This is a genomic window from Mycobacterium sp. Aquia_213, from assembly GCF_026625985.1.
Taxonomy (GTDB): Bacteria; Actinomycetota; Actinomycetes; order Mycobacteriales; family Mycobacteriaceae; genus Mycobacterium.
The window spans coordinates 4,869,558-4,981,372 of the sequence record NZ_CP113116.1; the positions used below are offsets into that span (position 1 = coordinate 4,869,558).

115 protein-coding genes (2 of these 115 cut by a window edge) are annotated in these 111,815 nt (G+C 66.2%); 44 read left to right on the forward strand and 71 right to left on the reverse strand.

The window, feature by feature from the left end:
- Positions 1-1,436 carry the 5' portion of a beta-ketoacyl synthase N-terminal-like domain-containing protein gene (locus LMQ14_RS22520; RefSeq protein WP_420714711.1) on the reverse strand. It extends 3,742 nt beyond the left edge of the window, so the window shows 1,436 of its 5,178 coding nt (coding positions 1-1,436); it begins with the start codon at positions 1,434-1,436; its stop codon lies beyond the left edge, outside the window.
- A 36-nt stretch (positions 1,437-1,472) separates the two neighbouring features.
- The gene (locus LMQ14_RS22525) at positions 1,473-3,149 is read right to left on the reverse strand and encodes a (2,3-dihydroxybenzoyl)adenylate synthase (protein ID WP_267731779.1); all 1,677 of its coding nucleotides are present in this window, start codon (positions 3,147-3,149) and stop codon (positions 1,473-1,475) included.
- Between the two features lie 103 nt (positions 3,150-3,252).
- On the opposite strand from LMQ14_RS22525, the gene LMQ14_RS22530 reads away from it, so the two are divergent.
- Both LMQ14_RS22530 and LMQ14_RS22535 read left to right on the forward strand, forming a co-directional pair.
- Positions 3,253-6,753, forward strand: a complete 3,501-nt coding sequence (locus LMQ14_RS22530) for an amino acid adenylation domain-containing protein (RefSeq protein ID WP_267731780.1) — start codon at positions 3,253-3,255, stop codon at positions 6,751-6,753.
- A 150-nt stretch (positions 6,754-6,903) separates the two neighbouring features.
- Positions 6,904-7,806: a TauD/TfdA dioxygenase family protein gene (locus LMQ14_RS22535; RefSeq protein ID WP_267731781.1), complete on the forward strand. Its 903-nt coding sequence runs from the start codon at positions 6,904-6,906 to the stop codon at positions 7,804-7,806.
- Here LMQ14_RS22535 and LMQ14_RS22540 read toward each other — a convergent pair.
- From LMQ14_RS22540 to guaB, 3 genes are read right to left on the reverse strand one after another with little or no spacing between them, the layout of a single operon-like run.
- Positions 7,803-9,548, reverse strand: a complete 1,746-nt coding sequence (locus tag LMQ14_RS22540; protein WP_267731782.1) for a GMC oxidoreductase — start codon at positions 9,546-9,548, stop codon at positions 7,803-7,805. The two genes, LMQ14_RS22535 and LMQ14_RS22540, sit on opposite strands and share 4 nt — an antisense overlap.
- Positions 9,549-9,589: 41 nt before the next feature.
- On the reverse strand, positions 9,590-10,717 hold the full coding sequence (locus tag LMQ14_RS22545) for a GuaB3 family IMP dehydrogenase-related protein (RefSeq protein ID WP_267735639.1): 1,128 nt from the start codon (positions 10,715-10,717) through the stop codon (positions 9,590-9,592).
- Positions 10,718-10,731: 14 nt separating this feature from the next.
- Positions 10,732-12,321 carry an IMP dehydrogenase gene (guaB, locus tag LMQ14_RS22550; RefSeq protein ID WP_267731783.1) on the reverse strand — a complete coding sequence of 530 codons (1,590 nt, stop codon included), beginning with the start codon at positions 12,319-12,321 and terminating at the stop codon, positions 10,732-10,734.
- A gap of 150 nt (positions 12,322-12,471) precedes the next feature.
- Between guaB and LMQ14_RS22555 the strand changes: the two genes are divergently transcribed.
- Positions 12,472-12,885 carry a DUF5319 domain-containing protein gene (locus LMQ14_RS22555; RefSeq protein WP_267731784.1) on the forward strand — a complete coding sequence of 138 codons (414 nt, stop codon included), beginning with the start codon at positions 12,472-12,474 and terminating at the stop codon, positions 12,883-12,885.
- Between the two features lie 50 nt (positions 12,886-12,935).
- On the opposite strand, the gene LMQ14_RS22560 is transcribed toward LMQ14_RS22555, so the two are convergent.
- From LMQ14_RS22560 to LMQ14_RS22570, 3 genes are all read right to left on the reverse strand, one after another.
- Positions 12,936-13,673, reverse strand: a complete 738-nt coding sequence (locus LMQ14_RS22560; protein WP_324291076.1) for an anti-sigma-D factor RsdA — start codon at positions 13,671-13,673, stop codon at positions 12,936-12,938.
- Positions 13,666-14,241: a sigma-70 family RNA polymerase sigma factor gene (locus LMQ14_RS22565; RefSeq protein ID WP_267731785.1), complete on the reverse strand. Its 576-nt coding sequence runs from the start codon at positions 14,239-14,241 to the stop codon at positions 13,666-13,668. Before LMQ14_RS22565 ends, LMQ14_RS22560 begins: the two co-directional genes overlap by 8 nt.
- A gap of 80 nt (positions 14,242-14,321) precedes the next feature.
- The gene (locus tag LMQ14_RS22570; protein WP_420714556.1) at positions 14,322-15,110 is read right to left on the reverse strand and encodes a hypothetical protein; all 789 of its coding nucleotides are present in this window, start codon (positions 15,108-15,110) and stop codon (positions 14,322-14,324) included.
- Between the two features lie 380 nt (positions 15,111-15,490).
- On the opposite strand from LMQ14_RS22570, the gene LMQ14_RS22575 reads away from it, so the two are divergent.
- A complete protein-coding gene (locus LMQ14_RS22575; RefSeq protein ID WP_036466967.1) occupies positions 15,491-15,799 on the forward strand; it encodes a WhiB family transcriptional regulator in 309 nt (102 codons plus the stop codon).
- 153 nt (positions 15,800-15,952) lie between these two features.
- Positions 15,953-16,945: an LLM class flavin-dependent oxidoreductase gene (locus LMQ14_RS22580; RefSeq protein ID WP_267731787.1), complete on the forward strand. Its 993-nt coding sequence runs from the start codon at positions 15,953-15,955 to the stop codon at positions 16,943-16,945.
- Here LMQ14_RS22580 and LMQ14_RS22585 read toward each other — a convergent pair.
- Positions 16,942-18,150, reverse strand: a complete 1,209-nt coding sequence (locus LMQ14_RS22585) for a thiolase family protein (RefSeq protein ID WP_267731788.1) — start codon at positions 18,148-18,150, stop codon at positions 16,942-16,944. The two genes, LMQ14_RS22580 and LMQ14_RS22585, sit on opposite strands and share 4 nt — an antisense overlap.
- Positions 18,150-18,563, reverse strand: coding sequence for a Zn-ribbon domain-containing OB-fold protein (locus tag LMQ14_RS22590; protein WP_267731789.1), 414 nt, complete (start codon positions 18,561-18,563; stop codon positions 18,150-18,152). Before LMQ14_RS22590 ends, LMQ14_RS22585 begins: the two co-directional genes overlap by 1 nt.
- 67 nt (positions 18,564-18,630) lie before the next feature.
- On the opposite strand from LMQ14_RS22590, the gene LMQ14_RS22595 reads away from it, so the two are divergent.
- A complete protein-coding gene (locus LMQ14_RS22595; protein WP_267731790.1) occupies positions 18,631-19,080 on the forward strand; it encodes an OsmC family protein in 450 nt (149 codons plus the stop codon).
- Here the strand turns inward: LMQ14_RS22595 and LMQ14_RS22600 are convergent.
- The 4 genes from LMQ14_RS22600 to LMQ14_RS22615 are packed head-to-tail and all read right to left on the reverse strand — an operon-like array spanning position 19,064 to position 21,216.
- Positions 19,064-19,546, reverse strand: coding sequence for a hypothetical protein (locus LMQ14_RS22600; protein ID WP_267731791.1), 483 nt, complete (start codon positions 19,544-19,546; stop codon positions 19,064-19,066). The genes LMQ14_RS22595 and LMQ14_RS22600 overlap by 17 nt on opposite strands.
- A gap of 5 nt (positions 19,547-19,551) precedes the next feature.
- The gene (locus LMQ14_RS22605) at positions 19,552-19,947 is read right to left on the reverse strand and encodes an ester cyclase (protein WP_267731792.1); all 396 of its coding nucleotides are present in this window, start codon (positions 19,945-19,947) and stop codon (positions 19,552-19,554) included.
- Between the two features lie 9 nt (positions 19,948-19,956).
- Entirely contained in the window at positions 19,957-20,271 is a 315-nt protein-coding gene (locus LMQ14_RS22610; protein WP_267731793.1) for a hypothetical protein, read from the reverse strand.
- A 27-nt stretch (positions 20,272-20,298) separates the two neighbouring features.
- The gene (locus LMQ14_RS22615) at positions 20,299-21,216 is read right to left on the reverse strand and encodes an LLM class F420-dependent oxidoreductase (protein ID WP_267731794.1); all 918 of its coding nucleotides are present in this window, start codon (positions 21,214-21,216) and stop codon (positions 20,299-20,301) included.
- Positions 21,217-21,308: 92 nt separating this feature from the next.
- Between LMQ14_RS22615 and LMQ14_RS22620 the strand changes: the two genes are divergently transcribed.
- Positions 21,309-21,710 (forward strand): hydrogenase, encoded by a 402-nt coding sequence (locus tag LMQ14_RS22620; RefSeq protein ID WP_267731795.1) that lies wholly within the window; start codon positions 21,309-21,311, stop codon positions 21,708-21,710.
- A 31-nt stretch (positions 21,711-21,741) separates the two neighbouring features.
- On the opposite strand, the gene LMQ14_RS22625 is transcribed toward LMQ14_RS22620, so the two are convergent.
- The 11 genes from LMQ14_RS22625 to LMQ14_RS22675 form a co-directional block, all read right to left on the reverse strand.
- Positions 21,742-22,482 carry a hypothetical protein gene (locus LMQ14_RS22625; RefSeq protein ID WP_267731796.1) on the reverse strand — a complete coding sequence of 247 codons (741 nt, stop codon included), beginning with the start codon at positions 22,480-22,482 and terminating at the stop codon, positions 21,742-21,744.
- A 112-nt stretch (positions 22,483-22,594) separates the two neighbouring features.
- Positions 22,595-24,211 carry a chaperonin GroEL gene (gene groL, locus LMQ14_RS22630; protein ID WP_267731797.1) on the reverse strand — a complete coding sequence of 539 codons (1,617 nt, stop codon included), beginning with the start codon at positions 24,209-24,211 and terminating at the stop codon, positions 22,595-22,597.
- Between the two features lie 82 nt (positions 24,212-24,293).
- A complete protein-coding gene (gene groES, locus LMQ14_RS22635) occupies positions 24,294-24,596 on the reverse strand; it encodes a co-chaperone GroES (protein ID WP_036466886.1) in 303 nt (100 codons plus the stop codon).
- A 240-nt stretch (positions 24,597-24,836) separates the two neighbouring features.
- Entirely contained in the window at positions 24,837-25,871 is a 1,035-nt protein-coding gene (gene tsaD / locus LMQ14_RS22640; RefSeq protein ID WP_267731798.1) for a tRNA (adenosine(37)-N6)-threonylcarbamoyltransferase complex transferase subunit TsaD, read from the reverse strand.
- Positions 25,868-26,335 carry a ribosomal protein S18-alanine N-acetyltransferase gene (gene rimI / locus LMQ14_RS22645; protein ID WP_267731799.1) on the reverse strand — a complete coding sequence of 156 codons (468 nt, stop codon included), beginning with the start codon at positions 26,333-26,335 and terminating at the stop codon, positions 25,868-25,870. The genes tsaD and rimI overlap by 4 nt, the downstream gene beginning before the upstream one ends.
- The gene (gene tsaB / locus LMQ14_RS22650) at positions 26,332-26,961 is read right to left on the reverse strand and encodes a tRNA (adenosine(37)-N6)-threonylcarbamoyltransferase complex dimerization subunit type 1 TsaB (protein WP_420714557.1); all 630 of its coding nucleotides are present in this window, start codon (positions 26,959-26,961) and stop codon (positions 26,332-26,334) included. Before tsaB ends, rimI begins: the two co-directional genes overlap by 4 nt.
- Positions 26,952-27,431: a tRNA (adenosine(37)-N6)-threonylcarbamoyltransferase complex ATPase subunit type 1 TsaE gene (gene tsaE, locus LMQ14_RS22655; RefSeq protein WP_267731801.1), complete on the reverse strand. Its 480-nt coding sequence runs from the start codon at positions 27,429-27,431 to the stop codon at positions 26,952-26,954. The genes tsaB and tsaE overlap by 10 nt, the downstream gene beginning before the upstream one ends.
- Positions 27,424-28,539 carry an alpha/beta fold hydrolase gene (locus LMQ14_RS22660; protein ID WP_420714558.1) on the reverse strand — a complete coding sequence of 372 codons (1,116 nt, stop codon included), beginning with the start codon at positions 28,537-28,539 and terminating at the stop codon, positions 27,424-27,426. Before LMQ14_RS22660 ends, tsaE begins: the two co-directional genes overlap by 8 nt.
- The gene (gene alr, locus LMQ14_RS22665) at positions 28,529-29,695 is read right to left on the reverse strand and encodes an alanine racemase (RefSeq protein ID WP_267731802.1); all 1,167 of its coding nucleotides are present in this window, start codon (positions 29,693-29,695) and stop codon (positions 28,529-28,531) included. Before alr ends, LMQ14_RS22660 begins: the two co-directional genes overlap by 11 nt.
- A gap of 45 nt (positions 29,696-29,740) precedes the next feature.
- Positions 29,741-31,126: a glutamate decarboxylase gene (locus tag LMQ14_RS22670; RefSeq protein WP_267731803.1), complete on the reverse strand. Its 1,386-nt coding sequence runs from the start codon at positions 31,124-31,126 to the stop codon at positions 29,741-29,743.
- Between the two features lie 26 nt (positions 31,127-31,152).
- Entirely contained in the window at positions 31,153-32,574 is a 1,422-nt protein-coding gene (locus tag LMQ14_RS22675; protein WP_267735641.1) for an NAD(P)H-hydrate dehydratase, read from the reverse strand.
- Positions 32,575-32,667: 93 nt separating this feature from the next.
- On the opposite strand from LMQ14_RS22675, the gene LMQ14_RS22680 reads away from it, so the two are divergent.
- Positions 32,668-33,600 carry a class I SAM-dependent methyltransferase gene (locus LMQ14_RS22680; RefSeq protein ID WP_267731804.1) on the forward strand — a complete coding sequence of 311 codons (933 nt, stop codon included), beginning with the start codon at positions 32,668-32,670 and terminating at the stop codon, positions 33,598-33,600.
- On the opposite strand, the gene LMQ14_RS22685 is transcribed toward LMQ14_RS22680, so the two are convergent.
- From LMQ14_RS22685 to glmS, 5 genes are all read right to left on the reverse strand, one after another.
- Positions 33,597-35,444: an alpha/beta hydrolase family protein gene (locus LMQ14_RS22685; RefSeq protein WP_267731805.1), complete on the reverse strand. Its 1,848-nt coding sequence runs from the start codon at positions 35,442-35,444 to the stop codon at positions 33,597-33,599. The two genes, LMQ14_RS22680 and LMQ14_RS22685, sit on opposite strands and share 4 nt — an antisense overlap.
- 83 nt (positions 35,445-35,527) lie before the next feature.
- Complete coding sequence (locus LMQ14_RS22690; RefSeq protein ID WP_267731806.1) at positions 35,528-36,241, reverse strand: rhomboid-like protein; 714 nt, start codon at positions 36,239-36,241, stop codon at positions 35,528-35,530.
- A 39-nt stretch (positions 36,242-36,280) separates the two neighbouring features.
- Positions 36,281-37,120, reverse strand: coding sequence for a DUF4436 domain-containing protein (locus LMQ14_RS22695; protein ID WP_267731807.1), 840 nt, complete (start codon positions 37,118-37,120; stop codon positions 36,281-36,283).
- Between the two features lie 141 nt (positions 37,121-37,261).
- On the reverse strand, positions 37,262-38,143 hold the full coding sequence (locus LMQ14_RS22700) for a DUF4436 domain-containing protein (RefSeq protein WP_267731808.1): 882 nt from the start codon (positions 38,141-38,143) through the stop codon (positions 37,262-37,264).
- Positions 38,136-40,001: a glutamine--fructose-6-phosphate transaminase (isomerizing) gene (gene glmS, locus LMQ14_RS22705; RefSeq protein ID WP_267731809.1), complete on the reverse strand. Its 1,866-nt coding sequence runs from the start codon at positions 39,999-40,001 to the stop codon at positions 38,136-38,138. Before glmS ends, LMQ14_RS22700 begins: the two co-directional genes overlap by 8 nt.
- Before the next feature lie 218 nt (positions 40,002-40,219).
- On the opposite strand from glmS, the gene LMQ14_RS22710 reads away from it, so the two are divergent.
- Both LMQ14_RS22710 and LMQ14_RS22715 read left to right on the forward strand, forming a co-directional pair.
- Positions 40,220-40,678: a DUF2510 domain-containing protein gene (locus tag LMQ14_RS22710; protein WP_267731810.1), complete on the forward strand. Its 459-nt coding sequence runs from the start codon at positions 40,220-40,222 to the stop codon at positions 40,676-40,678.
- 9 nt (positions 40,679-40,687) lie between these two features.
- A complete protein-coding gene (locus tag LMQ14_RS22715) occupies positions 40,688-41,527 on the forward strand; it encodes a dienelactone hydrolase family protein (RefSeq protein ID WP_267731811.1) in 840 nt (279 codons plus the stop codon).
- A gap of 9 nt (positions 41,528-41,536) precedes the next feature.
- Here LMQ14_RS22715 and LMQ14_RS22720 read toward each other — a convergent pair whose 3' ends face one another.
- Positions 41,537-42,115, reverse strand: coding sequence for an AAA family ATPase (locus LMQ14_RS22720; protein WP_267731812.1), 579 nt, complete (start codon positions 42,113-42,115; stop codon positions 41,537-41,539).
- The gene (locus LMQ14_RS22725) at positions 42,112-42,540 is read right to left on the reverse strand and encodes a TA system antitoxin ParD family protein (protein ID WP_267731813.1); all 429 of its coding nucleotides are present in this window, start codon (positions 42,538-42,540) and stop codon (positions 42,112-42,114) included. Before LMQ14_RS22725 ends, LMQ14_RS22720 begins: the two co-directional genes overlap by 4 nt.
- Positions 42,541-42,656: 116 nt before the next feature.
- Here LMQ14_RS22725 and LMQ14_RS22730 point away from each other — a divergent pair, with 116 nt between their 5' ends.
- Positions 42,657-43,700, forward strand: coding sequence for an LLM class F420-dependent oxidoreductase (locus tag LMQ14_RS22730; RefSeq protein WP_267731814.1), 1,044 nt, complete (start codon positions 42,657-42,659; stop codon positions 43,698-43,700).
- A 4-nt stretch (positions 43,701-43,704) separates the two neighbouring features.
- On the opposite strand, the gene LMQ14_RS22735 is transcribed toward LMQ14_RS22730, so the two are convergent.
- From LMQ14_RS22735 to LMQ14_RS22760, 6 genes are all read right to left on the reverse strand, one after another.
- Positions 43,705-45,093, reverse strand: coding sequence for a hypothetical protein (locus tag LMQ14_RS22735; protein ID WP_267731815.1), 1,389 nt, complete (start codon positions 45,091-45,093; stop codon positions 43,705-43,707).
- 2 nt (positions 45,094-45,095) lie between these two features.
- Positions 45,096-45,413, reverse strand: coding sequence for a type VII secretion target (locus LMQ14_RS22740; protein ID WP_267731816.1), 318 nt, complete (start codon positions 45,411-45,413; stop codon positions 45,096-45,098).
- A 47-nt stretch (positions 45,414-45,460) separates the two neighbouring features.
- Entirely contained in the window at positions 45,461-46,798 is a 1,338-nt protein-coding gene (glmM, locus tag LMQ14_RS22745) for a phosphoglucosamine mutase (protein WP_267731817.1), read from the reverse strand.
- Between the two features lie 146 nt (positions 46,799-46,944).
- Positions 46,945-47,340, reverse strand: a complete 396-nt coding sequence (rpsI, locus tag LMQ14_RS22750; protein WP_420714712.1) for a 30S ribosomal protein S9 — start codon at positions 47,338-47,340, stop codon at positions 46,945-46,947.
- A 128-nt stretch (positions 47,341-47,468) separates the two neighbouring features.
- On the reverse strand, positions 47,469-47,912 hold the full coding sequence (gene rplM / locus LMQ14_RS22755) for a 50S ribosomal protein L13 (protein ID WP_267731818.1): 444 nt from the start codon (positions 47,910-47,912) through the stop codon (positions 47,469-47,471).
- Between the two features lie 164 nt (positions 47,913-48,076).
- Positions 48,077-48,424, reverse strand: a complete 348-nt coding sequence (locus tag LMQ14_RS22760) for a HigA family addiction module antitoxin (RefSeq protein WP_267731819.1) — start codon at positions 48,422-48,424, stop codon at positions 48,077-48,079.
- Positions 48,425-48,862: 438 nt separating this feature from the next.
- Between LMQ14_RS22760 and LMQ14_RS22765 the strand changes: the two genes are divergently transcribed.
- Positions 48,863-50,689 (forward strand): ATP-binding protein, encoded by a 1,827-nt coding sequence (locus LMQ14_RS22765; protein WP_267731820.1) that lies wholly within the window; start codon positions 48,863-48,865, stop codon positions 50,687-50,689.
- Positions 50,690-51,575: 886 nt separating this feature from the next.
- Here the strand turns inward: LMQ14_RS22765 and LMQ14_RS22770 are convergent.
- Complete coding sequence (locus LMQ14_RS22770) at positions 51,576-52,649, reverse strand: hypothetical protein (RefSeq protein WP_267731821.1); 1,074 nt, start codon at positions 52,647-52,649, stop codon at positions 51,576-51,578.
- 573 nt (positions 52,650-53,222) lie between these two features.
- Here LMQ14_RS22770 and LMQ14_RS22775 point away from each other — a divergent pair.
- From LMQ14_RS22775 to LMQ14_RS22795, 5 genes are all read left to right on the forward strand, one after another.
- Complete coding sequence (locus LMQ14_RS22775; protein WP_267731822.1) at positions 53,223-54,491, forward strand: pentapeptide repeat-containing protein; 1,269 nt, start codon at positions 53,223-53,225, stop codon at positions 54,489-54,491.
- A 261-nt stretch (positions 54,492-54,752) separates the two neighbouring features.
- Positions 54,753-55,631: a cutinase family protein gene (locus LMQ14_RS22780; protein ID WP_267735643.1), complete on the forward strand. Its 879-nt coding sequence runs from the start codon at positions 54,753-54,755 to the stop codon at positions 55,629-55,631.
- Between the two features lie 108 nt (positions 55,632-55,739).
- A complete protein-coding gene (locus tag LMQ14_RS22785) occupies positions 55,740-56,324 on the forward strand; it encodes a cutinase family protein (protein ID WP_267735644.1) in 585 nt (194 codons plus the stop codon).
- An 84-nt stretch (positions 56,325-56,408) separates the two neighbouring features.
- Positions 56,409-57,053, forward strand: coding sequence for a cutinase family protein (locus LMQ14_RS22790; RefSeq protein WP_267731823.1), 645 nt, complete (start codon positions 56,409-56,411; stop codon positions 57,051-57,053).
- A gap of 77 nt (positions 57,054-57,130) precedes the next feature.
- On the forward strand, positions 57,131-58,765 hold the full coding sequence (locus LMQ14_RS22795) for a purine-cytosine permease family protein (protein WP_267731824.1): 1,635 nt from the start codon (positions 57,131-57,133) through the stop codon (positions 58,763-58,765).
- On the opposite strand, the gene truA is transcribed toward LMQ14_RS22795, so the two are convergent.
- From truA to infA, 8 genes are all read right to left on the reverse strand, one after another.
- Positions 58,762-59,682 (reverse strand): tRNA pseudouridine(38-40) synthase TruA, encoded by a 921-nt coding sequence (gene truA, locus LMQ14_RS22800; protein WP_267735645.1) that lies wholly within the window; start codon positions 59,680-59,682, stop codon positions 58,762-58,764. The genes LMQ14_RS22795 and truA overlap by 4 nt on opposite strands.
- The gene (rplQ, locus tag LMQ14_RS22805) at positions 59,600-60,202 is read right to left on the reverse strand and encodes a 50S ribosomal protein L17 (protein ID WP_267731825.1); all 603 of its coding nucleotides are present in this window, start codon (positions 60,200-60,202) and stop codon (positions 59,600-59,602) included. The genes truA and rplQ overlap by 83 nt, the downstream gene beginning before the upstream one ends.
- Before the next feature lie 59 nt (positions 60,203-60,261).
- Complete coding sequence (locus tag LMQ14_RS22810) at positions 60,262-61,305, reverse strand: DNA-directed RNA polymerase subunit alpha (RefSeq protein ID WP_267731826.1); 1,044 nt, start codon at positions 61,303-61,305, stop codon at positions 60,262-60,264.
- Between the two features lie 77 nt (positions 61,306-61,382).
- Positions 61,383-61,988 (reverse strand): 30S ribosomal protein S4, encoded by a 606-nt coding sequence (gene rpsD / locus LMQ14_RS22815; protein WP_267731827.1) that lies wholly within the window; start codon positions 61,986-61,988, stop codon positions 61,383-61,385.
- A gap of 10 nt (positions 61,989-61,998) precedes the next feature.
- Complete coding sequence (gene rpsK, locus LMQ14_RS22820; RefSeq protein ID WP_036466830.1) at positions 61,999-62,418, reverse strand: 30S ribosomal protein S11; 420 nt, start codon at positions 62,416-62,418, stop codon at positions 61,999-62,001.
- 3 nt (positions 62,419-62,421) lie between these two features.
- Complete coding sequence (gene rpsM / locus LMQ14_RS22825; RefSeq protein WP_267731828.1) at positions 62,422-62,796, reverse strand: 30S ribosomal protein S13; 375 nt, start codon at positions 62,794-62,796, stop codon at positions 62,422-62,424.
- A 227-nt stretch (positions 62,797-63,023) separates the two neighbouring features.
- Positions 63,024-63,137 carry a 50S ribosomal protein L36 gene (gene rpmJ, locus LMQ14_RS22830; RefSeq protein WP_003879483.1) on the reverse strand — a complete coding sequence of 38 codons (114 nt, stop codon included), beginning with the start codon at positions 63,135-63,137 and terminating at the stop codon, positions 63,024-63,026.
- A gap of 33 nt (positions 63,138-63,170) precedes the next feature.
- The gene (gene infA / locus LMQ14_RS22835; protein WP_003418601.1) at positions 63,171-63,392 is read right to left on the reverse strand and encodes a translation initiation factor IF-1; all 222 of its coding nucleotides are present in this window, start codon (positions 63,390-63,392) and stop codon (positions 63,171-63,173) included.
- A gap of 257 nt (positions 63,393-63,649) precedes the next feature.
- On the opposite strand from infA, the gene LMQ14_RS22840 reads away from it, so the two are divergent.
- The 8 genes from LMQ14_RS22840 to LMQ14_RS22880 all read left to right on the forward strand — a co-directional run bounded on the left by LMQ14_RS22840 (position 63,650) and on the right by LMQ14_RS22880 (position 72,998).
- The gene (locus tag LMQ14_RS22840; RefSeq protein ID WP_267731915.1) at positions 63,650-65,323 is read left to right on the forward strand and encodes an FAD-dependent oxidoreductase; all 1,674 of its coding nucleotides are present in this window, start codon (positions 63,650-63,652) and stop codon (positions 65,321-65,323) included.
- A gap of 14 nt (positions 65,324-65,337) precedes the next feature.
- Positions 65,338-66,852, forward strand: a complete 1,515-nt coding sequence (locus LMQ14_RS22845) for an ATP-binding protein (RefSeq protein ID WP_267731916.1) — start codon at positions 65,338-65,340, stop codon at positions 66,850-66,852.
- 39 nt (positions 66,853-66,891) lie between these two features.
- Positions 66,892-67,743 carry an LLM class F420-dependent oxidoreductase gene (locus LMQ14_RS22850; protein ID WP_267731917.1) on the forward strand — a complete coding sequence of 284 codons (852 nt, stop codon included), beginning with the start codon at positions 66,892-66,894 and terminating at the stop codon, positions 67,741-67,743.
- A 22-nt stretch (positions 67,744-67,765) separates the two neighbouring features.
- Positions 67,766-68,632 carry an LLM class F420-dependent oxidoreductase gene (locus tag LMQ14_RS22855; protein ID WP_267731918.1) on the forward strand — a complete coding sequence of 289 codons (867 nt, stop codon included), beginning with the start codon at positions 67,766-67,768 and terminating at the stop codon, positions 68,630-68,632.
- Between the two features lie 26 nt (positions 68,633-68,658).
- Positions 68,659-69,654: a dTDP-glucose 4,6-dehydratase gene (gene rfbB, locus LMQ14_RS22860; protein ID WP_267731919.1), complete on the forward strand. Its 996-nt coding sequence runs from the start codon at positions 68,659-68,661 to the stop codon at positions 69,652-69,654.
- 1 nt (position 69,655) lies between these two features.
- Positions 69,656-70,267, forward strand: coding sequence for a dTDP-4-dehydrorhamnose 3,5-epimerase (gene rfbC, locus LMQ14_RS22865; RefSeq protein WP_267731920.1), 612 nt, complete (start codon positions 69,656-69,658; stop codon positions 70,265-70,267).
- A 141-nt stretch (positions 70,268-70,408) separates the two neighbouring features.
- Entirely contained in the window at positions 70,409-71,542 is a 1,134-nt protein-coding gene (locus LMQ14_RS22870) for an acyltransferase family protein (RefSeq protein ID WP_267731921.1), read from the forward strand.
- A 382-nt stretch (positions 71,543-71,924) separates the two neighbouring features.
- On the forward strand, positions 71,925-72,998 hold the full coding sequence (locus LMQ14_RS22880; protein WP_267731922.1) for an acyltransferase family protein: 1,074 nt from the start codon (positions 71,925-71,927) through the stop codon (positions 72,996-72,998).
- Here the strand turns inward: LMQ14_RS22880 and LMQ14_RS22885 are convergent.
- The 5 genes from LMQ14_RS22885 to LMQ14_RS22905 are packed head-to-tail and all read right to left on the reverse strand — an operon-like array spanning position 72,949 to position 75,980.
- The gene (locus LMQ14_RS22885; protein ID WP_267731923.1) at positions 72,949-73,356 is read right to left on the reverse strand and encodes a hypothetical protein; all 408 of its coding nucleotides are present in this window, start codon (positions 73,354-73,356) and stop codon (positions 72,949-72,951) included. The two genes, LMQ14_RS22880 and LMQ14_RS22885, sit on opposite strands and share 50 nt — an antisense overlap.
- Positions 73,353-74,282, reverse strand: coding sequence for a metallophosphoesterase family protein (locus LMQ14_RS22890; RefSeq protein ID WP_267731924.1), 930 nt, complete (start codon positions 74,280-74,282; stop codon positions 73,353-73,355). The genes LMQ14_RS22885 and LMQ14_RS22890 overlap by 4 nt, the downstream gene beginning before the upstream one ends.
- Positions 74,279-74,683, reverse strand: coding sequence for a cupredoxin domain-containing protein (locus LMQ14_RS22895; protein WP_267731925.1), 405 nt, complete (start codon positions 74,681-74,683; stop codon positions 74,279-74,281). The genes LMQ14_RS22890 and LMQ14_RS22895 overlap by 4 nt, the downstream gene beginning before the upstream one ends.
- A gap of 59 nt (positions 74,684-74,742) precedes the next feature.
- On the reverse strand, positions 74,743-75,441 hold the full coding sequence (locus LMQ14_RS22900) for a Rieske (2Fe-2S) protein (protein WP_267731926.1): 699 nt from the start codon (positions 75,439-75,441) through the stop codon (positions 74,743-74,745).
- Positions 75,438-75,980, reverse strand: coding sequence for an RNA polymerase sigma factor (locus LMQ14_RS22905; protein ID WP_267731927.1), 543 nt, complete (start codon positions 75,978-75,980; stop codon positions 75,438-75,440). The genes LMQ14_RS22900 and LMQ14_RS22905 overlap by 4 nt, the downstream gene beginning before the upstream one ends.
- Before the next feature lie 179 nt (positions 75,981-76,159).
- Between LMQ14_RS22905 and LMQ14_RS22910 the strand changes: the two genes are divergently transcribed.
- Positions 76,160-76,825 carry a CDP-alcohol phosphatidyltransferase family protein gene (locus tag LMQ14_RS22910; protein WP_267735646.1) on the forward strand — a complete coding sequence of 222 codons (666 nt, stop codon included), beginning with the start codon at positions 76,160-76,162 and terminating at the stop codon, positions 76,823-76,825.
- On the opposite strand, the gene LMQ14_RS22915 is transcribed toward LMQ14_RS22910, so the two are convergent.
- Both LMQ14_RS22915 and LMQ14_RS22920 read right to left on the reverse strand, forming a co-directional pair.
- Complete coding sequence (locus LMQ14_RS22915) at positions 76,799-78,223, reverse strand: NAD(P)-binding protein (protein ID WP_267731928.1); 1,425 nt, start codon at positions 78,221-78,223, stop codon at positions 76,799-76,801. The two genes, LMQ14_RS22910 and LMQ14_RS22915, sit on opposite strands and share 27 nt — an antisense overlap.
- 40 nt (positions 78,224-78,263) lie before the next feature.
- Positions 78,264-78,893, reverse strand: a complete 630-nt coding sequence (locus LMQ14_RS22920) for a TetR/AcrR family transcriptional regulator (RefSeq protein WP_267731929.1) — start codon at positions 78,891-78,893, stop codon at positions 78,264-78,266.
- A gap of 129 nt (positions 78,894-79,022) precedes the next feature.
- Here LMQ14_RS22920 and LMQ14_RS22925 point away from each other — a divergent pair, with 129 nt between their 5' ends.
- From LMQ14_RS22925 to LMQ14_RS22950, 6 genes are all read left to right on the forward strand, one after another.
- Positions 79,023-80,165, forward strand: coding sequence for an LLM class flavin-dependent oxidoreductase (locus LMQ14_RS22925; protein WP_267731930.1), 1,143 nt, complete (start codon positions 79,023-79,025; stop codon positions 80,163-80,165).
- Between the two features lie 66 nt (positions 80,166-80,231).
- Entirely contained in the window at positions 80,232-80,648 is a 417-nt protein-coding gene (locus tag LMQ14_RS22930) for a nuclear transport factor 2 family protein (RefSeq protein WP_267731931.1), read from the forward strand.
- A gap of 112 nt (positions 80,649-80,760) precedes the next feature.
- Positions 80,761-82,281 carry a CoA-acylating methylmalonate-semialdehyde dehydrogenase gene (locus LMQ14_RS22935; protein WP_267731932.1) on the forward strand — a complete coding sequence of 507 codons (1,521 nt, stop codon included), beginning with the start codon at positions 80,761-80,763 and terminating at the stop codon, positions 82,279-82,281.
- A gap of 4 nt (positions 82,282-82,285) precedes the next feature.
- On the forward strand, positions 82,286-83,446 hold the full coding sequence (locus tag LMQ14_RS22940; RefSeq protein ID WP_267731933.1) for an isobutyryl-CoA dehydrogenase: 1,161 nt from the start codon (positions 82,286-82,288) through the stop codon (positions 83,444-83,446).
- Positions 83,447-83,456: 10 nt separating this feature from the next.
- Positions 83,457-84,326 carry a 3-hydroxyisobutyrate dehydrogenase gene (mmsB, locus tag LMQ14_RS22945; RefSeq protein WP_267731934.1) on the forward strand — a complete coding sequence of 290 codons (870 nt, stop codon included), beginning with the start codon at positions 83,457-83,459 and terminating at the stop codon, positions 84,324-84,326.
- A gap of 41 nt (positions 84,327-84,367) precedes the next feature.
- Positions 84,368-84,736, forward strand: coding sequence for an STAS/SEC14 domain-containing protein (locus LMQ14_RS22950; RefSeq protein ID WP_267731935.1), 369 nt, complete (start codon positions 84,368-84,370; stop codon positions 84,734-84,736).
- Here the strand turns inward: LMQ14_RS22950 and LMQ14_RS22955 are convergent.
- The 10 genes from LMQ14_RS22955 to secY all read right to left on the reverse strand — a co-directional run bounded on the left by LMQ14_RS22955 (position 84,733) and on the right by secY (position 93,885).
- A complete protein-coding gene (locus LMQ14_RS22955) occupies positions 84,733-85,233 on the reverse strand; it encodes a MarR family transcriptional regulator (RefSeq protein WP_267731936.1) in 501 nt (166 codons plus the stop codon). The genes LMQ14_RS22950 and LMQ14_RS22955 overlap by 4 nt on opposite strands.
- 58 nt (positions 85,234-85,291) lie before the next feature.
- Positions 85,292-86,329 carry a pyridoxal phosphate-dependent aminotransferase gene (locus LMQ14_RS22960; RefSeq protein WP_267731937.1) on the reverse strand — a complete coding sequence of 346 codons (1,038 nt, stop codon included), beginning with the start codon at positions 86,327-86,329 and terminating at the stop codon, positions 85,292-85,294.
- Positions 86,329-87,348 (reverse strand): 3-oxoacyl-ACP synthase III family protein, encoded by a 1,020-nt coding sequence (locus LMQ14_RS22965; protein ID WP_267731938.1) that lies wholly within the window; start codon positions 87,346-87,348, stop codon positions 86,329-86,331. The genes LMQ14_RS22960 and LMQ14_RS22965 overlap by 1 nt, the downstream gene beginning before the upstream one ends.
- Before the next feature lie 7 nt (positions 87,349-87,355).
- On the reverse strand, positions 87,356-88,003 hold the full coding sequence (locus LMQ14_RS22970) for an SRPBCC family protein (protein WP_267731939.1): 648 nt from the start codon (positions 88,001-88,003) through the stop codon (positions 87,356-87,358).
- Positions 87,984-89,726: a thiamine pyrophosphate-binding protein gene (locus tag LMQ14_RS22975; RefSeq protein ID WP_267731940.1), complete on the reverse strand. Its 1,743-nt coding sequence runs from the start codon at positions 89,724-89,726 to the stop codon at positions 87,984-87,986. Before LMQ14_RS22975 ends, LMQ14_RS22970 begins: the two co-directional genes overlap by 20 nt.
- A 73-nt stretch (positions 89,727-89,799) precedes the next feature.
- Positions 89,800-90,570 carry a zf-HC2 domain-containing protein gene (locus tag LMQ14_RS22980; RefSeq protein ID WP_324291077.1) on the reverse strand — a complete coding sequence of 257 codons (771 nt, stop codon included), beginning with the start codon at positions 90,568-90,570 and terminating at the stop codon, positions 89,800-89,802.
- A 58-nt stretch (positions 90,571-90,628) separates the two neighbouring features.
- Positions 90,629-91,162, reverse strand: a complete 534-nt coding sequence (locus tag LMQ14_RS22985) for a sigma-70 family RNA polymerase sigma factor (RefSeq protein WP_267731941.1) — start codon at positions 91,160-91,162, stop codon at positions 90,629-90,631.
- A gap of 52 nt (positions 91,163-91,214) precedes the next feature.
- Entirely contained in the window at positions 91,215-92,015 is an 801-nt protein-coding gene (map, locus tag LMQ14_RS22990; RefSeq protein ID WP_267731942.1) for a type I methionyl aminopeptidase, read from the reverse strand.
- Between the two features lie 2 nt (positions 92,016-92,017).
- Entirely contained in the window at positions 92,018-92,563 is a 546-nt protein-coding gene (locus tag LMQ14_RS22995) for an adenylate kinase (protein WP_267731943.1), read from the reverse strand.
- Positions 92,560-93,885: a preprotein translocase subunit SecY gene (secY, locus tag LMQ14_RS23000; RefSeq protein ID WP_267731944.1), complete on the reverse strand. Its 1,326-nt coding sequence runs from the start codon at positions 93,883-93,885 to the stop codon at positions 92,560-92,562. The genes LMQ14_RS22995 and secY overlap by 4 nt, the downstream gene beginning before the upstream one ends.
- A 293-nt stretch (positions 93,886-94,178) precedes the next feature.
- Between secY and LMQ14_RS23005 the strand changes: the two genes are divergently transcribed.
- From LMQ14_RS23005 to LMQ14_RS23015, 3 genes are read left to right on the forward strand one after another with little or no spacing between them, the layout of a single operon-like run.
- Positions 94,179-95,090 (forward strand): class I SAM-dependent methyltransferase, encoded by a 912-nt coding sequence (locus LMQ14_RS23005; RefSeq protein ID WP_267731945.1) that lies wholly within the window; start codon positions 94,179-94,181, stop codon positions 95,088-95,090.
- 9 nt (positions 95,091-95,099) lie between these two features.
- Positions 95,100-96,032 (forward strand): class I SAM-dependent methyltransferase, encoded by a 933-nt coding sequence (locus LMQ14_RS23010; RefSeq protein WP_267731946.1) that lies wholly within the window; start codon positions 95,100-95,102, stop codon positions 96,030-96,032.
- Between the two features lie 2 nt (positions 96,033-96,034).
- Positions 96,035-96,964, forward strand: coding sequence for a class I SAM-dependent methyltransferase (locus LMQ14_RS23015; RefSeq protein ID WP_267731947.1), 930 nt, complete (start codon positions 96,035-96,037; stop codon positions 96,962-96,964).
- 4 nt (positions 96,965-96,968) lie between these two features.
- Here LMQ14_RS23015 and LMQ14_RS23020 read toward each other — a convergent pair whose 3' ends face one another.
- Positions 96,969-97,634 carry a GNAT family N-acetyltransferase gene (locus tag LMQ14_RS23020; protein WP_267731948.1) on the reverse strand — a complete coding sequence of 222 codons (666 nt, stop codon included), beginning with the start codon at positions 97,632-97,634 and terminating at the stop codon, positions 96,969-96,971.
- A gap of 9 nt (positions 97,635-97,643) precedes the next feature.
- On the reverse strand, positions 97,644-99,008 hold the full coding sequence (locus LMQ14_RS23025; protein WP_267731949.1) for a xylulokinase: 1,365 nt from the start codon (positions 99,006-99,008) through the stop codon (positions 97,644-97,646).
- A gap of 30 nt (positions 99,009-99,038) precedes the next feature.
- On the opposite strand from LMQ14_RS23025, the gene LMQ14_RS23030 reads away from it, so the two are divergent.
- The 3 genes from LMQ14_RS23030 to LMQ14_RS23040 are packed head-to-tail and all read left to right on the forward strand — an operon-like array spanning position 99,039 to position 101,595.
- Entirely contained in the window at positions 99,039-100,019 is a 981-nt protein-coding gene (locus LMQ14_RS23030; RefSeq protein WP_267731950.1) for an NAD(P)-dependent oxidoreductase, read from the forward strand.
- A complete protein-coding gene (locus LMQ14_RS23035) occupies positions 100,016-100,672 on the forward strand; it encodes an L-fuculose-phosphate aldolase (protein WP_267731951.1) in 657 nt (218 codons plus the stop codon). The genes LMQ14_RS23030 and LMQ14_RS23035 overlap by 4 nt, the downstream gene beginning before the upstream one ends.
- Positions 100,669-101,595: an MBL fold metallo-hydrolase gene (locus LMQ14_RS23040; protein ID WP_267731952.1), complete on the forward strand. Its 927-nt coding sequence runs from the start codon at positions 100,669-100,671 to the stop codon at positions 101,593-101,595. Before LMQ14_RS23035 ends, LMQ14_RS23040 begins: the two co-directional genes overlap by 4 nt.
- Before the next feature lie 19 nt (positions 101,596-101,614).
- Here LMQ14_RS23040 and LMQ14_RS23045 read toward each other — a convergent pair whose 3' ends face one another.
- The gene (locus LMQ14_RS23045; RefSeq protein ID WP_267731953.1) at positions 101,615-102,466 is read right to left on the reverse strand and encodes a helix-turn-helix transcriptional regulator; all 852 of its coding nucleotides are present in this window, start codon (positions 102,464-102,466) and stop codon (positions 101,615-101,617) included.
- Between the two features lie 66 nt (positions 102,467-102,532).
- Here LMQ14_RS23045 and LMQ14_RS23050 point away from each other — a divergent pair, with 66 nt between their 5' ends.
- Both LMQ14_RS23050 and LMQ14_RS23055 read left to right on the forward strand, forming a co-directional pair.
- Positions 102,533-103,186 carry a class I SAM-dependent methyltransferase gene (locus tag LMQ14_RS23050; protein WP_267731954.1) on the forward strand — a complete coding sequence of 218 codons (654 nt, stop codon included), beginning with the start codon at positions 102,533-102,535 and terminating at the stop codon, positions 103,184-103,186.
- A 15-nt stretch (positions 103,187-103,201) separates the two neighbouring features.
- Positions 103,202-103,993, forward strand: coding sequence for an enoyl-CoA hydratase/isomerase family protein (locus tag LMQ14_RS23055; RefSeq protein WP_267731955.1), 792 nt, complete (start codon positions 103,202-103,204; stop codon positions 103,991-103,993).
- A 7-nt stretch (positions 103,994-104,000) separates the two neighbouring features.
- Here LMQ14_RS23055 and LMQ14_RS23060 read toward each other — a convergent pair whose 3' ends face one another.
- Complete coding sequence (locus LMQ14_RS23060) at positions 104,001-105,233, reverse strand: zinc-dependent alcohol dehydrogenase (RefSeq protein ID WP_267731956.1); 1,233 nt, start codon at positions 105,231-105,233, stop codon at positions 104,001-104,003.
- Positions 105,230-105,994, reverse strand: a complete 765-nt coding sequence (locus LMQ14_RS23065) for an SDR family NAD(P)-dependent oxidoreductase (RefSeq protein WP_324291140.1) — start codon at positions 105,992-105,994, stop codon at positions 105,230-105,232. Before LMQ14_RS23065 ends, LMQ14_RS23060 begins: the two co-directional genes overlap by 4 nt.
- 133 nt (positions 105,995-106,127) lie before the next feature.
- On the opposite strand from LMQ14_RS23065, the gene LMQ14_RS23070 reads away from it, so the two are divergent.
- The 3 genes from LMQ14_RS23070 to LMQ14_RS23080 all read left to right on the forward strand — a co-directional run bounded on the left by LMQ14_RS23070 (position 106,128) and on the right by LMQ14_RS23080 (position 109,033).
- On the forward strand, positions 106,128-107,093 hold the full coding sequence (locus LMQ14_RS23070) for a class I SAM-dependent methyltransferase (protein ID WP_267731958.1): 966 nt from the start codon (positions 106,128-106,130) through the stop codon (positions 107,091-107,093).
- On the forward strand, positions 107,094-108,008 hold the full coding sequence (locus tag LMQ14_RS23075; protein ID WP_267731959.1) for a class I SAM-dependent methyltransferase: 915 nt from the start codon (positions 107,094-107,096) through the stop codon (positions 108,006-108,008).
- A 110-nt stretch (positions 108,009-108,118) separates the two neighbouring features.
- The gene (locus LMQ14_RS23080) at positions 108,119-109,033 is read left to right on the forward strand and encodes a class I SAM-dependent methyltransferase (protein WP_267731960.1); all 915 of its coding nucleotides are present in this window, start codon (positions 108,119-108,121) and stop codon (positions 109,031-109,033) included.
- Here LMQ14_RS23080 and sppA read toward each other — a convergent pair.
- Positions 109,030-110,832 (reverse strand): signal peptide peptidase SppA, encoded by a 1,803-nt coding sequence (gene sppA / locus LMQ14_RS23085; RefSeq protein ID WP_267731961.1) that lies wholly within the window; start codon positions 110,830-110,832, stop codon positions 109,030-109,032. The two genes, LMQ14_RS23080 and sppA, sit on opposite strands and share 4 nt — an antisense overlap.
- Positions 110,833-110,871: 39 nt before the next feature.
- Between sppA and LMQ14_RS23090 the strand changes: the two genes are divergently transcribed.
- Positions 110,872-111,801 (forward strand): LLM class flavin-dependent oxidoreductase, encoded by a 930-nt coding sequence (locus LMQ14_RS23090; protein ID WP_267731962.1) that lies wholly within the window; start codon positions 110,872-110,874, stop codon positions 111,799-111,801.
- On the opposite strand, the gene LMQ14_RS23095 is transcribed toward LMQ14_RS23090, so the two are convergent.
- Positions 111,802-111,815, reverse strand: the 3' end of a protein-coding gene (locus LMQ14_RS23095; RefSeq protein WP_267731963.1) for an alpha/beta hydrolase fold domain-containing protein. 895 nt of this gene lie beyond the right edge of the window; only the last 14 of its 909 coding nucleotides appear in the window; the start codon falls outside the window, past its right edge; it ends in the stop codon at positions 111,802-111,804.

Genomic DNA, 111,815 nt, shown 5'->3' on the forward strand with positions numbered 1-111,815 from the left:
TGCGCGGTCAGCCTGCTCTGAGACCGGCCGGACAGCGGAATCACCAGCGGCGAGATCGGCTGCGCGGGTGGCGATGTGGCGATTGACGCGGGTGGCGCCTCCTCGAGCAGCACGTGCGCGATCGTGCCGCCGTAGCCATAGCTGCACACCGCCGCCCGGCGGGGATGGCCGGGCCGGCGCGACCAGGCCAGCACCTCGGTCGGCACCCGCAGGCCGCTGGTGTCCCAGTCGACGGCGGGGGTGAGGGTGCGCACGCCCGCGGTGGGCGGAATGGTCTGGTGGTGCAGGGCCAGTACGGCCTTGATCAGGCCGACGGCGCCGGCGCCGCCCTCGAGATGACCGGTGTTCGGTTTGACCGAGCCGACCAGCGCGGGATCGTCGTCGGGCCGGGCGGCTCCGTACACCTCGGCCAGCGCCCCCACCTCGACGGGATCGCCTGTGGGAGTGCCGGTTCCGTGGGCTTCGATGAAGTCGACGGTGGCCGGGTCGATGTCGGCGGACCGGCAGGCCAGCCGGAACAGATCGGCCTGGGCGGCGCCGTTGGGCGACATGATGCCGACCGTGCGGCCGTCCTGTGCGACCGCTCCCCCGCGGACGACGGCCAGCACCCGGTCACCGTCGCGCCGGGCGTCGGCGAGCCGCTTGAGCACCACCACGGCCGCGCCCTCACCGCGGCCGTAGCCGTCGGCGGACGCGTCGAAGGTCTTGCAGCGACCGTCGGGAGCCGTCGCACCCGCCTGATCCAGCACGCGGGTCAACCCGGGCCCGATCAGCGCGCTGACGCCGCCGGCCAGCGCCAGTGCCGTCTCGCCGGAGCGCAGCAGTTGGCAGGCCTGATGCACCGCCACCAACGAGGCCGCGCACGCGGCGTCCAGCGCGACGCTGGGCCCGCGCAGATCGAGCAGGTGGGACACTCGGTTGGCGATCCCGCACAGCGACGTGCCGATCCCCGTCCAGGCCTCGATGCCGGTCAGGTCCTCCATCAGCAACTTGCCGTAGTCGTCGGAGTTGACGCCCATCAGCACGGCGGTGTCACTGCCGGCCAGCGACCGGGGCGGCACCCCGGCGTGCTCGAGCGCCTCCCAGCTGACTTCGAGGGCCAGTCGCTGCTGCGGGTCCATCAGTTCGGCCTCGCGGGGAGAGACACCGAAGAACTCGGCGTCGAAACCCGCAAGGTTGTCGATGAAAGTGCCCCAGGTTGTGGTGTCCTTGAGCACCGCGGCATTGCGCGGGTCACGCCACAGGTAAGGCTCCCACCGCTCGGCGGGTACCTCACGCACCGCGCTGCCGCCCTGCAGCAGGAAATCCCAGAAGGCCTGCGCGGTGGTGACATCACCGGCCAGGCGGCAACCGAGGCCGATGATGGCGATCGGTTCCGGCATCGCGTTTGTCGTCACGCTCGGTGCCGAAAGTTGGTCATCGGGGCCACCATTCATTGTCATGTCAGTTAAATCCCAAGTGCGCCAGAGCGTTCATATCTGCGTCAGGCTGACGACGATTTGTTTTTTGTCCACCTTGCCCACCGCCGTCTTGGGCAGCGACCGCATGGCTTGCAGCACGTCCGGCTTGGCGTGGACCGAAACCCCGCGGCCGTCCAAAAATCCGTTCAGCTCGGCCAGGCTGACCGGGGTGCCCTTGAAAACAACTGCCGCGCAGATTTTTTCGCCGAGGTACTGATCCGGTAGGGCGACGGCCGCCGCGTCGGCCACGGCGGGGTGGGCGTGCAAGTGTTCCTCGAGGTCGGACGCCGAGACGGTCTCGCCGCCCCGGTGGATGACGTCCTTGATCCGCCCGGTGACTTCGACGTATCCGGCCCGCGGGCCATCGGCGAAGATGCGCACCCGGTCGCCGCTGCGGTAGAAGCCGTCGGGGCTGAAGGAGCGGGCGTTGGCCTCGTCGGCGCGGTAGTACCCGTTGATCGTGTACGGCCCGCGCACCAGCAGCTCGCCCTCTTCGCCGGGGGCCACCTCGTCGCCGTTTTCGTCGACCACCTTCATCTCGTCGTCGGGCGACATGGGCCGGCCCTGCAGGTTGTCCACCACGTCGATCGGATCGCCGGGCCGGGTGAAGTTCAGCATCCCCTCGGCCATGCCGAAGATTTGCTGCATACCCGACGTCAGGTTCTCCCGGATGAATCGCGCCTCGTCGGGCAGCAGCCGTGAGCCGCCGACCTGCACCACGCGCAGCGAGGTCGGCAGCACCGGTTCCCAGTCACACGCCTGCGCCCACAGCTTGGCGAGCGCGTTGACCAGACCCGTGACGGTGACCCGGTGCCGGTCGATCAGCGCGAAGGAGGCTTCGGGACTGGGATCGTCGGTGAAAACCGTAGGGGCACCAACGGTCATCGCGCCCAGCAGACCCGGGCAGGCCAACGGGAAATTGTGTCCGGCCGGCAGGACCACGAGGTAGGCGTCGTCTGCGGTCATCCCGTAGGCCGCCGCGCAGGCCGAAGCGTTGTAGCGGTAGTCGTCGTGGGTCCGCGCGATCAGTTTGGGCAGCCCCGTGGTGCCGCCCGAGACCAGCAGCAGCGCGGGCAGGCCCGGGTCGGGCGCCGGGTTTGCCCGGACCTCCGGGCCCGCGTGGTTATGCACCTCGGACCAGGCCTGGAAGTCGCCGGGTTCGCCGTCGACCAGCACCTTCGTCAACTGCGGCCGCTCGCGCACCAGCGCGGTGGCCATCTCGCGATAGTCGAAGCCGCCCGCCTTGTCGGTGATCACCATCCCGACCGCGCCGCTGACGTCGGCGAAGTGGCTCAGTTCGGCGGTGCGATGGCCGGGCAGGCACATCACCGGCACCACACCTGCCCGCAGCAATCCGAACAGCGCCAACGCGAACCGGCAGGAGTTGGGCAACTGCAGCAGGACCCGGTCGCCGGCGACAAACCCGAGGCTGGTCAGACCGCTGCCGATCCGGTCGGCGAGTGCGTCGAATTCGGCGAAGGTGTAGCTGGTGTGGGCATCCGCGATGCCGCGGCGGTCCGGCCAGCGTTGCGCGGCCTCGCGCAAAATTGAGTCCAACGGCAGCCCCGCCCAATAGCCGGCCCGCCGATAGGCATCGGCCCGGTCGCGGGGGAACGGAACGAATCCCGCTGCGAGGTCAACACTTTCGCAGTGTCCGGCCTCGGCATCGGGATGGAATCCGGTGCTCATCGCGGTCAGGGCCCTTCCAGGGTGTTTTAAGTTCGAAACCAAATATAGGATAGCCTCCTCAAAGTTAGGACAGCCTTCACTAATTGCTGAGAGGTTACACACAATGGGTCGCGGCGGGACGAGTTCACTGAGCGTCCGAGAACAGGTCGCCGAACTGCTCGGCGTCACCCCCGACGCGCTGGACCCCGACGCCGACCTTATCGCCTCCGGACTCGACTCGATCCGGATGATGTCGCTGTCCGGGCGGTGGCGACGGCAGGGCATCGACATCGGTTTCGCGTCGCTGGCCGAGAACCCCACCGTGTCCGCGTGGACGCGGCTGGTCTCGGCGCTCAGCGAAAGCACGACCAGCGACGACGAACCGGAAGCCGCGGCGCACGACGATGACGGCGGCGAGACATTTCCCCTGGCGCCCATCCAGCACGCACTGTGGTTGGGCCGCAACGAAGAACAGGCGCTCGGCGGCGTGGCCCCGCACCTCTACGTGGAGTTCGACGGCGCGGGCGTCGACCCGGAACGGCTGCGCGACGCGGCGGCCGCGCTTGCCCGCCGCCATCCGATGCTGCGGGTGGAGATCCTGCCTGACGGCACCCAGCGGATCACCGACCGCACGCTGCCGGTCGCGGTGATCGACCTGCGTGACCTCGACGCCGCCGCGGAACAGCAGCGGCTGGACGAGATCCGGGACGCGAAATCTCATCAGATCCTGCACGGCGTGGTCCTCGAAATCGCGCTGACGCTAATGTCCGACGGGCGCACCCGCCTGCATGTCGACATGGACATGTCGGCCGCCGACGCCGTCAGTTACCGCAACTTCATGGCCGACCTGGCCGTGTTCTACCGCGGCGGCGACCTGCCCGAGCTGGGCTACACCTATCGGCAGTACCGGGCCACGCTGACGGCCGCCACCCCGGTATCCGAGGACGACCGTCGGTGGTGGGCCGAACGCGTGCCGGACCTGCCCGAACCGCCGTCACCCCCGCTGGTGCCCCCGTCCGAGCAGGCCAATCCGCGCCGCAATATCCGGCTCTGGCACTACTTCGACGCCGACATCCGCGAGGCGCTGCTGGCCGCGGCGCACAAGCGTGGCATCACCCCGGCGATGGCGATCGCCGCGTCCTACGCCGGGACGCTGGCCCGCTGGTCCACCAATTCGCGCTTCCTGCTGAACCTGCCGATGTTCGGCCGCGAGCCGTTCCACCCCGACGTCGACAAACTCGTCGGCGATTTCACCACGTCGCTGCTGCTCGACGTCGACCTCACCGAGGCGCCGACGGCGGCGGCCCGGGCCCGCGCCTTGCAGGAGTCGCTGCACGCCAGCGCCCTGCACTCCAGCTACTCGGGGCTGTCGATCCTGCGCGACCTGACCCGGCACCGCGGCATGCCCACGCTGGCGCCGTTCGTGTTCACCAGTGGACTCGGGCTCGGCGACCTGTTCGACGGCGAAGTCACCGAGCAGTTCGGGAAGTGCGTCTGGCACATCTCGCAGGGGCCGCAGGTGTTGCTGGACTCCCAGGCCACCCCGTTCGACGGCGGCCTACTGGTCAACTGGGACGTCCGCGCCGACGCGTTCCGGCCGGGTGTGGCCGACGCGATGTTCGCCTATCACGTCGCCGAGCTGATCCGGCTGGCCAACGACGACGACGCCTGGGAGGCGCTCGACCCACCCGCACTCCCGGCCGAACAGCGCGCCGTGCGCGCCGACCTCAACGGCGCGACCACCGTGCCGAGTGGAGAAGCGTTGCACGACGGCTTCTTTCGGTCCGCCGCCGCGCACCCCGACGCGCCCGCGGTGTACAGCAGCCTGGGCGACCTCAGCTACGCGCAGTTGCGCGAGCAAGTCCTTGCCGTGTGCGCGACGTTGCGGGCGCGCGGGGTGGGACGCGGTGATGCGGTCGCGGTGCTGGGCCCCAAGACCGCCGAGCAGATCCCGGCGCTGCTGGGCATTCACGCCGCCGGCGGTGTGTACCTGCCGATCGGCGTCGACCAACCGGCCGACCGGGCCGCCCGCATCCTGGGCGGCGCGGGTGTCCACTCGGCACTGGTGTGTGGCCCCCGCACGCCCGGGCTCGACGAACTGCCGGTGCCCGCGCTGACCGTATCGGAAGCCGTCGCGCAGGGCCTGCCCGGCTCCGCCGCCACCGCGCCGGCCGCCATCGATCCCGCCGACGTGGCGTACGTGCTGTTCACCTCGGGCTCCACCGGCGAACCCAAGGGTGTGGAAGTCAGCCACGACGCCGCGATGAACACCGTCGAGTTCATCAACTCCCACTTCGACATCGGTGCCGACGATCGATGCCTGGCGCTGTCCACCCTGGAATGCGACATCTCGGTGCTGGACATTTTCGGAATGCTGCGCGCGGGCGGCTCGATCGTGGTGGTGGACGAGGAGCAGCGGCGCGATCCCGACGCCTGGGCGCGGATGATCGAACAACACCGGGTCACCGTGCTGCACTGGTTGCCCGGCTGGCTCGAAATGCTGGTCGCGGTGAACTCGGGACGGATCTCGTCGGTGCGCGTGGTGCCCACCGGCGGCGACTGGGTGCGTACCGAGATGGTGCGGGCGCTGCGCGCCCAGGCGCCGCGGGTCCGCGTCGCCGGACTGGGCGGCGCCACCGAGACGGCCATTCACAACACCATCTGCGAGCCCGGCGAGTTGCCGCCGCATTGGGCCGCCGTGCCGTTCGGCCACCCGTTGCCGAACAACGGTTGCCGCGTGGTGGCGGCGGACGGGTCCGACTGTCCGGACTGGGTTCCCGGCGAATTCTGGGTCGGCGGTCGCGGCATCGCCCGCGGCTACCGCGGCCGGCCGGACCTGACGGACGGCAAGTTCGTCGAGCACGACGGTAAGAACTGGTATCGCACCGGCGATTTGGCGCGGTATCTGCCCGACGGAACGCTGGAGTTCGTCGGCCGCGCCGACCACCGGGTCAAGATCAGCGGCTACCGGGTCGAACTCGGTGAGGTCGAGGGAGCGCTGAACCGGCTGGAGTCGGTGGACGGCGCCGTGGCCGCGGTGGTCCCGGTCGCCGGGGACACCAAACGCGAGCAGTTGGCGGCGCTGGTTCGGGTCACCGATCCCGCGTTGACGCCGGCGCATCTCACGGCCGCGGTTTCCGGATTCGTGCCCCCGCACATGGTTCCCGACGTCATCGTGCTGGTCCCCGAGATCCCGTACACCGTCGGCGGGAAGATCGACCGGAAGCTGGCGGGTGAGCTGCTCTCGCGCGCCGTGCAGGAGCGCGCCGCCGATACCGTGACGGGCCAACGGGCGGCGTCGACGCCGCTGGAACGGGCGCTGGCCGACATCACCGCCAGTCTGCTGAGGGTCCAGGCGGTAAGCGCCGACGACGATTTCTTCGGCCTCGGCGGAGATTCGGTGCTGGCCACACAGTTGGTCGCCCGGGTGCGGGCCTGGCTGGACACCCCCACCGTGATGGTTGCCGACATCTTCGCCGCACGCAGTGTGTCGGCGCTGGCCGCGCTGCTGGAGGGCCGCGAACCGGGCAGCGATCGACTGCCCCAGGTGGCCGAGGTCTACCTCGAAGTGGCGGAGATGGAACAAAACGAGGTGGCCTCCGCCCTCGACTCAACGGCCTCCTGACTACCCGCAATCTCCTTATTCCGGCCTGACCTGCCGCTTTACGGTGGGAATTCGCCGTGCCCCCAACCACTTGCCGAAACTGTAGCCATCCGACTACACTCTGGGTTAGTCAACTGACTACACCCAAGGATTCAAGCAAGGATGACAGCCATGACAGACCAGATAACCGTCACCAAGCTGGGCAGCCGGATCGGCGCTCGGGTCGACGGGGTGCACCTCGGCGGCGACCTCGACCCGGCCGCCGTCGAGGAGATCCGCCGGGCGTTGCTGACCCACAAAGTCATCTTCTTCCGCGGCCAGCACCACCTCGATGACCAGCAGCAGCTGGCATTCGGTGGGTTGCTGGGCACACCCGTCGGCCATCCGGCGGCCGGTGCGCTCGCGGCTAAGGGCGCGCCGGTCATCACGCCGATCAACTCGGAATACGGCAAGGCCAACCGCTGGCACACCGACGTCACCTTCGCCGCGAACTACCCGGCGGCCTCGATCCTGCGGGCGGTCACCCTGCCCCGCTACGGCGGCTCAACGCTGTGGGCCTCGACGGCCGCCGCCTACGAGGACCTGCCCGAGTCACTCAAGTGCCTCGTCGAAAACCTGTGGGCACTGCACAGCAACCGCTACGACTACATCACCGCCGAAGCCGTTCTGTCGATGAGCGACGCGCAGCGGGCGTTCCGGCAGGCGTTCGAGAAGCAGGACTTCCAGACCAAACACCCGGTCGTGCGGGTGCATCCGGAGACCGGTGAGCGCACCCTGATCGCGGGCAATTTCGTGCGCAACTTCATCGGCCTGGACAGCCAAGAGTCAATCGCGCTACTGCAGCTGCTGCAACGTCGAATCACTAAGCCCGAGAACACTATTCGCTGGCACTGGGAGTCGGGCGATGTCGCCATCTGGGACAACCGGGCCACCCAGCACCGGGCGATCGACGACTACGACGACCAGCCGCGGCTGATGCACCGGGTCACGCTGATGGGCGATGTGCCGGTCAACGTGCACGGCGAGCGCAGCTGCGTGGTCAAGGGCGCACCACTCGCGGTGATCGCGAGCTAGCCGGCGTCGGCGGTCGAGGTGACCGGATCAATCGGCAGCCAGCGCAGCGCGCCGGGCGCGTCGGCCGGCACCACGGGGTGCTTCGGCGCGATCGGGTCCAGCCGGCGGTAGGTATCGCCCTGCAGCGGCCGCAGATCGTTCTCGCCCTTGTTCGGCCACAGCGAGGCGGCGCGCTCGGCTTGCGCGGTGATCGACAGCGACGGGTTGACGCCCAGATTCGCCGAGATCGCGGCACCGTCCACCACCAGCAGCGACGGATAGCCGTAGACGCGGTGATAGGGATCGATGACTCCCCGATCGGGGCCGTCGCCGATCACCGCGCCGCCGAGGAAGTGTGCGGTCAGCGGAATGTTGAACAGCTCACCCCAGGTCCCGCCGGCGACGCCGTCGATCTTGGCCGCGATGCGGCGGGTGACCTCGTTGCCCACCGGGATCCACGACGGATTCGGCTCGCCGTGCCCCTGCTTGCTGGAATACCAGCGGATGCCCAGCTTTCCGCGCTTGGTGAACGTGGTAATCGAGTTGTCCAGGTGCTGCATCACGAGCGCGATCACCGTGCGTTCGCTCCAGCGGCTGGGATTGAGCAGCCGCAACATCTTGCGCGGATCCTCGCCGGCGTTGTCGAACAGCTGCCTCCAGCGCGGCACGTCCGTGCCTTGCGGGCCGGGGCCGTCGGTCATCAAGGTCTGCAGCAACCCCATCGCGTTGGAGCCCTTGCCGTAACGGACGGGTTCGATGTGGGTGTCGGAAGTCGGGTGAATCGACGACGTGATCGCCACGCCGTGCGTCAGGTCCAGATCCGGGGACACGTTCAGCCGTCCCGCACCCACGATCGATTCCGAGTTGGTCCGGGTCAGGAAGCCCAAACGCGTTGAGAGACGGGGCAATCGGCCCTTGTCGCGCATGTTGAACAGCAGATGCTGCGTCCCCCAGGTGCCTGCGGCCAGGATCAGGTGGCTCGCGGTGTACGTGCGCCGGTCGCGGCGCAGCCAGCTTCCGGTGCGAACGGTGCGAACCTCCCACAGCCCGTCGGAGCGCTGCTCGAAATTCTTCACCGTCGTCATCGGAATGACTTGTGCCCCAGCCGATTCCGCGAGGCCGAGGTAGTTCTTCAGCAGCGTGTTCTTGGCGCCGTAGCGGCAGCCCGTCATGCAGCAGCCGCATTCCAGGCAGCCGGTGCGGTCGGGGCCTGCGCCGCCGAAGAACGGGTCCGGCACCGTCTGTCCGGGCGTTTTGGTGCCGTCGGGCCCGAAGAACACCCCGACCGGGGTGGGCACGAAGGTGTCTCCGCAGCCCATCTCGTCGGCGACTTCTTTGACGATGCGGTCGGCGTCGGTGAACGTCGGGTTCTCGACCACGCCCAGCATCCGCTGCGCCTGCCGGTAGTGCGGCATCAGCTCGCTACGCCAGTCGGTGATGTGCTTCCACTGCTGATCGTTGAAGAACGGATCCGGCGGCACGTACAGCGTGTTGGCGTAGTTCAACGACCCGCCGCCCACCCCGGCGCCGGCCAGAATCATCACGTTTTTCAGCGGGTGAATCCGCTGAATGCCGTAGCAACCGAGCCTGGGCGCCCACAGGAACTTGCGCAGATCCCACGACGTCTTGGCGAACTCGTCGTCGGAGTAGCGCCGGCCGGCCTCCAAAACGCCTACCCGGTAACCCTTTTCGGTTAACCGCAGCGCGCTGACACTGCCGCCGAACCCCGAACCAATGATCAGGACGTCATAATCTGGCTTCATCCCCACCAGTATGAACTTACCGGCCGGTAACGAGCCAGCCCCTAAATGCCGACGGTGAGGCCGACCTTCTGGAATTCCTTGAGGTCGCAGTAGCCGGCCTTGGCCATCGATCGGCGCAGGCCACCGACCAGGTTGAGGCTGCCGAACGGGTCGTCGGACGGCCCGTTGAGCACCTGCTCGAGCGGCGGGCGCTCACCGACCGCGATCTGCAGCAGCGCCCCGCGCGGCAACGACGGGTGCGCCGCCGCGGCCGGCCAGAACCACCCGCCACCGAGCGCCTCGTCGCTTACGGCCAGCGGAGTGCCCAGCACCACCGCGTCGGCACCGCAGGCGATGGCCTTGGCCAGCTCGCCGGACGTGTGGATGTCGCCGTCGGCCAGCACGTGCACGTAGCGGCCGCCGGTCTCGTCGAGGTATTCGCGGCGCGCGGCCGCGGCGTCGGCGATCGCGGTGGCCATCGGAACGCTGATGCCCAGCACCTCGTCGCTGGTGGTCACGCCCCTAGTGGAGCCGTAGCCGACGATGACGCCGGCGGCGCCGGTGCGCATCAGGTGCAGTGCGGTGCGGTGATCGAGCACACCGCCCACGACCACCGGCACATCGAGTTCGGAGATGAAGGTCTTCAGGTTGAGCGGTTCGCCGTTGGAGGCGACACGCTCGGCCGAGATGATGGTGCCCTGGATGACCAGCAAGTCAATGCCGGCCTGCAGCAACACGGGGGTGAGCGACTGCGCGTTCTGCGGGCTGATGCGCACCGCGGTGGTCACGCCGGCCTCACGGATGCTGGCCACCGCGGCGCCCAGCAGGTCCGGGTTCAGCGGCGCCGCGTGCAGCTCCTGCAGCAGCCGGATCGACGCCGAAGGCTCGGGCTCCTTTTCGGCGGCCTCGACCAGCTGCGCGATCTTGGCCTTGACGTCGGCGTGCCGGCCGATCAGGCCCTCGCCGTTGAGCACGCCCAGCCCGCCGAGCCGGCCCAGTTCGATCGCGAACTCCGGCGACACCAACGCGTCGGTCGGGTGTGCCACCACGGGGATCTCGAACCGGTAGGCGTCCAGCTGCCAGGTGGTCGACACGTCCTGCGACGAGCGGGTGCGCCGGGACGGGACGATGCTGACTTCGCTGAGCTCGTAGGTGCGACGGGCGACTCTGCCCATGCCGATCTCGACCATGTTCAGTTCGCTGCTCACCGCGCGTAGTAGTTCGGCGCTTCGACGGTCATCGTGACGTCGTGTGGGTGGCTTTCCTTGAGCCCGGCCGACGTGATCCGGACGAATTGCGCCTGCTGCAGCACCTCGATGGTGGGCGAGCCGGTGTACCCCATCGCGGCGCGCAGGCCGCCGGTCAGCTGGTGAATCACCGACGACAGCGGGCCACGGAACGGCACCCGGCCCTCGATCCCCTCGGGCACCAGCTTGTCCTCGGAGAGCGCGTCGTCGGCGAAGTAGCGGTCCTTGGAGTAGGACTTCGCGCCGCTGCGGCCCGCCATCGCGCCCAGCGACCCCATGCCGCGGTAGCTCTTGAACTGCTTGCCGTTGACGAAGATCAGCTCGCCGGGCGCCTCGGCGGTGCCGGCCAGCAACGAGCCCAGCATGGCCGTCGATGCGCCGGCGGCCAGTGCCTTGGCGATGTCGCCGGAATACTGCAGTCCGCCGTCGGCGATGACCGGCACGCCGTGCGGTCCGCAGGCCGCGACGGCTTCCAGGATCGCCGTGATTTGAGGCGCACCGACGCCGGCGACCACCCGGGTGGTGCAGATCGAGCCCGGCCCCACACCGACCTTCACCGCGTCGGCGCCGGCCTCGACCAGCGCCAGGGCGGCCGAGCGGGTCGCGACGTTGCCGCCGATGATCTCGACCTTCTCGCCGACTTCGGCCTTGAGTTTGCCCACCATCTCCAGAACGGTGCGGTTGTGCGCGTGCGCGGTGTCCACGATCAGCACGTCGGCCCCGGCGTCGACCAGCATCATCGCGCGGACCCAGGCGTCACCGCCGACGCCGACGGCGGCGCCCACCAGCAGCCGGCCGTCGCTGTCCTTGGTGGCCAGCGGGTGTTGTTCGGTCTTGACGAAGTCCTTGACGGTGATCAGCCCGGTCAACCGGCCGTGGCCGTCGACGATGGGGAGCTTCTCGATCTTGTTGCGGCGCAACAGGCCCAGCGCCGCGTCCGCGCTGACGCCCTCGCGCGCGGTGATCAGCGGCGCCTTGGTCATCACCTCGGAGACCGGCCGGGTCTGGTCGACCTCGAACCGCATGTCGCGGTTGGTGATGATCCCGACGAGCGCGCCGGAGTCGTCGACGACTGGCAGGCCGGAGATCCGGAACCGGGCGCACAGCGCGTCGACCTGGGCCAGCGTGTTGTCCGGCCGGCAGGTGACCGGGTCGGTGACCATGCCGGCCTCCGAGCGCTTCACCATCTCGACCTGCCCGGCCTGTTCGGCGACCGGCAGGTTGCGGTGCAGCACGCCCATGCCGCCGGCCCGGGCCATCGCGATGGCCATCCGGGATTCGGTGACGGTGTCCATCGCCGAGCTGACCAGCGGCACCCGAAGCCGGATCTTCTTAGTTAGCTGGCTAGAGGTGTCGGCGCTGGCGGGAACCACATCGGAAGCCGCGGGCAGCAGCAGCACGTCGTCGTAGGTCAGGCCCAGCATCGCCACCTTGTGTGGGTTGTCTCCCCCGGTCGGCACGGCTTCGTCGGCCAGACCGCCGACGCGCAGGTAGGGACTTGCAACCAGGTCGGAGCTGTCTTCGAGATGGGACGTGCCACGGGACATCGGTGAAACCCTCCATACACGCGCGGAGCGAGAATCCCATCCTATCGGTCGCGGCCGTCGGGGAGTGCCACCTGTTGGCGCGCCGCCCGACCCAATCGGCGCGCGTCCGCCTGCTGGCGTTACCACGGCCTGGCTGCGTAGGCTATGGGCGTGCGTGACCAACTCCCCCCGGGTTTGCCACCCGACCCTTTCGCGGACGACCCATGTGACCCGTCGGCGGCGTTGGACGCTGTCGAGCCCGGACAACCGCTGGATCAACAAGAGCGGATGGCGGTAGAGGCGGACCTGGCCGATCTGGCCGTGTACGAAGCACTGTTGGCGCACAAGGGAATTCGCGGACTTGTGGTCTGTTGCGACGAGTGTCAGCAAGACCACTATCACGACTGGGACATGTTGCGGGCCAACCTGCTGCAACTGCTGATCGACGGCACCGTCCGCCCGCACGAGCCCGCTTACGACCCGGAGCCGGACGCCTACGTCACCTGGGATTACTGCCGCGGATATGCCGACGCCTCGCTCAACGAAGCGACGTCAGACGCCGACGGATTTCACCGTCGCCACTGAGCGATTGAGCTGGCTGTTTTCTTAGGGCGTATTGCTGGGCGCGACCGTGACTAGTGCCGGTGGTGACCCGGAGCAGGACTCGGGGCTTGGCTGGGCGCAGGCAGGGTTGCGCTCGGGGTGATTGCCTTCGGAATCGATGAAATCTGGGACTGCGGAGCCGGAAACACCGCGGAGTTCGGCGCGGGCGCGGCCGGCGGCAGCGTCGCATTCGGATCGCGCGAATCGACTTTGGCGTTCAGCAGGTCGATCTCGTCCAGCAAGTCTTTTCGGCCGGCGCTGTCGTTCAACGACTGCACGGTGCTGCTGACTTCTGCCAGCTGATTCTCGGCCTGGGTCCACTGCCCCTTGTCGATCAGTTGCTGCACCTTCGCCAGATCTGCCTTGGCGGACAACATGGTCTGGTTCTGGTTGACCAGAGGCTCGTCGAAGAACATCGAGTGCAGGCCGTACAACGTCCCACCGGGACGCGCCTCGACCACCATGGCACCGAAACCGCTGAGGGCCAACAACGTCGCCGCCACCGAGCCGACAGTCGCCAGGCCGCGCCGGCTACGCCGCTGCTCCAACATCCCGGCACGCAGCGCCCCGACGGCCTCCTCCGGCGAAACCAGGGCGCTGGCCGGCGGCCACCGCAAGTCGTCGCGCCAGTCCCCGAGCAGGGTGGCCAGCGCGTCGTCGTTGGGATCGTCGACGTCGATCCGCTGCCGTTCGGCGAGCGCGTCGAGCAGCAGATCGCTCCGGCTCAGCTCGTCGAGCCCCGGTCGGTCTGTGAAACCAGAGTCAGGCATAGTCCCCCGCCGCAACCATTTCGGATTTGAGCCGCGTCAAAGCTCGGTGCTGAGCTACCCGGACGGCTCCTGGCGTCGCACCGACGGCGGCGGCGGTCTCTTCCGCAGACAGGCCGACGACGACGCGAAGAATCAGAATCTCGCGCTGCTTGGGGGGCAGGATGTCCAGCAATTCGTTCATGCGGCTGACCGAATCGGCTTCGAGGGCCCGCTGCTCAGGGCCCTTCTCGGACGACCAGCGCTCGGGAACGGATTCGGACGGGTAGGCAAGATCGCGGCCGGCGGCACGATGGGCGTCGGCCACCTTGTGCGCCGCAATGCCGTACAGAAAGGCCAGGAAGGGGCGTCCTCGATCGCGGTAGCGCGGCAGGGCTGTCAGAGTCGCCAAGCACACCTCCTGAGCCACATCGTCGGCTGTCAGGCCACCCCGCTCGACTGTGCCGACTCGCGCCCGGCAATATCGCACCACAATCGGACGGATGGTTTCCAGCACCTCCCGTAGGGCGTTTCCGTCTCCCGCTACGGCTTCGGCAACCACAGCGTCGAGACGTTCACCTTGAATTGTCATCGACGGCGGTATCTCCAACGTTACAAACCGGACACATCGCGGGCTAACTCTCTCGATGACAATAACGGCCGAAAGCCGTTTCACCCGGAAGGCCAGGTTCCACCGGCGCGCCGCATCTGGCCTGCGCAGATATCCCGAATTTCAGCCAGTTTGGGCGCAGAAATCGTGACGCTGCCGATATCAAACAGCAAGCAGGCCGATGCCCATCGAAGCGGTATCAGCCCGAATCGGCCGGTGGCGTCCAACGCGGCCTCGGCGACGGTGCGGGCGCGGTCGATCGCGCCGGCGCTGCACAGCGCGGCGGCGAGCACCACGTCGCTCTTGACCCGGTGCCGCTCCGAGGCTTCCATGGTCTGCGCGAACTCGACAGCTTCCTCGGCATGGCGGACCGCGATCGTGCCGTCGCCGCGGGCCATCGCCAGCTCGGCGGCGACCCATCGCCGGCGCACCGGCAGCCGGTCCGGCACCCCCGCCGTCAATTCCGAATCCGCGCGTGCCAACAGTGTCGCCGCGGCAGCGAAACGGCCGACGCCCAATGCGTCGGCCGCCAATCCGATCAGAGCATCGGCCCGGGCTTCGGGATCGGCGCCGGCCAGTACGAGGGCCCGGCCGTCCCAGCCCCGGGCCCGCGCGTGCCAACCCAGTTGACGCAGAAACGATCCCTGCGTGCTGTGCGCCAGCGAGACCAATCGGCCGGCCGGAATGCTGCGGCGTAACACCGCCAGGTCGCGGTAGGCGCTGCCGTAGCGGCCCTGCCCACCGGCCGCGACGGCACGCAGCCAAAGTTCGCTCGGCGAGGTCGCCGTCGGCAGCGGCCAGCGGGCCGGCTGGTCGCCGAACGCGGCCGCGGCCAGCGTCGGCTCAATCATCGAAGTGTGATGAGTTTCAATCACGGTGATAGTAGTAAACAGTTCGTGCTGCTGGTGTTACTGAAATGTTAATCACGATCAGCTGTGTAATAAATGGCACTTGCCAGCCCTTGTGCCCTGAGCTGGGAAATCTCGGTTTGGTCAAGTGCCTGGTAGCACCGTTCTCCTACGCGAAATGCGTGGCGGATGAACGCAGAGTTAATTCTGCTCCAACCTCTATATATTTTGTCACACTAAGCGCCTATTGACGGAAATTCATCGGCACACCTAAGTTCTAGCAATGACGGGTAGTCATCGGTGACGCCACCCTTAAATCAGTTGCACACTCACTTTGCGAACCCAACCCCCCCGTGGGTGCGCCGTGCAGAAGGGAACTAGCCATGCCACAGCCGGAGCAGCTACCTGGGCCCAACGCAGACATTTGGAGCTGGCAGCTGCAAGGACTGTGCCGCGGCGTGGACTCCTCGATGTTCTTTCACCCCGACGGCGAGCGTGGCCGTGCCCGCATGCAGCGTGAGCAGCGCGCCAAGGAGATGTGCCGGCAGTGCCCGGTGATCCAGCAGTGCCGGTCCCACGCGCTCGATGTCGGTGAGCCGTACGGGGTTTGGGGCGGCCTGTCCGAATCCGAGCGCGACATGCTGCTGAAGGGCGACATCGGCCGCAACCGCGGTATCCGCCGCTCGGCCTAAACAACGTCTTCGACGCGGCCCCCACCCTCAGCGGTGGGGGCCGTTTCGACTCCAGTTGAAGTCGTCCGTTGTCAGGGTGCGTGACCATGGAGGTCGTCGGCCATCGGCAGTCGGGCCCGCCGATCACCGAGTCGTCCTCACTAGAGTCCGAATATGGACATCTCGTGTGCGTTCGCGACGTCGTCGAACACCCCGGCCCACGCGGAGCTCGCCGAAAATCTGGGCTACCAGCGGGCCTGGCTCTACGACTCTCCGGCCCTCTACCCGGATGTATGGATGATTCTCAGCCGTTGCGCGGAGCGCACGTCGCGCATCGGCCTCGGACCCGGTGTGCTGGTTCCCTCCTTGCGGCATCCGATGGTGAACGCGGCCGCGATCGCCGAGCTGGAAAGCCAGGCGCCGGGGCGCGTCGCGGTGGCCGTCGGTTCGGGTTTCACCGGCCGGATGTCGTTGGGCCAGCGAGCCATGCCGTGGCGGCAGGTCGCCGAATACGTGCGGTGCTTGCGAGCTCTCCTCGCGGGCGAAGCCGCCGAGTGGGAGGGGACGAAGATCCGGATGCTGCAGCTGCCCGGTTTCGGGGCGAAGCGACCGATCACTGTGCCGATACTGATCGGCGCCGACGGCCCCAAGGGACTGGCCGTTGCGGCGGAGCTCGGCGACGGCGTCTTCTCGGCGGCGGTACCACAGGCCGACGCCGCCAAGATCTCGGACTGGCGAGCGCTGCTGTGCTTCGGGACGGTGCTCGACGAGGGCGAGGGGCTGACGTCGCCGCGCGCCATCGATGCGGCGGGGCCCGCAGCGGTGGTGGTCTATCACGCGATGTACGAGCGTGGCGGCGCCGCCGCGGTCGATGCACTGCCGGGCGGACAAGGCTGGCGCGAGGCGATCGAGGCCTATCCCGAAGACGAGCGACATTTCGCGATCCATGAAGGACATCTGGTCAAGGCCAATCCGAGCGATGAACCTCATGTGGCCGACGTGATCCCGTTTGCCAGTTCGATGGCGTTGACCGGCACTGCCCAGCAATTGCCGGAGAAGATCGCCGGGCTCGCCGCGTCGGGGGTCACCGAAATCGTTTACCAGCCAGCCGGATCCGACATCGAGCGCGAGCTCACGGCATTCGCGTCCGCCGTCGGCTGCTCTTAGGCCGTCGACTTCTCCAGAATGTGCACGCCGCATGCCGAACCGAGTCCGATCACGTGAGCCAGGCCCACCTTGGCGTCCTTGATCTGGCGCTCTCCGGCCTCGCCGCGCAGGTGGTGACAGATCTCCCATACGTTGGCGATGCCGGTGGCCGCGATCGGATGGCCCTTGGACTCCAGCCCGCCTGACACGTTCACCGGTGTCGAACCGTCACGCCAGGTCGCACCCGAGTTGAAGAAATCCGCCGCGCCGCCCTCTTCGCACAGCATCAAATTGTCGTAGTGCACCAGTTCGGCGGTGGCGAAGCAATCGTGCAATTCGACGAGATCGAGGTCGGCCGGGCCGACGCCCGCCTGCTCGTAAGCGACCGTCGCCGCCTTTCGGGTCAGCGTGTTGACGTTCGGCAACACCTGACAGCCTTCTTCGTAGGGGTCGGTCGTCAGGACCGACGCCGACACCTTCACCGCACGCCGACGCTGCTCGAGCGACAGCGACTTCAGCGTCTCGCCGCTGCAAACCACGGCGGCCGCGGCGCCATCGCAGTTCGCCGAGCACATCGGGCGCGTATTCGGGTACGCGATCATCACGTCGTTCATGATCTGCTCGAGGGTGAACCGCTTTTGGTACGACGCAAGGGGATTCAGCGTTGAGTGGGCATGGTTCTTCTCGCTGATCTTGGCGAACAACTCGAAGCTGGTGCCGCCGTACTTGTGGCCGTACTCGACCCCGATCTGGGCGAAGACGCCCGGCATCGTCTCCGTGCCGATCCTGCCGTCGATTCCGGCCACCGCACCGTAGCGGCCCGCCGGCGTCCAGGTGTCGGCGTCCTTCTTCTTGGCCCCGCCCGCCAGCAGACCGGCACCCGCGAGCTTCTCGACCCCGACCGCCAGGCCGTAGTCCACCTCCCCGGCCTTGACGGCCATGATCGCGGTGCGCAGCGCGGTGGCACCGGTCGCGCAAGCGTTGGCGACGTTGTACACGGGGATACCCGTCTGGCCGATCTGTTTCTGAAGCTGTTGCCCCACACTGGCATTCGCGTTCATCAGGTTGCCCGCAGCGAGCATGCCAATCTCGGCCATGGTGACACCCGCGTCCGAAAGCGCGCCCATGGCGGCCTCGGCCGCCAGGTCGACGGTGTCGAGTTCCGGGTGCTTGCCGAACTTGGTCATCTGGATGCCGAGGATCCAGACTTCATCGCTTGCGCTCATCACTGCTCCTTGGTTGCAGAAAGAGGTTCGAAGCCGAACCCGACCGCCTCCGTGCCCTCGGAGTCGGTGCCGATCGATTGGGTGGCGAGACGCACTTTCATGCCGTCGAAAACGTGCTCGGGGTCGGGCTCGACGTTGATGAGGTTGGCGCGCACCTGGGTGCCGCCGCAATCGACCACAGCAGCGACGAACGGGGTCGGAATGCCCGGTGCCGCGAACGCGACGATGGTGAACGCGCGCACCGTGCCTTCGGTCTCGATCGGGACCGTCGTGAATTCGGTGGCAAAGCACTTGGCGCAGGCGTTTCGCCGGTCGAAGTATCTGGCACCGCAGTTGACGCATTCCTGCGCGACCAGATGGGGTTGGTGGTCGTCCAGCACCAGGTAGTCGACCAGTGGGATCTGCCCGGCCATGCGCACCTCCATCGTTGGTGTCTTCGACGGTATCGCTTGGCAACCAACGCTCGATAGCCTGGGCTGCATGACAACCAATGACGGGACGTCGTCGGAGGGCACGGTAACCGTAGCCGAGACCGGCACGGGAACGTATACGCAAGAGATCACCGCCGGGCAGCACCGGCTCGTCGCCGACGAGCCAGCGCCAGTCGGCGACGACGCCGGGCCAAACCCGTACGACCTGCTACTGGCCGCATTGGGCTCGTGTACCTCGATGACGGTGCGGATGTACGCCAACCGCAAGGGCTGGCCACTCGAGCGTGTTCGAGTGACGTTGCGGCACTCGCGCATTCACGCGCAGGACTGCGCCGACTGCGAAACCAAGATCGGCTGGATCGATCACATTGATCGGGAGATCGAGTTGACGGGCGACCTCGACGAGACGCAACGGGATCGGTTGTTGCTCATGGCCGAACGCTGCCCCGTCCATCAGACCCTGACCTCGGAGGTCCGGGTCGCTACGTCTTTGCGGTGACGGGCAGCGATCCCGCCGCGACATATCCGAGTGAGAGAACCAGCACGGCGAACTTGATCAGGGCGGCGGTGCGCGCGCGCCGCGCATTCTCGGCGACACGGGTGCCGCTGAGCACCTTCAGCAGCGAGACACCCTCGATCGCGTCGCCGGCGACGGCGACACCCACCACGGCGGGCAGGGCGGCCGGGTGGCCATGCCGCCGACGGGTGCGGTCCACGAGCAGGGCCGCGAAGACGCCATAGGTTGTCATGTAGCCGAAATCCAGCCACGTGGATATCCGTGCGGCACGCTGACCGTCACTGCCCCAGCGGGCCATGATGGCCTCGGCCCGAGAAGCGTTGCCGGCCAGTTCAAACGGGATGATGCCCGGACCGCCGGTCCGACGCATGCGCCGTTCCAGGACGGACATCCCCGCGGAGTAGGCAACGAAGGCTAGCGCCGATGCGCCGAGCCGGTGATTCCTCACCTTGCTCACCTTCCGATCTGCTGCATCACGGCGCTCATATCGGCGAGGTCCCACACCTCGGCGAACTTGCCGTCTTCGACGCGATAGAGAGTGAACTCCGAAATGCTCACCCGGCGACCGGTCGCCGCCACTCCTTGGAAGGCGCCGCGATGGGTGCCGGTGACGGTGAAGTGCACCGCGATGTAGTCGTCATCGACGACGAGGTGCCGCATGTCCCAATGCCAATCCGGAAATGCCGAGACTATCGGCGCGAATTGCGCCGCCACCGCGGCGGGATCCATCGGAGCATCGTTGACCTTGATGGTCGGGGTATAGAACGACGCCATGCCATCGAAATCGTGCTCGTTACAGCACTTCAGATAGGCCAAGTACAGGGATCGGTATTCGTCGAGCCGACTCACCACGTGTCCTCACCCTCCGGCATCGGCGCGGGCGCGCAACACGGCCCGCCGACGCTCGCCGTCGTCGCCGACGATATGGACGTCAACGTCTGCGAACCCCGCAGATCGGAGGGCGTCGACAATCGGGGCGGGATCGCCGACTCCGCTGAACGGCAACGCCGCCGCAATGTCGTCGGAGTAGTGATGCGCTGCCACTTGCGTGTTCAGGGAGCAGTCGGCGACCAGCGTCCCGCTTGGTTCCTTCTGGTCATACCGTGCGCCCTCTTCTTCCCAGAAGGCGCGGATCGCGCTGTGCGCGGTTTCCAGGGAAGCTTTCGGCGACATGGCAATTCAGCCTAGTCCCTGAGACGACTACGCGTCGACGAGCGGCCTGAGCGCCTCACCGACCTTCGTGACGACCCCGGGTGTGTAGCCGTGGGTCGGAAGATTGACGATCACCCCGTCGACGCCTATGTCGAGCACTCGGCGTTTGATCTCGTCGGCGACCTGATCGGGCGTACCGATGACCGCCCGGCCGCCGCGCGCCTCGCCAATGTCGGCGGGTGCGTCGTCGAGCACGACCGTCAGCAGGGTACTGGTCTCCAAAGTTGCCGGGTCGCGGTTGATTTCGGCACAGCGCTGCCGGAGGACTTCCAGCTTGTGCGGCAGCACATCGATGTCGGCGATCAGGTTGAGGTGGTCGGCGTAGCGGGCCGCCAACCGGAACGTCTTCTTTTCACCGCTGCCGCCGAGCATGATCGGGATGTGGTCGCGATAGCGGGGCTCGTTGATCGCGCTCTCGGTGTGATACCACTTCCCGTCGAAGGTGGGCCGCTGCCCGTGCAGCATGGGGATGATGATCTGCAGCGCCTCCTCGAGCTTTTCGAACCGTTCGGTGAACGTGTCGAAGTCGAAGCCCAGTTGCCGGTGCTCCAGCTCGAACCAGCCGGCTCCAATACCAAGGATGGCCCGCCCCGCACTGACGACGTCCAGCGTCGTGATCGCCTTGGCAAGCAAGGTCGGGTTGCGATAGGTGTTGCCGGTCACCAGCGTCGAGAGCTGCACCCGCTCGGTAGCCGTGGCCAGCGCGCCCAGCGCGGTGTAGGCCTCCAGCATGGGTTCGTCGGGTTCACCCAATCCCGGCAATTGATAGAAGTGGTCCATCACCAGGACGGTGTCGAATCCGGCCGCCTCGGCTTCCGCGGCCTGCGCCTTGACGGCGGGGAACAGTTCGGCGACGGACGTGCCATAGGAAAAGTTCGGGATCTGCAATCCGAGTCTGATAGTCACGCCCTCCTACAACTGCACGGGCGGTAATCGCATTCCGATCTGGAGAGATCAATCCAAAGCGAAAACTGCCGGAGGCCCCATAGTGTTTCGCCATGCAGACCGTGTTGTTCACGCTCGGACTGGTCCTGTTCCTGCTCGGCCTGCTGACCGGGTTTGCCATCCCGGCGTTGAAGAACCCGCGCATGGCGCTGGCGAGCCACCTCGAGGCGGTCCTCAACGGCATGTTCCTCGTGGTGCTCGGCCTGTTGTGGCCACACATCCACTTGCCCGAGGCGCTGGGCGTCACCGCGGTCGCGCTGATCGTGTACGCCGCCTACGCGAACTGGGTGGCGTCGCTGCTCGCGGCGGCATGGGGAGCCGGCCGCAAACTCGCGCCGATCGCGACCGGCGACCATCAGGCCTCGGCCGTCAAGGAGTTGATCGTCAGCTTCTTGTTGGTGTCGCTGTCGGTCGCGATCGTCGCCGGCATCGGAATCGTGATCGCGGGGCTTTGATCTTGTTCCGCTCTCCCTAGCCGCTAATCAGTCACCTGTGCGCGAATTCAGCCAGCTTGGCATCGACCGCCGCATGATCTGGCTCCGCGTATACCTTCCGATCGCGCTTGTTGACCCATATCAGGAACGGGCAACTGGCCGCGGGACCGTCCACTGCTCCGAGTTGTTCGATGTGCTTGCCGGTCCTCGCCTCGCGAAGTTCGATGTCGTACTGCACGGCGTAGTAGTCGACCGTCACGTGATCGCCGTCGTCGGTCTTGAAGTCGCAGGTGCGTGACTTCACCTCGGTTCCGGCCTTATGGGTAAGGCAGGCAACAACATTCACCGACTGAAAGTCACCGGGACTCACCCGGTAGTCGGCACGGGAGTCGAGCGTCAGTTCGCTCCAGTGGTCCTTCGACACTTGGCTCATCGGGCTCGGCCGGTCGTCCGGAGTGAACGCGGCGATCTGGTACGGCTTCGCGTACGCGGCGGCGTTACTGATTGATCCGCGATCGCACACCACATCGAATTCCGAGAGAGAGCTGGCTTTCCTGGTTCCACCGCGCCCGTCGAGACCGTCGCGGGCGATGTCGCGGATCACGAAAAACCCGACTATCGCCGCGGGTATGAGAGCGACGGTCGCCGCGAGCGCGAGCACGATTATCAGCACGCGATTAGTTTTCCGCGGCGCCGGCGGCGGGTACGGTCCCGGCGGCGGGTAGGGCGGCGGGGGCCATTGCTGCGGGTACTGCGGTGGTTGCGGCGGCGGCCACTGCTGCGGATAGCTCATGCTCGTGCCCCCCCACGTCATGGTGCGGCCAGCTTAGCAATGGGCGGCCCCGCAACGCCCGCAGACGAAAACACCCCCGGCCGCGTGACCGGGGGTGTTTCGTACTGCTCGGTTAGTGGTGGTGATGACCGTGGCCGTGATCGTCCGCCTCTTCGGCAGGCTTCTCGACGATCGCCGTCTCGGTGGTCAGCACCATGCGGGCAACGGACGCCGCATTCAGCACAGCCGACCGAGTGACCTTGACCGGGTCGATGACACCGTCGGCAACCAGGTCGCCGTACTTCAGTGTGGCGGCGTTCAATCCGTGCCCTGCAGGCAGCTCACGGACCTTGTTGATCGCGACCGCACCGTCGAGCCCGGCGTTGGAGGCGATCCAGTACAGCGGAGCGCTGAGAGCATCGGCGAACACATCGACGCCCGTAACCTCGTCGCCTTTCAGCGACTTACGCAGCTTGTCCAACACCTTGCCGGCCTGGATGAGCGCCGATCCGCCGCCCGTGACGATGCCCTCCTCGACAGCCGCCTTGGCCGCCGAGACCGCGTCCTCGACGCTTTCCTTGCGCTCCTTGAGCGCGGTCTCGGTGGCAGCTCCGACCTTGATCACGGCCACGCCGCCGGCCAGCTTGGCCACCCGTTCCTGGAGTTTTTCGCGATCCCATTCGGAATCGCTGTTCTCGATCTCGGCCCGCAGCTGCTTGACGCGCTTTTCCACCGCGTCTTTGGCGCCGCCGCCCTCGACGATGATGGTGTCGTCCTTGCTGACCACCACGCGCCGGGCCGAGCCCAGCACATCGATACCCACCTCACGCAACACCAGACCGGCGTCGGGATTGACCACCTGGCCACCCGTCACGATCGCCAGGTCCTCGAGGAAGGCCTTGCGCCGGTCGCCGAAGAACGGCGACTTGACCGCAACCGCCTTGAGCGTCTTACGAATCGAGTTCACCACCAGCGTCGCCAGTGCCTCGCCCTCGATGTCCTCGGCGATGATCAGCAGCGGCTTGCTCGACTCGGCGACCTTCTCCAGCACCGGCAGCAGGTCGGGCAGCGAGCTGATCTTCTCCTGGTGCAGCAGGATCAGCGGGTCATCGAGCACCGCCTCCTGCGAGTCGAAGTCGGTTACGAAGTACGCCGACAAGAAACCCTTGTCGAAGCCGACGCCCTCGGTGAACTCGAGCTCGGTGTTCAGCGTCGACGATTCTTCGACACTGACGACGCCGTCGGTGCCGACCTTGCTCATCGCCTCGCCGACCAACTCACCGATCACCTCGTCGCGCGAGGAGACGGTCGCCACCTGGGCGATGCCCTTCTTGCCCTTCACCGGGATGGCCGCCGCCAGCAGCGCCTCGGACACCGCGTCGGCGGCCTGGCTGATGCCGACGCCCAGCGAGATCGGGTTGGCGCCCGCGGCCACCTGCCGCAGGCCAGCCTTGATCAGCGCTTGGGCCAGGACGGTCGCCGTGGTGGTGCCGTCTCCGGCTACGTCGTTGGTCTTGGTGGCCACCGACTTCACCAGCTGGGCACCCAGGTTCTCGAACGGGTCTTCCAGGTCAATCTCACGCGCGACGGTGACGCCGTCGTTGGTGACGGTCGGCCCGCCGAACGCCTTGGCCAACACCACGTGCCGGCCGCGCGGTCCCAGCGTTACGCGCACCGCGTCGGCGAGCTTGTTCACGCCTGCCTCGATGCCGCGGCGCGCGGTTTCGTCGTACTCAATTAACTTGCTCATCAGGCTCCTTTAAACGCATGCCGCCCCGGAAATCGCCCGCGTTTGCACACGGGGATCGCCGGGGCGGAACACGGTTCTGTATTTACTTGGATACGACGGCCAGCACATCGCGTGCCGACAGGATTAGGTATTCCTCGCCGTTGTACTTGATCTCGGTGCCGCCGTACTTGCTGTAGATGACGGTGTCACCCTCCGACACGTCGAGCGGGATCCGCTTGTCGCCATCCTCGTCCCAGCGGCCGGGGCCGACTGCGACGACGGTGCCTTCTTGCGGCTTCTCCTTGGCGGTGTCAGGAATAACCAGACCGGACGCGGTCGTGGTCTCGGCCTCGTTGGCCTGCACGAGAATCTTGTCCTCGAGTGGCTTGATCTTCACCTTCGCCACGATTGGAGCCTCCACTATTTGGATCGGGTCCGGGACGTGCGCCCGGACTGCAGTTGGCGGTCGATCCGGGGCTTGCCCGAACCGTCCATTTACCAGATGTTTCGGCATTCGGCCGTGCCCTTGGGCCGTCGTCGCGGGAGCCGACTCAGGGGATCGTCCGATTGCCACCTAGCACTCTATACACGAGAGTGCTAGCACTCAAGACCGCCCCGCTGCTTCTCGCGGATTTATGCTCTGAGCTCAGCCGACCTGGCCTTTTACCACCGGCAGCCCCGGGTCGCTGGGCACGTCCAGCGGGGAGGGCGCCGCACCGGCGGCCACCAGGTGCGCGGCGAACGACGCGATCATCGCGCCATTGTCGGTGCAGAGCCGTGGCCTAGGGATACGCAGCGTCAGGCCCGCCTCGGCGCAGCGCTGGGTGGCCAGCTCCCGAAGCCGGGAGTTGGCGGCCACTCCCCCGGCGATCAGCAGCGTCTGTACGCCGAGCCCGGTGGCCGCGCGCACCGCCTTGCGCGTCAGCACGTCGGCCACGGCTTCCTGGAATCCGGCGGCGACGTCAGCCGTAGCAGCGTCGGGATTGCTCTCCACGTAGCGCGCGACGGCGGTCTTGAGGCCGGAGAAACTGAACGTGTGCGGGTCGTCTCGCGGGCCGGTCATGCCGCGCGGGAACGCTGGGATCTCCGCGGCCTCCCGGCCGCAGGTGCGGGCCAGCTCGTCGAGCACCCGGCCACCCGGATAGCCCAGACCCAGCAGCCGCGCCACCTTGTCGTAAGCCTCGCCCGCGGCGTCATCGACGGTGCTGCCCAGCTCGAGGATCGGCTCGCCGAGCGAGCGGACATGCAGCAGATGCGTGTGCCCGCCCGACACCAGCAACGCCACACACTCGGGCAGCGGCCCATGCTCGTAGACGTCGGCGGCCAGGTGGCCGCCCAGATGGTTCACCGCGTAGAACGGCACGCCCCACGCTGCCGAATACGCTTTGGCCGCAGCCACTCCCACCAACAACGCGCCGGCCAGCCCGGGCCCGATCGTGGCGGCGACGATGTCCGGCTTGTCCAATTCGGCGACGTCCAGCGCACGGCGCATGGCCGGACCGAGCGCCTCCAGGTGCGCGCGGGACGCGATTTCGGGGACCACACCGCCGAACCGGACATGCTCGTCGACGCTGGACGCCACCTCGTCGGCCAGCAGTGTGACGGTGCCGTCGGCGTCGAGCCGCGCGATGCCGACTCCTGTTTCGTCGCAAGAGGTTTCGATGGCCAAAATGTTTGTCATAGCGCTTCCCGCCGCATCGTATACGCGTCCGCGCCGCTGACTCGGTAGTAGCGCTTGCGCAGGCCGATCTGCTCGAAACCCACGCTGGCGTAGAGCGCGATGGCCGCCTCGTTGTCGGTGCGGACCTCCAGGTAGACGACACCGCCGTCGGCGAACTCCAGCAGCTCGCCGAGCAACCGGCGACCGATGCCCCGGCCCTGATATGCGGGGTCGACGCCGATGGTGTGCACCTCGTATTCGAACGGCGGTGTGCGGCCCAACCTGGAGATGCCCGCGTATCCGACAAGGATGTTTGCGGTGCGCGCGCCCACGTAATGGTTGTGGGCACTGGCCAATTCGCGGTTGAAGGCCGCCGCGGGCCAGGGGTCGTCGCCGTCGAACAACTGGGCTTCGAGTTGCTCGCAGCGCTGCACGTCGGCGCGGGTCAGGGCGCCGATCGTGACGGGCTCGCTGCAGGCGGTCATGGGCGGGCCGCCAAGGGCTTGGCGTCGGGCCGACGCAGATACAACGCCACCAACGGCGCGGGACTACCGGACCAGTCGGCCACGGCGGCCACCAGGCCGGCCGGTGTCGGGTGGACGGGCCCGCAGACCGGCAGGCCGAACAGCGCCGCGTGTTCGGGCGAGCCGGCGACCGCTTGGGCCGCGCCGGGGTCGACGTCGGCCGGGGCGTTGACCGCCGGACCGTCGGTACGGGCCCCGTCCCGATAGCGGGCCCAGTAGACCTCGCGGCGGCGGGCGTCGGTGACCACCAGGGTGTCGCCGGTGGTCAGCGCCCCGATGGCGTCCAAGCTGCACACGCCGTGCACCGGGATGCCCAGCGCATGGCCATAGGCGGCGGCCGTGGCCATCCCGGCGCGCAGACCCGTGAATGGGCCCGGGCCGCAGCCGACCACGACGGCATCCAGGTCGGCCATCGTCAGCCCGGCATCGGCCAGCGCGGCGAGCACGTTCGGGGTGAGCCGTTCGGCGTGGGCGCGGGCGCCGACGGTGACCTGCTGAGCAAGCACCGTGCACTCGGCACCGTCGCGGCGGACCACGCCGGCCGTTACGGCCGGGGTGGCGGTGTCCAGGGCGAGAATCAGGTCCACGAGCGGCCCCATGCCCAGGTCGCGATCCGCACGTCGGAGTGGCTGACCCGCTCCAGCCGGATGTCGAGGTGACGTTCGGAGAGCCGTTCGGCAAGGCCCTCGCCCCACTCCACCACGACGACCGCGTCCTCGAGATCGGTGTCGAGGTCCAGTGAATCGAGTTCGCCGAGCAGGTCGGCACCCTGGTGGTCGAGCAGCCGGTAGACGTCGACGTGAATCATCGCCGGTGCATCCGCTCGTCGCGGCGGGTGCACCCGGGCCAACACGTACGTCGGTGAGGTGACGGGGCCGTCGACGTCCATTGCCCCGGCAATTCCCTTGGCCAACACGGTCTTTCCTGCCCCGAGCGGGCCGGAGAGCACCACGACGTCGCCGGCGCGCAGCTGCTGGCCCAACTGCGACCCGAGCGCAATCGTGTCCTCGACGCGCTCACAGGTCGCCGTGCCTGATCCGGATCTCAGCTCAGCCACGGCGCCGCAACCGTGCTCGGTTTCGCCGGTACCACAGGGTCATTCTGCCCGGAACCGCCCGATTGACCAGCCGAACCAGCCCGTCGTTGATGGCCTCGGGCTTGTCCAGGAGGGCCAGGTGACTGGCCCCGCTGACGATGACGAGCTCCGATCGCGGCAGCGAGGCCGCCATCTTCCGGGAGTACTCGTCGGGCGTGATCAGATCGTGGTCCCCGCAGGCGATCAGGGTGGGGATTCTCAGTAGCGTCCACAGGCCGGCGGTTTCGTCGTGGGTTTCCAGCGCGCGCAGGAACCCCACCAACGTGGGTATCGGGGTGCCGTTCATCATCCGCTGGGAGAACGCGTCGAGGCTGCGGCTGACATGCAGATCGCTGTAGGACGCGGCCCGCAGAATCGGCCCGATCAGCGAGCGGGACACATTGCGGCCGCGGTGCATGAGCTTGGGCGCCGAGCGTGCGGTGAACCGAAGTGCTTCCACCGCAGGGTTTTTCAGGATCTCACCCAGCGGCGAGCGGGTAACCCCTTCGGCGGCAGAGGAAATCAGTGCCGCACCGACGATGCGGGCGCCGTACTGGTCCGGGTACTGACGGGCGTGCGACAACACGGTCATGCCGCCCATCGAGTGGCCGACCAACACGATCACCCCGCGCGGTGCGACCGCGGTCAGGACGCTTTGCAGGTCCTGCCCCAGCTGGGTCAGCGTGTAGGTCTCGGGCGAGGCTTCGCCGGAGCGGCCGTGCCCGCGCTGGTCGTAGAAGACCATGCGCACTCGCGGTCCCCACTTCTCGGCGAGCCGCTCGCGCTGAAAGTGGAAGGAGCCCATCCGCAGACAGAATCCATGCACGAAGACCATCGTCAGTGGGGCGTCCAGCGGGCCGACTTCACGGACCGCCAATACCACGCCGTCGGGTGTGGTCACCACGTAGTTGCGGTCGCTGTTCAGCCGCTCGAAATCCTCGTCGGCGTACGGGTCGTCGGTGAGCGTCACGCGTTGCGTCACCGACCGGCGGACCGAAGCGCCGACTATGGTGGCGACCGCAGTCAGCCCCGCCCCTCCCGCAAGCCAAGCCCTTCCCCGCTGGCGCCTGCGAGTTTCCTCATCGCTCAACGGTTTCGGCCTCGCGATAGGTCCTGGCGATGCGCCCCCGCGGACTGGTGACCACCTCGTAGTGGATGGTGCCCAGCAGATCGGCCCAATCCTGTGCGGTGGGTTCGCCGCTGGCGCCGGGACCGAACAGGATCGCCTCGTCGCCTTCGGCCACGTCGAGGGGCCCGGGGCCGAGGTCGACAAGAAACTGGTCCATGCAGATCCGCCCGACGCCCGGGCGCCGTCTGCCGTTGATCAGCACGTCGAGTCGCCCGCCCAGCGATCGGAAGACACCGTCGGCGTAGCCGATCGGCATCAGCGCCACGGTGGTGTCCTGCTTCGCGACCCAGGTGTGCGCGTAAGACACACCCTCGCCGGCGCGGACCGACTTCACCAGCGCCACAGCACATTTCACCGTCATGGCCGGTATCAGCCCCATGTCGCCGAGCTCGGGAACGGGGCTCAGGCCGTAGACCGCGATGCCGGGCCGCACCATGTCGAAGGCGAGGTCGGGACGAGACATCGTGGCCGACGAATTCGACAGGTGGGCGATCTCGAACCGCACTCCCTGGTTGCGCGCCTCGGCCAGCATCTCGTTGAATCTGCTGCCCTGAACATCATTGATGGCGTTGTTCGGCTGGTCGGCGAAAACCATGTGTGACATCAGCCCGCGCAACCGGATGGCATCGTCGGCGACGGCCTGGCGCAACGCGGTCAGCATCGACGCATATTGGCCCGGGGGCACACCGTTGCGGTTCAGCCCGGTGTCGACCTTGACGCTGACGGTCGCAGTCCGGCCGGTTCGCCGCACCGCATCGAGCAGCTCGTCGAGTTGACGCACCGAGGAGACGGCGATCTCCACATTGCCCTGCAGGGCCGGTCCGAAGTCCATGCCCGGCGGGTGCAGCCAGGCCAGCACCGGCGCGACGATGCCGTCGGCGCGCAGCGCCAACGCCTCGTCGACGGTCGCCACACCCAGCTCGGCCGCGCCGGCGGCTAACGCGGCGTGGGCGACGCGGTTGGCGCCGTGGCCGTAGCCGTCGGCCTTGACGACGGCCATCACCTGCGCGGAGCCGGCGTGCTCACGCAGCACCCGCACGTTGTGCGCGATTGCACCCAGGTCCACCACGGCCTCGGCCAGGACGCCCGGCGTCAGGGATATCGGGGTGACTGCCACGGCAGCCATTGTCCCAGAACCGTGGAAAGTGCCGCCGCGACGACCTCAGTGCGCGAAGTGCTCGGCGGTGTAGTGCCCGCCCGGCTTGAGCTTGTCCAGCGAGGCCAGCGCGCTGCGGGCGTCGTCGTGCAGCGCGCGGGCCAGGTCCGCGGAAAGTCCCTCGCGCACCACGATGCGCAACACGGATACGTTCGTGGCGTTGTCGGGCATGGTGTAGGCCGGCACCTGCCAGCCGTAACCCCGCAGCTCGTGCGAGACATCGAACTCGGTGTAGCCGCGGTTCTTGGCGAGCCGGAAGGCGACCACCGGGATTGCCGAACCGTCGGAGATCAGCTGGCAGTGGTCGCCGACCCGCAGCTGCTCGCCGAGCCACCGCGCCGTCTGCGACAGCGACTGCATCACCTGGGTGTAGCCCTCGCGGCCCAGCCGCAGGAAGTTGTAGTACTGACCGATCACCTGGTTGCCGGCGCGGGAGAAGTTCAGCGTGAACGTCGGCATGTCGCCACCCAGGTAGTTGACCCGAAAGACCAGGTCTTCGGGCAGATACTCCTTGCTGCGCCACACCACGAACCCGATGCCGGGATAGGTCAGCCCGTACTTGTGACCGCTGACATTGATCGACACCACCCGCGGCAACCGGAAGTCCCACTTCAGCTCCGGGTGCAGGAACGGCACCACGAAGCCCCCGCTGGCCGCGTCGACATGCACCGGAACGTCCACACCTCCGCCGGCTGCCAGTTTGTCCAGCGCCGCGCAGATCTCAGCGACGGGCTCGAGTTCGCCGGTGTAGGTGGTGCCCACGATCGCCACCACGCCGATGGTGTCCTCGTCGACGGCGTCGATGACCTGCTCGGGCGTGATGACGTAGCGTCCCTCCTCCATCGGCAGGTAGCGGGGTTCGACGTCGAAGTAGCGGCAGAACTTCTCCCAGACCACCTGGACGTTGGAGCCCATCACCAGGTTCGGAGTGCGCTTCTGCCAGTCCTTGCCAACCTTTGCCCGCCAGCGCCATTTCAGGGCCAGGCCGCCCAGCATCACCGCCTCGCTGGAGCCGATGGTGGACGCCCCGATGGCGCTGGACGGGTCGTCATCACGCAGGTGATCGGCGTGAAAGAGGTCGGCCACCATACAGACGCAGCGCTGCTCGATGGCCGCGGTGATCGGGTATTCGTCCTTGTCGATCATGTTCTTGTCGAACGTCTCGGCCATCAGCCGCTCGGCCTCGGGATCCATCCAGGTGGTGACGAAGGTGGCCAGGTTAAGCCGGGAGCTGCCGTCGAGCATCAGCTCGTCGTGGATGAACCGGTAGGCGGCCTCCGGATCCATCGACTCCTCGGGCAGCCGCAGCGCGGGCACCGGGGTGGTGAACATCCGGCCGGTGTAGGCGGGAGCGATGGAGTGCGTGGGCACGGACGGGTGACTGCCGGTCATGGCGGCTCCTTTGTTGGCAGGGTCTATTACAGGGCGGCGAGCGCGGCGCGAATGTGCGGAACGATCCGCGACGCCGAGGTGGGCGCCTCGCCGGGGCCCGGGTCGGCGGCCGAGAGCGCCGCGGCGTGCGCGTGCACGTAGGCGCCGGCGGCGGCCGCCTCGGCCGGCGGCAAGCCCGCGGCCAGCAGCGCGCCGATCATCCCGGACAGCACGTCGCCGGAACCGGCGGTGGCAGCCCAGGACTGCCCGGCCGGATTGAGGTAGACCGGGCCACCGGGGTCGGCGATGACGGTGACGTTTCCCTTGAGCAGAACGGTGGCGCCGAACGTGTCGGCCAGCCTGCGGGTGGCGCCTACCCGATCATCCCCGGGCGGGTGGCCGGCCAAACGGGCGAATTCACCGGCGTGCGGTGTCAGCAGCGTCGGTGCGCGGCGGTTGGCCACCAGATCGGGATGCGCCGCCAGAATGGTCAGCCCGTCGGCGTCCACCAACACCGGCAGGTCGGTGTCCAGCGCGAACCACAATGCGGCGGCGCCGGCGTTGTCGGTGCCCAGACCCGGTCCGACCACCCACGCCTGCACTCGCCCGGCCGCCGCGGGGGTGGGTGTCGCGATGACCTCGGGCCACACCGCGAGTACTTGACTGTGCCCGCTGCCCGCATAGCGGACCATGCCCGAGGTGGCCGCGACCGCGGCGCCCGTGCACAGCACGGCCGCACCCGGATACGTCGACGAGCCGGCCAGTATGCCGGTCACCCCCTGCGTGTACTTGTCGTCATGCGGGCCCGGCACCGGCCAGCGGGCGGCGACGTCGGCGGCCTCGAAGCCCAGCACATCGGTGGCCGGCAGATCCAGCCCGATGTCGACCAGCGTGATGTCGCCGCAGTCGGCGAGCGCGTGCACGGGCTTGAGGCCGCCGAAGGTGACGGTCAGCGCGGCGTGTACCGCGGGGCCGGTGATCGCACCGGTCGCCGCGTCGATGCCGCTGGGGAGGTCGACGGCGACCACCGGGATGCCCTCGGCATCAACGGCGGCGAACAGTTCGGCGGCGGCCGGCCGCAGCGGACCCGAGCCGGAAATGCCGACCACGCCGTCGATGACAAGATCGGTTGTCGCCGAGACACTCTCAACGATCCGACCGCCGGCCTTCCGGAAGGCGGCCAGCCCCTTGCGGTGGGTGCGGTCCGGGCTGAGCAACACCGCATCCGCGGCCGCACCGCGACGAAGCAGAAAGGTCGCCGCCCAGAGCGCGTCCCCGCCGTTGTCACCCGAGCCGACGACCGCACACACCCGCCGGCCGGCCACACCGCCGGTGCGGGCCGTTAGCTCGCCAATAATCTCGGTGGCCAGCCCGAAGGCGGCGCGCTTCATCAGGGCGCCATCGGGCAGGCTGGCCAGCAGCGGTGCTTCGGCGTCGCGGATCGCATCTACGGAGTAGTAATGCCGCATCGAATTCAGCATTCCATGCTCGTCTGTGTTTGCGCACAGCACTCGTTCAGGAGCCGTCCGTACATTCGGTGGTGGCGACGAATTGGAGGGGCGATGGCGCGCACGGATGACGACACCTGGGATCTGGGAAATGGCGTGGGAGCCACCGCAACCGGCGTAGCGGTGGGCCGCGCGCTGGCCACCCGCGCGCCACAGCCACTGATCAACGACCCGTTCGCCGAGCCGCTGGTGCGCGCGGTCGGCGTGGAGTTCTTCACCCGCCTGGCCAGCGGCGAGCTGGATCCGGCCGGGGTCGACGACAACGGCGACTTCGGGATGCTCGGCATGGCCGACATGATGGGCATCCGCACCCGGTTCTTCGACGACTTCTTCGTGACCGCGGCCGCCGCGGGGGTCCGCCAGGTGGTGATCTTGGCCTCGGGGCTGGACGCCCGCGCTTACCGACTGCCCTGGCCGGACGGAACGACGGTGTTCGAGATCGACCAGTCGCAGGTGATCGAGTTCAAAACCGCGACCCTGGCCGAACTGGGCGCCACCCCGACCGCCGATCGGCGCGCGGTGCCCGTCGACTTACGCCACGACTGGCCCGCGGCGCTGCGCGCCGCGGGGCTGGACCCCGGCAAGCCGACCGCGTGGAGCGCCGAGGGTCTGCTGCCGTTCTTGCCGCCCGAGGCCCAGGATCGGCTGCTGGACAACATCACTGAGCTCAGCGCGCCGGGAAGTCAGCTGGCCACCGAAAACGTGCAGGGCGCGGGCGACGCCGTAGAGACGATGGCCGACCGCATGCGTGAGGTCACCGAGCAGTGGCGTGAACACGGCTTCGACATCGAGATGACCGACCTCTGGTATGCGGGTGACCGCAACGACGTCGTCGAGTACCTGCGTTCGCACGACTGGCAGACAGCCGCCAGCGGGGTGGCGGATTTGGCTGCGAACTATGGCATTTCGCTGCCGCCGAGGCCCGCCGCACCCGACAAGGAGGGCACGCTGTCGGCGCTGCAGTACGTCACCGCCACCCGGCGCTAAGCCTCGAAGGACCTGATCATCCACTCGGTCATCGCGGCGGCCAGCGCGGCGCGGTTCTCGCGCTTGATGATGCCGTGTCCGTCGTTGTCGAAGAGCAGGTAGCGCACGTCGCGGCCGAGCTGCCGCAACGCGTCGACGATCTGTTCGGATTCGCTGACCGGCACGTTGGTGTCGTGGGCGCCGTGCACCACCAACAACGGCGCCGTCAACTTGTCGGCTCGCAGCAGGGGTGACAGCTGGTCGAGTAGTTCGCGGTCACCGATCGGATGGCCATATTCGGGGTACGCGGAGTCGGCGATCCACGGCTCGGTGTTGCGATAGAACGTGCTCAGGTCGCTCATTCCGCAGATGCTGATTCCCGCCGCGAACAGGTCGGGGTGAAACGTCAGCGCGGCCTGCGTGAGGTAGCCGCCGTACGACCAGCCCGCGCAGGCAATGCGGCGGGATTCGACGAAGCCGTTGTCGATCAGGAAGCTCGCGCAGTCGGCGACGTCATCGATGGCCGCGAAGCGCTTTTCCTTGTCGTCGGCGTGCACGAATGACTTCCCAAAACCCCCGGAGCCGCGGACATTCGGCGCCAGCACGACGAATCCATCGTTGACCAATCGCGAGAAGATGTCGTAGTAGCCGGGCCGGGCCTGGCCTTCGGGACCTCCGTGCAGAAAGATGACCGCACCGGCCGCAGCTTCGGCGTTCATCGGCCGGTACAGCCAGGCGTTCAGGCGCAGCCCGTCGCGCGCGGTGATCGTCTGCGGCTCGGCGAAGGTGGTGGGGATCACCACGGGCTGCTTGCCCTCGGTGTCGATGCGTTCCCATTCGCGTGACCGCGGGTCGACCAATTCGACGGTTCGCGGCAGGTCGGGCCCCTCGACGGTCATCGCGACCATCGAGCCGCCCGCGCTGATGGACAGCTCGCTCGCGACCGGCCCGGGCAGCGGAATCGGCTCGGCCAGTGTGTAATCGGTGTATTCGAGAATCTGTAATTCGCTGCGGCCCTGCAGGTTCCACAGAAGGGCGACGGTGGACAGGTCGTCGCTGACGGCGAACTCGGCGAGGTCGCAGTCCGACCGTTCGGCCACCACGATGTAGCTGACGCCGTCCAGCGTGACGGTCACTTCCAGCAATCGGGCATGCTCACAGCCATTGTCGCTGCGGATCAGCGCGCGCACGTATCCGTCGGCGCCGGTGCCGGGGTTGTACAGCTTCGTCTGCTCGCCGGAGAGTCCGTGCCGCAGCCGACGCGGTTGGTGGTCGTCGAGGATGATCCCCTCGGCGGTCGTCGAGCCGGGATCGGAAGGGAGCAGGCCGATTTCGGTCTGACCAAACAACATGATCATCTCGTGGTAGCCGCGCGGGCCGACCCGAACCAGTGACGCCCCGGCCCAGGCATCGACCAGCCGACCGCCGGATCGACGGTCCAGCACGGTGTGACGACCGTCGGTCGGATCGATCAGGCAAGACCGCCCGACCCCGTCCTCACCGGTCAGGATCGCCGCCACCAGGGTGCCGTCCCACGCGATCAGCTCGGCGGTCCCGGCTTCTTCGTCGTCGATGCGCCAGGCCAACCGATCATCGGGATCGGTGGTGACAACCCAGATTTGGCTACGAGATCCGCTCCCGTCGAGCGTTACCTGACACGCCAGCCACTGGCCGTCCGCGGAGTGGATGACGCGAGAGACCGGACCCTCGACCGGGAGCTCCACGTCTCGCGACGAGCTCGCCCGCCAACCGCGCAAAAAACGTTGCACCGCGCGGGGATAGCCGCCTTCGTCGACGATGTGGGCGAACGCGGTTGCGTCCGGGGACAGTGACGCGCCGTAGACCTCGCGCACCTGCTGCCCCATCGATTTCCTCCTCCAGGTTTCGTGCCGCCGTCGTCGTGCGTGCGGCTCGACGTGACGAGGGTATCGGCCTGGGGCGGCCGCCGTCACACTGGCTTTTCGCGGGAACCGAATCGCCGGAACGCGGCTCTGACCCGCGCCGGACTCCATGGCTTGTCCTGTTTCGCCCGGGCCATCGGATAGAAGCAGAGCCCGATGAGGAGCGACGTGAAGTGGCCTATCGCGGTGAAGTGCAGCCCGTGTCGGGTCATCGTGATCAGTGGAAAGCCGAAGATGACCAGCAGCACGCCGAGATAGAGCCATCGCCATGGCCGCACGATGCGATAACTCAGCACGGCCACGATGCCGACCAGGAAATAGCTGACCCCGATATCGCGGGACAGCACCAGCCGTTCCGACGCGTCATGTTCCTCAATCGCGTAGTACAGAATTCCTTCGCTGATGTAGGTCGAAAGGATGTGGCTGGTCAATCCCACGGTGAGCCAGTTCAAGTGGCCCAGCCAGTGTTCGGCCGGGGCGAGAAACAAGGTGAACAGCAGCAGATAGGGTTCCAGGCTCTTGCCGTCGATCCACAGCAGGCTGGAAAACAGCACCGCGAGCGGATCGGTGCCCAACTCGTGAATGTTGGTGGAGCGGTGCAGCAACACCGAATGCAATTGCCGACCGGAGAGCTGGTTTTGAATGATCGTCGTGATCATCAGGACGAAGAGCCAGCCATAGGTCAACGGCGCGCCGGCGACGAAATGCCAGACCCCGACGGCCAAGCTTTTTAGTCGCGCCCCCACCGATGCATCCGCCACGGCGTCCACCTTTGCACGCCCGGCGGCTTCGGCAAACCGCTATACCGGGTTTTCAGGTTCGGGTCGTAGATGCCGCCACCAGCAATAGACGTACAGCACCATTGACATCACCAATGTGACGATGACCCAGAGCGTGATCGTGACGTCAACCCAGGATCCGATCGGGGGCGCGTCGGGCAGCGCATTTCGCAGCGGTATCACCGCGAAGAGCATTGCCGCATACCACGTTGTCATCGGCGGCTGGAATTTTCGACGGTCGCGGGCCGTCTGAATGGCGACGAAGGCGCCGACTCCGGCCAGCGCGAGCATCACCACGACGATGACGGCAGCGAACATCGCAATGCTGGGAGAGCGGCGCATTTCCACTCGGTACGGCGACTGCGGACTACCCTCGCCAGCAACGGAAAGCTGCCAGCCGGAAACCCGGTCGACGAATTTCACCGGCAGCTGTTCGGGTCGCTCGGTGCCGTAGATGAGGTCGACCGTGATCGGCCCCGATTGAAACTTATCCATGGGCCATACCGAGGGATCGCCGCTAATCGTCAGCGGGACAGGATATTGGCCCGGAAGCATTCCCTTCGTCCAGGCGCGCTTGCTGGGCGTGGCCGCGGAGTGCACCACGACGGCGAAGTCTTGGTTGAGGCCGCGGGTTACCGGATCCACCACCCCGGGCCCCGGGGTAACGGTGACGTTGGCGTTGACCGCGCCCTTCATCGACTGGAGCTCGAGGAAGTCGATCGTCACCGTGGTCCCGTCGGCCGCGGGCCTGCCCTGGGTCAGTTGCAGGGGGCAGCCGCAACCGGACCTGGCGTAGAGCGCGACCGTGGTGACGTACGCGCCAATGAACAAAATGACCAGACCGACGATCGTAAACTTCATGAACCGAGTGCTTCTGGCGAAACCGTTCGATGCCAAGGTGCCTCCCCGCTGACTGGCTGTCTGAGATGCGTCGCTCGGCCCAAAATAGTAAACCGGCGCCGCGCCGCTGTCAGACGTCAGGTCGCGAGGCGCATACCTCGCCTACACGCGGCCACTCGAGAAGGAGGCCAGCTCGTCGGGTTCAGGCCGCAAATGCCGCCACCAGCAAGAGATATAGAGCCCCATCGAGATCACCAAGATGACGGTCACCCAGAGCACGATGGTGACGTCGATGAGGACTCCGATCGGCGGCGAGTCGGGCAGCGCATTTCGCAGCGGCACCACCGCGAACAGCATTGCCGCATACCACGTTGTCATCGGCGGCTGGAACTTTCGTTTGTCGCGCACCGTCTGGACCGCGACAAAGAAGGCAAAGACTGCAAGGGCGATCAGCACGCCGAGGATGACGACCGCGAACGCCACGGTGCTCGTCGACCGGACTAGGTCCACTTGGTAGGGGCCGACCAGATCGTCCTCGTTGATGCGATCCGTAATGACATCCCAGCCCAGCAGGCGGTCGACCATCGTGACTACCGCCGGCACGCGGGCGGGGCTGGAGCCGGATACGAGTTGGGCGACGACGGGCCCCGAATGGTATTCGTCGAAGGGCCATGCGGCGACCTCACCGTCGAGGGCCAGCGAAATGCGAAACACGTCGGGCAGTGTGCCTTTCGGCCAGGTGCGCTTGCTGGCGCTCACCGCGGAGGAGACCGCAATGGTGAGATCGTCCTTGAGATTGTGAGTCTGCGGGTCCAGCAGCCCGGGTCCCGGGTAAACGTTGATGCTGGAAACAACCAGACTGTTGGCCGACTGAACTTCTTGTATGTCGATGGTCACCCGGGTCGCGTCGGGCACCGGCTCGCCCCGAACGACGACGTTGGGATGGCCCATGCCACCGTCGACGTACAGCCACACCGAGATGGCGTAGGCGGCGACGAACAAAACGACACCGACGATGCCGAATATCGCGCGCCGGCTACTCAACGGTGACGGACTTTGCCAGGTTTCGCGGCTTGTCGACGTCGTAACCGCGCGCCTGCGCCACCGACGCGGCAAACACCTGCAGCGGAATGGTCGACAGCAGCGGTTGCAAAAGCGTTGACACCGAAGGGATTTCGATCAGATGATCGGCGTAGGGACGCACCGTGTCGTCACCTTCCTCGGCGATGACAATGGTCACCGCGCCACGGGTCTGAATCTCGCGGATATTGGACATCAGCTTTGCGTGCAGCGTAGCCGAACCCTTGGGTGACGGCATCACGACGATGACCGGCAGGCCGTCTTCGATCAACGCGATCGGGCCGTGCTTGAGCTCGCCCGCGGCGAAGCCCTCGGCGTGCATGTAAGCCAGCTCTTTGAGTTTTAGCGCGCCTTCCAGCGCCACCGGGTAGCCGACATGGCGCCCCAGGAACAGCACGGTCGAGGATTGGGCGAACCGATAAGCCAGGGCGACAACCGGTTCGATCGTCGCGAGCACCCGCGACACGACTTCCGGCATCGCTTCCAGCTCACGGTATTCGCGTTCGACCTCGTCGGGGTACTTGGTGCCGCGGGCCTGCGCCAGCGCCAGGCCGACCAGGTAGTTGGCGGTGATCTGGGCCAGGAAGGTCTTCGTCGAGGCCACACCGATTTCCGGCCCGGCGCGGGTGTAGAGCACCGCATCGCACTCGCGCGGAATCTGCGAGCCGTTGGTGTTGCAGATCGCGAGCACCTTGGCCTTCTGCGCCTTGGCGTGCCGGACCGCTTCCAGGGTGTCCGCGGTTTCACCGGACTGCGAGATGGCCACCACCAGTGTGCTGCGGTCCAAAACCGGGTCCCGGTACCGGAATTCGCTGGCGAGCTCGACTTCCACCGGCAGTCGCGTCCAGTGCTCGATCGCATACTTCGCCAGCAGCCCGGAGTGATACGCGGTGCCGCACGCGACGACGAACACCTTGTCGATCTCGCGCAGTTCCTGGTCGGACAGCCGTTGCTCGTCGAGCACGATGCGGCCGTCCACGAAATGGCCGAGCAGAGTGTCGGCCACCGCGGTGGGTTGCTCGGCGATCTCCTTGAGCATGAAGTACTCGTAGCCACCCTTTTCCGCGGCGGCCAGGTCCCAATCAATATGGAACTCGCGATATTCGACGTCTTCGTTGCCGTCGAAGTCGGTGATGCGGTAGCCGTCGGCGGTGAGCACCACGCATTGGTCCTGGCCGAGTTCGACGGCGTTGCGGGTGTGTGGAATGAACGCGGCCACGTCGGAGCCGACGAACATCTCGCCGTCGCCGACACCGACCACCAGCGGTGTGGACCGGCGGGCGGCCACGATGGTGCCGGGCTCGTCGGCGTTGGCGAACACGAGTGTGAAGTGGCCCTCTAGTCGGCGCAACACCGCCAGTACCGAAGCGGCGAAGTCGCCGGCGGTGTCGCCGTGGTGGTAGGCCTGCGCCACCAGGTGCACGGCGACCTCGGTGTCGGTGTCGCTGGCGAACTCGACGCCGGCCGACTCCAGCTCCTGGCGCAGGGTCGCGAAGTTCTCGATGATGCCGTTGTGGACAACGGCGATCTTGCCGGCGGCGTCGCGGTGCGGGTGCGCGTTGCGGTCGGTCGGACGACCGTGGGTGGCCCAGCGGGTGTGGCCCAGGCCGGTGGTGGCGCCCAGGTCCTCCGGCGGCATTTCGGCCACCGCCTTGTCCAGGTTTTCCAGCCGGCCGGCCCGGCGGCGCACGGTGAGTCTGCCGGCGCCGTCGACGAGCGCGATGCCCGACGAGTCATAGCCGCGGTACTCCATGCGACGAAGTGCGTCCATGACGACTTGGCAGGCAGGAGCCTGCCCCACGTAGCCGACGATTCCGCACATTCTGACCAGAATAATGCAGCTGCGCTGCCGGGCTGGCCCGTCGCGTGGCCGGCGGAGTGCTCGAACGGCATCAACCTGCTAAAACCCACGTCGAGTGTGCGCTGGGGTCGTCCTGGGCACACAGTCGACACCCTGGTGCAACACTCGACGCCGCGAGTGACGCCGACGGGTGCGGCCCGGCACTATCGTTGGGCCGCCCACCTGGCGAAAGGCTTGTTTTGACCGATCCGTACCGCCGCTTCTCCGTCAGGCTCCACGAACACACCGGCGTGTTCGTCCTGTGGGTCCAGCGCAGCCTCACCTTCACCGGCACGCTCGAACAGTGCGAGAAGGCATATCGCGACGCACAACTGCATTGTCTGGTCACCGGCTGGTGGGGCCTCGTGTCGCTTTTCCTGTTGAACCCGATAGCGCTGGTCCGCAACTACCTTGCAATTCGCCGGGTGCGTGCGCTGGCGAAGGAGGCCCCGGTGCCGCAGGCAGAGAATCCTTATGCCCCCGCCGGCCCGATTGCCCCGCCACCTGCGGCCGTCGTGCCTCGACCGTTTGCCACGCCACCCGCGGCCGTCCCGCCCCGTCCGCTGCGACCGCCGCCGGGGTGGTACCCCAACCCGGGCGGGCCGGGGCAGCGGTACTGGGACGGTGTCACGTGGACTCATTGGACCCATCCCCGCTAACGTCAACGGGTGGCCCGCATCCGCAAGCTCGTCACCGCCCTCAGCCGCCGTGGCCCACACAAAGTTTTGTGTGGTGACCTTGCTTTTGCCGGTTTGCCGGGAGTGGTCTACACCCCCGAGTCCGGTCTGAACCTCCCCGGCATCGCCTTCGGTCACGACTGGCTGACCGGCACCGCCCGCTATGCGGGTCTGCTCGAGCATCTCGCGTCGTGGGGCATCGTGGCCGGCGCCCCCGACACCGAGCGAGGTTTGGCGCCTTCGGTCCTCAATTTGGCCTCTGATCTCGGCACCGCGCTCGACATCGTCGCGGGTGTGCGGCTGGGGCCGGGCAACATCAGCGTGCATCCCGCAAAGCTCGGGGTGGTGGGCCACGGTTTTGGCGCCTCGGCCGCCGTGTTCACCGCGGCCGGAATGCCGAACACACTGGCAGCGACGGTCGCGGTCTTCCCGACCGTCACGTCTCCCCCGGCCGAGCAGCCGGCCGCGTCGTTGAAGGTGCCGGGCTTGATCCTGACCGCACCGGGAGATCCAAAGGCGTTGAACTCCAACGCACTGGCGCTTTCCGGCGCGTGGCATTCGGCCACGCTGCGCATCGTCAGCAAAGCCGAGCCCGGCGGGTTGAGCGAGGGCCGGCGACTGGCGTCGGTGTTCGGGCTACCCGGCTCCAACCGCCGCACCCAGCGATCGGTTCGAGCCCTGCTGACCGGATATCTGCTCGCTACGCTCGCCGGCGACAAAACCTACCGCGAGTTCGCCGATCCAGATGTGGTGCTGCCCAAGACAACTCCGGTCGACCCGGAGGCAGAACCGGTCGCTCTGGAAGAGAAGATCGTCGCGCTGTTGAAGTGATCGGCCGCGTTATGCGGGCCAGCGCGACGTCAACTCGCGGGGTGTCCACGCCGGCCACGTGGGTGTCCCGTCCGGCTGGCCGAAACTCATTTGGGCGACGATGCGCGGGCCTTTGAGCGCACTGTTGTCGTACACGGTGGCGGAGTCGCAGCGTGCGACGGCGGTGACAACCAGTGGCCAAAGCCGTTGGTAGCGTTGACGAATCTTGGCTTCGGGGACATCGTGCCCGCCGGCGGCGACCCGATGCTTGACCCGCTCCACGGCCAGCTTCTCGGGAATGAGCAACACGTGCAGGACGACGGTGTAGGACGCCGCGTGCGCGCTGTCGATCAGCTCGAGTTTGGACGGGTGAGAAAACACCGTTTCGGCGATGAACGATCGGCGCAGTTCGATCAGCCTCGCCCTGGTACCGGCCGCAATCCGCGCGGCCTCGTAGGAATGGGCAGCAGCGTCGGCAGGCCAGCGCTGTCTGGCGATCTCGTCGGCGTTGACGAAGACGCTTGTCGGCAGCAGCGGCGCGAGCGTGAATTCGACGAAGGTTGATTTACCGGCTCCGTTGGGCCCGACGACAAGGTCGAGCCGGTTCATCGGGCCCCGGCGTTCACCTTCTTGCGCCGTGCGGGTCGCGAGTTCGCCGTCAACACGGTCGAACTGCCATCGGGCCGGTGTTCGACGATCTCGCCGGCCTCGTTAAGGGCAACGGTGGTGACGCCACGCTTGGCCAGCAGCTTGCCGTAGTTGGCCTGGTTGAGGTTTTCCTGGATCGCCGCGGCGATTTCGGCGTTGAAGACGACACCTTCTTCGACACTCAATTCGCCCAGTTCCAAATCCCCGGCCAGCGCCGCCTCCACCCGGCGACGTGCAGCGGAGTGCTGGCTCGACACCGCGCGCCCCACCCGCGCCCAGTGATCCAGTTGCTGCTTGGCCGATCGGCTCTGCCGCGCGCCCTCGGCCTTCGCACTGTCGACGAGGTCCGCGGCGAACCGGGTAACTCGATCCGCGCTGTCAGCCATTTCTCCTCAATTCTGTAGCATTCTGTAACCAGTGTAGCAATCAGCTACACGCGCTGCGAACTCATCAAGAGCACCGCGCCGCGACCCGCCCTGCCCGGCGTGATTAAGTGTCGTTCATGCGAATCGGAATCGCTCTGGACTATTCGGGCGGCTTCCACGAAGCCGTCGACCGCATCGTCGAACTTGAAAAGGCCGGCATCGACATCGCCGTAGTGGCCGAGGCTTATTCGTACGACGCGATCAGCCAGCTCGGTTACCTGGCCGCCAAGACCAACACCGTCGAATTGGCCACTGGCGTGGTTCCCATCTACATCCGCACGCCGTCGCTGCTGGCGATGACCGCCGCGGGTATGGATTTCGTGTCCGGGGGCCGATTCCGGCTCGGTATCGGGACGTCGGGCCCTCAGGTCATCGAGGGGTTTCACGGCGTCGCGTTCGACGCCCCGATCGGCCGCACCCGCGAGGTCGTGGAGATCTGCCGGAAGGTGTGGCGCCGGGAGCGGGTCCAATACGACGGCAAGTACTACCAGCTGCCGCTGCCCGCGGACCGCGGAACGGGTTTGGGTAAGCCGCTTCAGCTTATCAATCACCCTGTGCGCGAACGTATTCCGATTACGATCGCGGCGCTGGGCCCGAAGAATGTCGAGCTCACCGCCGAGATCGCCGAGGGCTGGCAGCCCGTCTTCTACCTTCCGGAGAAGGCCGACACCGTCTGGGGCGAGGCGCTGGCCGCCGGCACCGCCAAGCGGGATCCGGCCCTCGGACCGCTGGACATCATGGTGCACGCGTCGACGGCCATCGGCGACAACGTCGAGGAGCGGCTGGCCTGGGTCAAGCCGCAGCTGGCCCTCTACATCGGTGGCATGGGCGCCAAGGGCCGCAATTTCTATCACAGCTTGGCCACGCGTTACGGCTACGGCGAGATCGCGGACAAAATCCAGGAGCTGTACCTGTCCGGCCGCAAGAAAGAGGCCATCGATCTGGTGCCCGACGATCTGGTGCGGGGGATGTCGCTGATCGGCCCACGCGGTTTCATCGCCGAACGCATCGCCGCCTTCGCCGAGGCCGGTGTGACGACGCTGTTGATAAGCCCGGCGGCGGCCGACCCCAAAGAGGCTGTGCGCTTCGTCGAAGAAGTGCTGGAACTGCGCGGCGCCTGAGGCGTCACTGCCCCGCCTGCGGAACCTGGTCCGCGGCAATCTCACACGGCGTTGACCCTTCGGTCGGCGGCGCCGGGGCGGCGGCAGGAGCAGGCGTTGCCGCCGGGGCAGGGGCGCTCGCGGGTGGTTGCTCGCCCACCGGTAGTGGCGGCGTCTCGGCGGGCGGCGATGCATCCACCGGTTGAGCCTCGTCGGCTTCCTTTGGCCCATCGACCTTTTCAGCGTCGGCCTCATCGGGCTTATTGTCAGCGTCGTCATGCTCGTCGTCGGGGTGGAATGGATCCTCATCCGAGGTGTCGTCGTCGAACGGGTCTTTCCCCAGCGGATCGTCGAGCCCCGACGAATCACCAAGCCCGTCTGTCGCCGAACCCAGCAGACCACTCATCGCGTCGACAATCCGCCCGGCCAGCCCGCTGAGCCCGCCCAGACCGCCGGCTCCCCCACCCAGTCCGCCGGCACCCGTCGGCAAGGCGGAAACATCACCGAGCCCGGAGCCCAAGTCCGATAGTGGTGACACAGGGTCCGATAGCGGTGGCGCAGGGGGCAGCGGAGCCGCCGCGGGGGCGAAAGCCGTTGGGGCGGAGGCCGGATCCGCCGCAACGCCGGGAAGCACGGCTGCGGGCGCGGTCACCGCCGCAGCCGGCACCGGCGGAGGAGGTGGCGGCTGGGGAGGTGGCGGCGGGGACGGCTGAAACCCGGGCCCGAGGTCGCCGGGCGCGTCGAAGTACACCGCGGGCGCGGAACGCATTCGGTCGGTCACCATGTCGTAGGCAGTTCCGAACGCGGAGAGCGAAGCCCGCATGGCCGTCAACCAGTCGTTGCGAATGTCGTTGTCCACGTAGGGCGTTATCTGCCCGTGGACCACCTGCTCGGCCGTCGACCGCTCCCCCGCCCCGGCCGTCACCACTGCGGCGGCGGTCAACCACGCCGACCGCTGTGCCTGGCTGCGATCGTCGATGGCGATGGCGGTTTCGACCTTGGAGTCGAGCAGATACCACAAGTTGTCGCGCAGGGATTCACACCGCTGCGCGGCCGCCCGCACCTCGGTGGCAACCATGTTGGCGGCATCGCAATGGCGTTGCAGGAACGCGACCGCGGCGTCGCTTCCCGCCCCCGTCCATGCCGCCGAGAGCTCGGCAACCTGATCGTGCTGAATACGCAGGCCTTCGACGGCCGCCGCGCCAGCAGCTCGCAGCTGTGCACAGTCGCGGTCGAGGACACGAAGATCGAGGCCGTCTTCGCTGTCGAACCAATCCCGGACCTGAGACGGGTGCGACGTCAGGTCCGGATGCCGGTATCCCGTTGTCTGGCAAGCCCGTACGTATGCCTGGGTGTGTTCGACGGCGACCCGGCCTTCGGCGAGGCGCTCGGCGACGTCTAACCGATCGGCCACGGTCAGGCGATTCGCGCCGCGGCATACAGCTCGGCGTCGGCATAGCGCTGCGCGCCGGACCGCAGCGCGACGGCGATCGCGACCGACGCCCGCGACCACTGCGACAACTGCGCCGTCAAGCGCTCCAGCTCGGCCCGCAATGCATCGCCGCGCGCGGTGTAGGTCCGGCCGGCCGTCGCGCCGCTGAAAGCCAACGCCGCCAAGTGATCACAAACAGCGCTGTCGACCAGTTCGGCGGCGGCCCGCAATTGATCGGCAACCCGATGAACCGCCGCGACGTCGATACCGGTGCGGTCAAAAGTGGTGTGTCGTATTCCCATGCCTAATCCGACGCCGCGGTCCCCGTCGGGGTTCCCGCGCGGGCGAACTAGCTTGCAGCGCTGACCGCGTCAGCGACGCGAGTGGCCACCCGCTGCGCAACGTGCTCTTCGGGTGCTTCCACCATGACGCGGATCATCGGCTCGGTTCCCGAGGGGCGCAACAGGATTCGACCGGTGTCCCCGAGTTCGGCCTCGGCCTCGGCGACCGCACTGCGCACCGACGGCGCGGCGGCCGCGGTGGCCTTGTCGGCAACGTCGACGTTGATCAGGACCTGCGGGAACGATTGCATCGGCGCGGCCAGCTCGGCCAGCGACGAACCGGTCTGCACCATCCGGGTCATCAGGCGCAACCCGGTGACGATGCCGTCGCCGGTGGAGCCCAGCGCGGGCATCACGATATGCCCGGATTGCTCGCCGCCCAGGCTGAATTCGCCGGACCGCAGTTCCTCCAAGACGTAGCGGTCACCGACACCGGTGGTGCGGACCGTGACACCCGCCGAGCGCATGGCCTGGTGCAGCCCGAGGTTGCTCATCACGGTGGTGACCAACGTGTTGGACGCGAGTTCGCCGGCTTCTTGCATCGCCAGCGCGAGCACCACCATGATGGCGTCGCCGTCGATGAGCTCGCCCTTGGCGTCCAGGGCCAGGCACCGGTCGGCGTCGCCATCGTGCGCCAGCCCCAGGTCGGCGCCGTGGGCCAGCACGGCGGAGCGCAGCGAATGCAGGTGCGTCGATCCGCAGCGATCGTTGATGTTGAGCCCGTTGGGCTCGGCGTTGATCGCAATGACCCGGGCACCGGCGGCGTGGTAGGCGCGCGGTGCGGCCGAGGATGCCGCGCCGTGGGCGCAGTCGACGACCACGGTCAGGCCGTCCAGCGGCTGCGTGTTGGCCTTGCCAACGTGGCGCAGGTAGCGGTCGGCGGCGTCCTCGGCGTCGTTGACGCGGCCGAGCCCGGCGCCGACGGGGCGCACTCCCGGACCTGCCGCGACCAGTTGTTCGATCTGGTCCTCGGTGTCGTCGTCCAGTTTGCGGCCGCCGGGGCCGAAGATCTTGATGCCGTTGTCGGGCATCGGGTTGTGCGACGCCGAGATCATCACGCCGAAGTCGGCGTCGTAGGCGCCGGTCAGGTACGCCACCGCGGGGGTGGGCAGGATTCCGACGCGTAGCGCGTCCACACCCTGGCTGGTCAGGCCGGCGATCACCGCGGCTTCGAGCATCTCGCCGCTGGCCCGGGGATCGCGCCCGATCACGGCGATGTGGCGGCCCGGTTTTCCGGCACCCGCAAGGCGGCGCGCGGCCGCGGAGCCCAGCGATAATGCCAGCTCAGGCGTCAGTTCGTGATTGGCGACTCCGCGTACACCGTCGGTGCCGAATAGTCGACCCATCGAACAAACCTCTCACAGTGATGTCATGCGCACAAAGTGCACTTACTTTTGTGACCGCAACCGCGCATGTTTGTGCGACGACACGCCGAAGACGGCGGACAAAAGACGCACAAGATGCGCGGTCGCGGCCAGAAAGTGATCGCTGATCAGCGCTTGCTGTACTGAGGAGCCTTACGGGCCTTCTTCAGGCCGTACTTCTTGCGCTCGGTGGCGCGGGGGTCACGGGTGAGGAAGCCGGCCTTCTTCAGCGGGGGCCGGTCCTCGGGCTGGACCAGGATCAGTGCCCGGGCGATGCCCAGACGCAGCGCGCCGGCCTGCCCCGACGGACCACCGCCGTGCAGCAGGGCGTAGACGTCGAAAGTCTCCACCCGATCGACGGTGACCAGCGGGGCCTTGATCAGCTGCTGGTGCACCTTGTTCGGGAAGTAGGCCTCCAGGCTGCGGCCGTTGAGGTCGAACTTGCCGGTGCCGGGTACCAGGCGCACCCGCACCACGGCCTCCTTGCGGCGGCCGACGGTCTGGATGGGCCGCTCGAGCACGATCGGCTTGCTGGGCTGGGCCGCGGGAGCCTCGGCGGAAGTTTCCGCGGGGGTCTCGGCCGGGGCCTCTTCAGTGGTCACCTCGACGACCACCTCGACGGTCTCCTCGGGTGCTGCCTCGTTGGTCTCGGTCACTGGGCCACCTGCTTGATCTCGAACGGAACCGGCTGCTGCGCCGCGTGGGGGTGCTGCGGGCCGGCGTAGATGTGAAGCTTCTTCTGGATCTGACGGCTGAGCTTGTTGTGCGGAAGCATGCCGACGATCGCGTTCTCAACGACGCGGGTGGGGTGCTTTTCCAGCAGCTCGCCGATCGTGCGTGAGCGCAGACCGCCGGGATACCCCGAGTGGCTGTAGGCCAGCTTGCTCTGCAGTTTGTCGCCACTGAGGGCGACCTTGTCGGCGTTGATGACGATGACGTAATCGCCGCCATCGACATTGGGGGCGAACGTCGGCTTGTGCTTACCGCGCAACAGGGTGGCTGCCGCGACGGCAAGGCGTCCAAGCACTACGTCCGTGGCGTCGATGACGTACCACGACCTCGTGGTGTCACCCGCCTTTGGCGCGTAGGTGGGCACAGCGCTTACCTTCTTTCTCTCGGGTGGATCCCGGTTCGAGCCGGGTGCCGGTCAGGCGTCCGCGGTTGGGGTTTGGTCTCGGCGACCGACAGTGACCCGAGTCCCCGGCGTACCGCACGCCAACGGAGCAGCTTACCGACCTACATCCCCGCAGGTCAAAACGACTACGAGCCGCTAGCAGCCAGGCGGCTGATGTGCGCCAGTTCGTCGCTCTTTTCGATGCGAACCAGGTCGGCGTCGTAGCGTGCCTGCAGGTTGATCCAGAACATGTCGCTCAGCCCCAATGCCCGGGACAGCCGCAGTCCGGTGTCGGCGCTAATCCGGCGCTTGCCGGCGAGGATCTCCCCCACACGCGTCTGCGACACCCCGATCGCCTTGGCGAGGCGGTAAGGGGTGATCCCCATCGGTGCGAGGAACTCCTCGCCGAGGATTCCGCCGGGGTTGCCCGGGCCGGGATCGACGGCGCGGAAGTGCTCGGAATGATGACCGAGTCCGCTCGACCGCGCGACCAACGGATTATGAGACGGCCTGACCTGAGCAAACGGGATTTGGCGGTGTACCAGGGGACATGGCGACGACTGTCGGAATTTGTTCCCTAGTATGCGGCTTTACCTGCCGGGCTTTGCCGGCGTCCAGCGGGTCGGACGAGCCTCGTGCGGATTGGCCCGCTATCCGTCGGGCGGTTGTTGGTCGCACCTCCGGCAAGGGCACTTTGTGCCGCGCTGTCCAGGCACAGCGAGGCCTCACTCACCCTTGCTCCACCCCTTGGCATCACAGCGCAACAAGTGGCACCTGGTTGGCGGCGATTCTGCCGACGCGCATCGACTGTCGTGCGACGATGCCCGCATGCTGGAAGTTAACAGTGCGGCATGCGGTTCCGTCGCCATCGTGGACCCAGCTGCGATTCGCAGCAATAGTCGTCCGAGGAGCGGAAGTCTGGGTAGGTATCTATGCTGCTGAAATTAGTTCGACCCTATTTCTCAATTACCGGCTCCAACCTTTCAGAACCATTAGCAGATTTTGTAGTGCTCTCAGGGGCCAACGGGTCAGGCAAAACGCAACTCCTTTCTGGAATAGAGACCGGCAATATTGTGATCGAGGGACTCGAATTTTCTGACGGAGAGAGAGGGCGAAATATTCGCTGGTTTCCCCTCGGGGCTCTATCGATTTCGGGAGGTGGAGTTCGTCAAATTGATCAGGTGCAGGAGCCATGGGTCAATATTCACAACGTGCTGACCAATATCCGCAGAGAAATCGACCGGGGTCAACTCCAACCCACCGGAAGTGACAGAAACCAATGGATACGCGAAACACTCGTTGAAAGGGGAGCAATTCGGCTCGACGCCGCGACTGAATTGGAGCATCGAAGCGGTAAGCCAATCGCCGAATTTTCAGAGATAGACTTTAGGATATTCTCACCATTTCTCATGGGCTATGATCCATTCACAATAGGGATCAGCGACTTATTTATGTTTTATCATACTCGATCTGCACGGAACCAACTATCGGAACTTGAGAAGTTACATGGTGGCGATCCCAAGGAACGGCCATTGTCACGCGATGAATTCGAAAAGAAGAACGGCCCGCCCCCCTGGAACTTGCTTAACGATATTTTGGGCTCGATCGGAATCGACTACAAGTTCAATCATCCAACCGGCTTCGAAGCCGCGGCCCTCTTTGACCCGCTATTGACGCGCCCTAGCGGCGAGCAAATTGAAGTCAATTCGCTTTCTTCAGGTGAAAAGGTTTTGCTGGCGGTCGCTATGAGTTTGTACACCGGATCGAACCACAAAGAGTCTATGCTTCAAATGCCCAAGGTGCTCTTGCTCGACGAACCAGATGCCAGCCTGCATCCATCGATGGCGAAGAGCCTGCTTAGGGTACTTGCCGAGACGTTCGTCATAGACCACAAAGTGAAGGTCATTATGACCACTCACTCGCCGACGACGGTTGCGCTCGCCCCTGAAGAATCCCTCTTCGTAATGAGCCCCTACGGCACGCCCAGGATCAAAAAATTCTCACGCGATAAAGCACTAACCGGCCTGTTAGTCGGGGTTCCAACGCTGAGCGTTTCCAACGACCATAGAAGACAGGTCTTCGTTGAAGCCGAGGATGATCAGCAGTGCTACCAAGCGCTGTTCACAAAACTCAAATCCGAGATGCAAACGCCAATGTCGCTTGTGTTCATTCCGTCAGGTACCATCGCAGATAGTAATCGCTACAAAGTTGCTGAAATGGTCGAAAGATTGCGCAGCAACGGTGTCAAGATATTCGGTATCGTTGATCGCGATGCAGGCGGGAGCGAGCAAGACCTGCCCGAGGGCGTAGTATTCGCGCCCCATCGATATGCACTGGAAAATATTATTCTCGATCCGGTTGCGGTCGGACTCCTTCTTGTACGCGAACAAATCGCCTCCGCCTCCGAAATATTCGGTTCAGATATTCCATATTTCAAATCTGATCCAGCACATGCCCAGCGTGCATGCGATTATGTATCGCAAAAAGCTTACGAACAGATCCCGTACATACGACAGAAACTATTGGATCCGACTGCCAGCAGAACTGTTACCTATGAGGGTGGGGCTTCGGTGGCCGTGCCTTGTTTTGTTCTCGATCAAAAGGGACATGACTGGGAGGAATGGTTGTTGACTGCATTTCCGGGTCTGCGAAGGTTCAAGACAAAGTTGAAGCACGCCGTAATTGATCATATCTACGTGGATATGCCCGAATGGATACCTAGCGACGTGAGGTCACTTTTCGCCCGCCTGTTGACGTAACTCTTGAACCCAGCGGGGCAGGAAGCTCCAGCCCGCAGAATGGCACCGTGAACTGCGCTTCACCGTGATCCGCACGACGGACTGTCTGCGGGCTGGTACGAAACACTGCCGACGCGACGGCAGAGATATGCCGATCGCAATACGATCTTGAGGACGGGCGGGGCTCGAACCCGCGATCAACGGATTGTGAGCTCCTAGGTCTGGCCCTGTAGCAAACTCTGCTAGGCCAGAAAATTGACCTACAGCGGGCTGTCCAATCCCCTTGTTTTCCAGCGCTTCTGCTTCAAACCGGGGCTAGCAGCGGCTGCTACCGCATCGCAGCTAACCAAAGGGTTGCCGGAAGTGTGACGACAACCACCGACAAGGCGCATGTTCTTGCGCTGCCAGATTGCAGGGCTCCTCGTAAACCCTCATCGGCAGCCCCGCGACGGGCGCAAGCCCTTCCTCCACGCCAGCCGAGTGTGCGACCGTGGTTGGTCGTAAGAGTGCCGGGCAGCGCGAGCAGGAGATCTAATGTGACTGAGCCGAAAGAGGCGACCTCAAGAAGCGTTCGCGATCCGAAGCCAACAGCTGATCGAATACATCAACTTGCCGGACGCGTCTTGTCCCGCGAAGACGATTGGCGCGTCATCGCGGCGGTTCACGGATTTCATGCCGAATAGACTCTTGGCGCTCTTGAGGGTGTCGGTGAGCCCAATCTCCTGTTCAGCAGTCCTTGGCGCTGCGAACGTCGATGTTAGGGGCGCCAGCCGGCGCAGTTGTGAAGACGAGGTCGCAGCCTTCACAGTCGGCAATCTCCTGGCCCGAAGCCCCGCATACGCGGCGAATAACCAGATCAATCGTCCGGATACCTATCCGTCGTCTATTGCCCTAGACTTCGGGCGTTTTAGGGTTGCGGTGCCGGAGCAACAGCCGCGGGCGCAATGCAAACGTTTTTCCACTGATCGGCAAGGTGCGCGGTGTTCTCATTTTCGGGGGCACCCTGGCCATAGAGACGTCTGGCAAAACCAAGAAGAGCGCGAGAATCTCTCCAGCCCTTACCCTCCAAATGATCCTCCCAGTCGAGTTCGTCTAACCGATCGACAGTTATCTGGTAGCCAAGGTTGTGAACCGGATAGACAGCGAAGTCAGTGAAATACCAGCCATCTACACGCTCGATTATGTGCACCAAAAGGCCTCGATACCCCCGCAGCTCTTGAGAACGAAGTTTCGTGACTTCGATTAGCATTTCGGAGAGATCTTCGATCGATTGGGTCGGATCATTAAGCCCCGTACCCAAATCAGCTCCAGCCGACCGTACGGCATCTACCAGGCTCTGCAGGAAGTCGTCAATCGACATGTCCTGGTCCCACGGATGTTTCGAAATTACAGCAGCGCTGTCGAATTCAAGGCGTACCTCAAGTTCATGATCTGGGCTGTCAACCACAAACCGGAAATGGAGAGCGGTTTCCCACACTGGCGTACGAACGCCAACCGGACTGGTGATTTCATTACGCGCTGCGTGTCTAAGCGCGCGCAGGAGTGCATCGCGTGAGAAGCCTCCGACAAGGCTGCGATACACATTGAGTTCACTCTCAAGTTCCGCACGTTGTCGGCTGATGAGTGCTTCGCGCGCGTCCTGCAGGGACCCTAAGTTTTCGGCCTTATGACGCTCTCCGCGGGCGTCGGCAGTATGTGTCGTCTGAGCTGACAACCACAGCCGGCGCCACATTTCTTGATCTGTTCGCGCCTTGTCGATTTCGATCCCGTTGTCGGCTGCGGCCTCGGCGCAGACTAAGACGAACTCGATGACCGTCTCCAGGGAAGGAATTCGCCCCTTGTTAAGGACGTCCGCGGCTGTGCTCTTTGGCAGAACGGATCTTTCGGCTCTCTTCGCAAGCCTCGCCATCTCCCTGAACGATGGCTTGCCGCAATCCAACCGTAACGTGCTCAACTCCTTGGCTAAGACTTGTGGTGTCACTCGGCTAGACCCCTTGGTTATCGTTCCGTCACAACACACGATACCCACGGGGCGCACGTCACGATTCCGGCAATCGCAGTGAGGCACACGCAAAGCCTCACGGTGTTGCCCCAGTTGGCAATCGCCAACCGCAATGTACGACCTACCTCACACCACGCGGAGCCGCAGAGCTCAATCGAGATCTTCACGCCTCAATCCGATCAAACCGGGACGGAGGAATCACTAGGTGCGGACCATGCCGGACGAATCCGGACAGCTCCCCCGCGATTTGCCAGTGTGCGGACGCCGTGTCCGGCGCCTTGGCCATCGCAACATGGCTACGACGCCGGGTCAGCCCAAAGGCCGGCGGGCTATTCAATATCCCAACGTAAGAGTCCGACGAGCGGTTGGTCGCCAACTCTACGGCAGATTTCGATTCCCACGATCCGAGGCAGCCAGCCTAACCAGGGCCCGGGTTCTGAGCGGGTCAGTGCTGAGCGCGATGAGAGATCCGAATGAGACAGCGTCACTGTTCACACAGATAGTTTCTGAGTACGCTGCCGTCCGTTGCTCCTAGGTGCCAAGGAGGTCATTATGGCGGTACTACGACTACTTGGCGGGGTCACCCTAATTCTCGCCCTCGGAGGAGTTTTTGGTGGACTGGTGCACTGGTCGCGTACATCGTTGGCAGTTGGTTGCGTTCTTCTGGTAGTCGGGACAGCACTCATAACGCTCGGTTTTGGGACGTCCAGTCCGAACTCAATCAAAGAAACCGACGCGCTTACCGACCGAATCCAACAAGAACCCTCGCCCCGGCTCGCCAGCGTATCCGCTGGCCTCCAAGCTTGGTATCGCTATTCGCTCGCGGCAACGCTCGTCGGCGTCGGATTTCTGGCGACGCTTGTAGTGGCAGCCCTCCATTGGAACTGGGTTTCGGGGCGGATCGGGGGTGTACTCGCACCATTGGGCGCGGTCGTGGTCGCCACAAGCGCATCCGCGGGAGCTGCGCGCACGGTGATAGAGCAAAGCCGAGTCAGCGAGTGGAACCGCCTAGAAGACGCGGAAGGATTGCTGTGGAAGCGATTTGATGAAGCCGCGAAGCAGTTTAGTGACGAGCACTTCGCCACCAGAGTAGCCGGCGTTTATTCATTCGTCGGATTAGCCGACGACTGGATTAGACATCACCAACAGTTTGAGGCGATCGGAGCAAGTGACAAAGGTACGACCGCGGAATGCGAAATCATTCTTCACGCCCTCTGCGCGCAGCTCCGGCGTAACACGCATCTCGACGAGGGCCTTACGCCAAACCAGGTCAGTGATGAAGCGCTGGTCAATGAAGCAATAATGGGTCAGATTGGATGGCATTTATACGTCGACGGTGACGATTCCGCGGATAACGGATTATGGTCTGAAAGAAGGCTTTTGGTCGACTTACGGGACACCGATCTGAGTGATGTAAGATGGCTCCGGGTCGACGTACAAGGTGCAGTTTTCAAAGGCGCCGATCTATACAACATGGACTTGATTGAGGCGAATTTAGCTGATGTTGACTTTCGTTTTGCAGATCTTCGCAAGGCGAACCTTACCGGAGCTGAAATATCATCCGGCACGCAATTTGACAACGTGATATTTGACTCTGAAACGAAATGGCCGCCGGAAGTCGAGATTCTTCGATCGGACGGAGCAAGCGACCGGGCGCAGGTTAGGCTGACGCACCACGGCGTCGAATGCGCTGCTCGGGAGGTTGGCGACAGTGCATTGCCGCATCGCCCGAGCTCGTATCGGCGGGCCGGAGACTGCACGGCAAGCGGCGCTCCTATCCCTCCGCATCCTGTCGAAAGTACGACGACAAACCACTGCTAGAACGCGGTAATTCAGGGGCCTTCCGCGCCCTAATCGCCGATCAAGAATGCGTCTACCGGGCGATATCGAGTGTGGCGGGCGGGGCTCGAACCCGCGACCAACGGACTATCAGTCCTCAGAATCACGGCACCGCTGGTCACGCTAGATCACCAGTCGCCGCTGCCGCCGGTTATCCACAGCTGGACAGGTTTGGCTGGGTCTCAATTTGGGTAAAATTGCCCGGTGATTTCACTCCGCATACTTTCCCGTCGGGCGGGCAGCGTGCGGTTAGCTGGCCGCGTGGTCGGCCTGGCCGCTGCCGCCCTGGTCACCGCCGCGGGCCTGCTCGCCACGCCGAGTGCCCCCGTCGCGCATGCCTTCGACTGCCCCGACGTCGAGGTCATCTTTGCCCGTGGCACCAACGAGCCGCCCGGACTGGGCAAGGTCGGGGATGCCTTCGTCGACTCGCTGCGCCAGCAGACCGGATTGAACATCCTGCCCTACGGGGTGAACTACGCCGCCAGCAAGCTGCAGCTGCACGGTGGTGACGGCGCCAACGACACCATCGACCGCGTCAAGAAGAGCGTGGAAACCTGCCCGAACACCAAGATCGTGCTCGGCGGCTACTCGCAGGGCGCGTCGGTGATGGACATCGTGGCCGGCGTCCCGATCGGCGGCATCAGCTGGGGTAGCTCGCTACCGCCGCAGTACGCCAACAACATCTACGCTGTGGCCACCTTCGGTGACGTGGCCGACCGCGCCGGCGGCACGCTGCCCAGCCAGAGCGCGATGCTGGGCTCCAAGGCCATCGACCTGTGCAACCCCAACGACCCGATCTGCCACGCCGGACCCGGCAACGAGTGGAGCGGGCACACCGAGGGTTACGTCCCCGTCTACACCACCCAGGCGGCGGCGTTCGTCGCATCCAAGCTGACGGGCGGCACCGGCCAGTCGGTGCCCGGCTACGGCCCGTCGACTCCTGGTGCCGGCCCGCAAACCCCCGGCTACGGCCCGCAGACTCCCGGGCAAGCACCCGGCCCGGTGCCGCAGAGCCCGCAGGCGCCCGGCCCGCTGACACCGAGCTACGCCCCGCAGACACCCACCCCGCCGGTGCCCGCATCGCCCACGCCACAAACCGACGTGGTTGCCGCGGTCCACTAACACACAGTCAATAATCTGTACCATCGCGGCATGACCTTTGCCGCGAAAAGGCCACGCGCACACCGTTATGCAAGCGTTACCGCCGCCGCATTCCTCGCCGCGACCACAATGCTGTTGGGGTTTCCGCTGATCCCGCGCGCCTTAGCTGCGTGCCCGGCCGTCGAGGTGGTGTTCGCCCGGGGAACCGACGAGCCGCCCGGCGTCGGGAAAGTCGGCGGGGCGTTCATCAGCTCGCTGCGCCAGCAGACCCAGCGAAATGTCGGCGCCTACGGAGTCAACTACCCCGCTAACGACGACTTCCTGGCCGCCACCGACGGCGCGAACGACGCCAGCGCGCACATCCAGCACATGGCCGACAACTGCCCCAACACCAAGCTGGTGCTCGGCGGCTACTCGCAGGGCGCCGCCGTCATCGACATCGTCACCGCCGCGCCGCTGCCCGCGCTCGGCTTTCGCGACCCGCTACCGGCCGACGCCGCCGATCACGTCGCCGCCGTCGCCCTGTTCGGGAACCCGTCGGGCCGGGCCGGCAATCTGATGACCGCCCTGAGCCCGGATTTCGGCAGCAAGATCATCAACCTGTGCCACACGGGCGACCCGATCTGCTCCGACGGCAACTCGTGGCAAGCCCACCTCAGCTACGTGCCCGGATTGACGAATAAGGCCGCGCATTTCGTCGCCGCCAAGATCTAGCGGCACAAAGATCCGGTAACACCCAGGTCGCGGAGTGATCACAGCCGTTCACTAACACCGGGCGAAAATGCGTACCATCGGCTCATGGGGGTTAGACGGATTCGCAACGCATTGCTGGCAACGTTCATGGTCGTCGGTTCCGCGGTGGCTTTGGCTCCGGTGGCCTCGGCGGCACCACCGTGTCCGGGTGCCGAAGTGGTGTTCGCCCGCGGCCGTGAGGAACCGCCCGGCGCCGGTCTGGTCGGCGACGCGTTCGCCAATTCACTACGCGCCAAGACCCAGCTGCCGGTCGGCGTCTACGGGGTCAACTACCCCGCCGACGTCGACCCCGCCAAGGGCGCCAACGACATGAGCACCCATGTCCAGTGGATGGCCAAGCACTGCCCCGACACCCGCGAGGTGCTCGGCGGCTACTCGCTCGGCGCCGTGTCGGCCGACCTGGTGATCGCGGTGACCCAGCCGTCGTTCGGGTTCAAGAACCCGCTGCCGCCGGGCATCGATCAACACGTCGCGGCGGTCGCGCTGTTCGGCAACGGCACCCAGCGCGTGCTGGGCCCGGTGCCCGGCTTCAGCCCCGCCTTCGCCGGTAAGACGATCGAGGAGTGCGCGCCCGGCGACCCGATCTGCAATGGCAACGGCAAGGCGGTCTGGGCGTCGCATCTGCAGCCCTCCTACATCGACTCCGGATTGGTGGATCAGGCCGCCGCGTTCGCCGCTGGCAAGCTGTAGCCGGAAACCCCAGGCGCCCAGACAATTCCCAGGCGCCTCAAGTGGCGGTTGCCATCGCGCCACCGGACAATGCTGAGGTGACGACCACCGCCGCGACCGACCGTGACACCTCGCCGGCCACCCGGGAGACGCTCGAGGACTACACGCTGCGCTTCGCCCCGCGCAGTTACCGCCGATGGTCCACCGCGGTGGTGGGGATCTCCGCGCTCGGCGGCATCGCGTATCTGGCCGACTTCGCGATCGGCGCGAACCTCGGCATCACCTACGGCACCGCAAATGCGTTGTGCGGGATCGGGATTTTCGCGGTGGTGATCATCGCGACCGGATTTCCGTTGGCCTACTACGCGGCGCGCTACAACATCGATCTGGATCTGATCACTCGCGGCAGCGGTTTCGGCTACTACGGCTCCGTGGTGACCAACGTGATCTTTGCGACGTTCACGTTCATCTTCTTCGCGCTCGAAGGCTCGATCATGGCGCAAGGCCTCAAGCTGGGCCTGCACATTCCGCTGTGGATCGGCTACGCCTGCTCCACCCTGATCATCTTCCCGCTGGTGATCTACGGCATGAAAGTCCTTTCCCAGCTTCAACTTTGGACCACGCCGCTGTGGCTGATCCTGATGGTCGCCCCGTTCATCTATCTGGTGACCAGCCATCCCGAGTCGGTCGGCGAGTTCTTCTCCTACACCGGCAAAGAAGGGCACGGCGGGGTCGACGCCGGCTCGGCGTTGCTGGCCGCGGGCGTATGCCTGGCGCTGATCGCCCAGATCGCCGAGCAGATCGACTATTTGCGGTTCATGCCGCCGCGCACCCCACAGAACTCCCGCAGCTGGTGGACCTGGGTGCTGTTGGCCGGTCCGGGTTGGGTGTTGTTCGGCGCGATCAAGCAGATCGTCGGGCTCTTCCTGGCCGTCTATCTGATCTTCCACCTGGCGGGGTCGCTGTCGATCGCCAATCAGCCCGTGCACCAATTCGACGAGATCTACGCAAACTTCATGCCGGACTGGCTGGCGCTGACGCTGGCCGTAATCCTGGTGGTTCTCAGCCAGGTCAAAATCAATGTGACGAACGCGTATTCGGGCTCGCTGGCCTGGACCAACTCGTTCACCCGCGTCACCAAGCACTACCCCGGCCGCGTCGTCTTTCTCGCCGTGAACCTGACGATCGCGCTGATCCTGATGGAAGCCAACATGTTTGACTTCCTGAACACGATCCTGGGCTTCTACGCCAACTGCGGCATGGCGTGGATCGTGGCGGTGGCCTCCGACATAGTCTTCAACAAGTACCTGCTGGGCCTCTCACCCAAGGCCCCCGAATTCCGGCGCGGCATGTTGTATCCCGTCAACCCGGTCGGCTTCGGCTCGATGCTGCTGGCCGCGGGGCTGTCGATCGCCGCGTTCTTCGGCGGCCTCGGCGAAACGCTACGGCCGTATTCGCCGTTGGTGGCCATCGTTGTCGCGCTGCTGATGCCGCCCATCCTGGCGATCGCGACGCGGGGCAAGTACTACCTGCGGCGCACGCACGACGGCATCGAGCTGCCGATGTACGACGAGCACGGCAACCCCGCTGCCGACCAATTGACCTGCCATGCCTGCAATCACGACTTCGAACGCCCTGACATGCTGGCCTGCGTGGCCCATGCCGCGCACATCTGTTCGCTCTGCGTGTCCACCGACAAGCGGGCCGAACACGTGCTGTACGCCCAGCGCTAGCGGGTGCGCAGATCCCGGGTGATCAGGATGCGCGACGCCAGCTCGTCGTCGGGCGGATAGTCCACCTGCACCAACGTCAGGCCCTGCGCCGGTGCTGCCGCAAAATCACTGGATCGTGCTGTCGCGCTGAGCAATTCACGACACCATTCTCGGCTGCGCCGATGTTCGCCGACGGCCAGCAGCGCCCCGACCAGTGAGCGCACCATCTGCCAGCAGAACGCATCGGCGCTCACGTGCGCGGTGATCAGGTCGCTGTCGCGCGACCAGTCCAGGCGCTGCAGGTCGCGAATCGTGGTGGCGCCGGTTCGATAACGGCAGAAGGCCGCAAAGTCGTTCAGCCCCAGCAGATCTTGTGACGCGGCGCTCATCGCGTCCACGTCCAGCTCGCGCGGCCAGGCGGTGATGTAGCGCGCCTGCTGCGGCTTGACGCCGTAGGCCGCCGTCGACAACCGGTACTCGTAGTGCCGCCGCAACGCCGAGAACCGCGCGTCGAAACCCGCTGGGGCGCGGGTAATCCCGATCACCCGAACGTCGGTCGGCAAGAATCGGCTCAGGCGGCGCAGCAGCGGCAGGAATTCCGGATCGCCGGCGCGCGGCGAACGTGGGTAGGCATTCGGCAGGGCGGCGGCAGGCACATCGACATGGGCCACCTGTCCGGTGGCGTGTACTCCCGTGTCGGTGCGCCCGGCCGCCCACAGCCGTACCGGCGTGCGGAAAACCGTCGTCAGCGCGTCGTCGATAACACCGGCGACAGTGCGCTGCCCGGCCTGAGTTGCCCAGCCCGCGAAATCGGTGCCGTCATAGGCGATATCGAGCCTAAGACGGACGTCTTCGCTACTTGTCGGTGGACTCGTCACCCTCGCCGGCGGCCTCAGCCTCGGGCTCCTCGGCCGCTTCGGCCTCGGCAGCAGGCTCAGCCGCTTCGGTCGTCGCCTCTTCCGAGACGGCTTCCTCGGCCGCAACCTCTTCGGCCTCGGCCTCTTCGGCCGGTGCCGCCGCGGCGGCGGGTGCTTCTGCCTTTTCGGGAGCCTTCTTCGAAGCCTTCACCCGACGCGCACGGTCGGCCTCCGACGTCACGGTCTTTTCCTGCACCAGCTCGATCACGGCCATCGGGGCGTTGTCGCCCTTACGTGCCTCGACCTTGATGATGCGGGTGTATCCGCCTTCGCGGTCGGCGAAGAACGGCCCGATCTCCTCGAACAGCTTGTGCACGACGTCCTTGTCGCGGATCTTCTTCAGAACCTCTCGACGGTTGTGCAGCGTGCCCTTTTTCGCGTGCGTGATCAGCTTCTCCGCGTACGGCCGCAGCGCACGTGCTTTCGGCTCGGTCGTCTTGATCCGGTCGTGCTCGAACAGCGATGTGGCCAGGTTGGCCAGCAGAGCCTTCTGGTGCGAAGACGACCCGCCGAGGCGAGGGCCCTTGGTGGGCTTGGGCATTGCGCTATCTCCTAATTGGGGCCGGCCCCCGTATCAGGTAGGGCCGGGACGGAATTCTTTTAGAGCTGTTCGGTCTCGGCGTAGTCCGCGTCGTCGTAAGCACCCTCGGTGGACCAGGTGCCGGTGGCGACGTCGTAGCCCGCAACCTCGGACGGGTCGAAGCTCGGCGGGCTGTCCTTGAGCGACAGGCCCAGCTGGTGCAGCTTGACCTTGACCTCGTCGATGGACTTCTGGCCGAAGTTGCGGATGTCGAGCAGGTCGGATTCGGTGCGACTCACCAGCTCGCCGACGGTGTGCACACCCTCGCGCTTGAGGCAGTTGTAGGACCGCACGGTCAGATCCAGGTCGTCGATCGGCAGCGCGAACGAGGCGATGTGGTCGGCCTCGGCCGGCGACGGCCCGATCTCGATACCCTCGGCCTCGACGTTGAGTTCGCGTGCCAGGCCGAACAATTCGACCAGGGTCTTACCCGCCGATGCCAGCGCGTCGCGCGGGGTGATCGAACTCTTGGTCTCGACGTCCAGGATCAGCTTGTCGAAGTCGGTACGCTGCTCGACACGAGTGGCGTCCACCTTGTAGGTGACCTTGAGCACCGGCGAGTAGATGGAATCGACTGGGATACGGCCGATTTCGGCACCGGAAGCGCGGTTCTGCACGGCCGGCACGTAACCACGACCACGCTCGACGACGAGCTCGACCTCGAGCTTGCCCTTGTCGTTCAGCGTCGCGATGTGCATACCGGGGTTGTGCACGGTGACGCCGGCGGGTGGCACGATGTCACCCGCGGTGACCTCACCCGGGCCCTGCTTGCGCAGGTACATGGTGACGGGCTCGTCCTCCTCGGAGGACACGACCAGACCCTTGAGGTTCAGAATGATGTCGGTGACATCCTCTTTGACGCCGGGCACGGTGGTGAACTCGTGCAGGACGCCGTCGATGCGAATGCTGGTGACGGCCGCGCCGGGAATCGACGACAGCAGCGTGCGCCGCAGCGAATTGCCAAGGGTGTAACCGAAACCCGGCTCCAGCGGCTCGATGACGAACTGGGACCGGCTGTCGGTGAGGATTTCCTCGGACAGTGTGGGTCGCTGAGAAATCAGCATGGTGTTTTCTTTTCTCCTTCTCGGCACCCGCTATTTGATGCCGTTAGGGTTTTCGAGCCGGCCGGCTCGAAAGTCCGTTACTTCGAGTAGTACTCGACGATGAGCTGCTCGGTGAGTGGCACGTCGATCTGTGCGCGCTCGGGCAGCTGGTGGATCAGGATGCGCTGACGCTCCCCCACCACCTGCAGCCAGCTCGGGATCGGACGGTCGCCCGACGTCTCCCGCGCGATCTGGAACGGCACGGTGTTCAGCGACCCGTCCCGCACGTCGATGATGTCGTACTGCGACACCCGGTAGCTGGGCACGTTGACGTGCACGCCGTTGACGCTGAAGTGCCCGTGGCTGACGAGCTGGCGGGCCATCCGGCGGGTGCGCGCCAGCCCGGCGCGGTACACGACGTTGTCCAGCCGGCTCTCGAGGATCTGCAGCAGGTTCTCACCGGTCTTGCCGGCGTGCCGGGTGGCCTCTTCGTAGTAGCGGCGGAACTGCTTTTCCATCACGCCGTAGGTGAAGCGGGCCTTCTGCTTCTCCTGCATCTGCAGCAGGTATTCGCTTTCCTTGATCCGCGCGCGGCCGTGCTGGCCGGGCGGGTAGGGACGCTTCTCGAAGGCCTGGTCGCCACCGACGAGGTCGGTGCGCAGCCGACGCGACTTGCGCGTCATGGGTCCGGTGTAACGAGCCATTTCTTTTTACCTAGACCCTTCTGCGCTTGGGCGGACGGCAGCCGTTGTGCGGCTGGGGGGTGACGTCGGAGATCGCGCCGACCTCCAGGCCGGCGGCCTGCAGCGAACGGATCGCGGTCTCCCGGCCCGAGCCCGGGCCCTTCACGAACACGTCGACCTTGCGCACCCCGTGCTCCTGGGCCTTGCGTGCGGCGTTCTCGGCGGCCAGCTGAGCGGCGAACGGCGTTGATTTCCGCGAACCCTTGAAGCCGACGTGACCCGACGACGCCCAGGCGATGACGTTGCCCTGCGGGTCGGTGATGCTCACGATCGTGTTGTTGAACGTGCTCTTGATGTGCGCGGCACCGTGCGGAATGTTCTTCTTTTCGCGCTTGCGGGTCTTCTGCCCCTTCTTGGGGGCGGCCGCTGCTGCCTTCTTGGCGGGTGGCATGGGTTACCTGGCCTTCTTCTTGCCGGCGATGGTGCGCTTGGGACCCTTGCGGGTACGCGCGTTGGTCTTGGTGCGCTGGCCGCGGACCGGCAGCCCGCGGCGGTGCCGCAGACCCTGGTAGCAGCCGATCTCGATCTTGCGGCGGATGTCTGCCTGCACCTCGCGGCGCAGGTCACCCTCGACCTTGAGGTTGGCCTCGATGTAATCGCGCAAGTGGGTCAGCTGGTCGTCGGTGAGGTCCTTGGTGCGCAAGTTCCGGTCGATACCGGTCGCTTCCAAGATCTCGTTGGAGCGGGTTCGGCCCACGCCGAAGATGTACGTCAGCGCGATCTCCATCCGCTTGTCACGCGGCAGATCGACGCCTACTAGTCGAGCCATAGGTGGCGTTTCCTCTTTTTCTAAGCGAAGGTCTGATCCCAGCCCGTTCCCGATCTGATCGGGGTCCGGCCTCCGTCCGGACGTGGATGAGCTGGCCCATCTCTATAGATGCCAGCCGCTCATTGGTGCTGGGAGGTCTGCATTCAGTTGTGGGTGGTACTTGGCCCGGGGATTCAGTGCACTGCGGCGACCCGCTGCCCCCGGCTACGCCGCGCTTGCGATCGCCGCTAGCCCTGGCGCTGCTTGTGGCGTGGATCGGAGCAGATCACCATGACCCGCCCATGCCGACGGATCACCCTGCACTTGTCGCAAATCGGCTTCACGCTGGGGTTGACCTTCACGGCTTTTCGATCCTGTTCTCGTCTAGTGGTTGGTTACTTGTACCGGTACACAATGCGGCCCCGGGACAGGTCGTAGGGAGACAGCTCCACCACCACCCGGTCCTCGGGGAGGATGCGGATGTAGTGCTGCCGCATCTTGCCGCTGATGTGGGCAAGCACCTTGTGACCGTTCTCCAGCTCAATGCGAAACATCGCATTGGGCAGGGGCTCGACCACCCGGCCCTCGACCTCGATGGCGCCGTCCTTCTTGGCCATAACTTCTCGTCAAATCCTCGTCGTTTAGTTTCGTTTCATCTGCGCCAATAAAGGCACAGCATTCACACCGACTTTGAAACGTGAGCCGGTGACAGGAAATTCCTAGGGAACGGACACACAAGAAAGCCGGCGCGCAATGTCGCACCGTCGGTCCATGGTACCCGCTTGGGCGGCGTGGCCAAAATCCGCGATCACAGCGCTCGCGGGCGCCACCTCGCCCCACCACACCAGGCCTGACAAGCGCATACTTGACTCCGATGACACGTCCCATTGATAGCGCCGAGCAGTCACGCAAGCCGGTGATATTGACCGTCGACGACGATCCCTCGGTATCCCGCGCTGTGGCCCGGGACCTCCGGCGCAAATACGGCGAGGCTCACCGCATCGTGCGCGCGGAATCGGGACCCGAGGCGCTGGACACCCTCAAGCAGCTCAAGCTGCGCGGCGAAACGGTCGCGGCGATCGTCGCCGACTACCGGATGCCGCAGATGACGGGCATCGAGTTCCTCGAGCAGGCGATGGATCTGTACCCGGCGGCGCGACGAATTCTGTTGACCGCCTACGCCGACACCCACGCCGCGATCGACGCGATCAACGTCGTCGACCTCGACCACTACCTGCTCAAGCCGTGGGATCCGCCGGAGGAAAAGCTCTACCCCGTCATCGACGCGCTGCTGGAAGCCTGGCGCGCGGTGCCGGAGCACGCCATTCCGCACACCAAGGTGATCGGCCACCGCTGGTCGGCACGGTCCTGGGAGGTGCGCGACTTCCTGGCCCGCAACGGGCTGCACTACAACTGGTTCATGGCCGACGAACCCGTCGGCGAACAGCTGCTCAAGGCCGCCGGCGAAGACGGACTGCGACTGCCGGTCGTCATCACCGAACATGGCGACCCGCTGGTCGAACCCACCGACGCCGAGCTGGCCGACACGCTGGGCCTCTCGACCCAGCTGTCGCAGGAGTTCTACGACTTGATCGTGATCGGCGGCGGACCGGCGGGGCTGGCCGCCGCCGTCTACGGCGCCTCCGAGGGGCTGCGCACGGTGCTGATCGAAAGCACCGCGACCGGCGGCCAGGCCGGCCAGAGCTCGCGCATCGAGAACTACCTGGGCTTCCCGGACGGAGTGTCGGGCGGTCAGCTGGCCCAGCGCGCGCGCCTGCAAGCCGAGAAATTCGGCGCAGAACTCATCACCGCCCGAACTGCCACCGCCCTGGAGATCAACGGGCCCAAGCGGACCGTGCGGTTCGCCGACGGCGGTTTCGTCGACGCGCACGCGGTCATCCTGGCCACCGGTGTCTCCTACCGGCAGCTGGACGCGACCGGGTGCACGGAGCTGACCGGTCGCGGCGTCTACTACGGCGCTACGACGTTCGCCTCCGACTGCGCAGACGAAGAGATCTACGTGATCGGCGGGGCCAACTCGGCCGGCCAGGCCGCGATGTTCCTGTCCCGCGAGGCCAAATCGGTGACCATCCTGGTGCGCGCCCCGTCGCTGGAGGCGTCGATGTCGTACTACCTGATCCAGCAGATCGAGGCGAACCCCAAGATCACCGTCCGCACCTGCACGGAAGTCGAGTGCGCCACCGGAACCGACCACCTCGAAAAGCTGACCCTGCTCAACAACCGGACCGGCGTCAGCGAGGACGTCACCTGTGCCCGGATGTTCATCTTCATCGGGGCCGCCCCGCGGACCGACTGGCTGGACGGGGTGCTGGCCCGCGACGACCACGGCTTCATCCTCACCGGCCCGGACCTGCGCAACGTGTGCGGCTGGACCCTGGACCGCCCGCCGCATCACCTGGAAACCAGCGTGCCGGGCGTGTTCGCCACCGGCGACGTCCGCTCCACGTCCGCCAAACGGGTCGCGGCCGCAGTCGGTGAGGGGTCGATGGCCGTGATGCTGGTCCACCGCTACCTGGCCGAGTCATAGAAGGGTCGCACGTCATGACCGCCAATACGCCGTGTGAACCCGACGAGCTGCGCAGCCTGTTCCTGTTCGAGGCCCTGACCGACGAACAACTCGCGGTGCTGTGCACCAACGGGTGCATCGAGAACTACCAGCCGGGGCCGATCTGCGTCGAGGGCGAACCGGCGACCTGCTTCTACGTGCTGATCGAGGGCGAGCTGATGATGTCCAAGCTCTCCGGCGGTCAGGACATCGAAACCGTCCGCACCTCGCAACGCGGCGTCTATGCCGGGGCGTGGCGGGCGTTCACCGGCGGGAAGCAGAAGAGCTACGACGCCTCGGTCCACGTGACCAAGCCGTCGCGCTTCTTCGTGATGGACGCGCCCGTCTTCGCCCAGTTCATGCGCGACCAGTTCCCGATGGCGGTCCACCTGCTCGACGGGATCGCGGTGGGCACCGACCGGACCCGCCGGATCATCGACAACCGGGAGAAGCTGCTGGCGCTGGGGCGGCTGTCGGCCGGGCTGACCCATCAGCTCAACAATCCGGCCGCCGCGATCTCGCGGGCCGCGTCGGATCTGCGCGAACGAGTGGCCAACATGCGGCACAAGCTGGCGATGCTCGCCGACGGCACCGTCACGCCCGAGGCGTTGAGCGCGTTGGTGCGGTTGCAGGAGCGGGTCGCCGAGCAAGTCGCGAAGTCGGCGTCGCAGCACCTGAGCGCACTCGAGACCGCCGACCGCGAGGACGCCGTCTGCGACTGGCTGGAAGACCACGGCATCGACGGCGGGTGGGACATCGCGCCGACGTTCATCGAGGGCGGCATCGACACCGATTGGCTCGACCGAATCTCCGCGGCCGCCGACGAGCTGGAGACGGCCTCGTTGGAGCAGGCGATCCGATGGCTCAACTACACCATCGAAAGCGAACTGCTGATGAACCAGATTCTGGAAGCCAGCAAACGGATCTCGGCACTGGTCGCCGATGCCAAGCAGTATTCGCAAATGGATCGGGCCCCGTTCCAGGTGGCCAACGTGCACGACCTGCTGTACAGCACGCTGGTGATGTTCGCCGACCGATTGACGAAGGACGGCAGCAAGGACGCCAAAGCGATCACCGTGGTCAAGGACTTCGACAAATCGCTTCCCGAAATCCCTTGCTATCCAGCCGATCTCAACCAGGTGTGGACCAACATCATCGACAACGCGCTCGCCGCGATGCGCGATACGGGCGGCACGCTGACCGTGCGCACCTGCCGCTTCGGCGACAACATGGCCCGCGTCGAGATCTGTGACACCGGGCCGGGAGTCCCCGCCGACATCCGCGAGCACATCTTCGAGCCGTTCTTCACCACCAAACCGTTCGGCGAAGGCACCGGCCTCGGGCTGGACCTCGCGTTCAACATCGTCGTCAAGAAACATCGCGGGGATCTGCGGGTGGAATCGGTGCCCGGCGATACCCGGTTCATCGTGTTGCTGCCGCTTCAGATGCAGCCCGTCGCCGACGTCGCCGTCATCGATGACGACGACGTGGATGACGACGACTCGCAATAGCGCGGAATAGCGTCACCGCGGGCCGGGTTTAAAGACGGCATGACCGACGCAGCTGCAAGCAAACCCAATCTTGGCCGGTTCGGAGTGTTCGGACGGGGCGTAACGCCCCAACAAGCCCAAGAAATCGAGTCCCTGGGCTACGGGGCCGTCTGGGTGGGTGGTTCCCCACCCGCCGAGCTGGAGTGGGTGGAGCCCATCCTGGAAGCGACGACCACGTTGCAGGTGGCCACCGGAATCGTGAACATTTGGACCGCGCCCGCCAACGAGGTGGCCGAGTCGTTCCACCGGATCGACAAGGCCTACCCGAGTCGCTTCCTGCTCGGGATCGGCGTCGGCCACCGCGAGATGATCAGCGATTACCGCAAGCCCTACGACGCGTTGGTCGAGTACCTCGACTCGCTCGACGAGTACGGCGTGCCCGCCGATCGCCGGGTGGTGGCGGCACTGGGCCCGCGGGTCCTGGGACTCTCGGCGCAACGCAGCGCCGGCGCGCACCCGTACCTGAGCACCCCGGAGCACACCGCGCACGCACGCGAGTTGATCGGCCCGTCGGCGTTCTTGGCGCCCGAGCACAAGGTGGTGTTGACCACCGACGCCGACCAGGCTCGGGCGGTCGGACGCCAGGCGCTGGACATGTACTTCAACCTGGTCAACTACCGCAACAACTGGAAGCGGTCGGGCTTTGCCGACGACGAGGTCGTCCGGCCGGGTAGCGACCGTCTGGTCGACGCGGTGGTGGCCTATGGCACTGTGGACCAGATCGCCGCTCGGCTGAACGAGCACCTCGCCGCGGGGGCCGACCACGTGCCCGTGCAGGTCCTCACCCCAGATGAAAACCTGGTCTCGGCGCTGGCTGAACTGGCGGGGCCGCTCGGACTGAACCGCTCGTAACCAACCCCGGAGGGAAACCTCGATGACCGACGCAGTATCGCTGAAGCCCGAGCTCGGCCGTTACGGCGCCTGGCTGCCCACCCGTTCCATCACACCGGAACTGGCCGCCAAGATCGAGGCCCTGGGGTATCCGGCCGCCTGGATCGGCGGATCACCGGACGCCGATCTGGCCTGGGTGGAACCGGCTTTGGCGCAGACCAGCTCGCTGCAGCTGGCCACCGGGATCGTCAACATCTGGACGGCGGCGGCCACACCCGTCGCCGAGTCCTTCAAGCGCATCGAAAGTGCTTACCCTGGAAGGTTTTTGCTCGGTATCGGAGTGGGCCACCCCGAGCACACCCAGGAGTACGTCAAGCCCTACGCCGCACTGGTCGGCTACCTGGACGCCCTCGACGAGGCGCTGGTGCCAACCAGCCGGCGGGTGCTCGCGGCGCTCGGTCCCAAGGTGTTGGCGCTGTCCGCGGAACGCAGCGCCGGCGCGCACCCGTACCTGACCACACCGGAGCACACGGCCAAGGCGCGCGAACAGCTCGGCAATTCGGTGTTCTTGGCCCCGGAGCACAAGGTGGTGCTGACCACCGATCGCGAGAAAGCGCGCGACGCCGGCCGTCAGCTCGTCCAGCACTACCTGGGGCTGAGCAACTATGTGAACAACTGGCTGCGGCTGGGGTTCACCGAGGACGACGTGCGCGCACCCGGCAGCGACCGGCTGATCGACGCGGTGGTGGCTTACGGGACCCCGGAGGCCATCGTGAAGCGCCTCAACGAGCACCTGGACGCGGGCGCCGACCACGTGGGCATCCAGGTGCTGGGCGGCTATAACGAAGAGACGCTGCTGCCCTCGCTGAGCGAACTGGCCGAGCCGCTTGGGCTAACCCCCGCAAGCTGACCGCGACCCTCGGTTAGGGTTTTAGCATGCGGCTGCTGGTCACCGGTGGCGCCGGTTTCATCGGCGCGAATTTCGTGCACAGTACGGTGCGCGAGCGTCCCGACGTTTCAGTGACGGTGCTCGACGCCCTGACGTACGCCGGGCGGCGTGAGTCGCTGGCCGACGTCGAGGACGCCGTGAAGCTGGTCGAGGGTGACATCTGTGATGCCGCGCTGGTTTCCCAGCTGACCGCCGAGGCCGACGCGGTGGTGCACTTCGCCGCCGAAAGCCACGTCGATAACGCTCTGGACAACCCCGAGCCGTTTCTGCACACCAACGTGGTTGGGACGTACACGATCCTGGAAGCGGTACGGCGCCACGGGATAAGGCTGCACCACATCTCGACCGACGAGGTCTACGGCGATCTGGAACTCGACGACCCGCAGCGGTTCACCGAGTCGACGCCCTACAACCCGTCGAGCCCCTACTCGGCGACCAAGGCCGCCGCCGACATGCTGGTCCGGGCCTGGGTGCGCTCGTACGGGGTGCGCGCGACGCTGTCCAACTGCTCCAACAACTACGGGCCTTACCAGCACATCGAGAAATTCATCCCGCGCCAGATCACCAATGTGCTGACCGGCCGAAGGTGCAAGCTGTACGGCGCCGGGGCCAACGTCCGCGACTGGATCCACGTCGACGACCACAACAGCGCGGTCTGGCAAATTCTGGACAAGGGCCAGATCGGGGCGACCTACCTGATCTCCGCCGAGGGTGAGCGCGACAACCTGACCGTGCTGCGCACGTTGCTTTCAATGATGGGTGTCGAGCCCGACGACTTCGACCACGTCACCGACCGCGTCGGCCACGACCTGCGCTACGCCATCGATCCGTCCCTGCTGTATGACGAATTGCACTGGGCGCCAAAGCATACCGACTTCGAAGAGGGATTGCGCGAAACCATTGACTGGTATCGGGCCAACGAATCCTGGTGGCGTCCGCTCAAAGACGCATCGGAAGCCCGCTACAAAGAACGGGGTCAGTGAGATGGAAGTTCGCGAACTCAAAGTCCCCGGCGCCTGGGAGATCACTCCGAAAATTCACGGCGATTCCCGCGGCATGTTCTTCGAATGGCTCACCGACCACGGCTTCCGGGATTTCGCCGGCCATGGGTTGGATGTGCAGCAGGCCAATTGCTCGGTGTCGGCGGCCGGCGTGCTGCGGGGGCTGCACTTCGCCCAGCTCCCGCCCAGCCAGGCCAAATACGTGACCTGCGTGCGCGGCGCGGTGTTCGACGTCGTGGTCGACATTCGGATCGGCTCACCGACGTTTGGCCAGTGGGACTCGGTGCTGCTCGACGACAAGGATCGCCGGACGATCTACATCTCCGAAGGCCTCGGGCACGGTTTCCTTGCGCTGCAAGATAATTCAACGGTGATGTACTTGTGCTCGGCGGAATACAGCCCGCAGCGCGAGCACACCATCTGCGCCACCGACCCGGCCCTGGGTATCGACTGGCCGTTGGTCGATGGCGTCGCCCCGAGTTTGTCCGACCGTGACGCCGTCGCCCCCAGCTTCGACGAAGCGCGCGCGGCCGGCCTGCTGCCCACCTGGGATGAGGCGCAGAAGTTCGCCGCGGATCTGCGCAGTGAGGCGTGACTGCGTCCTCGCTACCTGCCCGGGCTACGTCGGGTTGGCATTAAACCGAGGTTTGTCGGAGGTTCATCGACTACCTTGGGCATTCCGCGCGCAAACTCTGGCCGGCCGCGCGGAGTCGACGACAGATACGGATTTGGACGCATGAAGTTAGCGGAGGTGTTCGACCCTCGATGTAACGCATTGAACCTGTTTCGGCTGGGCCTGGCCGCCGAGGTCATGCTGTTTCACTCCTGGCCGATCACGGGCCACATGCCGCCCCACGCGCTGCTGCAGCTCCTTTTTTCGGTCGGTGTCGACGGGTTCTTTGCGATCTCGGGATTCCTGATCACCGCGAGTTGGCTCCGCGACCCTAAAGTCCGCGACTACCTCACCGCCCGAGCGCTGCGCATCCTGCCCGGGCTGTACGTCTGCCTGATCATCACCGCGTTCGTGTTCGCCCCGGTCAGCGTGGCGGTGCAGGGTGGTTCGGCCGCGAAACTGTTGCAGTCCAGCGCGCCGTACGAATACGTCTTCAAAAACGCGACGCTGATATCGGTGCTTCAGTTCGACGTCGGCGGCACACCGCGCGGGGTTCCATCCCCTGGCACCTGGAACGCTTCACTATGGTCCCTGATCTGGGAAGTGCTGTGTTACATCACCATTGCTGTCATCGGCGTAGTCGGCCTCGCCAATCGCCGATGGATTTCGCCGGCAATCCTGGTGGTCGCAGTGATCGGGGCGGCACTGTTGCCGCCGCTGACCTTCCCGGGGGCATGGACGATCCCCCAGCTCGCCGTGCGCTCTGCCATCATGTTTTCGGCCGGCGCCATCATGTATCAGTGGCGCGACGTGATTCCCGCTCGGTGGTCGCTCGTCGCGCTGAGCGTCGTCATCGTTGTCGCAGCCGCCGCCGTGCTGCCCGACTACCGGGTGGCCGCGGCGCTTCCGCTGGCCTATGCCGTGATCGTGTCGGGTTCCCTAATCCGGCACCAGCGCACGACATTGCGTACGGATCTGTCCTACGGCGTCTACATCTACGCATTCCCGACCCAGCAGATGCTGGCCGTCTTGGGGGTGACCAACCTACATCCGGTGCTGTTCTTTGTCATTGCTTTCACCGCGACCCTGCCGCTGGCGGCGATGAGTTGGTTCTGGATAGAAAAGCCTGCGATGGCGCTGAAGTCTCGCCTCAAACGGAAGTGGGCTGCGCGCGCCGAAGCCGACGGCACGCCCGGGGCCACGGCGGCCGGCGCGATTCCCGAGCAGCCGGCTTCAGATGTTCAGGGCGCGGTGTAGGCACCCTTCCGCTGGCCTATGCCGTCGTCGTTTCGGCAATCAAAATTCATAGCTAACGGCGTCTACATTTATCCATTCCCGACTCAGCAGCTGCTGGCAAGTTGCGGGCTCGCGACGCTGAATCCCGTAGCGTTTGCCGGACTTTCGACGGCGGCCGCCGGCCGCGCAGAGCTGGTTGCTGATCGAAAAGCCCGCGCACTCGGTCAAATCTCGGCTCAAGCGGAAGTGGTCTGGCTCCGAACTCTGCGAAGCCGGCCAATCCCGACACTACCGCGTTGCAATCGGTGTTGCCAGAACCAGTTTCGCTATGCGAAGAGGGGGCGAATGCGCTTAGATGCAAAGACGGGATAACCCCGGGAGCGGGGGCCACTGGTAACAGCGTATGAAACTCGGGCAGGTATTTGATCCGCGAAGTAATGCACTGAATGCGTTGCGGCTGGCCATGGCAGCCGAAGTGATTCTCTGGCACTCCTTCGCCGTCACGGGTGGGGTGTTGCCTTCCGCGCCAGTACGACAATTGCTGTTCGGGGTGGGCGTCGACGGGTTCTTTGCGATCTCGGGCTTCCTCATCACCGCGAGCTGGCTCAACAACCCAAGAGTCCGTGGCTATCTCGTTGCTCGAGCCCTTCGCATTCTCCCCGGACTCTATGTCTGCCTGGCGGTGACCGCGTTTGTCATCGCGCCGATCGGCGTGGCGATTCAGGGTGGAGCGGCCGCAAAGCTACTCCTATCCAGCGCGCCATTCGAGTACGTGCTGGAAAACAGCGCAGTAGCGGTGCTCAAATTCGATGTCGGAGGAACGCCGACCGGGATCCCAATTACGGGCATGTGGAACGGATCTCTGTGGACCCTTATCTACGAGGTGCTCTGCTACGCGGGTGTTGCGGTCCTCGGATTGGCAGGACTGGCACATCGTCGATGGACGTCTGTGGTGGTGCTGGTACTGGCGGTGTGCTTGGCCGCGTACTTACCGCCCATGACATTCCCCGGCATTTGGAGCAACGCGCAGTGCATTGCGCGGTTTGCCATCGTGTTTGCCGCCGGCGCCCTGGTGTATCAGTGGAAAGACGCGATTCCCGCTCGATGGTCGCTCGTCGCGGTGAGCGTGGTCATCGTGCTCGTGTCCGCCCTACTGCCTGACTACCGTCTTGTTGGCGCCATCCCCCTGGCATACGCCGTCATCGTTTCCGGCGTGCTCATCCACAACAGGTTCTTGAGGTTGCCGACGGATCTGTCCTACGGCGTCTACATCTACGCTTTCCCGATCCAGCAGCTGCTGGTTATCTGCGGGCTGGTCACCCTGAATCCCTTGGTGTTCGCGATCATTGCGACGATTGCGACTCTGCCGCTGGCGGCGCTGAGCTGGTTCCTGATCGAAAAGCCCGCACTGTCGCTCAAATCGCGACTCAAGAGGAAGCGGTCTGACGCCGAACTCTCCGAAGCCGGCCGAACCTGAGGCCATCGGGGTAATCGGAAAGCATCCACAGCAGCACGGTCAGCGCTTCGGCGCCCACGCTGATCGCCGCGTATGGCGACGGATCCCAACCGTGCTCGGTAAAGCCGAAAAGCCCAGCGGTTCGCGACAACGCGAAGGCGACCAGCGATCCGCCGGCGATCGCGGCCGCGGCCCAGCGCAGCCACCAGGGACCGCCGAGAAGGATCAGCACGCCGACAGCGAACGAGACGCTGGCCTGAACCAGGAAGCTGGTGCCGATCATCGGAATGTGCTGGTAACCATGGACATAGAGGTAGGCGTGGCTGGCGGCGCTGCTGAGCAACGACGCGGCGAAACCGATCCGGACCAGGATATTCATTGCAGCCTCTGCTCTTTCAAAGCCAGGGCGGTCTCGCCCTTGGTGTAGCTGACCTCGCGGATACCCAGCGCGTCGTGCAGCTGTCCGGCCGGCAGGGTGATCGGCTTGGGCGCCGGCCCATCGCCGGGATGGGGTAGCGGGTAGGCGGTCGTCGTCCCGCTGTAGAACGACACGTTGCCCTCCATCTTGGAAAACAATTGGTGCACATGCCCGTTGATACACGTCACCGAAGCAAACCGGCGCAGGTAACTGAGCGCCTGGGTGGCGTCGTCGGTGCCCCAGCCCCAATCCGGGTACATCGCGAACAACGGGATATGGCTGAACACGATGATCGGAGTATCACTGGAGAGCCCCGCTACATCCTTCTCGACGAACTCCAGCTGATCGACACCCAGGTGCCCGAGTTTGCGCAGGTTCAGCGTGTTGACCAGTGCGATCACGTGAACGCCGGCGATGTCGAAGCTGTACCACCCGTCACCTACCGATCCGGCGCCGAAGGCCTTGCGGTACTTCTGCCCCGCGTCGTCGACCGAATCGTGCTCCCCCGGCACGGTGAACACGTGCGGTGTCCTCAGCCCGCTCATCAGCTGCTTCACCTGGTCGAACTGCTCGGGACTGGACAAGTGGGTGAGGTCGCCGGTGTGGATGACGAAATCCGGTGTGTAGCCGAGGTTATTGATCTGATCGATCGCGTGGCCGAACGAGCCGGACACGTCGGGATTGGGCGCACCGGTGAAGCCGATGTGACTGTCGCTGACCTGAGCGAAGCGCAGGGCGGGCCGGATACGCGTACGCTCGGCCGCGGCGGCCCCGGCGACATGGGAGATCACCTCGCCGCCGGCCACGGCGAACCCGACCGCCGCCCCGAACCAGGCCCCGTGGCGGATCAGCTGGCGGCGGCTCATCGCGTTCGGATCGCGAGTCATTGCGTCACCACCACGGTGCCGTGCATCATCGGATGAATCGAGCAGACGTAGTCGAAAGTCCCTGCGGTGGAGAAGGTATGGGTGAAGCTGGCCCCTGTCCCCATGCCGGGTGAATGAAAAGAACCGTCGCTCGCGGCCACCGTGTGGGGTTCTTCGTCGCGATTGATCCAGGTGACGGTGGTGCCCGCACGGACCGTCAGCGTCGCGGGCGCGAACGCGAAGCCGTCGATGGCGACCTGGTTACCGCTCGCCGGCGGTGCGGTGATCGACGGTGTCGCACCGGAATCCGGCCTGATCGTGACCGGTGCCTGCGCATCGGGCCGCGAAGCCGAGCAGCCGGCCAGCAAGAGCACTCCCGCCGCAAGCAAGACCCGGTGTTTTCGAAACGTGGCAATAGGCATTACGACCCTCCCAGGGCTGTGGAACTGTCGCCAACAGATAGGAGGGGTGGTTACACCGCTTAGGCCTGGCGTTCGGGGTACGGCGGGGCGAGCACCTCGACGACCCCGTTGACCTCGCGAACCATCAATGTAGGCAATGGCTTTGGGGCGATCGGCAGTTGATGGGTGAGCACTTCCCCGGCGGGAGAGAACGAGGTCGAGTGGCAGGGGCAACGCAATCTGTCGTCGGGCGCGTCGAACCACAACTTGCACCCCTGATGCGTGCACACCCCGGATACAGCCTCGAGTTTGCCGTCGACGCGGCGAACGAATCCGCTGACCGATCCGAGGTCGAACGCGTGCATGCGGCCGTCCGGCACATCCGAACTCGCCGCGACACGCTGCCAACTCCCGTCATTGGGCGTGAGTTGTCCTGCGACGGCTGGGCCTTCGGTGATGCCACCGGTCACGGCTCGATCGATGGAAACCGCGGTGACGGCGGCGGCTGCCGCGGCGGAGGTGCCGACGATCACCTGGCGGCGCGTGGTGTTTTGCTTGGGCGCCGGTTGCACGGATGGTGCGCCGGCCATTTGTTCGGCGAGACGGCGGTGCAGATCGGTGAGGAATTCCTGGCGTGGGGCGGCGTCACCCGGGCCGGCAGCGCGCAGCTCGATCGCGGTACGGATCTGAGCCGCCTCAAAGTCGTCGGGCGCAAACGGTTTTGGCCGCCGGCCCCGCAGCAGATCATCGACGTAGCGACGCAACCCTCGCGCGTTCATGACTGGCCCCCATCGTTGACCTGAGCCGCCAGCCGCAGCGCACGATGTTGGAGCACCTTGGCGTTGGCAACGCTGATTCCAAGTTCCGCGGCTGACTCCTTGATCGAATTGCCTTGTAGGAAACGTAATTCCAGGATCTGGCGATAGCGGTCGGGCAGGTTCTCCAGAACCCGGGCGACGCGCGCCGGTGCGGTGCTGATCGCTTCCTCGCTATCGGGTGGTTGCTCGATGTCCTCCTCGATCGAGGTTATCTCCCGACCCAGGGTCTCGCGCCAGTGCGCGGCCAGCACCGTTCGCGCCGTGGCGCGCAGGTATGCGCGCACCTCGCCGACGCTCGCGGTCAGTCGCAGCGGCCGCAGCGCGGCGAGGAAGACCTCGGCGGTGAGGTCCTCGGCGTCCGCCCGGTTGCCGACCCGGGCGAACAGCGTTCGGTACACCCAGTCCGCGTTGTCCTGGTACACGGCTTCCCAGTCGGTGTAGCCGTCGTTGGGCACCGCGCGCAGGGGGCGCGGGCCCGCGGGTTCGTGGTGTGGGGTCACGTGCCTCCTCACCCGATCAATATCCTCTGGGGTTACACCCGGGGTCGGGATCTGGCAAGCGAAACGTCGTCGACATCCTTCTATGCATCGGGTAGCAAAAGCGTCTTACTGCTGCGCGAAGCCGCCGTCCGGCCTATCGTGCATGGTCAACAGCACGACGCCGGGAGGCCTACGTGAGCATGTCCCCCACGGCAGCCCGCAGACTGGTGTTCGGCGTGACGATGGCCAGGCTGCCGTTCGCGCTGGCATTTTTTCTGTGCTCGTATGTGCCGGACGACCGCGCCCGATGGGCGATGGTCGCGCTCTGTCTGCTGGTGGAGGCCAGCGACCTGCTTGACGGCTACCTGGCTCGCCGGTTGGGCGTGACGACGCCCTTCGGGGCGATGATGGACAGCACCGTCGACCATGTGGTGCGGACGACCGAGGCGGTGGCCCTGCTCGCGGTCGACGTACTTCCCGCGCCCTTGCTGGTGGTGATGATCGGCCGCGACGCCGCGGTCTCCGCGATCCGGCAACTCTCGCTGCGCCGGTCGGGCCACGACGAAGGAACGCGGCGCAGTGGCAAGCTGAAGGGGATCGCTCAGGGTGTTTGCCTGGTGACCCTGACTACGACGTACGCCATCGCTGCACAGCCGACCATGGTCTGGCGCACGCTGAATTCTGTCGTGGTTGCCGTGGCGCTGCTCGTGACCGTCGTTTCACTCCTCGACTATTCGGTCGCATATTGGCGATCGACAAGACCTCTGCCCGCGCCCACAGCCGACGCCGGCCTGGATTCGCGGCGGCACCGGCCGAGCCCGGAAAATGACGAAACCCCGTCAATCCGTTTGGGTTACACGCGGTAAGGGCGCGGCGACCATCAACTCGTCGAGCTTGTCGGCGGTGGCCGAGAGCACCGTCTTGGCCACGCCCAGGATCCGCTCGCGCACCCGGGGCTTGGCCGACTCCGGGGGTAGCAACTGGCCCACCAGATGACCGAACAGATCCAGCCGGACCGCGGACAGCCAGGCGGTCAGGTCGGGGTCGTCGAACCAGCGCAGTTGATTGCTGTAGTCGGCCAGCGCAAGGCGGAGCCAGTCGAGGTCGGTGTCGGGGTGCGGCAACGGCACGCACAACTCGTTTTTTGCGTTGTCGTCCGGATAGGCCGCCTCCACATGGGCGATCAGCGCGGCACTGAAAATTTGTTGGCACCCGCGAATGCTTTGCAGCGTGATGCGTCCGGCATCGAAAATCGGTGTGGCAGGCCGCTTTTCGGCTCCGTCGGCGGTGCAATCGATGTAGAGCGCGCGCCCGTCCATCGCCACCTCACCGCCGTCGAGGACCATCTTGTCGCTCTCGACGGCCAGCAGGTGGCCCCGGCGAACGACATCGCCGATGCGGCGCAGCTGGTCCAGTTCGGCCAGGGTCACCGTCGCGCAGCGGTACATCGTGGGTCGCACCGCGGGGTCGAGCCGCAGCAAGGTGCCGGCGTCCTCGAGGCGGGCAAACAGATCGTCGGGCGAGGTGGCGTCCCTGATCGCGCGCAGCTGCGCGATGAAGCCGGCTTTGATCCGGTCGGCGAACATCGCCCCGGGCTGCATCGTCGCGCGATCCAGCAGCCAGGAGTCGCGGGGCATGATCCAGGTCAGCCGTTCCGGCGCGATGCCGTGGCTCAGCAGCCACAGGCAGGTGTCGATGCCGGTCTTGCCGGCCCCGACAACGACGTAACGCTCATGGGCGGGGCGACCGGGCAGCTCGTTGGGCGAGACGCAGGCGATACCCGGTGCGACCGGGTACGGCGGTGGGCGCATCGCGGGCACCGTCACCCGCATGTAGGTGGCATCGACGACCCGGCACGCCACGTCAACGGTGTACTCGTCGCCGGCCAGGGTGACGAGGCGGCCCGCGCCAAGGTATTCACTCATCGGGAAATAGCGGACCCGCCCGGTCGCCACCAGCTGCTGGCGCATCACGTGGTCGTAGTAGGCGCAGACTTCTCCGGCGGTCGCCAGCTCGTAAAGCCCCTCGTTCCAACCGGCCTGGTCGATCGTGTCGCGACCGAGCCGAAGCGAGTTGACGCCGTAGAACACCGAAGGCTGATGCAACCGGACGAACGGGTAGGCGACCGTCCAATGCCCACCCGGCGCGTCGTTGCGGTCGACCACCACGACGCGGGCCTCGGTCTCAGAGACCAGCGTGTCGACGAACGCCATGCCCATGGCGCCCGCGCCGATGACGAGGTAATCGGCCTCGATCGTGTGCATACCGGCGCTCCCGTCGTCATCCGTTTCGTTAGGCGATCGCCTAGTTTTCCGTAATTGGGTTGCCAGCGGCCGCAGCCTCGGCGGCGCGCGGATGCGGGGATTCGTAGCGCTGCAAGTACTCGTCGATCAGCCCCAGCGTCTTGTGGTGCCCGGTGGTGATGCCCAATCGATTCTCGATACTGATGGTTCGGCCGACGCTGGCGATGAAAACCGCCAGCACCTCGGGCGGCAGCGCGTCACCCAACGCATGTTCGCGCAGGATGAAGGTCAGCGCGGCGATCTGGGCCTCGCGAGATCGTTCGGCGCCGATTGCGAGTTCTGCGCGGATTGCTTTGCGATGATTTCCCAGCGCCATGAATTCCATCGTCAGGCGCGACCCGCGTGGATCAATCGTCATGTCCCACAACGCATGCAGTGGGTTTCCGGAAGCCAGTGCGCGGCGTTGCACGTCCAGGTTCATCTCGGTCCCCCGACGCAACACCGCTAGGTACAGGTCGTCCATCGTCGGGAAGTAGTAATAGACCACGGCGCGTTGGACGCCGACCTTCTCGGCGACCCGTCGCGACGTCGCCGCGGCGTAACCCTCTTCGAGCATGATCTCTGCCGTCGCGTCGAGGATCTTCTCGCGGGTACCAGTGTCGCGATTGCCGACTCGGTTCGGTGTAGCCAAGTGCGCCGTCCTGTTCTGCTCGGCCCGGTTTCGGCCCTGGCCGACGTCTATTGACCCTCGCCGCGCCAGGATGCTAAGCATATGCCCAAGCACGTTGCTAGGCGACCGCCTGATGAAGTGGGAGTCTCGATGCCTGGTCTGCGCATAGGCGTTATGCACAACACCATCAATTCCAAATACGGGCCCAAGCCGTTGATCCAGGCCGACTACCTCACGGGGCTGGCCGCGGGAGCCGACTCGTTCTGGGTGGCCGACCATCTGAACTCGGTGCTGCCGTCGTCGATGTGGCAACCCAAGTACGTCGGCGCCGCGAAGATCATCCCCAAGATGGACGCGCACGTCGAGCCGTGGACGATGCTCGGGTACCTGGCCGGGCACAACAAGCTGGGCCGGATGACCCTGGGCGTGGCGGTAACCGACACCGGTCGCCGGAATCCCGCCGTCACCGCGCAGGCCGCGGTCACGTTGCAACACCTCACTCGTGGACGGGCCATCCTCGGCATCGGCACCGGCGAACGCGAGGGCAACGAACCTTACGGAGTCGAGTGGTCGAAGCCCGTGGCGCGCTTCGAGGAGGCGATGGCCACCATCCGAGCGCTGTGGGACTCGGGCGGCGAACTGGTCAGCCGCGAATCGCCGTATTTTCCCCTGCACAACGCGACCTTCGCGCTCACCCCGTACAAGGGCAAGTGGCCCGAGATCTGGATTGCCGCCCACGGGCCGCGGATGATCCGGGCCGCCGGCCGCTACGCCGACGGCTGGTTTCCCGGCACCACCCGGGCCAGCGAATACGGCCAACAACTCAACGATTTGCGCACCGCGGCCTCGAACGCGGGCCGCGATCCGATGGCGATCACTCCCGCGGGAATCCGCTTCATCCTCACCGGAGGCTCCCAGGATGAGATCGACGAAATCGTCGACTCAGAACTGGTCCGACTGTTCACGCTGAACTCCCCGGCCACGGACTGGGCGCGGCACGGCGCCGAACATCCGATGGGCGCGGATTTCAAAGGCGTGCAAGACCTTGTCCCACAGCTGATCGACGAGCAGACCGCGCTGTCCTTTGTGTCGAAAGTTCCCCGGGAGCTGGTCAAGGAACTGTTCGTCGTCGGCATGCCCGACGACATCGTCGACCAACTGGCGCAATTCCGCGACAACGGCCTGCGCTGCCTGGTCGTCGGCAACATGGGCGCGCTGCACCCCAAGCTTTCGAAGAGCGTGGCCGCCACGACGCCCTACGTCAAGGTTCTGCGCCGGCTGAAGAAGCTCTGACATGAGCGGCCCGGTGCGGTAAGCCCAAGCAGTCCAACAGGTTCGCCCGACGAAAGGACAGTGGCGATGTTCACCGGCCCAATCGAGGATCGGCTCAAGATCCGCGAGCGATTCGACAGCTACAGCGACGCGGTCTGCAGGATCGCACTCGACGACTACGTGCGGTGCTGGACCGACGACCCGATACGACTCGGGACGGGCGGCGAGTTCCGCGGCCTCGACCAGCTGCGCGCGCACTGGGACGGCATCTGGCGCGCGGTGGACACGATGGCGTTCGTCACCCAGATCGGCTCCATCGAGGTCAGCGGCCAGGATGCGCACGCTCGCTCGTATTGCCAAGAAATGCTGCGATTTCGAAACGGCCAGACACAGCAGCTCGTCGGCGCCTACACCGACGAGCTGAAGTGCATCGACGGCGACTGGCTGTTCAGCAAAAGGGCTTACCGCATCCACATCGCCGCGAATCCGCCGACCCCGCACTGACCGGCGCGCGCCGTACAGCGCGCACAGCCACCCACCTTGCCAACGCCAGAACCCGGTTACTAGGATATGCAAGTATCCGCTTATCTACGCGAACGACACCCAAGGGCACCCCATGACCACACATATTCCGCACTTCATCGACGGGAAGCGCGTTGCCGGCCAGTCGACCCGCACGGCCGACGTCTTCAACCCCAGCACCGGTGAGGTGCAGGCACAAGTCCCGATGGCGTCGGCGGCCGACATCGACGCCGCGGTCGCCTCGGCGGTTGAGGCCCAAAAGGGCTGGGCCGCAACGAATCCACAGCGTCGCGCTCGGGTGATGATGAAGTTCATCGAGCTGGTCAACAAGAACATGGACGAGCTGGCCGAGCTGCTTTCCCTCGAGCACGGCAAGACCGTTCCCGACGCGCAGGGTGACATTCAGCGCGGCATCGAGGTGATCGAGTTCGCCATCGGCATCCCGCACCTGCTCAAGGGCGAATACAGCGAGGGCGCCGGCCCGGGTATCGACGTCTACTCGCTACGTCAGCCCCTCGGCGTGGTCGCGGGCATCACCCCGTTCAACTTCCCGGCGATGATTCCGCTGTGGAAGGCCGGCCCCGCCCTGGCGTGCGGAAACGCATTCGTGCTCAAGCCAAGTGAGCGCGACCCGTCGGTGCCGGTGCGGCTGGCCGAACTGTTCCTCGAAGCCGGCCTGCCGCCCGGGGTGTTCCAGGTCGTGCACGGCGACAAGGAAGCCGTCGACGCGATCCTGCACCACCGGAACATCAAGGCGGTCGGCTTCGTCGGCAGCTCCGACATCGCCCACTACATCTACTCGACGGCCGCAGCCAACGACAAGCGGTCGCAGTGCTTCGGCGGCGCCAAGAACCACATGATCGTGATGCCCGACGCCGACCTCGACCAGGCCGTCGACGCGCTGATCGGCGCCGGATACGGCAGCGCCGGTGAGCGTTGCATGGCGATCAGCGTTGCGGTGCCCGTCGGCGAGCAGACCGCGGATCGGTTGCGCGCCCGGCTGGTTGAGCGGATCAACCAGCTGCGCGTGGGACACAGCCTGGACCCCAAGGCCGACTACGGCCCGTTGGTCACCGAGGCCGCGCTGGCCCGGGTGCGCGACTACATCGATCAGGGTGTGGCTGCCGGAGCCGAAATCGTGATCGACGGCCGCGACCGGCGCAGCGACGACCTGACCTTCGGTGACGCCAACCTCGAAGGCGGCTTCTTCATCGGGCCAACCCTGTTCGACCACGTCACCACCGACATGTCGATCTACACCGACGAGATCTTCGGGCCGGTGTTGTGCATCGTGCGGGCCCACGACTACGAAGAGGCGTTGCGACTACCGTCCGAGCACGAATACGGCAACGGTGTCGCGGTCTTCACCCGCGACGGCGACGCCGCCCGCGATTTCGTGTCACGGGTGGAGGTCGGCATGGTCGGTGTCAACGTGCCGATCCCGGTCCCGGTGGCCTACCACACCTTCGGCGGCTGGAAGCGCTCCGGCTTCGGCGACCTCAACCAGCACGGGCCGGCGTCGATCCAGTTCTACACCAAGACCAAGACCGTGACGTCACGGTGGCCGTCCGGCATCAAGGACGGCGCCGAATTCGTCATCCCGACAATGGATTAGGGCCATGTTCGCCCTGAACGAAGACGAACGGGTCATCACCGAAACGGCGGCAGCGTTCGCCGCGAAACGCATTGCCCCGTTCGCCCTGGAATGGGAAGCGGCCCACCACTTCCCGACCGACGTGTTGCGCGAGGCCGCCGAACTCGGCATGGCGGCGATCTATTGCCGCGATGACGTCGGCGGCAGCGGGCTGCGCCGCCTCGACGGGGTGCGGATCTTCGAGCAGTTGGCCATCGCCGATCCGACCACCGCCGCGTTCCTATCCATCCACAACATGTGCGCGTGGATGATCGACAGCTTCGGCACCGACGAGCAGCGCAAGGAATGGATACCGCGGCTGGCGCCGATGGATGTCATCGCCAGCTACTGCCTGACCGAGCCCGGCGCCGGATCCGACGCCAGCGCATTGAGCACCCGTGCGGTCAAGCAGGGCGGCGACTATGTGCTCGACGGCGTCAAGCAGTTCATCTCCGGCGCGGGCGCTTCCGATGTCTACGTGGTGATGGCCCGCACCGGCGGCGAGGGACCCCGCGGGATTTCGGCCTTCATCATCGAAAAGGACACTCCGGGACTGAGTTTCGGCGCGCTCGAAGAGAAGATGGGCTGGCACGCTCAACCGACCGCACAGGTGATCCTGGAGGGAGTCCGGATCCCCGCCGATGCGATGCTGGGCGGTGCCGACGGCGAGGGCGCCGGTTTCGGCATCGCGATGAACGGCCTCAACGGCGGCCGGCTCAACATTGCGGCGTGCTCGCTCGGCGGCGCGCAGTCGGCGTTCGACAAGGCGGGGGCCTATGTGCGCGAGCGCCACGCGTTCGGCTCCGCACTGCTCGACGAGCCCACCATCCGCTTCACCCTGGCCGACATGGCGACCGGGCTGGAGACCTCGCGAATGATGTTGTGGCGGGCCGCAAGTGCGCTGGACAGCGGCGACCCCGACAAGGTCGAGCTGTGTGCGATGGCCAAACGCTATGTCACCGACACCTGCTTCGACGTCGCGGACAAGGCGCTGCAACTCCATGGGGGCTACGGCTATCTGCGCGAGTATGGTCTGGAAAAGATCGTCCGCGATCTTCGGGTGCACCGAATCCTCGAGGGGACCAACGAAATCATGCGGGTGGTCATCGGCCGCGCGGAGGCGGGCCGATTTCGCGCTACCGCGTAGAAAGGCAGCAATGACCTCGATCGCGTTTCTCGGGCTGGGGAACATGGGCGGGCCGATGTCGGCGAACCTGCGGAGCGCGGGCCACACCGTGCGCGGGTTCGACCCGGTGCCCACGGCGGCCGCAGCCGCGGCCGAAGGCGGCGTCGAGGTCTTCGACACCGCTGCCAACGCGGTGGCCGAGGCCGACGTGGTGATCACGATGCTGCCCAACGGAGACATCGTCAAAGGCTGCTACGCGGAGGTGCTGCCGGTCGCGCGCGCCGGTGCGCTGTTCATCGACAGCTCCACGATCTCGGTCACCGACGCCCGCGAGGTGCACTCGCAGGCCCAGGCGCACGGAATTTCACAGCTGGACGCGCCGGTCTCGGGTGGGGTGAAGGGCGCCGTCGCCGGGACGCTGGCATTCATGGTCGGGGGCGACGAGTCCGCGGTGCAACGAGCACGGCCGGTGCTGGAACCCATGGCGGGCAAGATCATTCACTGTGGCGCCGCCGGGGCCGGCCAGGCCGCCAAGGTGTGCAACAACATGGTGCTGGCGGTGCAACAGATCGCGGTCGGCGAGGCGTTCGTACTGGCCGAGAAGCTCGGGCTGTCGGCGCAGTCGCTGTTCGACGTGATCACCGGTGCGACCGGCAACTGCTGGGCGGTGCACACCAATTGCCCGGTGCCGGGCCCGGTTCCGACCTCACCGGCCAACAACGACTTCAAGCCCGGCTTCGCGACCGCGCTGATGAACAAGGACCTGGGACTGGCGATGGATGCGGTGTCGTCAACCGGCTCGGCCGCGCCGCTGGGCCGCCACGCCGCCGAGATCTACGCGAAGTTCGCCGCCGACCATGCCGACAAGGATTTCAGCGCGGTGATTGAGATGCTGCGCTAAGCCGTGCTTTCGCAATGCGGTTGTCTCCGAAGGAGCATTCGATGATCGAAGTGCTGGACGACATGCCGGCGGGCGTGACCGGCGTCCGGGTATCGGGTCGGTTGAACGCTGAAGATCTGCGCAACTTCAAGCCCGCCATGGAAGAACTCGTGAAGGGCGACGAGATCAGGATCGTGGAGGTCATCGCCTCCGACTACGAGGGCTTCGGGCCCGGTGGCTTGGTCGAGGACCTGAAGCTGGGCCTGGGCGCCGTGTTCAAGCATCATTCGGCGTTCAAGCGAATCGCGGTCGTGTCCGACAAGGAGTGGGTCGGCCATACTCTGCACGCGCTGGCGTGGATGGTTCCGGGCGAGCTCGCCGTATTCGGGCTCGACGAACTCGAGCGCGCCAAACAGTGGGCCGCCGGCTAGAAGTCACCGGCGTTGCGGCGCAGCGTTTCAATCGATTCGACCAGCGCCTGCGATTCGGCGGTTTCCATGCCGATATCGGCGAACACCTGCTCGTTGAGCGTGACGGTGGCGTCCTCGACCGTGGACCGGCCGAGTTCGGTGATCTGCACCAGCGTCGTGCGTCCATCGGTGGGGTGCGCGACCCGCTGAACCAGCCCGTCGGCCTCCAGCCGGCGGATCGCGTGGGTGACGCTGGTGACGTGAACCTGTAGCCGGTCGGACGCCTTGGTAATGGGCAATGCCCCGGTCCGGCTGAAGGCGAGCAGCCGCAGCAACTCGTAGCGGGAGAAACTCAAATCGTAGGGCCGCAGCGCCGTCTCCACCCGAGCCAGCAGGATCTGATGCGCACGCATCACCGAGGTCACCGCGACCATGCCCTGCGAGACATCCCCCCAGCCCGCACGCTCCCAGTTGCTGCGTGCCGCGGCGATCGGGTCGCGCTTCTTATCCGGGGCCACGCCTTTTCTTACCGCACTTGCGGCAAAAGCGGGTCAACTGGCGCGATTCAGCGTGTGCTCACTTGCCGACCGCGGACAGCACCGCGAGAGTGGATGCGCGGCTGCCCACGGTAATCCGCGCGCCGCCGTCCGGATAGCAGCGCACCCGAAGCTCGCTGTCGGCGAACACCTCACTCCACTGCCGGCCCGGCGCACTCTTGGCCGGCAGGTACATGAAGTTCGCGTGCGCGTCGGTCGTATATATCCCCAGCGCGGACAGGCGCATCCGGAGATACCGCCGCTCGGCGGTGATCATCCGGATCCGTTGCAGCAGTTCGTCTTCGGCATTGTAGGATGCCGTGACCGCGGGCAGGCTGGTCATCGCGATGCCGAACGGCAACTGGTGCGACCACATCGTCGCCGCCAGCTCGGGTGCCGCCACCCCATAGCCGATCCGCAGCCCGGCCAGCCCGTACGCCTTGGAAAACGTCCGCACCACCACCACATTGGGGAATCGCCGCGCCAGCGCCGAAACCTCGACCCGGTGTTCAGGTGCGGCGAATTCGATGTACGCCTCGTCGAGCAGCACGATGGTTTCGCGGCGCACGCGGCGCAGGAACCGGAACAGGTGCGACGTCGGCTCCAGCGTGCCGGTGGGGTTGTGCGGCCGGCACACCACCACGACGCGGGCACTCGCGGCCGCGGCCGCCAGCCGGTCGAGGTCGTTATGGCCGCCCTTGTCCAGCGGCACCGTCACCAAGTTCAGCCGAGCCATCTGCGCGATGATCGGGTAGCCGTCGAAGGTGGGTGTCGACGTGACCATCGTGTCGCCCGGAGCGGTCAGTGCCTGCAGGGTCTGCAGCACCACGCCCGTAGCGCCGGCGCCCAGCACCACCTGCTCCGAACCGACCCCGATGCGACTCGCGATCACGTTGCGCAACCGCTCGGGCAGGAACTCCGGATACCGGTTGGCCGCATCGATGGACTTGACCAACACCGACCGCACCGCGGGCAGCGGAGGAAACGGATTCTCGTTGAGCGACAAGGCCAGTGGATCGATCCCGGGCGGGACCGAGTCATCGACCTCCGCGGTGGCGGAACTTGCGAGGGGTTGCATCAGTCTCGCCCGCCCCAGCGCACCGCCGCCGCTCCGGCGAAGTCGCCGGCGTGCGCGAAACCCGCCATCAGCACCACGTCGCCGGACTTGAGCTGACCGTCGGATATCGCGCGATCCAGATTGATCGGGATCCCGGCGCCGAACAGGTTGCCGCACTCCTCAAAGGTGTCCCGGTGGCGTTCCGGGGGCAGCTCGAGCGCCTCACGCCAGTTGCGCAGAAAAGCCCTATTCGGCTGGTTGGTGACCATCAGGTCGATGTCCTTGGTGGACAAGCCGATTCGATCGCAGACCGCGTACGCGACCTCGGGAACCTGTCGGTTGCCGCGGGCCAGCACCTTGGTGATCTTGCTTTCGGTGAAGCCGATGCTGCCCTCTCCGGGCCCTGCCCCCCACCACTTGCGCGGCGGGTCGAAGGAAAGCGTCATCTCCCCGGCGTATTCACCGAAGGTACGGCATTCGACATCCAGAATGGGCGACCGGTCGCTCACCGTGACCAGCCCGACCGCGGCGCCGTCACCGGGCACGGCAGACTGCGCCTTGCGGCGAATCGTCGGCTGGTCGAAGAATTGGCCGGCCGCGTTCTGCGCAATCGCGATCAGCGCGGTGTGCCCTTCCCCCGACGACAGCAGTTTGCGGGCCACGTTGAGCGCCAACACAAATGCCGCACAACCGCCGTTGTTCAGGTCCAGCACCCACGACGGTCGCAGACCCAGCCGGTGCGCGATGCCGCCGCCTTGCCCGTAGAACGCCATGTCGGGCACCTGCGTGTGGGTGATCAACACGTCGGCACCCTCGACGACGTCGTGGCCGTGCCGCTCGATCAGTCCCTGCACCGCGCGTTCGATCATGTCGATCGAACTCTCGTCCGGCGCAACGTGATGGCGAAACTTCGGGGCCCGAAACATCACGTTCTCACGGAGCTCGTCGGATTCGGCGAACTGTGCGTAGTACTCGGCGGGGATCGGTTCGCCGGGCAGATAGGTGGAGATGTCGATCAGGCTGACGTTTGGTTTACCCATGGTTGGCTCATCTCATCCAGTCGGGGGTCACCGGCAGGCCATTGTGGTGCCGGTACTCGGCGATTGCCTTGAGGTTCTTCATTTCCAGCAGGTGGCCTGCGCCGAACATGTCCCAGAAGTCGCCGACCCATACCGGGCGCTGCGCCGGCGCGGTCTCCGGATACGGGTTGTGGTCGTAGAACGGGTGATGGCAATTGGTCCACAGCACAACCGAACCGGGCTTGTCGAGGACCACCTGCGCGTCGATGACGCGCATCAGATAGATCATCCACAGGTGCTTGCCCTGATCCCACGCGCAGTGGTAGTCGACCGTTCGGGCCTGCTCGTTGGCGACGGTGCGCGTGTAGATCTCGGTCTCCGAGCCGAGCCGGTCGTAGGCCAGCCACAGGCCGGGCTCGTCGGTCGGGGTGAAGCCGCGCAGACTGTAGGTCCACTCTTCGAGGCTGCGAGTGTCGGACAGGTACTCGTAGAGCTCGTCGGGCGGGCAGTCGACGTAATCGTTGACGGTGCAGTATTCCCCGAAGACCTGGTCGTGCGGGTACACCGACCGCATCATGTCCATGATGATCGGAGTGGCCTGCTCCCTAGGGCTGGTTTCGATGCGAGTGACACCATCGATGAGGTCGGGGATATCTTCAAGCGCTGGCAGCGACATTGGTGCATTTCTCCTTAACAGTCGGAATCTCGTCAATGGCAATGGTTTCGGTCTTTGCCGCGGTGAGGAATGGGGCGAAGGGCGGGATCTCGTCGGCGGCACATTCGACGCTGACCACCGCCGGGCCGTCGATGTCGAGCGCCGTGCCCATCGCGGCGGCAAGTCCTCTTGCGTCGCCGACGTCGATCGACGTCAGGCTCGGGAACATGGCTGCCAGCCCGGCACCGAGCCGGCTGGGCTGAAATCGGTTGTAGCTGTATAAGTTGTCGTAGAACAGTTGCTCGCGGGTCACACACATGGCATGCGCGTTGTTGTTGAACAATACGAACGTCACCGGCAACCGGTATTGCACCGCGGTGTGAACTTCCATGCCGTGCATGAAAAACGCTCCGTCGCCGGCGATCACCACGGTGCGCCCATTCGGCCGTCCGCTGTTGGCCCGCCCGAAAGCCATCCCGATGCCGGCCCCGAAGCTGTAGCCCATGCCACCCATGCCAAGTGCGACGGTGAATCTGCCACCGCGCCGGGCCGGCAGGTAATGCACCGCGGACGCACCGGTATTGCCCGCGTCGACCACGATGTCGGCTCCGTCGGGCAGGACGCGGTCGAGCACCGCCATCGCGTCGCGGTAGCGCAGGCCCTCGCCAACCCACGACGGGGGCGTCAGTTCGGAGCGCGACACGACATCGGGCACCCGCACGCCCGTCGGACGCCCGCTGCCGGACAGGGCTTGGGTCAGCATGCGCAGGGAGGTGCGCAGGTCGTCGGTGTGGACATGCGTGCACGGAACATAAGGCCGCGCAGAGCCGATCGAGACGGTACGCGCCATCGCCAGGGCGTCGTCGAGCCCGGTGCGGGCCGTGACCGACAGGCGGGTACCGACCACGAGGCACACGGCGCTGGCGGCCACCGCGTCGGCGACACCCGGGTGACCCATCACGCCGGTTACCCCCAGCGCAGACGACGAGCCGAATCCCGGTGTGCCGGAAGCATCTTTGGCGTCGGGCACGGTGGCCACCCGGGCCCGCAACAATGCGCGCAGCTCCTCGAGCTCGGCGCGGGCGTTGTCGCGGGCGACCTGCTCGCCGGCAATAATCGTGATCGGTCCGTCGACGTTGCGCAGCACCGGAATGATCGGCTGCGGGTTTCCGATCGGCCGCGGGTCAGTACCGATGCCGCCCGTTCGGTCGGCGTAGACGAATGCCTGCTGAATATCCTTGGGCAGCAACAATACTGCCGGTCCGCCGGTGCGCGCCGCGGCGACGGCCCGCGACATTGCCGCACCGATGTCGGCCGGCCGCAGCACCCGCTCGCAGGACACCGACACCGCGGCGAAAACGGCCTCGGCGTTCAGCGATCCGTTGTTGCCGCTGGTGTCCTGAAAGCTGCCGCGCCCATCCATCGTCGTCGGGGCCTGACCGACCAGCGCCAGCACCGGAACCCGGCTCGTCAGCGACTCCCCAAGGCCCGCTACCAGATTCAGCGCACCGCCGCCCGAAGTCGCGGCCACCACACCCAATCCGGCACCGCTACGGCTGTATCCGTCGGCCATCGTGGCGGCGGAGAACTCGTGCTTGGCCAGGACGGCGGTGATGTCGGAGTGGAAATGTGCGGCGTCGTAAAGGTCTTCGATGTTGGCGCCGTCCACGCCGAAGATGTGGTCGACGCCGATTGACCTAAGGCATTCGACGACGTGGTCGACAACACGGTGCTTCCGAGGCATCTGCTCACCTAAGTTCGATTGAGACGATGCCTAAGGCACGAGTCAGGTGAGCCGCCGGTTCACCTGACGGGTTTTACAGCGAACGCTGCAACAAAACCTGGCCGCTATCGGCGGCGACCACTTGCACGGCGGCGATCTGCTCGATCGGCGTCGAGATGCTCGCGGCGGGCGTCGCGGTGTGACCGGGTTCGGCGACCCACGTCGCCAGCCGAGTTTGGCTGCCGTCACGACCGACCACAACCATCGCCAACGTGTCATGGTGCGCATACGGCGGCGCCAGGCAGACGCACTTCAAGTTGATGGACGTCCCCCAGTGCTGGCTGGAAATCTGCACCGTCGACGCCAGCAGGTTGGTACCCACCTGCGCCATCTCCGACGACGCGGCCACCGGCTGGGTAGGTGTCGCCGACGGGGTATGCCCCTGAATGCCGACGAACACGCCGACCGCCAAAACCGCGGCCGCGGCGGACGAGGCCACCCAGGTGATCGCCCGGGTGCGGCGCCGGCGCCAGGCGACCTTCGCCAGCAACGACGGCAACAGCTCGGGCGAGGGCTCCGGGGTCACCGGTGGGATATCGCCGGACTCCGCGATCGCAGCGACTTCTTCACGATCGAGTTGCGATAGCAGGGCCGGCACGCCACTGAGCTCAGCAACGGCCTCCCGGCACGCCGCGCAGTGGACCATGTGCCCTTCGAATTCGCGGCGGTCGACAGACGACAGCGAACCGAGCACGTATGCGGCATCCCACATCGCGTAGCGGTGATTGTCACCCATGATCAGACCAAAGACCTCGTTGTCGCCAGGCGGGCCTACACCTCGTGTCGGCGTCTTCATTTCATCCATCTCCTGTCACCCTTCAAGCATTCGGAGCCGATGACCACACGGATTGGTGGCTGGGCTGTCATCGAGTAACTCCGAGTTCCTGCAGAGTGAGCCGCAAAGCCCGCACGGCATAGTGTAGTCGCGACTTCACGGTTCCTTCGGCAATGTCAAGGTCTCCAGCAATCTGCGCGGTGGTCCATCCGCGGTAGTAAGACCGCTCGATGACGGCCCGGTGCTCCGCGGACAGTTGCGTCATCGCATCGGCGATCAGCAGCCGGTCCAGTGCCGCGTTGACCTCGTCTGGGGTGGCCTGCTCCGGCGCTCCCTCTTCGTCGAGCGAGCCGACCACGTTGCGATAGCGAGCGCTGCGCCGATCGTCGATGATCATGTTCCGGGCAACGGTGAACAGCCAGGCCCGCGCCGAGCGCTCGGTGTCGCCGACGACCTCCGGGTGCTGCCATGCCCGGAGCAGCGTTTCCTGAACGACGTCCTCGGCGTGAGCGGCGTCACCGGTCAACCGCAGCGCATAGCGCCACAGGACGGCGGCGTGCTCGTCGTAGAGCGCCTTCATCAACGCAGCTTCTGCCGCCGCAGTACCAGCGCCACGAGCCACTCGATCACCTCCTGCCCATTGAAACGAGTGCAACAGGCGTTTAGTTCGAGATTCAGCTCAGAGTGAGAATTCGGGGCCCGTCGTCGGTGACCGCCACGGTGTGCTCCCAGTGCGCCGCACGTGATCCGTCGGTGGTGGTGACCGTCCAGTCGTCGGCGAGTACCAGCGTTTTGCCTGTTCCGAGAGTCAGCATCGGCTCGATGGCCAGCACCGAACCGGGGGCCAGCAGCGGTCCGCGGCCCGGAGACCCTTCGTTGGGCAGGAACGGGTCCATGTGCATCTGTCGGCCGATGCCGTGTCCGCCGTAGCCCTCGACGATCCCGAACGCGCGGCGGTGGCGCGCCTCGGCGGCACGCGTACCCATTTCGATGGCATGCGCGACGTCGGTCAACCGGTTGCCGGGGATCATTGCCGCGATTCCGGCTTCCAGCGACTCCCGCGTCGCCGCGGAGAGTGCTTCGTCGTTGGGATCGAGCGCCCCGACCCCGAACGTGATCGCGGCGTCGCCGTGCCACCCGTGCAACACCGCGCCACAGTCGATGGACACCAGGTCACCCGGGGCGAGGATTTCCGCCGCGGAGGGGATGCCGTGCACCACCCGGTCGTTGACCGACGCGCAGATCGACGCCGGATAGCCGTGATAGCCCAGGAACGACGGGATTGCGCCGGCCTCCCGGATCACCGACTCGGCGATTTCGTCCAGACTCAGGGTGGACACCCCGGCGACCGCGGCGGCGTGCACCGCCTGCAGCGCGGTGGCAACCACGGCACCGGCCGCGGCCATCGCGTCGAGTTCGCCGGCGCTGCGCTGCGGCACTACCTTGCGACTGCGCAACCGCGCCAGCGGGCGCATCGTTACTTGCCCAGCGCTCGCAGCGCGCGGGCGAATACCTCGTCCAACGATCCGATGGCGTCGATCGTCTTCAGTTCGTCGCGGTAGTACTCCAGCAGCGGCGCGGTCTCGTCGTTGTAGACCTTGAACCGGTTGATGATGACGTCCTCGGTGTCATCGGCGCGGCCGCGGCCCTTGAGCCGCTGCAACAGCTCGTCCTCCGACACCCGGAATTCCAGCACCGCGTCGATATCGGTACCGCGGCGTCCGAGCATTTCGTGCAGCGCTTCGGCCTGCTCAATCGAGCGGGGATACCCGTCCAGGATGAAGCCGTCGGCCGCGTCCGGGTCGTCCAACCGGTCGTCGACGAGCTGGTTGGTCAGCTCGGAGGGCACCAGGTCGCCGGCATCCAGGTACCGCTTGGCCTCCAGCCCCAGCTTGGTGCCTTCACCGATATTGCTGCGGAACAGATCCCCGGTGGAGATCTGCGGAATCCCGAGCTTCTCGCTGAGTTTTTCCGACTGTGTTCCCTTACCCGCCCCCGGTGGCCCCAACAAAACGATTCTCACTTGAGGAACCCTTCGTAGTTGCGCTGCATCAGCTGACTCTCGATCTGTTTGACGGTATCCAACCCGACGCCAATCATGATCAGAACCGCAGTACCACCGAATGGCAGATTCTGCACCGCCCCGGCATTGCCGATCTGCAGGAACAAGTTGGGCAGCACCGCGATCGCACCGAGGTAGATCGAGCCCGGGAGCGTGATCCTGCTCAGCACGAAACGCAGATAGTCGGCGGTGGGCTTGCCCGGCCGGATGCCGGGGATGAAGCCGCCGAACTTCTTCATTTCGTCAGCGCGCTCGTCAGGGTTGAAGGTGATCGACACGTAGAAGTACGTGAAGAAGATGATGAGCCCGAAGTAGATGCCGATATAGACCGGATCGCTCGGATCGGACAGGTAAGTGCCGACGAACTTGTCCCACCAGCCGTTGCCCACGCCTCCGCTGCCGCTGCGGATCAACTGGGTGATCAGGTGCGGAATGTAGATCAGCGACGACGCGAAGATGACCGGGATAACACCGGCCTGGTTGACCTTCAGCGGCAGATACGTCGAGGTTCCGCCGTACATGCGCCGGCCCACCATGCGCTTGGCGTACTGCACCGGGATCCGGCGCTGGCCCTGCTCGACGAAGACCACGCCGACGATGATGGCCAGCGCGGCCACACAGACAGCGGCGAAGATCATCCCGCCGCGGCTGTCCAGGATCGTCTTGCCTTCGGACGGAATGCGCGCGGCGATACCGCAGAAAATCAGCAGCGACATGCCGTTGCCGATGCCGCGTTCGGTGATCAGCTCACCCATCCACATCACCAGTGCCGCGCCGCTCGTCATGACCAGCACGATGACGACCAGGGTGAAGATGCTCTGGTCGGCGATGATGTCCAGGGAGCAGCCCTGCAAGAGGCCGCCGTTGGCCGCCAGCGCCACGATGCTGGTGGCCTGCAGAACGGCCAGCGCGATCGCCAGATATCGCGTGTACTGCGTCATCTTGGCCTGGCCGGACTGGCCTTCCTTACGCAACTCCTCGAACCGTGGAATGACCACGGTGAGCAGCTGCACGATGATGCTGGCGGTGATGTAGGGCATCACGCCCACCGCGAACACCGTGAGCTTGAGCAGCGCACCGCCGGAGAACAGGTTGATCAGCGAATAGATCTGGCCGGCCTCGCCGCCGCTGGCCTCTTTTATGCACTGCTGCACGTTCGGGAAGTTGACGCCGGGCGACGGCAACGCTGCGCCCACGCGATACAGCACGACAATGCCGAGCGTGAAGAGGATCTTCCGTCTCAAGTCGACTGTTCGCAGCGACGAGATGAAAGCCGAAAGCACTCTATCCTCCTGCGCGGCCGGGGGTCATCCTGCGTTTACGCGCGCTCAACACCCGCAGGCCAGGACGTACGGCGTCACGCGTCAAATCGTGTACGAGACTAACAGCTGGTGGGACTAGATCCTTAAAAGGGCGTCAAGGAGCCGTTCGAAAAGGCCTGAAAAAATTCAGGAAGCAGACAGCCACGGGGCGTAGAGTTTTGTCAGCTCGTTGCATTTGCTAAGTATCAAAGCTGGGTGTCGAGGGCAGCATGGTGACGGCCGACGGCCAGCGCAGAACACCGAAGAGGAGCACCATGACACGCACTGACCAAGACAGTTGGGACTTGGCCTCCAGCGTCGGCGCCACGGCCACGATGGTCGCCGCGGCCCGCGCGGTGGCCAGCAATGAGGACAACCCGATCATCAACGACCCATTCGCGGGGCCCCTGGTTCGGGCGGTCGGGTTGGATTTTTTTCGCCGGGTGGTCGACGGCGAGCTCACCGCGGCCGAAACACCCGAAGGCGGCCTGGGGGACCTGCAGGTCGAGACCGACTCGATCGCGGTGCGCACTCGCTTCTTCGACGATTTCTTCCTTAATGCCGCGCGCGACGGGATCCGCCAAGCGGTGATTCTGGCCGCCGGGCTCGACGCGCGCGCCTACCGGCTGTCCTGGCCGAACGGCAGCGTGGTTTACGAAGTCGATCAGCCCCAGGTCATCGAGTTCAAGACCGCCACGATGTCGAGCCTGGGCGCCGCACCGTCCACCGAGCGGCGCACCGTCAGCATCGATCTTCGGGAAGACTGGCCGGCGGCCTTGCGCAGCAGCGGGTTTGACGTGACCCAGCCGACGTCGTGGAGCGCCGAGGGCCTGCTGATGTATCTGCCCCCCGAAGCCCAGGACCGCCTGTTCGACAACATCACCTCGCTGTCCGCGCCTTCAAGCATGCTGGCCACCGAGTTTCATCCGCCTTCGGAAACGACGATGTCCGAGCGTGCCCAGGAGTTCAACCAGCGGTGGCTCAAACTGGGCTGCGACATCGACCTGTCGGGATTGTTCTTCGACGGCGAGCGCAGCGATGTCGTCGAGTATCTGAGCGGCCAGGGCTGGGAGGTGAGCTCGCGGCCACGGCGCGAGCTGTTCGGCGATTACGGGCGCGAGTTCCACGACAGCGAGGCGCTGTCCCAACTGCGCAACATCATCGCCGTTACCGCGACTCTTAGTTAGGACCCCGGCATGACGAACACCGACAGCAGCGATTCCAAGCGTTTTGATGGCGACAGCTGGGATTTGGCATCCAGCGTGGGAGCCACCGCCACCGCGGTGGCGGCCCGCCGGGCCATGGCGTCCAAGGGCCCCAACCCGCTGATCGACGATCCGTTCGCCGAGCCGCTGGTCAACGCCGTCGGCGTCGACGCCTTCATCCGGATGATGAACGGCCAGGTCGAGGTCTCCGAGGACGATCCCGCCTTCACCCCGCAGCGGCTCAGTGAGGGCATGGCCGTGCGCACCCGCTACTTCGACAGCTTCTTTCTCGAGGCCGCCGAAGCCGGTGTGCGTCAGGCGGTCATTCTCGCGTCCGGGCTGGACACCCGCGCTTACCGGTTGTCGTGGCCGGCCGACACCGTGCTCTTCGAGATCGATCAGCCGCAGGTGATCGAGTTCAAGACCCGCACCCTGGCCGATCTTGGGGCGGCCCCGACCGTCGATCGCCGGACAGTCGCGATCGACTTGCGGGACGATTGGGTAGGTGCGTTGCGCGGCAACGGATTCGACGCGGCGCGGCCGACGGCCTGGATCGCCGAAGGACTGCTCGGGTACCTGCCGCCGGATGCCCAGGATCGCCTGTTCGACAACATCACCGCGCTGTCGGCTCCCGGCAGCCGCATCGGCACCGGGTACGTCCCCGATATGCGCGACCGCGTCGAAAGGCGGGGTCGCGAGATGAGCGAACGCTGGCGCCGGATGGGCCTGAATCTCAACTGGTCCGAACTGGTCTACACCGGTGAGCGCAACGACGTGGCGGCCTACCTCACCGAACGAGGCTGGCAGACCACCGTGCGTAGCACACCGGAGATGTACGCGCACAATGGTTTTGAGTTCCCCACCGAACCATCCATGGTCGCCTTCGGCGACATCAAATATCTGTCCGCGACGCTAGGAGGCTGAGCATGACCCGTACCGACCAAGACACCTGGGACCTGGCCTCGAGCGTGGGGGCGACCGCGACCTGGGTCGCCGCCTGCCGGGCCCTTGCCGGCAAGCAAGCAGGCGCCCTGATCGACGATCCATTCGCCGACCCGCTGGTTCGTGCGGTGGGTGCGGATTTCTTCATCAAAGTGCTCGACGGCGAAATCACCGATGAGACCGGCGGTCTCGACCCCGACGCGGACCCCGACGAGGAGTTCAACCTGCAGCGGATGGTCAACATGATGGCCGTGCGCACCCGGTATTTCGACGACTTCTTCGCCGACGCGACTGCCGCCGGCATCCGCCAGGTCGTCATCCTGGCCTCCGGCCTGGACTCGCGCCCCTACCGGCTGGCCTGGCCCGAGGGCACCGTCGTGTACGAAATCGACCAACCGGCGGTCATCGAGTTCAAAACCAGCGCGTTATCGAACTTGGGCGCCGAGCCCACTGCCGAGCGCCGGACCGTTGCGGTTGACCTGCGTGACGATTGGCTAAACGCATTGCGCCAAGCCGGTTTTGACGAGACAGAGCCCACGGCGTGGAGCGCTGAGGGCCTGCTGATGTACCTGCCCCCGGAGGCGCAGGATCGGTTGTTCGACGCCATCACCACGCTGAGCGCACCGGGCAGCCGGCTGGCCACCGAATACCACCGCGACGGCCTGCCCCTGCTCGAGAAACGCGCCAAGGCGATGGCCAAGCGCTGGGGGCAATTCGGTTTCGACACCGACGTGTCCAGTCTCGTCTATCACGGTGAACGCACCCCGGCCGCGGATTACCTGAGCGCGGCCGGCTGGCAGATTACGGCGCGCACCCGCGCCGACCAGTTCGCCAAAGCCGGGCTGCCCGTGCCGCCGGGCGAGGGCCTCAAGGCGCTGGAGAACCACATTTCGGTGGTCGCCGTCTTGCAGTAGCGGCTCAGGCCGGTTTGGCCGCCGGCGTGCGAACCACCAACGGCACGGCGGGGAAACACCACGCCAGCTCCGAGCGCGACTTGCGCAGCGCGGCGGTGCCGTAACCCCGCTTGCGGTGGTCGGGGTGGATCCAGACGCGCACCTGCACCTCGCCGTGGTCCAGCTCGCCGAACACCATCCCGACCTTCTCGCCGGAGTCGATGGCCACGAACCACGCGGCCTCCTCGTCGTCGACCCGTCCCAGCGCCGAGCGGATCTCGTCGTCGAGGTTGCCCGCCGGCCCCCCGGACCCGTCGCCGGCCGCTCCCATGTCCTCGGTGCGCACGGCGAAGATGTCGCGATCCGCGTCGGCGGAAAACGCCCGCAGCTCCAGGCTGTCGCCCGAGCTCGCCGGCCGCTCCCCGAGCGTGAAGCTCAGCTGCTTGTTCAGGTCCTCGAGCTCGGCCTGGATGATCTTGCGCGAAGCCTTGGTCAGCTGGCCGAACGACAGACCGAACACCGCTTCGGCGCCCGTGTGCGACGTGCCGAGCAAACCGGCGATCGCCTCGACCGCGGCCGCGTTGTTGTCGGCATCCACAATGAGGTCGAGGACCTCGTGGCGGCGTTCAAGAGCTTTCAACAGGGCATCCGCGATCTCTCTGCGGGCGGCTTTGCGGTCGTGGTCAGTCATTGCACAAGCCTAGATCGCCGCCGGAAGTATCGCGCTAGATGATCGACTTCCCAGCTCCAGGAAACGTTGGTAGCGGTCCTGCACCGCGGCCGCCCAGGCGCGATCGGGGTCGACGATGCGCTCGGTGCTGACCCAGCGCGCGGCATCGGCGATCGATGTCTCCAGCCCGGCCGCCATGCGGCCCAGGAACGCCGCCCCCAGCGCCGCGCCCTCGGCCACCCCGGACACCTCCACCGGCCGGCCGGTGGCGTCGGCGATGGCCTGCATCCATGGCTGAAGCCGGGTCCCGCCGCCGGTGGCCACGATGCGCGACACCGGGGCTCCGCTGAGCTCGATCAGCTGACGCACGACGAAGCCCGATGCCTCGTAGGCGGCTCTGCGCAGTGCGGCCGGGCCGTGGGTGAGATCGACGCCGTCGAGCACGGCCCGGCGGTCCGGGTCGTGGAACGGCGTGCGTTCCCCGCGAATGTAGGGCGACCACACCGGGACCCGGCGTGGATCGACCGATGCGGGGTCGCCGGGTCCGATCACGCGATCCACCCAGCCGAGAAACAGCCCGCCCGCGTTGCTGGCACCACCGATCAGACTCTTGGGCGCCTTGGTGTGCGGAATGGTCCACAGCCCTGGCACCTGGCGGGCCTCGGGGACGGTGACCCACACGATCAGCGTGGTGCCACACATCACCAGCACCTCGCCATCGCGATCGGCGCCGGCCACCATCTGCTCACACAGCGCGTCAACGGCGCCTGTAGCGAGCACGGCTCGGCTCCCGTGTACCTGACCGGCGGCGGCGCCGATCGTCTCCACCCGGGGCAGCTGTGCGGCAGTGGCGCCGCGCTCAGCGCAGGCCTCCGCATTCCAGCCGCTGCCGTCGAACAGGGGGTACGAGGTGGCCGCGGTGGCGAAGTCGATCACCGCCTCGCCCGCCAGCGCGTGGTTGGCCACCGCCGGCGCCGGCCAGTAACCGGCCGCCTCGGGAGCTTCGGCGGTCATCCAGCGCAGGAACTCGGCGGCTTCGCCCAACGCCGGAAGCGGCTGATCGCCGTCGACCCGGCCGCGCTCGTCGCCGTACAGCAATCCCGGCATGAAGGGCCGGCCCGCGGTATCGACGGCGGTCAGCGAGGGCACCATCGCCGAAACGGCCACCGCGCGCGCCTCGGGCCCGGGAGCCAGCTGCCGCACCTGCTCGAGGGCCGCCAACGGGCCGCGCCGCCATGCCTCGTCGGCGTCATGCTCGAGCCGGTTGGGTGTCGGCACTCGAACCTGATGCGGAATGCGCACGCGCGCCGTCACGCGGCCATCGGCGTCGGCGGCGACCGCTTTGACCGCCGTAGTCCCGATGTCGATACCGATCGTGACGCCACTACGTGACACGGGCGTCACCGTACGCCAGCATTGGCATTCGTGACATCAAGACCGCGTGCCCTGGTGACGGCCCCGCTGCGTGGCCCGGGGTTCGCCAAACTCCGGCAGCTCGCCGATGTGGTGTACGACCCGTGGATCGAGGCGACCCCGCTGCGGATCTACAGCCCCGAGCAGTTGGCCGAACGGATCAGCGCCGAAGCCGCCGACGTCGTTGTGGTGGAGAGCGACTCGGTGCGCGGCCCGGTGTTCGACCTGGGTTTGCGTGCGATCGCCTCCACCCGCGGCGACCCCAACAACGTCGACATCGCCGGAGCCACCGCGGCGGGCATCCCGGTGCTGAACACACCGGCCCGCAACGCCGATGCGGTCGCCGAGATGGCGGTGGCCCTGCTGCTGGCCGCCACCCGCCACCTGCTGACCGCCGACGCGGATGTGCGCAGCGGCAACATGTTTCGCGACGGCAGCATTCCCTACCAGCGCTTCCGGGGGTGGGAGATCGCGGGGCGCACCGCGGGGCTGGTGGGGCTGGGCGCCGTCGGCCGGGCCTTGCGATGGCGGCTTGCGGGGCTGGGCATGCGGGTGATCGCCCACGACCCCTATCACCACGAAGCCCAGCACAGCCTCGACGAACTGCTGAGCGAGGCCGACGTCGTCTCGCTGCACGCACCGGTCACTGACGACACCACGGGGATGATCGGCGCGCGTGAATTCGCTGCCATGCGCGACGGCGTGGTTTTCCTCAACACCGCTCGCGCGCAACTGCACGACACCGACGCGCTCGTCGACGCCTTGCGCAGCGGCAAGGTGGGCGCGGCGGGGTTGGACCATTTCGTTGGCGAGTTTCTGGCCACCGATCATCCGTTGGTGGGCATGCCCAATGTCGTGCTGACCCCGCACATCGGCGGGGCGACCTGGGACACTGAGGCACGGCAGGCGCAGATGGTCGCCGACGATCTGGAAGCGTTGCTATCCGGCAACGCGCCCGCTCATATCGTCAACCCGGAGGTGCTGGGGTTATGAAGTTCGTGGACAACCCGGAAACCGCGGTGCTGGCCGCGGCCAAAGACATGCTGCGCCGCGGGCTGGTCGAGGGAACCGCCGGCAACATCTCGGCGCGACGGTCCGACGGCAACATCGTGATCACCCCGTCCTCTGTCGACTATGGCGACATGGAGCTCGACGACCTGGTGCTGATCGACCCCGACGGCGCTGTGCAGCACGCCAAGGACGGCCGAGCGCCGTCGTCGGAAATGCAGCTGCACCTGGCGGCCTATCAGGCGTTCGACGACATCGGCAGCGTCATTCACAGTCATCCCGTGTGGGCGACCATGTTCGCGATCGCGCACCAGCCGATTCCGGCCTGCATCGACGAATTCGCGGTCTACGTCGGCGGCGACGTTCGGTGCGCCGACTACGCCGCATCGGGCACCCCCGATGTCGGGGCCAACGCGGTCAAGGCGCTGGAAGGCCGCGGCGCCGCCCTGATCGCCAACCACGGCCTGGTCGCGGTGGGACCCCGCCCGGACAAGGTCCTGCATATCACCGCACTCGTCGAACGCACCGCACAAATCGTTTGGGGTGCAAGGGCTCTCGGTGGGCCGGTGCCAATCCCCGAAGACGTGAACCGCAACTTCGCCAGCGTCTACGGCTACCTGCGCACCAACCCTCTGTGAGCCGGGTCCAGCTGGGTCGCGCCTGTGTGACCCGCATCGTGGAATTTCAGTTCGAGTTGGGGACAAAGTCTTTCGCCCACACTCCACCGTCCGGATGGCACGACAACGCCGACCTGCTGGTGCCGGACTTCTTCGATCCCGACGCCGAGAAATGGCGCATCGCGGTGCAAAGCTGGGTCGTCGAGGTCGACGGGCTGACCGTCGTGGTGGACACCGGCGTCGGCAACGACCGGCAGCGCCCGCACATGCCGCCGCTGGATGGGCTGAAAACCGGGTTTCTCACCGGGTGGGAGTCGGCCGGCATCGACCGCAGCGCCGTGGACGTGGTGATCAACACCCACATCCATTCCGACCACGTCGGATGGAACACGATGCTCGAGGACGACACCTGGGTGCCGACGTTCCCCAATGCCCGATACCTCGCGCCCGCAGCCGATTACCGTTACTTCGCGCCGGATGGGCCGGTGGCGCGCCGATCGCCACGCACCGAGCAGGAGGCCATCGCGCAGCACGGCGATCAGCTGGTGTTCGCCGACAGCGTGTCGCCCGTCGACGAGGCGGGGCAACTCGTCCAATGGTCCGACGACTACTTGATCAGCCCGTCACTGCGGCTGCGGCCCGCCGCGGGACACACGCCCGGCTCGTCGGTGCTGTGGCTGGACGCGGGTGTGCCCGCCGTCTTCGTCGGCGACATCACGCACAGCCCGCTGCAACTGCGTCGTCCCGCCGACCCCTGTGCCTTCGACGTGGATGCCACCGCTGCCGCGGCCACCCGGCACCGGATCTTCACCGAGGCCGCCCAGGCGCACGCCACCGTGATCCCGGCGCACTACCCCGGCCACGGCGGCGCGTCGATCCGCCCCGTCGCCGACCAATTCGAAGTCGACGAGTGGCTCGACATCGAACCGCTTCCCCGCACCTGACCGGATGGCCGACTCGTAGTCAGACGGCGCGCGTGCGCCATTTGCGGGGCGAGATGCCGTGTATCCGGCTGAATTGCCGACTGAAGTAACCGGGATCGAAAACCCCTACCCGCCGGGCGATCTCGGCGACCGCGAGATCCGTCTCCTCCAGCAAGGTGCGCGCTTCGGCCATGCGGCGTTCGATGATCCACTCACCCACGGTGCGTCCGGTGCGGCGGCGCACCACCGTGGTGAGATGGCCCGGCGTCATGCCGAGTTCGCCCGCCACGTCGCGCAGCGACAGCGCCTCGGCGTGCCGGCGGTCGATCACCGCGAACACATCGGCCAGCAGCGGCTCACCGCTGCGCTTCAGATCGGCCACCACATCGCGCGCCAGCCGCGCGAGCTCGATCAGCAGTAGCGTCAGGTGCGCCAGCGCCGCCTGTCGATGGCCCTCCTGCCGGGCGGTGAGTTCGGTTTCGATCGCTTGAATTGTGTTGTCCCACATAGACCGTCGGTCCTCGGGTATCTCCAGCCGCAGCACCCCACCGGAATATCCGTGCAGGAACGGGAAGAGCAGCGGGTGGCCCCGCCATGCCGGCCATGGCGAGCGCCCGTCCTCACCGAGTGCGCCGGGATCGAAGAACACCGCGACGCCGGCATCGAGGTCTTCCAGCCGCCCCGGGTCGAGCACCTCGCCGGCGGCGGCCACATACACCAGGTCCGCCGCGGGGACGTACCACAGGGCCGGGAAATCGTGAATGTGACGACCCCGCTCACCGAGATCGCCCATGTGACGGTGCACCGAAACCGGAGGTGTGTCCGGGTCGGCCCGATATTGGTAGATCGGCACCCCGCCGCGGTGGCCGATCAACCGAGCTGCCTGCGTCATGATTGCGAAAGATAGTCCTATTTTTAGCGATGATCACCCAATTCTACAGCGAGCCAGTGGTCCACTATGGACTCTGTGACAAAATATCCTCCACATGACTACCTTCCCGCTACCGGTCACGCCGCTTTTCTGCCCGCATACGATCTGATCGCACGCCTGATGGGCTTCAGTAGCGTCTATCAACGGCTGGTCAGCCAGGCCGGTATCGCCGGCGGTCACCGAGTTCTGGAAATAGGCTGCGGCACCGGCAATCTCACGCTCCGAGCCAAGCGAAGTCAGCCCTCAGCCGACGTGACCGGTTGCGATCCGGACCCGCGCATCTTGGGGGTGGCACAACGGAAGGCCAACGGATTGACCGGTATTCGCTTCGAGCAGGGTTACGCCGAACGGCTTCCCTACGCCGACGGCGAATTCGACCGGGTGCTGTCGTCGATGATGCTGCATCACATCAAAGACGAAGCGAAACCGGAGGCGGCAGCGGAGATATTTCGGGTACTGCGTCCCGGCGGAAGGCTGCACCTGGTCGACATCAGCGGCGACACGACCAGCGGCGGCTTGCTGCCACGGCTCATCCGGCACAACCATCACGCGGCCGGCAACCTCGGGGGCGCAGTGCCCAGACTGCTCCGCTCGGCGGGATTCGACTGCACCGAACTCGCCACCAAGCGGCAACGGATCGTCGGCCAACTCACCTTTTACCAGGCCGTCCGACCCGCTTAGGCGCAAGATTGACCGATGATCGAGATCGGATACGAGATTCGGGACAGAATCGCCTACGTCACGCTGAACCGGCCACACGCGAAGAACGCCGTCACCCCGGACATGCACGAAGAGCTTTGCCGCGTGTGGGCCGACTTCGACCGCAACGACGACGCCGACGTCGCGATATTGACCGGCTTCGGAGACGCCTTCTGCGCGGGCGCGGACCTGGCGACCTATGTGCCGATCAACTACGTGGACGCGACACCGAGCCGGGTTCGCGACATCGTCGATATGGGGTTCGGAGGCCTCACCCGGGGACTGCATCGGATCCTCAAGCCGACGATCGCCGCCGTCAACGGGTGGGCGCTGGCCGGCGGCCTCGAACTCGCGCTGGCCTGCGACATCCGCGTCGCCTCCGAACGCGCGATGTTCGGATCCTTCGAGGCGCGGCGCGGATTCCATCATGGCGACGGCGGAATCACGCGGCTGGTCAACACATGTGGCGTCGGCGTCGCAATGCAGATGGTGCTTACCGCGGAACCGATCGACGCGGGCCGAGCGCTGCAATGCAACATGATCACCAAAGTTGTCCCACACGAACAGCTGATGCACGAGGCCGAAATATTGGCCCGGCACATCCTGCGCAACTCCCAGCGAGCGGTGCGGTCGGCGAAGGAGACAATCCTGGAGATCATCGGCAAGCCACTCGATGACCAGCTGCGCACGGAGGGGTGGAACTCCTACACCTGTCTCGACCAGGAGGAGGCCCGCGAATTGCTGGGTCGATTCTTCGATCGATCGGATCCCGGGCGAACGCCCGACTAGCGCTGGACTACCGCTGGTCAAAGGCGACCTTGATGGCGCCGCTGTCGGCCTGGTTGGCAATCGCCAAAAAGGCGTCGCGCCAACGGTCCAGCGCGAAGGTGTGGGTCAGCATCGGCCGCAGGTCCACCCGGCCGTCGGCGGCGAGGTCGAGGTAGTGCGCGATCGCGTGCTTGCGCTGGCCGTCGACCTCTTCGAACCCGAAGGCATTGGACCCGACGAGGTTGATCTCCTTGAAGTACAGCGGGCTCCACTCCCAGCGGCCCGGCGCGTGGACTCCGGCCTTCACCAGCGTCCCCCGCGAGCGCAGCACCCGCACCCCGACCTCGAACGTCTCGGGCTTTCCGACGGTGTCGTAGACGACGTCGACCGCTCCCGGGTGGGCCATCGGCAGCCCCAGCAGCGGTTGGCGCAGCCGACCACCGCCCCAGGCGGCCAGCTCTTCGATCAGGGCCAGACGTGGTTCGTGCGCAAGGACTTTGGCGGCTCCGAACTTTCGTGCGACCTCTCCCTGGGCGTCGAAGCGCGCCACCACGGCCACCGCCACGTCGGGATAGAGCGCTTGCAGGATCGCGACCGCACACAACCCGAGCGAGCCGGCCCCGTAGACCAAGACCCGGCCCGAGCGGGGTGGCGGATGGCGGGTGATCGCGTGCAGCGACACCGAAAACGGATCGGCGAACACGGCCATCTCGTCGGGTATCGATTCGGGAACGGCGAACAGCATGCTGTCGTGGGCGGGCATCAGTTCGGCGTATCCACCGGTCACGTCGGCCGACACCCCGGTGTGGATGCCCGGCTTGATATCGCCGTCGGTGAAGCTCCAGCACAGGCTGTAGTCGCCACTTTCGCAGGCGGGGCACTTCGGCTCGATACCGCGCGGCCCGCACGACAACCACGGGTTGAGCACGACCCGTTGCCCCACCTCGAGTCCGCGGGCGCCTGCCCCCAGCGCCACCACGTCGGCGACCACCTCGTGGCCCATCACCTGCGGAAAGGAACAGAAGCCGCCCATCGCGTTGTCGGCGTCGTCCTCACCGAAATCCATCAGGATCTGCTTGGAGTCCGACCCGCAGATACCGGTCAATCGCGGCCGGGTGACCACCCAATCCTCGTGTGGCAGTTGCGGATCCGGCACCCGTCGCAGGGCGGTCGGGGTATGGGCCAAGTTGGCCGTCAGCGTGTTGGCGTCCCCGGGGACCTCGAACGGCTCCGGTGCCACGCCGTACACCAGCGCCTTCATCGGGGCGCCATCCCGGCCACCCCGGCAATGAAGGCGTCGAGGTCGGCATTCTTGGCGTCGACGACCGCCTTCATGTCGGGCACATAGTGCTCGAATTGGTCGCTGCCCAGGGCGTCGATGATGCCGTCGGCCACCTCTTCGGCGGCGACCTTGGGCCCCTGGTAGAGCGGTTCCTCGCTGCCCGGCTGATCCCAAATCTCGGTGTCGACCGGACCCGGCTCGATCAGCTTCACCGTGACGCCGGTGCCGTGCAGGTCCACGGCCATCGCCTCACTCCACCCGCACAGCGCGAACTTACTTGCGCAATAAGCGGTTTCGTGGATGATCCCGAGCCGGCCGCCGACGCTCGACACGTTCACGATCAGGCCCGAGCCGCGCTCCAGCATCCGCGGCAGCACGGCCAGCGTCATGCGCATCGGGGCGAAGAAGTTCACCCGCATGACGTCCTCTACCTCGTCGGGATCGAGCTCGGTGACACGCCGGCGCTTCGGGATCGCGGCATTGTTGATCAGCACGTCGATGCCGCCGAGACCATCCCAGGCTTGCCCCGCAAGCTCCCCGAGGCCCGCGGTGTCGCCCAGATCGGCCACCCACATCGCCGAGGCCGGCGAGGTTCGCCGGCAATCCGCGAGCACCTCGCCGAGGCGGTCGCGGCGCCGGGCGATCAGTCCCACTACCGCGCTCTGGGCGGCCAGCCGCCTGGCCAGGGCCGCACCCAGGCCCGAGGAAGCACCCGTGATCAGCACCCGTTTCCCGGCCATCGTGAAGGGCGTTGCGTACGCCATCCGTCAAGGTTGCCCCGAATCGCGGGAAGCGTACAGTAGTGGAAGCTTGTTATATTGGCTAAGTATTAACGAAGGTAAACTAAATACATCCGATTGAGGGGGAACTTAGATGACTTCCACCAGCTCCACCAGATACGACGGCGACACCTGGGACCTGGCGTCCAGCGTCGGGGTGACCGCGACGATGGTCGCCGCCGCCCGCGCGATCGCGACCCGGGCCGATCGCCCGCTGATCAACGACCCGTTCGCCGAACCGCTGGTCAAGGCCGTCGGCGTGGACCTGCTCTCCCGTTTGGCCAGTGGCGAATTGGACCCCGCCGAGCTGAACGATGTTCACGACGGTGCGACGGGATCCGCCGGGGCGATGTCGCGCATGGCCGACAACATGGCAGTGCGCACCAAGTTCTTCGACGAGTTCTTCACCGACGCCACGACGGCGGGTATCAAGCAGGTTGTGATCCTGGCGTCCGGGCTCGATTCCCGCGCCTACCGGTTGGCGTGGCCCGCCGGCACGGTGGTCTACGAGGTCGACCAGCCGCAGGTCATCGAATTCAAGACCCAAGCACTGGCCAACCTGGGCGCCGCGCCAACCGCCGACCGCCGAGTGGTGGCCATCGATCTGCGTGACGACTGGCCCACCGCGCTGCGCACCGCCGGCTTCGACCCGGCCCAGCCCGCGGCATGGAGCGCCGAGGGTCTGCTCGGCTACTTGCCGCCGGACGCCCAAGACCGTCTGCTGGACACCATCACCGCGCTCAGCGCGCCGGGCAGCCGGCTGGCCACCGAGAGTGCGCCCAACCCCGAGCCCGGTGAACAGGACAAGCTGCGCGAGCGCATGCAGACCATCGCCGAACGTTGGCGTGCACACGGTTTCGATCTCGACATGGCAGGTCTGGTCTACCTTGGCGACCGCAACGAGGCGGTTCCCTACCTTGCCGACCGCGGATGGACCCTGGCCAGCAAGAGCATCCAGGAGTTGTTCGCGGACAACGACTTTGCCCCACTCGAGGAAGACGACGTGCGGATGGGCGAGATGCTCTACACCAGCGGCACCCTGGACAAGAAAGCGAAATAGATGAGCGCGGAAACAGGACGTACCGAAGGCGACAGCTGGGACCTGGCCAACAGCGTGGGAGCGACGGCCACCATGGTCGCCGCCTCCCGCGCGGTGGCGTCGCAGGGACCCAATCCGCTACTCGACGATCCACTGGCCGATCCGCTGGTGCGGGCCGTGGGGCTGGACGTCTTCGTCCGCGTGATCGACGGCGAGATCGATTTCGAGGACGACGCCCTGCTGAACCGCCAAGCGCGGATCCATCAGATGACGGTGCGGACCAGGTTCTTTGACGACTTCTTCACCGGCGCAACCAAAGACGGTGTGCGGCAGGCGGTGATTCTGGCATCCGGCCTGGACACCAGGGCCTACCGACTGGCGTGGCCGGCGGGCACCGTGGTCTACGAAATCGATCAGCCGCAGGTCATCGCGTTCAAGACGAACACGCTGGCCGGCATCGGCGCCACTCCGACCGCGGACCGTCGAACCATCAGCATCGACCTGCGCGACGACTGGCCCGCGGCGCTGCGCCAGGCCGGCTTCGACGTCTCGCAGCCGACCGCCTGGAGCGCGGAGGGCCTGCTGCCCTACTTACCGCCCGAGGCCCAGGACCGGCTGTTCGACCACATCACCGCGCTGTCCGCTCCGGGCAGCCGCGTCGCCACCGAACATGTGCCCGACCCCAATGCGTTCACCGACGAGCGCTTACGGCAGATCACCGACCGGTGGCGCAGCTTCGGCTTCGACTTGAACGCGGCCGACCTGTTCTACCCGGGCGAGCGCAGCGTCGTCGTGGACTACCTGAACACCCATGGCTGGCAGGTCGAGGCGCACAACGCCAAGGAGCTGTATGCCCGCAATGGATTTGAGTTCCCCAGTGACGAGATGACGGCCGCCTTCGGCGATATGAGCTATGTCGCCGCAACGCTGAAGTAGGGCGCGGCTCAGGTCGATTGCCCGACTCGCCCCCTAGCCGGGTCCCGGCCGGGGGTGCCCCCACCTTCGCGCCTTTCGGCGCGCATCGTCGTCGGGCTAGAGTCCTCCCCATGCCTCGTGCACACGACGATAATTGGGATCTGGCGTCCAGCGTGGGCGCGACCGCAACCATGGTCGCGACGGGGCGTGCCATGGCGACGAAGGATCCCCGCGGCCTGATCAACGATCCGTTCGCCGAACCGCTCGTGCGCGCGGTGGGCGTGGATTTCTTCACCAAGATGATGGACGGCGAGCTCGACCTCTCGGCCATCGAGAACGCCACGCCGGTCCGCATGAAGTCGATGGTCGACGGAATGGCGGTGCGCACCAGGTATTTCGACGACTACTTCTTGGGCGCCACCGCCGCCGGCGTGCGCCAGGTGGTGATCCTCGCGTCCGGCTTGGACTCGCGCGCCTACCGGTTGCCGTGGCCCGCCGATACGGTGGTCTACGAAATCGACCAACCGCAGGTAATCGAGTTCAAGACAACCACTTTGGCCGGTATCGGGGCCGAGCCCACCGCGGCCCGGCGCACCATTCCGATCGACCTGCGCCAGGACTGGCCAGCGGCCCTACAAGCCGCCGGGTTCGACATCACCACACCGACCGCGTGGTTGGCCGAGGGTCTGCTGATCTACCTGCCGCCCGAGGCCCAGGACCGGTTGTTCGACAACATCACCGCACTCTCCGTGCCGGGCAGCACGATCGCCACCGAATTCGTGCCGGGCATAGTCGATTTCGATGCCGACCGGGTACGTGAGATGTCGGGCTCCTTCCGGGAGCACGGCGTCGACATCGACATGGCGTCGCTGGTGTACGCGGGGCAACGCAACCATGTCGTCGATTATTTGGGCACCAAGGGCTGGAACGTCGAGGGCGTGACGCGAACGGAACTGTTCGGGCTGCACGGCATGGATGTCCCCCCGCCGGAAAACGACGACCCGCTCGGCGAGATCATCTTCATCAGCGGCCGGCTCGCCGGCTAGAAGCGCGACTCCCCCAGCCACAGCACGCTCGCACCGCTGACCGCCTGCTCGAGGTTCTCAACGATCGCGGCAACCGTGCGCCCCAGCAGTGCACCCAGCGCGTCCGGCAGCGACGCGGCGGCCGGTTGCGAGGACGCCCGGGGCCGCACCAGCTGAAGCAGCGAGGATCCCGGGAAGCTGGCCACCCGGACTTCGGCGTCCTCGTCCAGGCCGGCCAGGACCTTGGCGCGCCGCACCGCGGTGCGCAGGCCCCCGAGTTCGTCGACCAGGCCACGCTCGAGGGCGTCGGCTCCGGTCCACACCCGTCCCTGGGCAACGGCGTTCACAGCCTCGGTGCTGAGGTTGCGGCCTTCGGCGACGCGCTGCACGAAGTCGGCGTAGATCAAGTCCGCCTCGGCCTCGCGATCGGCACGCTGCTGCGCCGTGAAGGGCACATCGGTCGACCACGCGTCGGCATTGGCGTTGGTGCGCACCGCATCTGACACGACGCCGAAGCGCTCCTTGAGATCGCGGAACACCAGCTTCCCGGTGATCACACCGATCGAACCGGTGATCGTGGCGGGGTTGGCCACGATCACGTCGGCGGCCATCGCGGCGTAGTAACCGCCGGACGCGGCCACCGAGCCCATCGATGCCACCACCGGTTTGCCGCGTTCGCGGGCCCGCGCCACCTCGCGCCAGATGGTCTCCGACGCCGTGACCGAGCCGCCGGGGCTGTCGATGCGCAGCACGATCGCCGACACCGAATCGTCGCCTGCCGCCTCCCGCAGGGCGGCCGCGATCGTGTCACCACCGACGCTCGAGTTGCCGAACGGCAGGAATTGGGGCCCGCCGCGCCCGTTGACGATCGGACCCTGCAGGGTGATCACGGCGAAGGTGGGCTTGGGCCGGCGGCCGGGGATCGGCGGCGCCGGTGGCACCAGCCGCGACCGGGACGCGGCGGCGTAGCGCGCCAGGTTGAGCCGCGGCGCCAGCTTTTCGGGGTCGGTCTCGGGGTCGTTTACCTCGCCCGAAACACCTTCCACACCAATCAATTCCGCGATCCGCGCGTGGGCCTGATCGCGGAATCCGATGTGGTCGACCAGGCCGGATGACACCGCGTCGTCGCGCAGCAGCGGGGCCCGGTCGGCCGGCGCGTCGAGCGCGGCGGAATCGATCTTGCGAGACTCGGCGATCGCGTGCCACACCTGGTCCTGCAGGCTTTTCAGCATCCGGGTGACCGCTTCGCGATGGGCCTCGGTGAAACCCTCTTCGGTGAAAACGTTTGCCGCCGACTTGTATTCGCCTCTGGCGACGAACTCCGCGTCGATTCCCGCCTTGTCCAGCGCGGCCCGCAGGAAGGTCGCTTCGCTCGCGAAGCCGATCAGGCCGACGCTTCCCGAGGGCTGCATCCAGACCTCGCTGAACGCCGAAGCCAGGTAGTAGGACAACGTGCCCGGGTAGGTCTCGGCCCAGGCCAGCGAGGGCTTGACCGCGCTGAACGTCGCGATCGCCTCGCGCAGCTCCTGGACCGCCGCCGGCGGCGAGGCCGCGAGCTGCACCCGGGCGATCAGTCCGGCCACCCGGGGATCCTCGGCGGCGCGGTGGATCGCGGCGACCGCCTCGCGCAGCGCCATCGGTCGCTGCGCCCCGGTGACGAGCGCCATCGGGTCGAAGCCCGACGTTTCGGGCGGCACCGACCGCAGGTTGAATTCGAGCACGCAGCCATTGGGCACACCGTGGTGGCGAACCGTATCGACGCGGCCGGCCAGGGCACGCACGTCGTCGACACCGGGCAGAGAAGGCAGAAAGGCGAACATGCTCTGCAGCGTACCGATGAACGCCCGTAGGGTGAGTTCGTGAGGTTCTCGATTGCCGTCCCGCAGTTCGACTACGACGTCTTCGATGCGGCCGGGCTGCGCTCCTACGTGGAGCGCGCCGAGGAACTCGGGTTCGAAGGCATCTGGACGCTCGAGCAGACCATCGGCCGCGCGCCGCTGCTCGCACCGCTGGAGTTGCTGTCGTATTGTGCGGCGTTCACGGAGCGATTGCGGCTGGGGGTGGCCGTGCTGGTGACGTCGCAGCACGAGCCGCTGCAGTTAGCTTCCGCGGTGACGACGGTCGACCGGATCAGCCACGGCCGGCTGGATATCGGTGTCGCACCGGGCCGCGGCGGCCCCACCCTCGCCGCCTTCGGTGTGGACAAGGACACCTTCGTCTCGTATTTCACCGAGGGCCTGCAACTGATGAAGGCGGCCTGGTCCGACGAGCCCACGATCGACTTCCACGGCCGGTTCCGCGAGGTCGCTAACGTCCCCTTCCAACCCAAGCCGGTGCAGCGCCCGCACCCGCCGATCTGGTTCGGCGGGATGGCCCCCAAGGCCTTGGCCCGGGCGGTGCGCCATGGTGACGCGTACATGGGCGCGGGCGCGTCGGGCACCGAGGCCTTTGCCGCAGCCGTCCCGGTCGTGCGCCGCGAGCTCGAGGAGCAGCAGAAGGACCCGGCGCACTTCCCGATCAGCAAGCGCGTGTACCTGATGGTCGACGACGATGCGGCGCGCGCCCGCGAGCGGGTGCTCGACGGCCTCAACCGCGTCTACAACGGCCTGATACCCGGTATCGAGGAGGTTCCGGTATCGGGCACGCCCGCCGACGTCGTTCGCGGCCTGCAAGAGGTGATTGACGCCGGAGCGCAGACGCTGCTGCTCAATCCGGTCGGCGCCGACGTCCCACAAAATCGCGAACAGATGGAACGCCTTGCCGCAGAGATCATTCCGCAGCTCGGCTAGTCAGCTTCCCAGTT

Bases quoted from the DNA above. Each gene is read 5' to 3' on its own strand.
- LMQ14_RS23020 (WP_267731948.1), bottom strand. From the start codon at position 97,634: ATGACTGACCACGACCGCAAAGCCGCCCGCAGAGAGATCGCGGATGCC.
- LMQ14_RS22730 (WP_267731814.1), top strand. From the start codon at position 42,657: ATGCGAATCGGAATCGCTCTGGACTATTCGGGCGGCTTCCACGAAGCC.
- LMQ14_RS22885 (WP_267731923.1), bottom strand. From the start codon at position 73,356: ATGAATATCCTGGTCCGGATCGGTTTCGCCGCGTCGTTGCTCAGCAGC.
- LMQ14_RS22940 (WP_267731933.1), top strand. From the start codon at position 82,286: ATGTTCGCCCTGAACGAAGACGAACGGGTCATCACCGAAACGGCGGCA.
- LMQ14_RS22965 (WP_267731938.1), bottom strand. From the start codon at position 87,348: ATGGGTAAACCAAACGTCAGCCTGATCGACATCTCCACCTATCTGCCC.
- LMQ14_RS22720 (WP_267731812.1), bottom strand. From the start codon at position 42,115: ATGAACCGGCTCGACCTTGTCGTCGGGCCCAACGGAGCCGGTAAATCA.
- LMQ14_RS22980 (WP_324291077.1), bottom strand. From the start codon at position 90,570: ATGGATGAAATGAAGACGCCGACACGAGGTGTAGGCCCGCCTGGCGAC.
- LMQ14_RS22585 (WP_267731788.1), bottom strand. From the start codon at position 18,150: ATGAGCGCAAGCGATGAAGTCTGGATCCTCGGCATCCAGATGACCAAG.
- LMQ14_RS23075 (WP_267731959.1), top strand. From the start codon at position 107,094: ATGAGCGCGGAAACAGGACGTACCGAAGGCGACAGCTGGGACCTGGCC.
- LMQ14_RS22575 (WP_036466967.1), top strand. From the start codon at position 15,491: ATGCCACAGCCGGAGCAGCTACCTGGGCCCAACGCAGACATTTGGAGC.
- rfbB (WP_267731919.1), top strand. From the start codon at position 68,659: ATGCGGCTGCTGGTCACCGGTGGCGCCGGTTTCATCGGCGCGAATTTC.
- LMQ14_RS22855 (WP_267731918.1), top strand. From the start codon at position 67,766: ATGACCGACGCAGTATCGCTGAAGCCCGAGCTCGGCCGTTACGGCGCC.
- LMQ14_RS22540 (WP_267731782.1), bottom strand. From the start codon at position 9,548: ATGAAGCCAGATTATGACGTCCTGATCATTGGTTCGGGGTTCGGCGGC.
- LMQ14_RS22525 (WP_267731779.1), bottom strand. From the start codon at position 3,149: ATGAGCACCGGATTCCATCCCGATGCCGAGGCCGGACACTGCGAAAGT.
- LMQ14_RS22890 (WP_267731924.1), bottom strand. From the start codon at position 74,282: ATGACTCGCGATCCGAACGCGATGAGCCGCCGCCAGCTGATCCGCCAC.
- LMQ14_RS22960 (WP_267731937.1), bottom strand. From the start codon at position 86,329: ATGCAACCCCTCGCAAGTTCCGCCACCGCGGAGGTCGATGACTCGGTC.
- rplQ (WP_267731825.1), bottom strand. From the start codon at position 60,202: ATGCCCAAGCCCACCAAGGGCCCTCGCCTCGGCGGGTCGTCTTCGCAC.
- LMQ14_RS22765 (WP_267731820.1), top strand. From the start codon at position 48,863: ATGCTGCTGAAATTAGTTCGACCCTATTTCTCAATTACCGGCTCCAAC.
- glmM (WP_267731817.1), bottom strand. From the start codon at position 46,798: ATGGGTCGACTATTCGGCACCGACGGTGTACGCGGAGTCGCCAATCAC.
- LMQ14_RS22895 (WP_267731925.1), bottom strand. From the start codon at position 74,683: ATGCCTATTGCCACGTTTCGAAAACACCGGGTCTTGCTTGCGGCGGGA.
- LMQ14_RS22590 (WP_267731789.1), bottom strand. From the start codon at position 18,563: ATGGCCGGGCAGATCCCACTGGTCGACTACCTGGTGCTGGACGACCAC.
- LMQ14_RS22910 (WP_267735646.1), top strand. From the start codon at position 76,160: ATGTCCCCCACGGCAGCCCGCAGACTGGTGTTCGGCGTGACGATGGCC.
- LMQ14_RS22970 (WP_267731939.1), bottom strand. From the start codon at position 88,003: ATGTCGCTGCCAGCGCTTGAAGATATCCCCGACCTCATCGATGGTGTC.
- LMQ14_RS22950 (WP_267731935.1), top strand. From the start codon at position 84,368: ATGATCGAAGTGCTGGACGACATGCCGGCGGGCGTGACCGGCGTCCGG.
- LMQ14_RS22880 (WP_267731922.1), top strand. From the start codon at position 71,925: ATGAAACTCGGGCAGGTATTTGATCCGCGAAGTAATGCACTGAATGCG.
- glmS (WP_267731809.1), bottom strand. From the start codon at position 40,001: ATGTGCGGAATCGTCGGCTACGTGGGGCAGGCTCCTGCCTGCCAAGTC.
- map (WP_267731942.1), bottom strand. From the start codon at position 92,015: ATGCGCCCGCTGGCGCGGTTGCGCAGTCGCAAGGTAGTGCCGCAGCGC.
- LMQ14_RS22900 (WP_267731926.1), bottom strand. From the start codon at position 75,441: ATGAACGCGCGAGGGTTGCGTCGCTACGTCGATGATCTGCTGCGGGGC.
- LMQ14_RS22845 (WP_267731916.1), top strand. From the start codon at position 65,338: ATGACCGCCAATACGCCGTGTGAACCCGACGAGCTGCGCAGCCTGTTC.
- LMQ14_RS22915 (WP_267731928.1), bottom strand. From the start codon at position 78,223: ATGCACACGATCGAGGCCGATTACCTCGTCATCGGCGCGGGCGCCATG.
- LMQ14_RS22975 (WP_267731940.1), bottom strand. From the start codon at position 89,726: ATGCCTCGGAAGCACCGTGTTGTCGACCACGTCGTCGAATGCCTTAGG.
- rfbC (WP_267731920.1), top strand. From the start codon at position 69,656: ATGGAAGTTCGCGAACTCAAAGTCCCCGGCGCCTGGGAGATCACTCCG.
- LMQ14_RS22725 (WP_267731813.1), bottom strand. From the start codon at position 42,540: ATGGCTGACAGCGCGGATCGAGTTACCCGGTTCGCCGCGGACCTCGTC.
- LMQ14_RS22870 (WP_267731921.1), top strand. From the start codon at position 70,409: ATGAAGTTAGCGGAGGTGTTCGACCCTCGATGTAACGCATTGAACCTG.
- rpsK (WP_036466830.1), bottom strand. From the start codon at position 62,418: ATGCCACCCGCCAAGAAGGCAGCAGCGGCCGCCCCCAAGAAGGGGCAG.
- LMQ14_RS22610 (WP_267731793.1), bottom strand. From the start codon at position 20,271: ATGTCGCCGAAAGCTTCCCTGGAAACCGCGCACAGCGCGATCCGCGCC.
- tsaD (WP_267731798.1), bottom strand. From the start codon at position 25,871: ATGACAAACATTTTGGCCATCGAAACCTCTTGCGACGAAACAGGAGTC.
- LMQ14_RS22850 (WP_267731917.1), top strand. From the start codon at position 66,892: ATGACCGACGCAGCTGCAAGCAAACCCAATCTTGGCCGGTTCGGAGTG.
- LMQ14_RS23065 (WP_324291140.1), bottom strand. From the start codon at position 105,994: ATGGCCGGGAAACGGGTGCTGATCACGGGTGCTTCCTCGGGCCTGGGT.
- LMQ14_RS22595 (WP_267731790.1), top strand. From the start codon at position 18,631: ATGACAACCAATGACGGGACGTCGTCGGAGGGCACGGTAACCGTAGCC.
- LMQ14_RS23055 (WP_267731955.1), top strand. From the start codon at position 103,202: ATGATCGAGATCGGATACGAGATTCGGGACAGAATCGCCTACGTCACG.
- LMQ14_RS22695 (WP_267731807.1), bottom strand. From the start codon at position 37,120: ATGAAGTTTACGATCGTCGGTCTGGTCATTTTGTTCATTGGCGCGTAC.
- LMQ14_RS22620 (WP_267731795.1), top strand. From the start codon at position 21,309: ATGCAGACCGTGTTGTTCACGCTCGGACTGGTCCTGTTCCTGCTCGGC.
- LMQ14_RS22625 (WP_267731796.1), bottom strand. From the start codon at position 22,482: ATGAGCTATCCGCAGCAGTGGCCGCCGCCGCAACCACCGCAGTACCCG.
- LMQ14_RS22740 (WP_267731816.1), bottom strand. From the start codon at position 45,413: ATGGGAATACGACACACCACTTTTGACCGCACCGGTATCGACGTCGCG.
- LMQ14_RS23010 (WP_267731946.1), top strand. From the start codon at position 95,100: ATGACGAACACCGACAGCAGCGATTCCAAGCGTTTTGATGGCGACAGC.
- LMQ14_RS23070 (WP_267731958.1), top strand. From the start codon at position 106,128: ATGACTTCCACCAGCTCCACCAGATACGACGGCGACACCTGGGACCTG.
- LMQ14_RS22785 (WP_267735644.1), top strand. From the start codon at position 55,740: ATGCTGTTGGGGTTTCCGCTGATCCCGCGCGCCTTAGCTGCGTGCCCG.
- LMQ14_RS22580 (WP_267731787.1), top strand. From the start codon at position 15,953: ATGGACATCTCGTGTGCGTTCGCGACGTCGTCGAACACCCCGGCCCAC.
- mmsB (WP_267731934.1), top strand. From the start codon at position 83,457: ATGACCTCGATCGCGTTTCTCGGGCTGGGGAACATGGGCGGGCCGATG.
- LMQ14_RS23060 (WP_267731956.1), bottom strand. From the start codon at position 105,233: ATGAAGGCGCTGGTGTACGGCGTGGCACCGGAGCCGTTCGAGGTCCCC.
- LMQ14_RS22560 (WP_324291076.1), bottom strand. From the start codon at position 13,673: ATGCCTGACTCTGGTTTCACAGACCGACCGGGGCTCGACGAGCTGAGC.
- infA (WP_003418601.1), bottom strand. From the start codon at position 63,392: ATGGCCAAGAAGGACGGCGCCATCGAGGTCGAGGGCCGGGTGGTCGAG.
- LMQ14_RS22925 (WP_267731930.1), top strand. From the start codon at position 79,023: ATGCCTGGTCTGCGCATAGGCGTTATGCACAACACCATCAATTCCAAA.
- LMQ14_RS23045 (WP_267731953.1), bottom strand. From the start codon at position 102,466: ATGACGCAGGCAGCTCGGTTGATCGGCCACCGCGGCGGGGTGCCGATC.
- LMQ14_RS23080 (WP_267731960.1), top strand. From the start codon at position 108,119: ATGCCTCGTGCACACGACGATAATTGGGATCTGGCGTCCAGCGTGGGC.
- guaB (WP_267731783.1), bottom strand. From the start codon at position 12,321: ATGTCCCGTGGCACGTCCCATCTCGAAGACAGCTCCGACCTGGTTGCA.
- LMQ14_RS22545 (WP_267735639.1), bottom strand. From the start codon at position 10,717: ATGGTCGAGATCGGCATGGGCAGAGTCGCCCGTCGCACCTACGAGCTC.
- LMQ14_RS22930 (WP_267731931.1), top strand. From the start codon at position 80,232: ATGTTCACCGGCCCAATCGAGGATCGGCTCAAGATCCGCGAGCGATTC.
- LMQ14_RS23035 (WP_267731951.1), top strand. From the start codon at position 100,016: ATGAAGTTCGTGGACAACCCGGAAACCGCGGTGCTGGCCGCGGCCAAA.
- LMQ14_RS22675 (WP_267735641.1), bottom strand. From the start codon at position 32,574: ATGCGGCATTACTACTCCGTAGATGCGATCCGCGACGCCGAAGCACCG.
- groL (WP_267731797.1), bottom strand. From the start codon at position 24,211: ATGAGCAAGTTAATTGAGTACGACGAAACCGCGCGCCGCGGCATCGAG.
- LMQ14_RS22935 (WP_267731932.1), top strand. From the start codon at position 80,761: ATGACCACACATATTCCGCACTTCATCGACGGGAAGCGCGTTGCCGGC.
- LMQ14_RS22570 (WP_420714556.1), bottom strand. From the start codon at position 15,110: ATGATTGAGCCGACGCTGGCCGCGGCCGCGTTCGGCGACCAGCCGGCC.
- LMQ14_RS22535 (WP_267731781.1), top strand. From the start codon at position 6,904: ATGACAGACCAGATAACCGTCACCAAGCTGGGCAGCCGGATCGGCGCT.
- LMQ14_RS22810 (WP_267731826.1), bottom strand. From the start codon at position 61,305: ATGCTGATTTCTCAGCGACCCACACTGTCCGAGGAAATCCTCACCGAC.
- LMQ14_RS22680 (WP_267731804.1), top strand. From the start codon at position 32,668: ATGGCGCGCACGGATGACGACACCTGGGATCTGGGAAATGGCGTGGGA.
- sppA (WP_267731961.1), bottom strand. From the start codon at position 110,832: ATGTTCGCCTTTCTGCCTTCTCTGCCCGGTGTCGACGACGTGCGTGCC.
- LMQ14_RS23015 (WP_267731947.1), top strand. From the start codon at position 96,035: ATGACCCGTACCGACCAAGACACCTGGGACCTGGCCTCGAGCGTGGGG.
- LMQ14_RS23050 (WP_267731954.1), top strand. From the start codon at position 102,533: ATGGACTCTGTGACAAAATATCCTCCACATGACTACCTTCCCGCTACC.
- rpsD (WP_267731827.1), bottom strand. From the start codon at position 61,988: ATGGCTCGTTACACCGGACCCATGACGCGCAAGTCGCGTCGGCTGCGC.
- LMQ14_RS22685 (WP_267731805.1), bottom strand. From the start codon at position 35,444: ATGGGGCAGCAGGTGCGCGAGGTCTACGGCGCGTCACTGTCCCCGGAC.
- LMQ14_RS22790 (WP_267731823.1), top strand. From the start codon at position 56,409: ATGGGGGTTAGACGGATTCGCAACGCATTGCTGGCAACGTTCATGGTC.
- LMQ14_RS22530 (WP_267731780.1), top strand. From the start codon at position 3,253: ATGGGTCGCGGCGGGACGAGTTCACTGAGCGTCCGAGAACAGGTCGCC.
- rpsM (WP_267731828.1), bottom strand. From the start codon at position 62,796: ATGGCTCGACTAGTAGGCGTCGATCTGCCGCGTGACAAGCGGATGGAG.
- LMQ14_RS22670 (WP_267731803.1), bottom strand. From the start codon at position 31,126: ATGACCGGCAGTCACCCGTCCGTGCCCACGCACTCCATCGCTCCCGCC.
- LMQ14_RS23005 (WP_267731945.1), top strand. From the start codon at position 94,179: ATGACACGCACTGACCAAGACAGTTGGGACTTGGCCTCCAGCGTCGGC.
- LMQ14_RS22775 (WP_267731822.1), top strand. From the start codon at position 53,223: ATGGCGGTACTACGACTACTTGGCGGGGTCACCCTAATTCTCGCCCTC.
- rimI (WP_267731799.1), bottom strand. From the start codon at position 26,335: ATGACCGCCTGCAGCGAGCCCGTCACGATCGGCGCCCTGACCCGCGCC.
- LMQ14_RS22840 (WP_267731915.1), top strand. From the start codon at position 63,650: ATGACACGTCCCATTGATAGCGCCGAGCAGTCACGCAAGCCGGTGATA.
- LMQ14_RS22565 (WP_267731785.1), bottom strand. From the start codon at position 14,241: ATGACAATTCAAGGTGAACGTCTCGACGCTGTGGTTGCCGAAGCCGTA.